At 40.4% G+C, this 115343-nt stretch carries 92 protein-coding genes and 3 pseudogenes (1 of these 95 cut by a window edge); 47 read left to right on the plus strand and 48 right to left on the minus strand.

What is annotated here, in order from left to right:
* Positions 1-194 precede the first annotated feature (194 nt).
* Complete coding sequence (locus NSMS1_RS28780) at positions 195-1193, plus strand: transposase (protein ID WP_224088125.1); 999 nt, start codon at positions 195-197, stop codon at positions 1191-1193.
* Between the two features lie 352 nt (positions 1194-1545).
* Here NSMS1_RS28780 and NSMS1_RS28785 read toward each other — a convergent pair whose 3' ends face one another.
* Positions 1546-2238 (minus strand): class I SAM-dependent methyltransferase, encoded by a 693-nt coding sequence (locus tag NSMS1_RS28785; protein ID WP_224088127.1) that lies wholly within the window; start codon positions 2236-2238, stop codon positions 1546-1548.
* A 743-nt stretch (positions 2239-2981) separates the two neighbouring features.
* The gene (locus tag NSMS1_RS28790) at positions 2982-4382 is read right to left on the minus strand and encodes an amidohydrolase (protein ID WP_224088129.1); all 1401 of its coding nucleotides are present in this window, start codon (positions 4380-4382) and stop codon (positions 2982-2984) included.
* An 83-nt stretch (positions 4383-4465) separates the two neighbouring features.
* Here NSMS1_RS28790 and NSMS1_RS28795 point away from each other — a divergent pair, with 83 nt between their 5' ends.
* The 3 genes from NSMS1_RS28795 to NSMS1_RS28805 all read left to right on the plus strand — a co-directional run bounded on the left by NSMS1_RS28795 (position 4466) and on the right by NSMS1_RS28805 (position 7265).
* Complete coding sequence (locus tag NSMS1_RS28795) at positions 4466-5260, plus strand: cysteine hydrolase family protein (protein WP_224088131.1); 795 nt, start codon at positions 4466-4468, stop codon at positions 5258-5260.
* The gene (locus NSMS1_RS28800) at positions 5261-5716 is read left to right on the plus strand and encodes a cupin domain-containing protein (protein ID WP_224088133.1); all 456 of its coding nucleotides are present in this window, start codon (positions 5261-5263) and stop codon (positions 5714-5716) included.
* A 160-nt stretch (positions 5717-5876) separates the two neighbouring features.
* Positions 5877-7265 carry a cytochrome P450 gene (locus NSMS1_RS28805; RefSeq protein WP_224088141.1) on the plus strand — a complete coding sequence of 463 codons (1389 nt, stop codon included), beginning with the start codon at positions 5877-5879 and terminating at the stop codon, positions 7263-7265.
* A gap of 197 nt (positions 7266-7462) precedes the next feature.
* Here NSMS1_RS28805 and NSMS1_RS28810 read toward each other — a convergent pair whose 3' ends face one another.
* Positions 7463-8701, minus strand: coding sequence for an OFA family MFS transporter (locus NSMS1_RS28810; protein ID WP_224088143.1), 1239 nt, complete (start codon positions 8699-8701; stop codon positions 7463-7465).
* Between the two features lie 342 nt (positions 8702-9043).
* Between NSMS1_RS28810 and NSMS1_RS28815 the strand changes: the two genes are divergently transcribed.
* From NSMS1_RS28815 to NSMS1_RS28825, 3 genes are all read left to right on the plus strand, one after another.
* Positions 9044-9805, plus strand: a complete 762-nt coding sequence (locus tag NSMS1_RS28815) for a DUF2993 domain-containing protein (RefSeq protein WP_224088145.1) — start codon at positions 9044-9046, stop codon at positions 9803-9805.
* A gap of 103 nt (positions 9806-9908) precedes the next feature.
* Complete coding sequence (crtO, locus tag NSMS1_RS28820; RefSeq protein WP_224088147.1) at positions 9909-11606, plus strand: beta-carotene ketolase CrtO; 1698 nt, start codon at positions 9909-9911, stop codon at positions 11604-11606.
* Positions 11607-11764: 158 nt separating this feature from the next.
* Positions 11765-12127 (plus strand): ArsR/SmtB family transcription factor, encoded by a 363-nt coding sequence (locus NSMS1_RS28825; protein WP_224088149.1) that lies wholly within the window; start codon positions 11765-11767, stop codon positions 12125-12127.
* Between the two features lie 18 nt (positions 12128-12145).
* Here NSMS1_RS28825 and NSMS1_RS28830 read toward each other — a convergent pair whose 3' ends face one another.
* A complete protein-coding gene (locus NSMS1_RS28830; protein WP_224088151.1) occupies positions 12146-13591 on the minus strand; it encodes an ABC transporter substrate-binding protein in 1446 nt (481 codons plus the stop codon).
* 74 nt (positions 13592-13665) lie between these two features.
* The gene (locus NSMS1_RS35370) at positions 13666-15018 is read right to left on the minus strand and encodes a protein kinase domain-containing protein (RefSeq protein WP_411908651.1); all 1353 of its coding nucleotides are present in this window, start codon (positions 15016-15018) and stop codon (positions 13666-13668) included.
* 289 nt (positions 15019-15307) lie between these two features.
* Here NSMS1_RS35370 and NSMS1_RS28840 point away from each other — a divergent pair, with 289 nt between their 5' ends.
* The 7 genes from NSMS1_RS28840 to NSMS1_RS28870 all read left to right on the plus strand — a co-directional run bounded on the left by NSMS1_RS28840 (position 15308) and on the right by NSMS1_RS28870 (position 22463).
* Positions 15308-16423, plus strand: coding sequence for an NAD(P)H-dependent flavin oxidoreductase (locus tag NSMS1_RS28840; RefSeq protein ID WP_224088152.1), 1116 nt, complete (start codon positions 15308-15310; stop codon positions 16421-16423).
* A 96-nt stretch (positions 16424-16519) separates the two neighbouring features.
* A complete protein-coding gene (hetL, locus tag NSMS1_RS28845) occupies positions 16520-17233 on the plus strand; it encodes a heterocyst differentiation pentapeptide repeat protein HetL (RefSeq protein ID WP_224088153.1) in 714 nt (237 codons plus the stop codon).
* Positions 17234-17362: 129 nt separating this feature from the next.
* Positions 17363-18922 carry a YcjF family protein gene (locus NSMS1_RS28850; RefSeq protein ID WP_224088154.1) on the plus strand — a complete coding sequence of 520 codons (1560 nt, stop codon included), beginning with the start codon at positions 17363-17365 and terminating at the stop codon, positions 18920-18922.
* A gap of 214 nt (positions 18923-19136) precedes the next feature.
* Positions 19137-19349 carry a hypothetical protein gene (locus NSMS1_RS28855; protein WP_224088155.1) on the plus strand — a complete coding sequence of 71 codons (213 nt, stop codon included), beginning with the start codon at positions 19137-19139 and terminating at the stop codon, positions 19347-19349.
* A gap of 14 nt (positions 19350-19363) precedes the next feature.
* Entirely contained in the window at positions 19364-19822 is a 459-nt protein-coding gene (locus tag NSMS1_RS28860; RefSeq protein WP_224088156.1) for a hypothetical protein, read from the plus strand.
* Between the two features lie 153 nt (positions 19823-19975).
* Complete coding sequence (locus tag NSMS1_RS28865) at positions 19976-20443, plus strand: hypothetical protein (RefSeq protein ID WP_224088157.1); 468 nt, start codon at positions 19976-19978, stop codon at positions 20441-20443.
* A 262-nt stretch (positions 20444-20705) separates the two neighbouring features.
* The gene (locus tag NSMS1_RS28870) at positions 20706-22463 is read left to right on the plus strand and encodes a serine/threonine-protein kinase (protein ID WP_224088158.1); all 1758 of its coding nucleotides are present in this window, start codon (positions 20706-20708) and stop codon (positions 22461-22463) included.
* A gap of 521 nt (positions 22464-22984) precedes the next feature.
* Here NSMS1_RS28870 and NSMS1_RS28875 read toward each other — a convergent pair.
* Positions 22985-23470 (minus strand): allophycocyanin subunit alpha-B, encoded by a 486-nt coding sequence (locus tag NSMS1_RS28875; protein WP_224088159.1) that lies wholly within the window; start codon positions 23468-23470, stop codon positions 22985-22987.
* Between the two features lie 157 nt (positions 23471-23627).
* Between NSMS1_RS28875 and rlmD the strand changes: the two genes are divergently transcribed.
* Positions 23628-25010 carry a 23S rRNA (uracil(1939)-C(5))-methyltransferase RlmD gene (rlmD, locus tag NSMS1_RS28880; protein WP_224088160.1) on the plus strand — a complete coding sequence of 461 codons (1383 nt, stop codon included), beginning with the start codon at positions 23628-23630 and terminating at the stop codon, positions 25008-25010.
* Positions 25011-25415: 405 nt separating this feature from the next.
* Positions 25416-25865 (plus strand): ATP-binding protein, encoded by a 450-nt coding sequence (locus NSMS1_RS28885; RefSeq protein WP_224088167.1) that lies wholly within the window; start codon positions 25416-25418, stop codon positions 25863-25865.
* A gap of 100 nt (positions 25866-25965) precedes the next feature.
* Here NSMS1_RS28885 and NSMS1_RS28890 read toward each other — a convergent pair whose 3' ends face one another.
* Positions 25966-26262: a DUF6439 family protein gene (locus NSMS1_RS28890; RefSeq protein WP_224088169.1), complete on the minus strand. Its 297-nt coding sequence runs from the start codon at positions 26260-26262 to the stop codon at positions 25966-25968.
* Positions 26263-26312: 50 nt separating this feature from the next.
* On the opposite strand from NSMS1_RS28890, the gene NSMS1_RS28895 reads away from it, so the two are divergent.
* From NSMS1_RS28895 to purF, 6 genes are all read left to right on the plus strand, one after another.
* Positions 26313-26678, plus strand: coding sequence for a hypothetical protein (locus NSMS1_RS28895; protein ID WP_224088171.1), 366 nt, complete (start codon positions 26313-26315; stop codon positions 26676-26678).
* 2 nt (positions 26679-26680) lie between these two features.
* Positions 26681-28072, plus strand: coding sequence for an asparagine--tRNA ligase (gene asnS / locus NSMS1_RS28900; RefSeq protein ID WP_224088182.1), 1392 nt, complete (start codon positions 26681-26683; stop codon positions 28070-28072).
* A gap of 1501 nt (positions 28073-29573) precedes the next feature.
* Positions 29574-33470, plus strand: coding sequence for an SdrD B-like domain-containing protein (locus NSMS1_RS35200; RefSeq protein WP_263432546.1), 3897 nt, complete (start codon positions 29574-29576; stop codon positions 33468-33470).
* 44 nt (positions 33471-33514) lie between these two features.
* Complete coding sequence (locus tag NSMS1_RS28920; protein WP_224088185.1) at positions 33515-34066, plus strand: hypothetical protein; 552 nt, start codon at positions 33515-33517, stop codon at positions 34064-34066.
* 159 nt (positions 34067-34225) lie between these two features.
* Positions 34226-36568 (plus strand): phosphoribosylformylglycinamidine synthase subunit PurL, encoded by a 2343-nt coding sequence (gene purL, locus NSMS1_RS28925; protein ID WP_224088187.1) that lies wholly within the window; start codon positions 34226-34228, stop codon positions 36566-36568.
* 340 nt (positions 36569-36908) lie between these two features.
* Positions 36909-38408, plus strand: a complete 1500-nt coding sequence (gene purF, locus NSMS1_RS28930) for an amidophosphoribosyltransferase (protein ID WP_224088189.1) — start codon at positions 36909-36911, stop codon at positions 38406-38408.
* Positions 38409-38737: 329 nt separating this feature from the next.
* Here purF and NSMS1_RS28935 read toward each other — a convergent pair whose 3' ends face one another.
* Both NSMS1_RS28935 and psb27 read right to left on the minus strand, forming a co-directional pair.
* Positions 38738-40234, minus strand: a complete 1497-nt coding sequence (locus tag NSMS1_RS28935) for a family 10 glycosylhydrolase (RefSeq protein ID WP_224088208.1) — start codon at positions 40232-40234, stop codon at positions 38738-38740.
* Positions 40235-40795: 561 nt separating this feature from the next.
* The gene (psb27, locus tag NSMS1_RS28940; RefSeq protein WP_224088220.1) at positions 40796-41197 is read right to left on the minus strand and encodes a photosystem II protein Psb27; all 402 of its coding nucleotides are present in this window, start codon (positions 41195-41197) and stop codon (positions 40796-40798) included.
* A gap of 223 nt (positions 41198-41420) precedes the next feature.
* On the opposite strand from psb27, the gene aroA reads away from it, so the two are divergent.
* Complete coding sequence (gene aroA / locus NSMS1_RS28945) at positions 41421-42698, plus strand: 3-phosphoshikimate 1-carboxyvinyltransferase (protein ID WP_224088223.1); 1278 nt, start codon at positions 41421-41423, stop codon at positions 42696-42698.
* Positions 42699-43015: 317 nt separating this feature from the next.
* Here aroA and NSMS1_RS28950 read toward each other — a convergent pair.
* Positions 43016-44252 (minus strand): annotated as a pseudogene (locus tag NSMS1_RS28950) (IS4 family transposase).
* A 335-nt stretch (positions 44253-44587) separates the two neighbouring features.
* On the opposite strand from NSMS1_RS28950, the gene NSMS1_RS28955 reads away from it, so the two are divergent.
* From NSMS1_RS28955 to NSMS1_RS28970, 4 genes and pseudogenes are all read left to right on the plus strand, one after another.
* Entirely contained in the window at positions 44588-44980 is a 393-nt protein-coding gene (locus NSMS1_RS28955; protein WP_224088225.1) for a sugar ABC transporter permease, read from the plus strand.
* Position 44981: 1 nt separating this feature from the next.
* Positions 44982-46967, plus strand: a complete 1986-nt coding sequence (locus NSMS1_RS28960) for a caspase, EACC1-associated type (RefSeq protein ID WP_224088237.1) — start codon at positions 44982-44984, stop codon at positions 46965-46967.
* 206 nt (positions 46968-47173) lie between these two features.
* Positions 47174-48228 (plus strand): IS630 family transposase gene (locus tag NSMS1_RS28965; RefSeq protein WP_224085966.1). Its coding sequence is split into 2 segments (ribosomal slippage): positions 47174-47566 and positions 47569-48228, totalling 1053 coding nucleotides; the frame shifts between segments, so codons are not numbered across the junction.
* A 4-nt stretch (positions 48229-48232) separates the two neighbouring features.
* Positions 48233-48445: pseudogene (locus NSMS1_RS28970) on the plus strand (hypothetical protein); the annotation flags it as partial.
* A gap of 268 nt (positions 48446-48713) precedes the next feature.
* Here NSMS1_RS28970 and NSMS1_RS28975 read toward each other — a convergent pair.
* Entirely contained in the window at positions 48714-49100 is a 387-nt protein-coding gene (locus NSMS1_RS28975) for an endonuclease domain-containing protein (RefSeq protein WP_224088239.1), read from the minus strand.
* Positions 49101-49550: 450 nt separating this feature from the next.
* Here NSMS1_RS28975 and NSMS1_RS28980 point away from each other — a divergent pair, with 450 nt between their 5' ends.
* The 3 genes from NSMS1_RS28980 (at position 49551) to NSMS1_RS28990 (ending at position 52058) form a co-directional block, all read left to right on the plus strand.
* The gene (locus NSMS1_RS28980; protein WP_224088241.1) at positions 49551-49997 is read left to right on the plus strand and encodes a DUF3598 family protein; all 447 of its coding nucleotides are present in this window, start codon (positions 49551-49553) and stop codon (positions 49995-49997) included.
* A 130-nt stretch (positions 49998-50127) separates the two neighbouring features.
* A complete protein-coding gene (gene hisS / locus NSMS1_RS28985; RefSeq protein WP_224088243.1) occupies positions 50128-51516 on the plus strand; it encodes a histidine--tRNA ligase in 1389 nt (462 codons plus the stop codon).
* 86 nt (positions 51517-51602) lie between these two features.
* Entirely contained in the window at positions 51603-52058 is a 456-nt protein-coding gene (locus NSMS1_RS28990) for a RidA family protein (protein WP_224088244.1), read from the plus strand.
* An 8-nt stretch (positions 52059-52066) separates the two neighbouring features.
* Here the strand turns inward: NSMS1_RS28990 and NSMS1_RS28995 are convergent, their stop codons facing one another.
* The 3 genes from NSMS1_RS28995 to NSMS1_RS29005 form a co-directional block, all read right to left on the minus strand.
* Positions 52067-52888: an alpha/beta fold hydrolase gene (locus tag NSMS1_RS28995; protein WP_224095382.1), complete on the minus strand. Its 822-nt coding sequence runs from the start codon at positions 52886-52888 to the stop codon at positions 52067-52069.
* A 103-nt stretch (positions 52889-52991) separates the two neighbouring features.
* Positions 52992-53918, minus strand: coding sequence for a 3-keto-5-aminohexanoate cleavage protein (locus tag NSMS1_RS29000; protein ID WP_224088247.1), 927 nt, complete (start codon positions 53916-53918; stop codon positions 52992-52994).
* A gap of 74 nt (positions 53919-53992) precedes the next feature.
* Positions 53993-55462 (minus strand): dihydroorotase, encoded by a 1470-nt coding sequence (locus NSMS1_RS29005; RefSeq protein ID WP_224088249.1) that lies wholly within the window; start codon positions 55460-55462, stop codon positions 53993-53995.
* A gap of 213 nt (positions 55463-55675) precedes the next feature.
* Here NSMS1_RS29005 and NSMS1_RS29010 point away from each other — a divergent pair, with 213 nt between their 5' ends.
* Genes NSMS1_RS29010 through NSMS1_RS29020 form a run of 3 tightly spaced genes read left to right on the plus strand, consistent with a single transcriptional unit; the run spans position 55676 to position 57952 of the window.
* The gene (locus NSMS1_RS29010) at positions 55676-56476 is read left to right on the plus strand and encodes an aspartyl/asparaginyl beta-hydroxylase domain-containing protein (RefSeq protein WP_224088251.1); all 801 of its coding nucleotides are present in this window, start codon (positions 55676-55678) and stop codon (positions 56474-56476) included.
* Between the two features lie 60 nt (positions 56477-56536).
* Positions 56537-57544, plus strand: coding sequence for a zinc-binding dehydrogenase (locus NSMS1_RS29015; RefSeq protein WP_224088252.1), 1008 nt, complete (start codon positions 56537-56539; stop codon positions 57542-57544).
* Between the two features lie 9 nt (positions 57545-57553).
* Positions 57554-57952: a nuclear transport factor 2 family protein gene (locus NSMS1_RS29020; protein ID WP_224095383.1), complete on the plus strand. Its 399-nt coding sequence runs from the start codon at positions 57554-57556 to the stop codon at positions 57950-57952.
* Positions 57953-58057: 105 nt separating this feature from the next.
* On the opposite strand, the gene NSMS1_RS29025 is transcribed toward NSMS1_RS29020, so the two are convergent.
* Complete coding sequence (locus NSMS1_RS29025) at positions 58058-58486, minus strand: GFA family protein (RefSeq protein WP_224088254.1); 429 nt, start codon at positions 58484-58486, stop codon at positions 58058-58060.
* A gap of 135 nt (positions 58487-58621) precedes the next feature.
* On the minus strand, positions 58622-59086 hold the full coding sequence (locus NSMS1_RS29030; RefSeq protein ID WP_224088263.1) for a hypothetical protein: 465 nt from the start codon (positions 59084-59086) through the stop codon (positions 58622-58624).
* A 435-nt stretch (positions 59087-59521) separates the two neighbouring features.
* On the opposite strand from NSMS1_RS29030, the gene NSMS1_RS29035 reads away from it, so the two are divergent.
* From NSMS1_RS29035 to NSMS1_RS29055, 5 genes are all read left to right on the plus strand, one after another.
* Positions 59522-60712 carry a sensor histidine kinase gene (locus tag NSMS1_RS29035; protein ID WP_224095384.1) on the plus strand — a complete coding sequence of 397 codons (1191 nt, stop codon included), beginning with the start codon at positions 59522-59524 and terminating at the stop codon, positions 60710-60712.
* 140 nt (positions 60713-60852) lie between these two features.
* The gene (locus NSMS1_RS29040) at positions 60853-61374 is read left to right on the plus strand and encodes a Ycf51 family protein (RefSeq protein ID WP_224088266.1); all 522 of its coding nucleotides are present in this window, start codon (positions 60853-60855) and stop codon (positions 61372-61374) included.
* Between the two features lie 507 nt (positions 61375-61881).
* Positions 61882-63072, plus strand: a complete 1191-nt coding sequence (locus NSMS1_RS29045; protein WP_224088274.1) for an iron-containing alcohol dehydrogenase family protein — start codon at positions 61882-61884, stop codon at positions 63070-63072.
* Complete coding sequence (locus NSMS1_RS29050) at positions 63069-64280, plus strand: aspartate aminotransferase (protein ID WP_224088276.1); 1212 nt, start codon at positions 63069-63071, stop codon at positions 64278-64280. Before NSMS1_RS29045 ends, NSMS1_RS29050 begins: the two co-directional genes overlap by 4 nt.
* A 12-nt stretch (positions 64281-64292) precedes the next feature.
* Positions 64293-64616: an ArsR/SmtB family transcription factor gene (locus NSMS1_RS29055; protein ID WP_224088278.1), complete on the plus strand. Its 324-nt coding sequence runs from the start codon at positions 64293-64295 to the stop codon at positions 64614-64616.
* Between the two features lie 46 nt (positions 64617-64662).
* Here the strand turns inward: NSMS1_RS29055 and NSMS1_RS29060 are convergent, their stop codons facing one another.
* The 3 genes from NSMS1_RS29060 to dnaG form a co-directional block, all read right to left on the minus strand.
* Positions 64663-65526: a hypothetical protein gene (locus NSMS1_RS29060; protein ID WP_224088280.1), complete on the minus strand. Its 864-nt coding sequence runs from the start codon at positions 65524-65526 to the stop codon at positions 64663-64665.
* A 104-nt stretch (positions 65527-65630) separates the two neighbouring features.
* Positions 65631-70307, minus strand: a complete 4677-nt coding sequence (locus NSMS1_RS29065; RefSeq protein WP_224088282.1) for a PAS domain-containing protein — start codon at positions 70305-70307, stop codon at positions 65631-65633.
* A 257-nt stretch (positions 70308-70564) separates the two neighbouring features.
* Positions 70565-72487 carry a DNA primase gene (gene dnaG / locus NSMS1_RS29070; protein ID WP_224095385.1) on the minus strand — a complete coding sequence of 641 codons (1923 nt, stop codon included), beginning with the start codon at positions 72485-72487 and terminating at the stop codon, positions 70565-70567.
* A gap of 192 nt (positions 72488-72679) precedes the next feature.
* Here dnaG and NSMS1_RS29075 point away from each other — a divergent pair, with 192 nt between their 5' ends.
* A complete protein-coding gene (locus NSMS1_RS29075; protein WP_224088292.1) occupies positions 72680-74032 on the plus strand; it encodes an N-acetylmuramoyl-L-alanine amidase in 1353 nt (450 codons plus the stop codon).
* A 47-nt stretch (positions 74033-74079) separates the two neighbouring features.
* Here the strand turns inward: NSMS1_RS29075 and NSMS1_RS29080 are convergent, their stop codons facing one another.
* From NSMS1_RS29080 to NSMS1_RS29100, 5 genes are all read right to left on the minus strand, one after another.
* The gene (locus NSMS1_RS29080; protein WP_224088294.1) at positions 74080-75102 is read right to left on the minus strand and encodes a tetratricopeptide repeat protein; all 1023 of its coding nucleotides are present in this window, start codon (positions 75100-75102) and stop codon (positions 74080-74082) included.
* A gap of 816 nt (positions 75103-75918) precedes the next feature.
* Positions 75919-76128 (minus strand): acetyltransferase, encoded by a 210-nt coding sequence (locus NSMS1_RS29085; protein WP_224088296.1) that lies wholly within the window; start codon positions 76126-76128, stop codon positions 75919-75921.
* Between the two features lie 23 nt (positions 76129-76151).
* Positions 76152-76376 (minus strand): hypothetical protein, encoded by a 225-nt coding sequence (locus NSMS1_RS29090; RefSeq protein ID WP_411908652.1) that lies wholly within the window; start codon positions 76374-76376, stop codon positions 76152-76154.
* A 55-nt stretch (positions 76377-76431) separates the two neighbouring features.
* Entirely contained in the window at positions 76432-76740 is a 309-nt protein-coding gene (locus NSMS1_RS29095; RefSeq protein ID WP_224088298.1) for a DUF3181 family protein, read from the minus strand.
* 239 nt (positions 76741-76979) lie between these two features.
* Positions 76980-77237, minus strand: coding sequence for a hypothetical protein (locus NSMS1_RS29100; RefSeq protein WP_224088299.1), 258 nt, complete (start codon positions 77235-77237; stop codon positions 76980-76982).
* A gap of 198 nt (positions 77238-77435) precedes the next feature.
* Between NSMS1_RS29100 and NSMS1_RS29105 the strand changes: the two genes are divergently transcribed.
* On the plus strand, positions 77436-78113 hold the full coding sequence (locus tag NSMS1_RS29105; protein ID WP_224088308.1) for a Uma2 family endonuclease: 678 nt from the start codon (positions 77436-77438) through the stop codon (positions 78111-78113).
* On the opposite strand, the gene NSMS1_RS29110 is transcribed toward NSMS1_RS29105, so the two are convergent.
* The 3 genes from NSMS1_RS29110 to NSMS1_RS29120 form a co-directional block, all read right to left on the minus strand.
* Positions 78110-78508, minus strand: coding sequence for a response regulator (locus NSMS1_RS29110; protein WP_224088310.1), 399 nt, complete (start codon positions 78506-78508; stop codon positions 78110-78112). The genes NSMS1_RS29105 and NSMS1_RS29110 overlap by 4 nt on opposite strands.
* Before the next feature lies 1 nt (position 78509).
* Positions 78510-79700, minus strand: coding sequence for a GAF domain-containing protein (locus NSMS1_RS29115; protein WP_224088312.1), 1191 nt, complete (start codon positions 79698-79700; stop codon positions 78510-78512).
* 106 nt (positions 79701-79806) lie between these two features.
* A complete protein-coding gene (locus tag NSMS1_RS29120) occupies positions 79807-80016 on the minus strand; it encodes a hypothetical protein (RefSeq protein ID WP_224088314.1) in 210 nt (69 codons plus the stop codon).
* Between the two features lie 208 nt (positions 80017-80224).
* Between NSMS1_RS29120 and NSMS1_RS29125 the strand changes: the two genes are divergently transcribed.
* Entirely contained in the window at positions 80225-81949 is a 1725-nt protein-coding gene (locus NSMS1_RS29125) for an NFACT family protein (RefSeq protein ID WP_224088315.1), read from the plus strand.
* 106 nt (positions 81950-82055) lie between these two features.
* Here the strand turns inward: NSMS1_RS29125 and NSMS1_RS29130 are convergent, their stop codons facing one another.
* Positions 82056-82586: a DUF4330 domain-containing protein gene (locus NSMS1_RS29130; protein WP_224088317.1), complete on the minus strand. Its 531-nt coding sequence runs from the start codon at positions 82584-82586 to the stop codon at positions 82056-82058.
* Between the two features lie 309 nt (positions 82587-82895).
* Here NSMS1_RS29130 and NSMS1_RS29135 point away from each other — a divergent pair, with 309 nt between their 5' ends.
* A complete protein-coding gene (locus tag NSMS1_RS29135; protein ID WP_224088319.1) occupies positions 82896-83747 on the plus strand; it encodes a M48 family metallopeptidase in 852 nt (283 codons plus the stop codon).
* Positions 83748-83883: 136 nt separating this feature from the next.
* On the opposite strand, the gene NSMS1_RS29140 is transcribed toward NSMS1_RS29135, so the two are convergent.
* Positions 83884-84639 carry a metallophosphoesterase family protein gene (locus NSMS1_RS29140; protein ID WP_224088321.1) on the minus strand — a complete coding sequence of 252 codons (756 nt, stop codon included), beginning with the start codon at positions 84637-84639 and terminating at the stop codon, positions 83884-83886.
* A gap of 203 nt (positions 84640-84842) precedes the next feature.
* Here NSMS1_RS29140 and NSMS1_RS29145 point away from each other — a divergent pair, with 203 nt between their 5' ends.
* Entirely contained in the window at positions 84843-85127 is a 285-nt protein-coding gene (locus NSMS1_RS29145; protein ID WP_224088323.1) for a DUF2470 domain-containing protein, read from the plus strand.
* A gap of 93 nt (positions 85128-85220) precedes the next feature.
* Here the strand turns inward: NSMS1_RS29145 and NSMS1_RS29150 are convergent, their stop codons facing one another.
* Both NSMS1_RS29150 and NSMS1_RS29155 read right to left on the minus strand, forming a co-directional pair.
* On the minus strand, positions 85221-86501 hold the full coding sequence (locus tag NSMS1_RS29150) for an O-antigen ligase domain-containing protein (RefSeq protein ID WP_224088325.1): 1281 nt from the start codon (positions 86499-86501) through the stop codon (positions 85221-85223).
* Positions 86502-86535: 34 nt separating this feature from the next.
* Positions 86536-87729 (minus strand): GumC family protein, encoded by a 1194-nt coding sequence (locus NSMS1_RS29155; RefSeq protein WP_224088327.1) that lies wholly within the window; start codon positions 87727-87729, stop codon positions 86536-86538.
* 224 nt (positions 87730-87953) lie between these two features.
* On the opposite strand from NSMS1_RS29155, the gene NSMS1_RS29160 reads away from it, so the two are divergent.
* The 3 genes and pseudogenes from NSMS1_RS29160 (at position 87954) to NSMS1_RS29170 (ending at position 91245) form a co-directional block, all read left to right on the plus strand.
* Positions 87954-89065, plus strand: a protein-coding gene (locus tag NSMS1_RS29160; protein WP_411908649.1) for an IS630 family transposase whose coding sequence is annotated in 2 segments (ribosomal slippage) — positions 87954-88374 and positions 88374-89065 — 1113 coding nt in all. Because the reading frame shifts where the segments join, the coding sequence is not laid out codon by codon here.
* A gap of 27 nt (positions 89066-89092) precedes the next feature.
* Positions 89093-89938 (plus strand): annotated as a pseudogene (locus NSMS1_RS29165) (polynucleotide kinase-phosphatase); the annotation flags it as partial.
* 146 nt (positions 89939-90084) lie between these two features.
* Positions 90085-91245 carry an endo-1,4-beta-xylanase gene (locus NSMS1_RS29170; protein WP_224088329.1) on the plus strand — a complete coding sequence of 387 codons (1161 nt, stop codon included), beginning with the start codon at positions 90085-90087 and terminating at the stop codon, positions 91243-91245.
* A 69-nt stretch (positions 91246-91314) separates the two neighbouring features.
* Here NSMS1_RS29170 and NSMS1_RS29175 read toward each other — a convergent pair whose 3' ends face one another.
* The 16 genes from NSMS1_RS29175 to NSMS1_RS29250 form a co-directional block, all read right to left on the minus strand.
* The gene (locus NSMS1_RS29175; protein WP_224088331.1) at positions 91315-92745 is read right to left on the minus strand and encodes a sugar transferase; all 1431 of its coding nucleotides are present in this window, start codon (positions 92743-92745) and stop codon (positions 91315-91317) included.
* A gap of 133 nt (positions 92746-92878) precedes the next feature.
* Entirely contained in the window at positions 92879-93652 is a 774-nt protein-coding gene (locus tag NSMS1_RS29180) for a WecB/TagA/CpsF family glycosyltransferase (RefSeq protein ID WP_224088333.1), read from the minus strand.
* Between the two features lie 28 nt (positions 93653-93680).
* Complete coding sequence (locus NSMS1_RS29185; protein WP_224088335.1) at positions 93681-94907, minus strand: glycosyltransferase family 4 protein; 1227 nt, start codon at positions 94905-94907, stop codon at positions 93681-93683.
* Complete coding sequence (locus tag NSMS1_RS29190) at positions 94908-95783, minus strand: glycosyltransferase family 2 protein (RefSeq protein ID WP_224088337.1); 876 nt, start codon at positions 95781-95783, stop codon at positions 94908-94910.
* A 15-nt stretch (positions 95784-95798) separates the two neighbouring features.
* On the minus strand, positions 95799-96779 hold the full coding sequence (locus NSMS1_RS29195) for a glycosyltransferase (protein WP_224088339.1): 981 nt from the start codon (positions 96777-96779) through the stop codon (positions 95799-95801).
* A 21-nt stretch (positions 96780-96800) separates the two neighbouring features.
* Positions 96801-97817: a hypothetical protein gene (locus tag NSMS1_RS29200; protein ID WP_224088341.1), complete on the minus strand. Its 1017-nt coding sequence runs from the start codon at positions 97815-97817 to the stop codon at positions 96801-96803.
* A gap of 16 nt (positions 97818-97833) precedes the next feature.
* Entirely contained in the window at positions 97834-99105 is a 1272-nt protein-coding gene (locus tag NSMS1_RS29205; protein WP_224088343.1) for a glycosyltransferase family 4 protein, read from the minus strand.
* Between the two features lie 2 nt (positions 99106-99107).
* Entirely contained in the window at positions 99108-100373 is a 1266-nt protein-coding gene (locus tag NSMS1_RS29210; RefSeq protein WP_224088345.1) for an O-antigen ligase family protein, read from the minus strand.
* A gap of 16 nt (positions 100374-100389) precedes the next feature.
* Positions 100390-101319 (minus strand): glycosyltransferase family 2 protein, encoded by a 930-nt coding sequence (locus NSMS1_RS29215; RefSeq protein ID WP_224088347.1) that lies wholly within the window; start codon positions 101317-101319, stop codon positions 100390-100392.
* A gap of 6 nt (positions 101320-101325) precedes the next feature.
* Positions 101326-102648 carry a flippase gene (locus tag NSMS1_RS29220; protein ID WP_224088349.1) on the minus strand — a complete coding sequence of 441 codons (1323 nt, stop codon included), beginning with the start codon at positions 102646-102648 and terminating at the stop codon, positions 101326-101328.
* Between the two features lie 58 nt (positions 102649-102706).
* Complete coding sequence (locus tag NSMS1_RS29225; RefSeq protein WP_224088351.1) at positions 102707-103666, minus strand: glycosyltransferase family 2 protein; 960 nt, start codon at positions 103664-103666, stop codon at positions 102707-102709.
* 181 nt (positions 103667-103847) lie between these two features.
* Positions 103848-106052, minus strand: coding sequence for a GumC family protein (locus NSMS1_RS29230; protein ID WP_224088353.1), 2205 nt, complete (start codon positions 106050-106052; stop codon positions 103848-103850).
* A gap of 752 nt (positions 106053-106804) precedes the next feature.
* Entirely contained in the window at positions 106805-106990 is a 186-nt protein-coding gene (locus NSMS1_RS29235; RefSeq protein ID WP_224088362.1) for a hypothetical protein, read from the minus strand.
* A gap of 4 nt (positions 106991-106994) precedes the next feature.
* Positions 106995-110114, minus strand: a complete 3120-nt coding sequence (locus NSMS1_RS29240; protein WP_224088364.1) for a filamentous hemagglutinin N-terminal domain-containing protein — start codon at positions 110112-110114, stop codon at positions 106995-106997.
* 424 nt (positions 110115-110538) lie between these two features.
* Positions 110539-111327, minus strand: a complete 789-nt coding sequence (locus tag NSMS1_RS29245; protein WP_224088366.1) for a DUF1868 domain-containing protein — start codon at positions 111325-111327, stop codon at positions 110539-110541.
* A gap of 123 nt (positions 111328-111450) precedes the next feature.
* Positions 111451-111678 carry a pentapeptide repeat-containing protein gene (locus NSMS1_RS29250; RefSeq protein WP_224088367.1) on the minus strand — a complete coding sequence of 76 codons (228 nt, stop codon included), beginning with the start codon at positions 111676-111678 and terminating at the stop codon, positions 111451-111453.
* Positions 111679-111751: 73 nt separating this feature from the next.
* On the opposite strand from NSMS1_RS29250, the gene NSMS1_RS29255 reads away from it, so the two are divergent.
* Positions 111752-112990, plus strand: coding sequence for a hypothetical protein (locus tag NSMS1_RS29255; RefSeq protein WP_224088369.1), 1239 nt, complete (start codon positions 111752-111754; stop codon positions 112988-112990).
* A 121-nt stretch (positions 112991-113111) separates the two neighbouring features.
* Here the strand turns inward: NSMS1_RS29255 and NSMS1_RS29260 are convergent, their stop codons facing one another.
* A protein-coding gene (locus tag NSMS1_RS29260) for a VIT domain-containing protein (RefSeq protein ID WP_224088371.1) crosses the window boundary here: on the minus strand, positions 113112-115343 show its 3' portion. It continues 150 nt past the right edge of the window; only the last 2232 of its 2382 coding nucleotides appear in the window; the start codon falls outside the window, past its right edge; the stop codon is at positions 113112-113114.

The following is a 115343-nucleotide window of genomic DNA, read 5'->3' on the forward strand; positions in this document are numbered from 1 at the left end:
CGCAACTGGCACAATGCGATTGCTTTGAGCACCAGTGAAGCGAGGCACTAGTTGATAGTACATAGGTATTAATTAAATCTGATTTTGAAAGCTTTGTCTTCGTATTAGAAGTCGCTATCTTAGAAGCACTATTGAAACGAAATATTCATGAGAAAATAGGTAGAGGTTGTATTAAATAAATTTTGCTAAGGATAATGAGATTTACTAAACTTAGTTACTGCCAATATTTATTAAGTAGTCACATTAATTATACAATTACCAATTTAGCAGAGCATTTAGAGAGTATTAGTCATGATGCAATTAACTATTATTTGAGAAGAGAAAAATTAACACCTCGTTTACTATGGGATAACGTGAAAGAAGTAGTTGAGCCTGATGACAATGGTTACATAATATTTGATGATAGCGTTTTAGATAAAAGGTATTCCGAAGAAATAGAAATAGTCAGGAGACAATATAGTGGTAATGAGCATGGTGTCCTGAAAGGCATTGGTGTAGTTAGTTGCTTGTATGTCAACCCTACACTTCAAAGATTTTGGGTCATAGATTATCGAATTTTTAATCCTGATGTCGATGGTAAAACCAAGATAGACCATGTGAAAGACATGCTTCAAAGTCTTGTGTATCATAAGCTTTTACCATTTGATACTGTTTTGATGGATACATGGTATGCGGTACACAGTCTTATGCTATATATTGATAGCTTAGACAAAATTTATTATTGCCCTTTAAAAAATAATCGTTTAGTTGATGATACATTTGGTCAAGAAAAATATAAACGAATTGAATTATTAGAATGGCACCAAGAAGAATTAGAGTGTGGTAAAATAATAAAAATTAAAGGGTTCCCAGCTAATAAAAAAGTGAAACTATTCCGAGTTACTGTTTCTACCAACAGAACGGATTATGTCGCCACTAACGATTTATCTCAAAGTTCTACGGATGTTGTACAAAAGGTGTGTAAAATTCGTTGGAAAATAGAGGAGTTTCACAGAGAAATTAAACAACTAACTGGCATTGAATCTTGTCAGTGTCGAAAAGCTAGACTCCAAAGAAATCATATTGCTTGTGCAATGTTGGTTTGGGTTAGGTTAAAGAATTTAGCCTATGGGACTGGCCAAACTATCTATCAAATTAAGCATAACTTGCTTTCTAATTATGGCTCTTGCGTTGGTTTTATGGTAAGGCATTAAAATAGCCGTTTTATAGAAAGGCTCAAAAATATAAAATCCAGTCATAGCAAGGAATATAAGCTCTGACTAGATTTTATTTATTATTCGACTCCATAAAAGGAACTGAAGAGCCCTAATTATTTAATTCAGCAACTGAAACGCCCAAGTATTCTTATATGCTTGGTTTGATTTAAATTATCGCGTGTCAGGGTCGCGCCCTGCCCGCTATTTGTGCCAGTTGCGTAAGTCCTGACTAAATAAATATAAAGGCAAAATTAGGCAAGCAAAAAGACGACCGCCGCAGTCTGGACAACAACGCGATCACCTTTTGTGAATCCCAACTCCATAAAGAGGCAGGAAACTTCTATTATGACTAACTAGTTTTAGTTGATGGTTTGTGGCAGACAAAGTATGCTCGGCCTACTTGTCCAGGGATACTCAAATCTTTCTCAGCGTCATAAACCTGAATTTGTGTGAAGCCAGCTTGGGTGAGAGCCGACTCGATATTAGCTCTAGCGTGGTACTTTTGACGTAAAGTCATATCAGAACGCAGCCAAGAGGTTTCCTTCTGGGTAAAAACGGTGAGTGTGGTTTCTGCTCTACCGCTTTCTTCGTTATAGTTGGCACGCCCAATCCAGGCATAGTCTTTTTCCACAACCCCAACAGAACCTTTCCACGCTTTTTGGAAGCGTTCTTCCAAGTTCATATCCAGCAAAAAAACGCCACCATCTAATAGGGCAGCAAACACGTTTTGAAAAGTGCAGGTGATATCCTCAAGATGCAGCAGATGGTTAAGCGAGTCAGAGGCTGAAACGATGCCGTTGAAGCTAGGAGGAAGTGAGAAAGTACGGGCATCGTCTAGGATGAAGTCACTTTCTGGTGAATTAATCTTTGCGTATTGCAGCATCTGTGCAGAACCGTCGAGACCGGTGACTTGATAGCCTCTGTTTCTCAGTTTTTGAACCAGTTGACCTGTGCCACAGCACAAGTCGAGGATATGCGTGCCTTGAGGGATATAGGGCAGAAATAATTTTTCGAGGGCAGGCCAACAGACGTTAATTAGCAACGGTCCCCAGTATTCGTTGTAAATTCGTGCAATTGGATCGTAATCAACGTAGCGATCTGGTTTAGACATAAGAGGTAGAACTTCTAAACTTAGTTAACAGTTTTCAATCAGCAGTTCAATGCTGAATCGCACAGAAGGGATATTTACTACAAGAACATACTAACCGAGTGTCACGCTCGAAAACGTGAAACCTCTCGCTTTGCAGGGTGTTGGGGATAGGTCAATTGACGGTTGCTCAATTACTGCACTAGTCCGATATTCTTGCAGGTTTTAGAAAAGTCTTTACCCTCCTAATCTAGCTTTCCTTTTACATGAAAAATATTAATTGAATAGCAATCCGATTTCAATCCTAGTTAAGACACTTAAGAAGACAGTTAAGACATTTAAGAAAAAGATTTTCGAAACTGAGCTATTTATTAATCAATCCACTGTAAAATCTTTAAATTGAGTGCTGATTAATTTACTTCTACATCGGAAACCGCCGCATCATTTGGGACAAAGCTACAGCCTCCCCATGCGGTGTATACACGACCTCACCCGACATCGCAATCACAATCCTCTCCTTCCTAGCCCACTCAAACCAAGCCTTCGCCTCTGACTTGACCTGTTAGTTTTCCTCATTAAAACAGTCAACAGTAAACAGTCCTGGCGGCGTATACTGGGGGATTTAAAAGAGCCACCAACGCCTACCACTAACTAGTGGGGGACTTAAACCCTCTTATTTAACTGATAACTGATAACTGTTAAATTAAACCCATAACTGTACGGTAATGTTGCTCAATTTGCTCGACGGTTTGAGATTGGCGTTTATTAACCCATTCACTCAAATTAAATAGTTCTTCTCGCAATTTATCAAAGTTGATTGTCGTTACTTGATGATTGGCGACAATTTGTTTGCCATTGACCCAAGCACTATTAACAACATTGCTAGGACGACCTAATACTAATAAACCAATGGGATCTGTACGGGGCAGTAATGATAAATTGGTGAGGTCATACATGACTAAATCGGCTTGTTTGCCTACAGTGATAGAACCGAGTTTGTCAGCTAGATTTAATCCTTTAACGCCACCTAAAGATGCCATTTCTACTGCTTGTATAGGTGTAATCCATTGACGATAATCGAAGTCGGTAACGTTATGTAAAATAGAACCAATTTTGATGGCTTCTAACAAATCTTGGGAATCATTACTCGAAGCACCATCACAACCAAAAGTAACATTTATCCCTGCTTGGCGATATTTTAAAATAGGGGCGATACCACTACCTAAGCGTAAATTACTCAAGGGGTTGTGAACGACTGTAGATTGAGTTTCGGCAAGGATGGCGATATCGGCATCATTTAACCAGACACAATGTGCCAAGGAAGTGCGATCGCCTAAATAACCAATCTGTTTAAGATGGGTAACAGCACTATAACCGTATTTTTCCTGGGCGAGTTTTTCTTGAGCTTTGGTTTCTAATAAATGAGAGTGACGACATAAATTATAGCGATCGCTTAACTCAATACACCCCTCAAATAAAGCATCAGTACACAACTGAATCCCAGTAGGTGCAACTAAAATATTTATACCTTCCTCTGGACGATGGTACTGTTTCACCGCTTCCTCTATCAAGTCTAAAGTGGCTTGTGTAGAACGGAAAAAAGGTTCATGGGTTTGGCTAGACTCCCCAGAGGGTAGCCCGGCTGTGAGGGATTCATCTTGAATTAAGGGGGCTACAAACGCCCGTATCCCCACCTCTTTGTAAGCGCGGACTGCACAGGCGATAGTTTCCAATTCTTGCCCAGGAATCAACACCAGATGATCAACTACACTTGTTCCCCCGGAAAGTAAAGTTTCCACAGCCGTACCCAAGGCGCTGAGATAAACCTTCTCTGTATCTATCGGGGCAAAATCATACAGTTCCGCCAGCCATAACTCCAACGGATAAGCAGACATTACCCCTCTTTGCCACATCTCCGATGAATGCGTGTGGGCGTTGACGAAACCGGGCAGTAACAGCTTATTTTGACCATCAATAGGATTCCCCACAACCTCTAAATTAGGGGCAATGGCGGCGATTTTACCGTCTACTACCTGCACATCAGTAGTGGTATACCCATCATCAGTAGCCAGCAAAACATTTTTGATAGTAAAACTCATAGCTTTTAACCTTAGTTAAGTAATTAAACGCTCAATATGATTTCAGGGTACAAAATAGTAATTGTGTTGGGCATGGCAATTTTATGGATCAGTCTTTACGCACATTAGGTATAGCACCGAATGCTTGGATGGTGAATCAAGCGATCGCAGATATCACTCGTCCGCAAAAGACCCCACAACCTGTTATATTATCAACCCAAACCAAAACTCTACGCCTAGACTTGGCAAAAACCGCCGTCCTCGTCATTGATATGCAAAACGACTTCTGTCACCCTGATGGTTGGTTGGCGCATATTGGCGTAGATGTGACACCAGCCCGTAAACCTATCGAACCTTTAAATATTTTACTGCCCCAATTGCGTGCGGTTGGTGTGCCTGTAATTTGGTTGAATTGGGGTAATCGTGCCGACTTAGCAAATATTTACGCCAATGTGCTTCATGTTTACAATCCTACAGGGGATGGGGTGGGGTTAGGCGATCGCTTACCTAAAAACGGTGCTAGAGTACTTATGGCAGGTAGTTGGGCGGCCGCAGTCGTAGACGAACTCCAGCCATTACCAGAAGATATTCTTGTGGACAAGTACCGTATGAGTGGCTTCTGGGATACGCCTTTAGATAGTATTTTACGAAACCTGGGAATTACCACATTATTATTTACTGGAGTCAACGCTGATCAATGCGTCATGACTACCCTATCTGATGCCAACTTCCTGGGTTATGACTGCATTTTATTACAAGATTGCACTGCTACAACTTCTCCCGATTATTGTTGGTTAGCGACGTTATATAACGTCAAACAATGCTTTGGTTTTGTGAGTGATTCTCAAGCAATTTTCACAGCCCTCAATCATCCTGACATTACAGGAGGGGATAAATAAATGCACGCTACTCGTTGTGTAATTCCTGTTATTAAATCGCCGAAGGACTATCAAGTTTATCGTATTAGTCCTCACGATACAAATCGGTTAGCAATTATATTTGATTCCACAAATGCCAACACTTCCTTAACTTGCTGTGTAGAGATTTTTGATGTTGGTGGACAAACACCACCTAATCGCCATCAATGGGCAATAGAAATGTTTTTCGTCATTAAAGGCGAAGGAATTGCTATTTGTGATGGCAAAAAAGTTGCCATTAAAGCCGGAGATAGTTTATTAGTACCCCCTACGGGAACTCATTTAATTAAAAATACAGGCACTTCTCGCTTGTACACATTGACAATTATGGTTCCGAATGAAGACTTTGCCGAATTAATTCGTAGCGGTACACTTTTAGAATTGGATGCAGAAGATATGGCGGTGCTGGGTAGATTAGATGCTTTGATGCCTCTTTAGAGGTTAGACAATAGGGGCTAGAGATGAGGCAGCCCCTTCTTATTACAAAAAAGTAAATCTATTTTGCAAACATCTTGATTTATCAGCTTGTATCGGTTGTTAATTATTCTGATCTCAACCGTATTGCAATATATCCAATTCTCCCCTCAAAAATAATCTTATGCAGCTACCAAAAGGCCCTCAAACTCCCCTTTTTATTCAAGTATTGCGTTGGGTTTTTAGTCCTATGTCATTCATGGAAGAATGCGCCCAACGCTATGGAGATATTTTCGGCATCAGACTAGCTAAAGACGTACCGCCAATATTATTTCTCAGCAACCCCAAAGATATCCAGCAGATTTTAACCAACGATACCAACCAACTAGAAGCACCCGGAGAATGGAATGATTTATTTAAACCTCTACTGGGTAGCTACTCTGTAATTACCCTCTCTGGTGAAGAACACCAACGCCAACGCCAGTTATTAATGCCTCCCATTCATGGGGAAAGGATGCGAGGCTACGGTCAGGTAATTACTGATGTCACCGAAAAAGTTATCAACCAATATCAGATAGACCAACCCTTTAACATTCGGTCTGCTACTCAAGCTATCACCTTAAGGGTAATTATGCAGGCCGTGTTTGGACTACATGACAGCCCTCGTGCCAAAAAACTACAGCACCTCTTATCTGAACTTCTAGAAAAGGGTAGTTCTCCCTTGAGTGTGGCATTTCTTTATTTCCCGGCATTGCAAAGAGACTTTGGCCCGATTAATCTTTGGGGAGAACAGATGCGACTGCAACAGCAAGTCGATGAACTCATTTACCAGGAAATTCAGGAACGCCAAGAAAACCCAGACTCATTGCGTACCGATATTCTTAGCCTACTCATGGATGCAAAGGATGCAGAAGGTCAGTCTATGACCGATGTCGAGTTACGTGATGAATTGATGACACTGTTGATAGCAGGCCACGAAACCACCGCCACAGCTTTAGCTTGGGCTATGTACTGGGTTCATAAAGTACCCGCAGTTAAGGAAAAATTATTACAAGAACTAGATAATTTAGGAGATAACCCAGACTCCAATACAATTTTCAAATTACCTTACCTGAGTGCTGTTTGTTCAGAAACTTTGCGAATTTATCCTGTAGCGATGCTGACCTTTGCCCGCAGAGTGAAAACAACCATATCATTGGGTGGTTATGAACTCCCACCCGGTACACCAGTCATTGGTTCCATTTACTTAACCCACCAACGCGAAGATTTATATCCCCAACCGAAGAAATTTAAGCCAGAGCGCTTTTTAGAAAAGCAATTTTCACCCTATGAGTATCTCCCCTTCGGTGGTGGTGCAAGGCGCTGTCTTGGTCTAGCCTTTGCTCAGTGGGAAATGAAATTAGCACTTGCAAAAATCTTGAGTAGTTACGAATTAGAGTTAGTTAATCGTAGAGAAGTCCGACCTAAGCGTCGTGGTTTAGTCACAGGCCCAGACCATCCTATTGAAATGGTAATTAAAGGTAAGCGGCAAATTAAGCCCCGGAGTTTGGAGAGAGTAGGGAGTGCTGAGTGATGAGTAGAGAGTGCTGAGTGGGGAGTCATAAATCTTCCTTGTCTCCCCCCACTCCTAAATCTCTACGGTGTACACACATCTCTATGTTGAGCTAAAAAGATCATTTGATCCCCCTAAATCCCCGTTAAAAAAGGGGGTTAGGGGGGATCAAAACACCGTGGGACAAGTTCATAAGACTTGTGTGTACACAGTAGCTCCTAAATCTGGGGAACTGTGGAAGTTGAGAAGCTGCGTTTCAGCATAAAGACAGCTAAAACTATACCCAAAATTGCCAATGCTGTAGTTGGATAGAAGAAAACGGTGTAACTACCGAAGATATCTCTAATTCTGCCAGCTAGGAGAGTTCCACCTAAAGCACCTGCACCGTAAGCGGTGAAGACTATACCATAGTTTTTGGCATAGTCTGCTGAGGAAAACATAATTAAGGTGGTGGTAGGAGCGATCGCTAACCATCCCCCAAGGGAAAAGTAAAATAGGGAAAAGGCTATTAAATAGGTGGCTACTGCACCTTCGCCTGCTTTTAGCATCATCAAAGAAGCAATTAATACTAATACAAAAGAGACAATTGCTCCCAGTTTGGGGCTAAAGCGGTCAGTAAACCAGCCGAAAAATAGCCGTCCTAAAGCATTAAAAACTGCAAACAATGACACTGTACTGGCTGCTGTGGCTGCATCTAATTTAATAATTTCTTGGGCTAGAGGGCTAGAAATACCAATTGCTGCCAATCCTGAGAATGTACCAATGGTATAGCATAGCCATAAGCCGTAAAATGCTTGACTTTCCAACATTTTACCTTGACTGCTGCTGGAACGGTTTTGGGTTGTTAAAGTTGGGTTCCAGCCTGCGGGTTGCCAATCTTGTGGCGGTGTTTTTAAGACAGTGGCGATCGCTAAAATAATAGCTGTAAAAACTACGCCTAAAATCATAAAGGTCTGCCGCACTCCGTAGCTATCAATCAAAGATTTTGCCAAAGGTGCAGTAATTAATGGCGATAAGCCAAAACCAATCACAGTTAAGCCAACAGCAATACCTTTCTTATCAGGAAACCATTTAGCAACAACTGCTAAGGGAACTCCATAAGCTATCCCGACACCTATACCTGCAATGACACCGTAGGTAAAAGTCAGCAATTGTAAATTACCGTTAAGACTAGACAGGATATAGCCGAGTCCGGTAATTACTCCACCAACTGCGGTAACAGTTCGAGTCCCAAAACGATTGATGCAAAAACCAGTAATTGGCATCAATATCGCAAACAGCACTAACAGAACTGTAAACGGTAAGAGACTTTCAGTAGCATTAATACTTAGTAATTTCTCTAAAGGTTTTCTGAAAATACTCCAGGAATAGACTGTTCCCAAGCAGAGTAAAACGATTGCACCAAGAGGAATAAGCAACCATCTGCCTTTTTCTGCTGGCATACCAAAAAGCTGCATATTTTGCATCCACCTTATTGGATTATTTTTCCATAAGTATCTCATCTTTTGGTTTTTTGTAAATATATGAAACAATGTGCTATTTGATAATTTTTATTAAGCATTAATACTTAATGTATTTTTGATTTATATAAGACTCTATTTGATTTTTAGAGACATTGATTAGCTATCAAAAAAGCTTTTCCTTACGCTCTACTTCTCATTCCCTACTTCCCACTCCCTATCTATATAAATAAATCCAATAATAAAATTAGATTCTTATATATGCCATGCTATAGATTCCTTCAGGGATACTCAACGTTTAAAGTAACTAATAATAGTAGATAATAAAAGTATGAGTTCATGTCAGATAAGCAAAATTTGGAAGGACAACTTGTATCTCAGGTAGCAGAAAGAACTATATCCAATCAGCTAGAGGCCGCAGAACAAATTGATATTTCTGTAGAAACAGATATTCTAAAAATAGTTCAAGGCCAAGCGGATGGTGTGACAATTGCTGGACAAGGATTAGTTACAAAGCAGAATCTCCGTGTACAAGAAATACAGCTAAAAACAGATACCCTTGCCATCAATCCCCTAAGCGTGATTTTTGGTCAGGTACAATTAGATAAACCATTAAATTTTAACGCTCGCGTTAAACTTACGCAAGCAGATATTAATTCTGCCCTTGCCTCAGATTTTTCTCGCAAGTTTACACAAAATTTTGATTTAGATGTAGACGGTGAGATTGTTAATTTAAAACTTCAGGAAATACAAATATTTTTACCTGGTAATAGTCGTATAGAATGCCAGGGAAAAGTTTTAATACACAAGAAAGGCGAGACTCGTCCTTTAGGTTTTTTAGCCAAACTACGCCCCCGTACCTCTAAGCAAACTCTGCGACTAGAAAGTTTTCATTGTAATGAGGGTGAAGGTGTTTCTTTAGAATTAATTGTTGCCTTGATGCAGAAATTTAAAGCATTAGTTAATCTACCCTACTATACCTGGGAGGGTATTAATATTCGTATCAAAGACATGGAAATTCAACAAGGAAGTTTAATAATTTTCTCAGAAGCTCATGTGAGTCAAATACCAGAGGCAATATCTGAGCTTACAGAATCTTAATGGTAGAGTTAGTAGTGAAGAATTAGTTTTGTTCACCATTAACATAAAAACTTCTCTTGTCACATATTTCAATAGCAAACAATTCTATTTATAAGTAACAAATATGCAGGAATATGATGTTGTAATTATAGGCGCAGGACATAACGGACTAGTTTGTGCTGCTTATTTGCTCAAAGCTGGTTATAGCGTACTCCTCTTAGAAAAACGTTCTGTCCCTGGTGGTGCAGCCACAACAGAAGAATGCTTACCCAAAGAAGCACCAGGATTTAAGTTTAATTTGTGTGCAATTGACCACGAATTTATACATTTGGGGCCAGTTGTTGAGGAATTAGAACTGAAAAAATATGGGTTAGAATATTTAGAATGTGACCCTGTTGTTTTCTGCCCTCATCCTGATGGCAAGTATTTTTTAGCTCATAAATCTTTAGAAAAGACTTGTGCAGAAATCGCCCGTTATAGCGAACGTGATGCTAAAAAATACGCCGAGTTTACCGAGTATTGGCAACGGGCATTAGGGGCAATGATTCCCATGTTTAACGCTCCACCAAAATCAATCATAGATATTGTCGGTAACTACGACATCACAAAATTTAAAGATTTATTTTCCGTCATTGGTTCCCCTAACAAAACCCTAGACTTTATCCGCAATATGTTGACCAGTGCGGAAGATATTCTCAATGAGTGGTTTGACTCGGAATTTCTCAAAGCACCCTTGGCCAGATTAGCATCAGAACTTGGCGCACCGCCATCACAAAAAACTATTGCGATCGGTGCGATTATGATGGCAATGCGTCATAATCCTGGGATGGCTAGACCTCGCGGTGGTACTGGTGCTTTAGTTAAAGCTTTGGTCAATCTGGTGACAAGTAAAGGTGGTGTAATTCTCACAGACCAGCACGTTGAGAAAGTTTTAATTGATGATGGTAAAGCTGTGGGTGTCAGGGTATGTGGCGGTACAGAGTATCGGGCTAAGTATGGCGTGATTTCTAATATTGATGCTAAACGGTTGTTTTTACAAATGACCGATAAAAGCGATATAGATGCAGCAGACCCAGATTTATGGGAAAGGTTGGAACGCCGCATTGTCAATAATAATGAAACCATCCTCAAAATAGATTTGGCATTAGATGAACCCCTGCGCTTTCCCTTCCACGCCCATAAAGATGAGTATCTAGTCGGGTCTATCTTAATTGCTGACTCCGTTACCCATGTAGAACAAGCCCATAGTAAATGTACCTTGGGAGAGATACCAGATTCTGACCCATCAATGTATGTGGTTATGCCTAGCTATCTCGACCCCTCTTTAGCACCCCCAGGTAAACATACGGTCTGGATTGAATTTTTTGCCCCCTATCAAATCGCTGGTGCAGAAGGTACTGGTTTGAGAGGTACTGGTTGGACGGATGAATTGAAGAATCAAGTTGCAGACAAGGTAGTTGATAAATTGGCAACCTATGCGCCAAATGTGAAAACAGCTACTATTGCCCGTCGCGTAGAAAGTCCGGCAGAGTTGGGTGAAAGGTTAGGTGCATATAAAGGTAATTACTACCATATTGATATGACCTTAGATCAAATGGTATTTTTCCGCCCCTTACCAGAGATAGCAAACTACAAAACCCCCATTGAAAACCTATTTCTCACAGGTGCAGGAACTCATCCAGGTGGTTCGATTTCGGGAATGCCAGGACGCAACTGTGCGCGGGTATTCTTGCAGAGTAAACACCCTATTACCCAGACTCTCAAGGACGCTAGGGATTCTATTAAGTCAACGGTTGGGTCAGTGTTTGGAATTAGTCCATAGTCCATAGTCCATAGTCCATAGTTAAAAGTCTTCATTTTTAGGTGTTGACTAATGACTGTTGACTGTTGACTGTTGACCAATGACTAATGACTATAATAGTATTTGGCTATAATACCAACTAGTTATTAAACTTTTTTGTTGGCAATTAAATCTTATCTATGCCAAATACTAAGCCATCTGAGGCTGATCCTTCTGTTCTTGTGGCGATCGCTGACTATTTTAAGGTGCTATCAGAGGCGAGTCGATTACAAATTTTGTCCTGTCTTAAGTCGGGGCCGATGAATGTGATGGAAATTGCTGAGGCGACTGGTTTAGGACAGGCGAATCTATCTAAGCATTTAAAGGTATTAACTCAGGCGGGTTTGGTATCTCGTCAGCCTAAAGGTACTAGTGCTTATTACGAGATTACCGACCCGATGATATTTGAGCTATGCGAGATAGTATGCGATCGCATCAGTCAGCGTCTACTGCAACAAACCCAAAAATTGAAGATACTGCGCGATAAAACACCAATCTTCTAAACAAGGACTATGGGCTTTCTACTGCACCAGTTCAAAATCGTAGCCAGTATTAGAAGCACAACGCTTACCTGACTCGCAAGGCTGGATTTTAACTAAAAATACTCCACCCAAGCGATCGCCTGATGGTGAAAATTTCACCTCACCCGTGGCTCCGATAGTGGTAAAACTCTCCTTGGATAACACCTTCTGTAATCCTTGACGAGTACTATCCTCTTTTAAGCCTGCGATAATCACTTGCATTGCATCATAGGCTGTAGCCGTTCGCGGACTTACATCTCCACCCCAACGTTTAGCGGCTTTCTCAGCAAAAGAATCTTCTTTAGTTGTATTACGGTTGGCATCACGATGCCAAGGTACAGATACTACTAAACCTTTAATGTCCCCCTGACCAAACTTTAACACTCTTTCACTATAGAGATTTTGAGAACCAAAAAGTGCCATTCTACCCCTATTCTCTTTGGCTACCTCCAGGGCTGGATTAATATTAGTTGGTCTAGGAAGCAGAATAAGGGCTTCTGCACCAGCGCTTGTCGCCTTAGCAATAAAATCACTAGCTATAAAATCTGCCGCTCCTAAATCGCAATCTGTGTCTACAACTTGTCCTCCTGCTTGATTGATTAACGTTGTATACTCTTTAACAATATTTTGATTTGATCTTTCTGTATTAGATGGATTTTGATTTGTTCTAAATGATGAATCTCGACAAATAGCTATATTAGTACGATGTTCTTTTTTGACAATATATTCAGCTAGAACTTGATTAAAAACTTCCTGATTAGGACTGACATTAAATACATATTTTGGTTCTTTAATGTTTTGTGTAGAATTTTGTCCAGATTGACTACGCGAACTTCCTGGAGAAACTCTCACTAAACTATTTTGTCTATAAAGTGTCTCGTTCCGACCGAAACCTACTACAGCTAAAAGATGAGAGTCTTTAACCAATTCATCATCTATTTTATTAAGTTCTCCAAAGTTACTCAAATTGACAATTTGTAGTTGCAATGGTATACCATTGATACCACCACTGTTATTTACTTCATCTTGAGCTTGTGCTACACCGCGTAAAGTTTCCTTCGCCTCATTTAAAGCACTACCAATTGGTGCGATTACAGCTAATTTAAGAGCTTTTGCATTACCTATTTTGGCATTGTTTAGATAAATTAATGTTTCTGGATCATTCCGCTTGCTTTGCAACGATGCTTGGAATTTAGAAATAGCATTGCTGAAATTACCTGATTTAAAAGCATTGATTCCAGCTTCTTTCTCATCTGTTTTATCTGCTGTGACTAAAAACTTGTCACCTATACTGATCCATTCTGGAGAAACTATAGGTGGATTTGGATTGATGGCCATCTGCGATTGAGGTGATAGTTTACCGACTAACCATAAAATAACTGCAACCATTAATCCAGAAAGCCCTAGAGAGATAAACAAGCGAATATTTTCATCCTTTTGGATCATAAAAAACTCCTTTATATATTGATGTTCACTAGCTTTATCTAAATAGGGTTTTAAAAAACACAAAAAATTGAAAATTAGAAATACTTAGTAATTAACTTGTCAAAAATCTGAGATATTCTCAACAGCATAAATGCCAACACACCACTAAGGATGACTAGTAAGACTACAACTATCAATCCATTGATTCCAGATTCTAACGGGTTATTAATGCGCCAAATATGTAAAATATATATCAAAAATAAATTCGTAATTATAGCTACAAGAAGTAAATAAACTTTTTCAAATAAAGAGCGGGATTGAATAAATAGTAAAATACCTAAAATTAGCAACCATAATCCAGAGCTAATTAAAGTAGTTCCTAAAAAACTTATTAAGGTAATAGCTAACAACGAACTTCCTGAACCTACGGTTAAAACTCCAGGAATCAATTTTTGTACTGATAATGATAGAGAAGTGGGAGCGGGAGCAGGTTGTGGACTTGGTAACGGTGAGTTAATTAATGTGGGTTCTAAATTCGCACTTCGAGGCGAAAAATTCAAATCCTGTAAAACTTCTCTGGCTGATTGATAACGCTGTTGATGATTTTCTTGCAGTAACTTATCTAAAATTTGCCCTAATTGTGGACTGAGCGATCGCTTTATTTGACTGCGCCAATTACTAGTCCACCTAAAGCCTTGTTCCCTCCATAGTTGAGAGGGGGGAATGTCTGTCAACAGATGAAAACAAGTTATACCTAAACTGTAGAGATCGCTAGAAGGATAAGCTTCGCCAAATTGAATTTGTTCCATTGGCCCATACCCCAAAGAACCAATGATAGTTCCTGGTGTCAGATTAGTTACGTTGGTCTTTTGTTTAGATACACCAAAATCAATTAGGACAAATTTATCATCACTTTGACGGCGAATGATGTTTTCTGGCTTAATATCTCGATGAATTACTTGTTGCTGATGTATCAATTCCAATAAAGGTAACAAATCATTCAGCAATTTACGAATTTTATTTTCGTCAAATATTCCCTGTTGTTTTAACTCCTGCAATAAATTTTGCCCTTCAATAAACTCCTGGACTAAATATAGGTAGTTATCTTGCTTAAAATAGGCTAATAGTGTCGGAATTTGGTCATGTTTTCCTAATTCTTGCAGGCGTTTTGCCTCTTGCTCAAACAATTCAGCAGCTTTTTTTTGGGCTTGACTACCGCCACTACCATAAAACTGGCTACTAACTAGCTGTTTAACAACACATTGTTCGTTTAACTTGTCTATATCTTCTGCTAGATAGGTACAAGCAAACCCTCCTCTACCAAGCGGTTGGATGAGACGGTAATGGTTTCTTAGTAACAATACCAACTCGGTTCCACAACTGATGCAAAATTTTGTACCTTTAGGATTTTGTGGATTCTGGCAATCGGGGTTTAAGCAGCAGACCATATAACTGTTGCTGTCATTTTACTCACAACTAAAAAATATACCGTAAATTCACTTATTCTTTGAGCTTAATCTATGTTTTACTAATAATTTTTATCTCTTATTTATTACTACTATCAGAGAATAATGAGCAGGAAAAGACATAACAATTAAAGAATACCTACAAAATTTCATATATGTGATTTTAATCACGCAAGTTGCTGGAGCTTCAATCAAATTACGGCAGCATAAATAACTATGAGTTAGTGCTAAAATTACTCTGAAGTTATTTAGTTAATCAGTGAATAAGTCTGTGAACACCCGTATTCTCAAGCCTTTGCGGATTGGTAAACATATTGCTCATCATCCCATTATTCAGGGGGCGATGGCTGTACGGGTAGCTGGTGCAAGTTTGGCTAGTGCTGTTGCTAATGCGGGGGGAGTGGGAGTAATTGCGTCTCTAGGGCTGGGTTTAGATTCACCTTACTTTGACAAACGTAAAAAAAAGAGCTTTTTTACAGCTAATCGACTTGCTTTGATAGATGAACTGACAAAAGCCCGTAGTATCAGCCCTGATGGGGTGATTGGAGTGAATGTTCTCGTTGCTACAAAAGATTATCCGGTATTAGCCGAGACAGCCGCCACAGCAGGGGCAAATATAATTATCACTGGTGCAGGATTACCCCTAGCTTTACCAGAATATACTGCCGCCTATCCTGATGTAGCGCTAGTGCCGAGTGTGGCTAATGTGGAAGCGGCGCAAGTTATTTGCCAAACTTGGCAAAGTCGTTATAATCGTTTACCTGATGCAATGATTGTGGAGAATTGCCAACAGGTAGGAGGACATTTTACTCAGTGCGAACAGGTGAACATTCCAGGGTTTTCTATTGAGTGGGTAATTAGTCAACTGCGGGATTATTTTGATAATCAGTTAGGGGTGAGGATACCCTTGATTGTAACTGGGGGAATTAGCGATCGCGCTGATATTGATCGGATGCTGGCAATAGGGGCTGATGGTGTACAGATGGGTACGCGCTTCATTACCACAATCGAATGTGATGCCGATCAGCGTTATAAAGAATGTCATCTCCAAGCCCAACCAGAGGATATAGTCACTGTACCGAGTCCCGTAGGCAAGCCCAGCCGTGCCTTACATAATCAGTTCACCCAACAGGTAATGACTGATTCCTCCACGTTGGAAAAACGATGTATTGCCAACTGTTTAGAGACTTGCTTGTGTCGAGACAAGGGAAAAACCTATTGTTTGTTACAAGCACTGGCTACATCTGCCCGTGGTGATGTAGAAAATGGTCTAATTTTTTCTGGGGCGAATATTGGTTATACCCAAAGGCTTATATCCGTCGCTGAACTGATGACAGAACTTACTCCACCTCATACTATTGAAGTTCAATATGATGAAAAATACTAAACAGGGTATCTGAAAAAGTCACGAATTAGAAGAAAACGAATTTAAAGGGCTGATATCATACCCTTTAAATTTATTAATTATTTAATTTGATTATTTATGGATGTGGGCGAAATTCTTAAACAGTATGCTGCTGGCAAACGCAACTTTCAACATATCAAATTGCAAGAAGTAGAGTTAACCAATATAACTCTCACAGGTGCAGATTTGAGCCATGCTGATTTACGTCAGACACGGCTTGGTAAAAGCGACTTCAGCCACACCTGCTTACAAGCAGCAGACTTAAGCGAAGCAATCCTTTGGGGCATAGATTTGAGCCAAGCAGACTTGTATCGTGCCATTCTCCGAGAAGCAGATTTAACAGGAGCAAAGTTAGTTAAAACCCGACTGCAAGAGGCTAATTTAATCAAAACCAGTTTATGTGGTGCTAATTTGAATAGTGCTGATCTTTCCCGTTGTTTACTTATTCAAGCGGATTTACGCCCCAGTTCCAACCAGCGCACAGACTTAGGATATGTTTTATTGACAGGAGCAGACTTAAGCTACGCTGACTTAAGAGCAGCTTCACTCCATCACGCCAACTTAGATGGAGCAAAATTGTGTCGGGCAAATTTGGGAAGAACAATACAGTGGGGAAATCTAGCAGCAGATTTAACAGAGGCTAGTTTGCAAGGTGCAGATTTAAGCTATGCAAATTTGGATAGCGCCGTTTTGCGAAAAGCCAACTTACAAGGAGCCGACTTAACAGGCACAATTCTCACCAACGCTGAACTCAAAGGGGCAATTATGCCTGATGGTAGAGTACATGAGTGAGTGGGGGAGATGAGGGGGATGAGGGAGACAAATTTTTGACTATGGACTATGGACTATGGACTAATGACAACTGACTAAACCTATTAAGATCATAAGCATCTGCTTATTTAATATTTACCTCTGCCACCCATGCCTGTCTCGCGCATTGTTACGCTGATTGTTGGTTTAATCGTCATTTTGGGACTTTCCCTGTGGCTGATTGATTCCCTTTCACGCCTTTACTGGCAGTTATCCTACTCACCATTTTTGGGTAATTTGCTGTTATTGCTGCTAATTGTCCTCATTGGCTGTTTAGTGGCTGCTTTTGTCTATTACGTGATGGTGTTGCAGGGTGGTGAACAGCGTAGCCGCCGCAACCGTCGGCGGGTGACAGCCGCGCAAATTCCGGCTGCTAAGTCTGATGCAGCTTCTTCTACCTTACAGGCTGTGCGGCAACAGGTAGCGCAAATTCAAGATGAAGTCACACGTCAGGCTTTATTGAGTCGTTCCCAAGAAATTGAAGCTAACTTGGCAAGGGGGGAGATTCAAGTGGTGGTGTTTGGTACGGGAAGTGCGGGAAAAACTTCCCTAGTTAATGCCGTTATGGGGCGAATGGTAGGCAAGGTTGATGCACCAATGGGAACAACCAAAGTGGGGGAAACCTACTGTTTGCGGTTGAAGGGGATGGAGCGCAAGATTTTAATTACAGATACGCCAGGAATTTTAGAGGCTGGGGTAGCGGGAACGGAACGGGAACAATTAGCCAGGGCGTTGGCAACAGAGGCGGATTTACTGTTATTTGTGGTGGATAATGATTTGCGGCGTTCCGAATATGAGCCTTTGAAGGGGTTAGCGGAAATTGGGAAGCGATCGCTTCTTGTTCTCAACAAAACCGACCTTTACACAGATGAGGATAAGGAAGCTATTTTAGCACGGTTACGCCAACGGGTGCGGGGATTTATCGCTACAAATGATGTCGTGGCGATCGCCGCTAACCCGGAAACTGCACAATTAGAAACAGGCGAAACCTTCCAACCAGAACCAGATATAGTTCCCTTACTGCGGCGGATGGCAGCAATTTTACGGGCTGAGGGTGAGGATTTAGTCGCGGATAATATACTCTTACAATCTCTGCGGTTAGGAGAGGAAGCCCGGAAACTCATCGACGCACAACGCCGCCGCCAAGCAGATAAAATTGTCGAGCGGTTTCAGTGGATTGGGGCAGGAGTGGTATCGGTAACACCTTTACCTGTGGTAGATTTACTGGCAACGGCGGCTGTAAATGCCCAGATGGTAGTAGAGATTGGCAGAGTCTACGGTTGTGAATTGAATATGGAACGGGGACGGGAGTTAGCCCTGTCTTTGGCTAAGACGATCGCTAGTTTGGGTATTGTTAAGGGAGCAATTGAATTACTATCTACGGCGTTGCAACTAAATGTGGCTACTTTTATTATTGGTAGAGCCATTCAAGGGGTAACAGCTGCTTATTTAACTAGGATTGCAGGTAAAAGCTTTATTGAATATTTCCGTCATGATCAAGATTGGGGCGATGGCGGAATGACAGAAGTAGTGCAGCGACAGTTTCAAATCAATCGCCGCGATGAGTTTATTAAAGCATTTGTGCAAGAAGCGATCGCTCGTGTAGTGAAACCGTTACAAGATAGAACTGAAGTGCTTGAGGAACAGAATCGCCAAGAAGAATTACGGTAATTGCCAAAACTGAAACTTAGTCTCATATCAAGTTCGACTAATTGCTGATAATATGCCTGCTTTAGCTGTTAATTGATGATAGCGGGGTAATTGTTTTTCCCATTACCAATTATTCATTACCAACCCTATAGAACTTAAGAAATATTTAAAAAAGCATTAGTAAAAATACTGATAGTATCGTATAAACTTCATTAAGGTAATTTTTGAACTTTATATGAATATCACAACACACATAAAAAAGTTTTATCAAGCGATCGCTGCCACAACCATAAGTATGTCGATACTTGCTGCTATGACTTGCTCTGCTAGCGCTGCAAATTTTAAACAATTTAAGCTGAGTGGAACATTTGCCAACGAACCTTTTTCTAGTGATGTAGATGGGCTAATTTCACAATTGACAGGTGGTTCTTTTGATGGTATTACGTAGTCGATGTAGACCAGTTGCCTGCAAATGATGACACTGTAGACCTTGAATCTTGGACAATCAACTTACGTAATTCTAGTAACGATATTGTAAAAACTTTGTCTAATCTTGCATCAACTGATTTAGCTGAAGCTTTTATATTTCCTGAACTACCTGGATTTAGTGGTGATATTCTTGTTTTTGTAGAAGATGAGGAAATCAGTGAAGATAATTTTGTCACTACATTGTTGGGCTTGAATTTTAACTCTGATTTTACAGGTATAGGAACAGGAAACCCAGTCGAGCAAGAAGATGGACAGTCAGCCGTTGGGACACTTTTGCGTTTTAAAGACGACTTTGAAAGCGAAATCTATGTCACGAGTGTTAGAAGCGAACTTCAAACTACCCCTGAACCTGTTTCTGTTGGTGGGATAGCGGTTGTTGCGGCTATAGGGTTTTGGATGAAACATAGGCAAAAAACTATTCAATCTGCATAGTTGCGCCTCACACTCAGATTTTGAATAAAAATCATCACATTACTGAGTTAAGGTAGAACTTACGCTAAGTGGCATAACTTTATCTAAAACTCCTGTTGATTACTAGACACTAACAATTTCGTTGTGTCCTAGTTAACCAACTATTTTTGTCATATGCAAACAAAAAGCTTATTTCCTCTATTAACTCTCGGTGTTAGCTTGGCAGCAATACCCTTTGCTCCATCTCATGCGTTAGAAGTAAATACACCGAACTTGTATGAACTAAATGGGAGTGGAATCAAAATTATCTACTCAACCTCCAGTTTCGATGGTAGTCCCCGCTTCACCTATCAAGATAGACAACAAACATTACAATTTGCAGGGGATCAAATTCAGACTGTAGGCTTGAGTATTGGGACGCTGGTAACAGTACCTATACGCCGTACTGTAGATACTGGTTCTACCACATTTAGTGTGCTGATCCCTTCAGTTAATTTGGGAGAAACTAATCAAGCCAAAGTTGTGACTGATGGTATTACTACAACTAATCGCTTTAATGTCATACCTAAGTATAACGAAGGACAAAGACAGTTCTATCAAATCACTCATTTAGAAGGTACTGCTCAATCTGTGCAGTTTTAATTGCTAATTTATAGATAGATAGGGGCGTATAATTAGATGTATGCTCCTATTTACTATATCGATAGTAGTAATTCGTAGCCGACAGTTAATCAAAAACAAGTGGTAAGCTTAGTATTAAAATAAGTCTACTGAGAGTAACAATACTTAAGGAACTAAGCTGGCATTTTAAGATTCTATATAAGAACGATTTGTCTTTGAGCTATTCCGGAAACAGCAGACAATATACCGAAACTTATATAAGGACTAACTCAGTAACCAGCTCATGAACCACCACATGATCGGGAAAGTATTGCAAGCACGCTACCAAATTGTCCAAAACCTGGGTTCAGGAGTATTTGGACAAACATATATTGCTGTAGATGTAAATTATCCACATCAACCTAAATGTGTTGTTAAACAACTTAAAGTTAACAGTATCCATTCTAGCTACCTGGATACGCTCAGACTACGTTTTCTCACGGAAACTGAAACTCTCAAGCATTTAGGACAACATCCCCAAATTCCTAACTTTATTACTTGTTTTGAGGAAAACGAGCGCTTTTACTTGGTTCAAGAGTACATTGCTGGACACGCTTTAACTGCGGAATTGCCTATTGCTCAAAATTGGGGTTCGTTGTGGCGTGAGGATGAAATAATTTCATTTTTAGAAGATGCCTTAACTATTTTAGAATTTATTCACTCGCAAGGTGTTATTCATTGCGATATTAAGCCAGAAAATTTAATTAGACGTGCTGTTAATGGTAAGTTAGTCCTGATTGACTTTGGTTCTATTCAGTCAGTCAATTTTGGCATAGACCAAGAATTATCTATTTATCAGGTTCCTGCTACCTCTTTAGGATATATACCTCCAGAGCAATTTATTGGGCAAACCCAGATTAATAGTGATATTTATGCTCTAGGGATGATTGCCATTCAAGCTTTAACAGGCTTAGAACCACTGCAACTAAAAGTAGAGCCTTATAGTAATGAGATGATTTGGCGTACTGCTGATACGCCTGTGAGTGATTATTTAGCGGCTATCTTGAGCCAAATGGTGCGCTACAATTACCAAGAACGTTTTCAGTCTACGGCTGAGGTGTTGCGTGCAATTCAACAGATGAAATGGGACACTTCTCTACCGCAACTACTGCAAACACAACAGATAGAAGAGACTTCAGCAGAACCAACTCAGTCAGTATCACCGCTACTGACAGGGATGAAAGTCGGACTGGCAGTTAATACCCTATTGATGGGACTGGGAACCTATTCATTATTGAGTAACTCTCCAGCCAATACAGAAACAGAAATTTTATATAAAGCTACAAAACAATATCAAGATGGGGATTTGCAACAAGCGATCGCTCTAGCTAAACTAATCCCATCTCATAGTAATGTATATCCAGATGCTCAAGCCACCATCGAAGAATGGCAACAACAATGGCAAACCGCAGCAAAACAATATTCATTAGCTGAACAAGCATTACTTGAGAGTCGATGGTCAGATGTTCTCAGTGCTGCTAACGAAGTTCCAGATATTGCATATTGGCAAACTAAAATTAAAGATGTAGTCAAACAAGCCAATGTCAATATTGAAGCACAAACACAAGATTTATTAGCCAAAGCCTACGCCAAAGCCGAAGCTAGAGACTTTTCCACAGCATTAGAATATTTACGCCAAATTCCGCCAGAAAGTTCTGCTGGTGCTTTAGTACAAAAAAAATTAGCTGAGTATAATCAAAAACGTCAAATTAGAGCCGCTTACTTTTTACACCAAGCCCGTAAACAAGCATTGGCTGGTAACTTTGACAAAGCTGTTAAGTATCTGCACCAAATTCCCCAAGATACACCTGTATATGCTCAAGCTCAGACTAAACTCAATGAGTACACACAAAAGTTACGCCCACTGCCTCAAAGCCAAAAGATAGCCTATAGTGTGATTAGTGCAAATCAAAAAGCTAAGTCTTGGATAGCTAAGAGTCCAGTTGTCAAAACTGATAATGTGCAGTTTGAGACTCAATTACAAGAAGTAAATATTCACTAGTAAATAGTAATAAATTCAGGAAATAAATCTCTAGCGCATATTAAATCAATGGGAAGAACTACTCTTCTTACTTTAATCTCAAATTGCTTTTAATTTAGCGATCGCCTTATATAAATTTAAAATTCAAAATTAAGAAAGTGATACTTAGCATAGGTTTGGGGGTTTGCATCCATATCATCTTTTTTATGAAATGGTATTAACCCTTCTCGAATATCTTGAGCCAAATTAAGAACTGAGGTTCTTTTAGTATTAGGTGTCAGCATTAAGATTTGTTTCATTCTACGATGCCAGCAAGAATAATGAATATGTGACAGTATTTTGCATGAACCATTGATGAAAGACCAATGACCAAATAAAATTTCCCCACATCAGGGTTGTAACTTGACATGGAGAGCTTGCCAGAGTCACTACCAGATATGGGGACGTTATGATCAAAAGAGAATCTTATGGATATATGAGGTTATTATCTAACACTCAACTGACTGAACCAAAAGTACCCCTTGAAATAGCCAAACTTTTGATTATGACATTGCTTGAATGATGTAATCAAAGTAAGGTGCGGCTGCAACTGCATCTTCTGCACTTAATAAGTCAAGAGAGGCTTTTTTCAGAGAATTGATGGCTTCCACCATTCCGGGTACGGGAACACCCAAAGAATTGTACATTTCTCGCACGCCGATAATGCCAATTTTTTCAATCGGTTCAACATCTCCAGCTAGTACCCCGTAAGTGATTAAACGTAAGTACCAACCAAAGTCACGAATACATAACGCACGTTGACGTTCGCCGTAAGCGTTACCACCAGGTGCGATAAAATCAGGACGCTTCTGCCACAGTTGCTTGGTTGCTTCCTGAACGATTTTCTTTTCGTTCTCTGCTAAGGTAGCAGCGATACGGGTTCTTTGTACCCCGGTTTGTAAAAATTCTCTGATACTCTTGAGTTCGCCACTGCTGGGGTAACGCAGTTCGTCGTCGGCTTTGAGAATAACTTGGCTAATTACAGTCATGATTATGTAAATCACGCGAAATATTATTAGCTAGTTTAACGACTTGGAGGTACACAGGGGAAGGGGACAGTGAACAGTTGACAGTTGACAGTTGACAATTGACAGTGAACACAACCTAGCAACTGACTAATGACTAATGACTAATGACTAATGACCAATGACTAAATCTACTTGGCTTCAGGGTGAATTAATTGAGGTTGCTATTAGCGACTTGAGTGATACTGGTGATGGGGTGGGACGGTTTGAGGAACGGGTGGTGTTTGTTCCTGATACTGTGCCGGGCGATCGCCTGATGGTACGCTTGGTACATGTTAAACCTAAATATGCCCACGGAAAGCTGCACCAGATACTAGAACCATCGCCTCACCGTATTCGTCCGGGTTGTATTGTGGCGGATAAGTGTGGTGGTTGTCAGTGGCAACATATTGATTACGAATATCAACTGGTTGCTAAACGCAATCAAGTTATCCAAGCTTTACAACGTATCGGCGGTTTTGCCGAACCTCCTGTAGACCCCGTATTGGTGGCTGACTCGGCTTTGGGATATCGCAATAAGGCTACTTATCCTTTGGATATATCGGCTACAGGTCAAGTGCAGGCTGGGTATTACCAAAAGGGTAGCCATCATTTAGTGAACCTAAATCAATGTCCAGTCCAAGATCCCCGTTTAAATCCTTTACTGGCAGAAATTAAACAAGATATCCAAGGGCGCGGCTGGTCTATTTACGATGAAAATCGTCACCAAGGACAAATTCGTCATCTGGGGTTACGCATTGGACGGCGTACAGGTGAAATTTTGTTAACTTTGGTGGTCAAGGACTGGAATTTACCAGGAATTGAACAACAAGCTCAGGAATGGTTACAGCTCTATCCTCAATTGGTAGGAGTGTCCTTAAATCGTAACCCTGAACGCACCAATGCAATTTTTGGTAGAGAAACCCGTTGTATTGCTGGAGTTCCTTATCTGCGAGAAATTTTTGCTGGGTTGGAATTTCAAGTCCGTCCTGATACATTTTTCCAAGTCTTCACAGAAACGGCTGAGGCGTTATTAGAAGTAATTCAGTCAGAACTGAATTTACAAGGGCATGAAACCCTAGTTGATGCCTACTGTGGCATTGGCACCTTAACCTTGCCTTTAACTAGACACGTACACCAAGCTATAGGATTAGAGTTGCAACCCCAAGCTGTAGAACAGGCAATTTCCAATGCTCAACACAATGGTATTAATAATGTGCAATTTCAAGTAGGGGCAGTTGAGAAATTACTGCCAAAGATGGGAATAATACCAGATGTGGTCATACTAGACCCGCCACGTAAAGGGTGCGATCGCATTGTCATCGAATCTTTATTAGCCTCGAAACCTGCCCGCATCGTTTACGTCAGCTGTAAAGTAGCCACTCTTGCTCGTGACCTAAAACTACTTTGTGAAGATGGCCTATATACAATTCAACGCATTCAACCCGCCGATTTTTTCCCTCAAACCGCCCATGTGGAAGCCGCCGCTTTTCTGGTGCGCTCGCAGTTTGGCAAGGATACTTAGTCCTTAAAAAAAATTTCACTTCAAATTTGTAGTCTATTGCATAGTGGAAATGCTAAAATAGGATTAATCTAAAAATAGAAATAATCTTGTTAAAACCATTAAAGTTGCATAAGCTCTAACACCAAGTGAGCAAGATTGTTTAAAATGCTAATCGGCAATCTAAGAGGATTAAAAATCCTCACAAGTTTTCTAGTTTTCCATAGCTAATCCTAATAGCTAACTTTATAAAGACCGATTTATGTATCATCAATCGAACCTCATAATTAGAGTTAATGCTCCCCAGCATTTTCATAACTTAGTAATAAAGACGCAAGTTTGAAGGCAGCATGACCACCTCCATTTTTATCAGGGTGCCTGTATAAGCAAACTGATGTCTAGCTAACTGAAAGCTATGGGGTTTCTCTCGTGATAACCATTTCACTCCGTCCAGTTGGACGCTATTGGGGTACTATTAGTTTCGCCTCAACTCTCTATCTTTGTCCTATATTAGATTTACTAATGGCGGAAATACCCGCCAAACTACAAGCAGAACTGCGATTAGGGCTACAAGAAGCCCTAGTTAATGCAGCTAAACATGGTAATAATCTTGACCCTAGCAAAACAGTTGTAGTCCGTTTTTCCCTCATAGATAATCAGTATTGGTGGGTGATTTCCGACCAAGGTGAGGGCTTTAACCCGACAACTAGTCATACTGAAGACCCCACAGATTACTTACCACCCGATGAGGCAGAAAACGGGCGGGGAATGTGCCTTCTCCACCAAATTTTTGACCAAGTGGAGTGGAATCGTAAAGGCACAGAATTAAGATTATGTAAACAAATGGAAAACCGCCCCCGCTTGTCCCTGCGGAGGTAAGGAAGTGAGTGGTGAGTGGTGAGACAGCGCTGGGGGAGGGTTTCCCTCCGCAGGCGACTGCGAACCCGGAGGGGAAGTAGGGTAAAAATACCCCCACTCCCTACTCCCTACTCCCTACTCCCTTATCTCCATGAGAAGGACAAGGAGGGGCGGAGATAGAACGATTTAACCAACCAACAGCTTGTTCTAGTCTAGCAAGAGCTTCTTGGGGTTGATTTTTAAGCAAAAATACCATAGCGGCTGCTAATTGTTCACTAGCGCGAGAATTGCGGTTAGACTTGAGGCGATGCCAATCGTTAGGCGAAATACTCAGCCTTTCCATGAGGGCTTGGGCTAGTTCCAAGTCGCTAAATTCATTAAGTTGAGTGGTTTTAGAAAGCTGGCTAGGTTGAGACATAGATAACTATTGGCAGCAGTGACATTTACCTTATACTTTACTACTTGTAAATGAAGCCGCCGAAAAAATCATCCCAACCGCCAGAGAATAATCAAGAACCGGATTTTGAGCAGGAATTAGCCCAAGTAGAGCGATCGCTATTGAGCCTTAAAGAAAGGTATGATCAAGTAACGCGCGATCAAAAGCAACAGGCACAATGGCAACAAAGCCTTCAAGAATTACAGCAAAATAAATATCAGACACCAGAAATAAAAGCCCAGTTACGGCAAATCAAACAGCAACTAGAAATGCTAGAACTGAATTTAGAAAGCCAGTTGTTTTCTTGGCGTAGTCTGAAAAAACCTTTCTGGCAAGCCGTCCGCTTTGGTGGAATGGGCGTTATTATAGGCTGGATATTAAAGTCCTGTGCTGGGTAACTATGGTAAATCGACGGATTGCAGAAATATTACGGAATGGTCAACCTGATGAGTCTGTTGTAGTTCAAGGCTGGGTAAGAACGAAGCGTGAACTCAAGGGGTTTGCATTTATTGAGGTTAATGATGGGTCATCCCTAGCGAATTTGCAAGCTGTCATCAATCAGGATTTGCCAGACTACGAAGCAATTATTAAACGATTAAATACAGGTGCGTCAGTGGAAGTGGCTGGCGTATTGGTGGCTTCTCAAGGAAAAGGACAGCGTATTGAGTTGAAAGCCGAGACAGTGAAAGTCTACGGTGAAGCTGATCCCGAAACTTATCCCTTGCAAAAGAAACGCCACTCTTTTGAATTTTTACGCAGTATTGGACATTTGCGATCGCGCACCAATTCCTTCGGTGCAGTTTTCCGTGTCCGTAACGCCTGTTCCGCCGCCATTCACCAATTCTTCCAAGAAAGGGGCTTTTTGTGGGTACACACCCCCATTATCACCGCTAGTGACTGCGAAGGCGCAGGGGAACTATTCAGCGTCACCAGCTTGGATTTAAAGAAGGTTCCCCGCACAGAAAACCAAGAGATTGATTACAGCCAAGACTTCTTCGCTAAACCTACCTACTTAACTGTAAGTGGACAACTAGAAGCCGAAGTCATGGCGATGGCGTTTAGCAACGTTTACACCTTTGGCCCTACCTTTCGTGCAGAAAACTCCAACACCTCCCGCCACCTAGCAGAATTTTGGATGGTAGAACCAGAAATGGCATTCTGTGACTTAGAAGGTGATATGGATTTAGCTGAGGCGTTTCTCAAACACATCTTTAACTATGTGTTGGAAAAATGCCCTGAAGATATGGAATTTTTCAACCAACGCATTGATGATACAGTCTTAGCCACAGCCGAGAATATCATCAACAATCAATTTGAGCGTTTGACTTACACAGATGCCATCAAACTATTAGAAAAAGCCGATTTCAAGTTTGAATATCCTGTAAGCTGGGGCTTAGATTTACAATCAGAACACGAACGCTATTTAGCCGAACAATTATTTAAAAAACCAGTAATTGTTACTGACTATCCAGCGCAAATTAAAGCCTTCTATATGCGTCTAAGCGATGATGAAAAAACCGTCCGCGCAATGGATATCTTAGCACCCAAAATTGGCGAAATTATTGGCGGTTCCCAACGGGAAGAACGGTTAGATGTGCTAGAACGCCGTGTATTAGCCCAAGGGATGAAACCTGAAGATTTGTGGTGGTATCTCGATTTACGCCGTTATGGTACAGTGCCTCACGCTGGTTTCGGCTTGGGTTTTGAACGACTCGTGCAGTTTATCACAGGTATGGGGAATATTCGGGATGTCATACCCTTCCCTCGTACACCAGAAAACGCCGAGTTTTAATCTTGAGCTTCGACAGAACCCGCCAACGCGGGTTTTATTATGACTTCCTACTCCACAAACAAAAAGCCGACAGTCCTTAACAAAGGATGTCGGCAATTAGTGTGTTCCCTATTAATGACTCGGCTAGAGTTCAGTAATACTTAAATAATTCCACTTCCTAGATTTCACGTAAGCGATCTTAATCATACGTCCATGTGATTGTTGTCACATTATTTCTATCAATAAACTGCATGTGCTGGAAAAAATTATTCTTTTAATACAGAAAATACTTATAGCAAAAGGCGGCTAGTGTCAAGCTCAAGCGTTTACAGGAGTGAAATATAGCAATCATGGATCAATTTTGCAGGTGGAGTGATACTTTTGGCATCATCCTATGGTTGTGTTTCTAGACAACAAAGACAATTGTGCAGCACTGGGTGCGATCGCCTACGGAGCGCTAAGAGACTTCCCACTAAAAAAATATCCCATTACTTTGTAGGCAGGGGAGCAGGAAGAGAAGTCGCAAGGAGGGTTTCCCTCTCTTACGTTCGCGTAGCGTGTCGGAGACAGACGCTTACACGAACCGGGTGAACTTCCCTACGGGACGCTACGCGAACGGGAGCAGGGGGAAGAAACAGTTGCGTTGAGTTTAAAAATGAGAATAATTTATTTTCTGGACTTCCCGAATACCAATTCAAAATTAAGAAAGTGATACTTAGCATAGGTTTGGGGGGTTGCATCTGTCTCATATTTCTTAGGAAATGGTATAACTATTGAGCGTATTTAGTTTCTATGAAGCACATCATTACTTAACTTATTCTTAAAAATATCTTTAATCAAGCACGCTCATATTGACATATTGAATTTTGTATAGATTTCTAATAATGTGGCTGTAAATATTAATGATGTCTATTTATTACACTGGTAATAAAGATGTATTTAATATCTAGATCATTGCTAATGAATGCAAAAAATGTATTTTTTACTAGATAGATGAAATATTTTATTAGTAAATATAAATAAGTATTTAATATAATTTATGCTTATTATTTTTTGTCCCAGATTAAAAATCTGATTGTAATGTTGATAAGTTTACAATAATTTCATATTTTGTTTCCTGTTAGATATAACTTCTTTAACTAAAATTTGCTTGACACACTCAGTATGAGTTATGTAATATTACACGTGTGATGTAATTTTTTATTAAAAAATTTACATATAAAACTTATATTTTTTAATTCCTTGTTTGGAATCGAATCATAAAAGTACATCAAATACTAAAGATTTGAAATAAAGTAGTGTAGTTCCTCATTTGGCTTAAAGCTTAGTTTAGTAATTGCTCAATTTATTATTCAAATTTCGATTTTTCAGTTACGCATCTATTTTTGCGTTTGAGATAAATTGGAATTTTAATATAGCTTTTTTACTGTTTATTTTCATTATTTTTTAGCCAGCAATTAAGCTATAGATATTTTTGAAAATAGGCTTTTACAGAACAATTTTAAGTGAGAGGACAAATGAAATGCCTTATACGGGAAATATAATAGGCAATCTTTGGAATGATTTGGATGGTAATGGTAGTCAAAATTATGGATTTAGCTACGGTGATCAAGAGCCTGGTTTATTCTTAGATTGGACTATTACCTTAACAAAACCTAGTGATCCAAACTTTATTTTAGTAACCCGTCCAGATAGTAATGGTCAGTACCTATTTAGTAATTTGTCATTGGGAGAGTATTTAATAACAGTTAATCCACCTTCCAATGATTGGCAGCTAACCCAGAATTATTTTACTAATCCTCAATCTGTTTCTCTTTCCGTAAGTTCTAGTCCTTATTACGGAACTTTTGGTTTTCAAAGTTATAATGTCTTTGGCTATCGCCAGCCGATAACACAGATTAGTGGCAGTATTTATACATATACTAATGTTGAGCAGAATGGCTTTACATATCCTTACTACACACCTTTGGGTGGATGGATTGTTTATCTAGACACGAATAATTCAGGAACTCTTGATGACGATGAAAGAAGAGTATTAAGTGATGGTAGAGGGGCTTACACTTTCATTGGTTTAGCACCAGATACAGAGTATAATGTCAGATTTATCCCTCAATCGAGTGGTTTTGATTACTCACAAACAGTTTATACAGTTGCTAACCAAATCTCTCAAGCGGACTTTTATATTGATTTTAATACACCCAATATCAGCACTACAGGAGCGCTAAGTGCCATCAGTGGTGTTATTTGGAATGATGTTGATGGCAATAATTACCGTGACGAGTATGATCCTTCGTCCCCTTACTACTATTCCTATGCCAATTATGGTTTAGTAAATTGGACAGTTACTTTATCCAATGCTTCTGGTTTTTCTCAAACTACCCAAACAGACTCATTTGGACGTTACACCTTTGAGGGTTTAGAAGCTGGAGATTATATAATTACAGTTTCTACCGAAAATAATTCACTACCTTGGGTATCCACTGGCTCATCTTTTAATTCCGTTAGTCTCCTTGCTAGTCAGAGAATTACAGATATTGATTTTGGTTTTCAGCAAAAGAACTATTCCTACGGCGATATCAGAAGATACGGACAAATCGGGGGTTATGTCTGGAACGATTTGTACGGTAGTGGATACTATTATGAATACAGTAATGGGTTAGGAGGGTGGAAGGTTAACCTTAGCCAAAACGGACAGATCATTCAAACTGTCTTTACGGAAACTAATGGTTATTATGGGTTTACCAATGTTGCAGCCTCATCAGACCCCTATATTATTACCGTTGAACCGGCTTACAACCCAGAGGTTTGGCAACTTACCACTCCCCCCAGTGAAATTTACTTTGATGGGTTAAATCCGGTAGAGGTTAACTTTGGCTACCAACTACCTTATGGTGATATCACTGGCTACATCTGGAATGATGTTAATGGTAATGGCACAAATTACAACTCCTCAAACGGTGTTTCCGAACCCAATGAAAAGGGATTGAGTAATTGGAAAGTTAACCTGATCCAAAATGGACAGATAATTGCCACTACCTATACTGGAAACAGTGGTTATAATGGATACTACTATTTTGGTAGTAGACCATTCGGTGAATATACTATTAGTGTAGAGCCACCGGATACAAGTTGGAGAATTACTAACCAACCCTCAACTTCCTTCAGCCTCAACTCGCAAAATCCATCCAATTTTGGCTTTATTGGTTTTCAAGGAACAAAAGGTTCAATTAGTGGTTTCCTGTGGAATGACCTAAATAAGTCAGGACAGTGGGATTACTATGTGAATGAAACAGGTTTAAGTAACTGGACAGTTTATCTCGATCAGAACAATAACAATATTCTGGATGCGGGTGAGGTTAGTACAATCACCGACTCTCTGGGCGGGTATGCCTTTGATACTCTGACTCCTGCTACCTATATTGTTAACGTAATTGCACCTATGGGTTGGCAAGGGACTTCTCCTTCACCCATCCCACAAACTAAAACTATTACCAGCAGCGAAATTTTTGAGTTTGTTAACTTTGGTTTCGCCCAAGGAAGCCAAACAGTCAACCGTCCTCCCCAAGTACTAAACCCGTTGTGGGGACGTTCTATTTCCGGTAGTACAGTGATCTCTGGTGTGTTTGGTGATCTTGATGGTAATGCCCTCACAGGAACCGCCACAAGAGGCGATGGCACTCCCCTACCCACATGGTTTAGTATTTCCGTCCTGTCCAATGGCGACCTGCAAATTAATATCAACAACGCTCCTACAGTCTATGTACCTTTCTATGTCAAGGTGACAGCTACCGACGGTCAAGCTAGTGTTGACCTGACATTCCGCATCTATCCCAACAATAGCGGCTTTGTCATTGATAACTATATCGCTGGTGCAACTGTCTTCTTCGATGCCAATAAAAACGGTGTACTAGATAGTAACGAACCCTTTGCTATTACTGATGCTAATGGGTTCTACCAACTTGATATTCCTGATGCCTTCGATACGAATGGCAATGGTATATTTGACCCCTCAGAAGGGCGTTTAATAGCCTTTGGTGGCATTGATACGGCGACAGGATTAGCTTTAGAAACGCCTGTAAGTGCTTTACCTGGCTCTACTTCTATTACTCTTTTAACTACCTTAGTATCAGATTTAGTTGATCGAGGGTTAACTGTAGAGCAGGCTAATACCAAAGTCGCAGCTGCTCTATCTCTGCCTACAACAGTGGATCTGAGCAACATTGATCCTATTGCAGCCACAAAAAACAACCTTGCAGGAGCCAGCAGCACCTACGGAGCGATGGTACAGGTGCAAAATGTTGTCACCCAAATCGCTGGACTTCTGGACGGCGCATCAACCACCAACCTCAATCAAATTGTCAAAAATGTTGTCTCTGCTTTAGGTGATCAAATTCAAGCCAACGGTAATAATGCTTTAAATCTCACGAGTACAACTCAAGTACAAAACTTAATCGAGTCTGCAGCTAGTAAAACTGGGGTGAATGTTACCTCAATTACACCCCAAGCTGCCCAAATTATTACTGAGGCTAATCAACGTATTGCTACTCTTATATCCACTACACCCACTGATAGTTTAGAACAGGAGTTTGCCAAAGTTCAAAAAGTGGCGCTGGGTAAGACTACCGATGATTTAGAGCAAGCAGCAGCCGGAACTAAATTGATTAGTACGGTTGTCGCTGAAAATACTGGAACGAATCTGACAAATCAAATTAGTAATGTCAAAGTCTTAAGCCAAGCCCCAACAAATATCGTGTTAAGCAATACGGAAATTAAAGAACGTCGTCTGTTAGGTACGGAAGTGGGTGTTTTATCAAGTATTGATCCCGATACAGGCGAAACCTTTACCTATAGCTTAATTGGTGGGGTTGGTAGTAATGATAACTCTCAATTTGAAATTGTTGGCGATCACCTCAAAACCAAAGCTGTCTTCGACTACGAAACCAAGAATATTTACAACATTCGAGTACAAACCTCCGATGGTAACGGTGGTGTTTTCCAAAAAGCTTTAACTATCAACATTGTTGACGTAAATGAATTAAATGGCACTGTGGGTAATGACACACTCACAGGGACAAATGGTGATGACATTATTATCGGTGGTCAAGGAAAGGATATTCTCACAGGGGGGGGCGGCAGTGATTTATTCGTTTACAACGGCATTATCGATGCTGGTGACACAATTAAAGATTTTACCCCTGGTGTTGACAAAATCGAGTTAACTGGCGTACTGCGGGGTCTAGGTTACACAGGCAGCAATCCTATTGCTGATGGTTACGTCCTTTTCTCCAGTGCCGGTAGTAAAAATAGTAACTTACTCATCGACCCCGATGGCTTTGGTAGTGCGCGTTCCCGTAACTTCATCCTCTTGGAAAACGTCTCCGTAGCAGCGTTGAGTAATCCTGATAATTTCATTTTTTAACTGCGTTTGATTCATTTAATTAACCCTTAGCCAAACATAAAGTCATGAATCATCTATCTAGATTCTTAGTTGTTAGCACAGCGATCGCTCTAGCTAGTTTTACCCCTGCCTTAGCTAAAGCTGCAACCATCACCTATGATGTTCAAGTAGCCATCGATTCCGGGCCGCTTAATGGCAAAAACTATAAAGGCTTCTTCAGCTATGATGACAGTAGTTTAACGGGTATTGGTGATGAAGCGATCGCCTTAAGCAATTTCGGCTTCTCCTTTGAAGGGAAAACCTACAATCTAGCTAGTGATCCTTATGCACAAGTTAACTTTAATAATGGCAGCTTTCTCGGACTAGATTTCGCTGTAGCATCTGCCCCTTCACCAACTTTTATCTCAGGCTTTTTTGATCTAAATGAAGCCTTTTTTAGCTACGACCTCAGTGGTAGCAGTGCTTTTGGCAGATCAGGTACAGGCGGAATTACATTTACTCTACGCAGCAATAATCCCGCTACTACTCCTGAACCAACCGCAGTCATGGGTTTATTGATATTTGGCAGTTGGGGATATGTCTGTTGCCTTTCACGCCAAAAGAAGGTAGAAGTGTAAAATTTTAGTCATCGGGCTGATGTCTGCTTAGAAGATGAGCCAGTCAAGCCCGAAACCCAAACTTTTATCAAACAATTGACAAGCGATCGCTGACAACAGGACGAGCTAATCGTACCCGAAATCGATACAATAATTCTCTGTCCTGTTGGTGCATTTTCCATGACTGCCACATCCCCTACACCCTTTTCTCCCCAAGAAATCGCTGCTGAAGGTATTAAACCCGAAGAATACACAGAAATTGTGCGGCGACTAGGCCGCCATCCAAATAAAGCTGAACTGGGAATGTTTGGGGTGATGTGGTCAGAACACTGCTGCTACAAAAATTCCCGTCCCTTACTTAAGCAATTTCCCACAACTGGCCCCCGCATTCTGGTAGGGCCTGGGGAAAATGCCGGGGTTGTAGATTTAGGTGAAGGTCTGCAACTAGCATTTAAAATTGAATCTCATAACCACCCCTCAGCCGTTGAACCCTTTCAAGGGGCTGCCACTGGTGTTGGTGGTATTCTCAGAGATATTTTTACAATGGGTGCGCGTCCCATTGCTTTGTTAAATTCCCTCCGCTTCGGTTCCCTAGAAGACCCTAAAACCCAAAGATTGTTTTCTGGGGTGGTTGCTGGGATTTCTCATTATGGTAATTGCGTCGGCGTGCCGACAGTTGGCGGTGAAGTCTACTTTGACCCTGCCTATTCTGGTAATCCTCTAGTCAATGTTATGGCTTTAGGATTGATGGAAACACCAGAAATCGTCAAATCTGGGGCATCTGGTATAGGTAATCCTGTATTATATGTAGGTTCCACCACCGGACGCGATGGTATGGGTGGTGCTAGTTTTGCCAGCGCAGAATTAACTGATGAGTCAATGGATGACCGCCCGGCTGTGCAAGTAGGCGATCCTTTTTTAGAAAAGTCATTAATTGAAGCTTGTCTCGAAGCATTTAAGACAGGTGCAGTAGTTGCAGCCCAAGATATGGGTGCGGCGGGGATCACCTGTTCTACCTCCGAAATGGCTGCGAAAGGTGGGGTCGGGATTGAATTAGATTTAGACAAGATTCCTGTACGGGAAACGGGGATGGTTCCCTATGAATATTTATTGTCAGAGTCTCAAGAACGCATGTTGTTTGTTGCCCACAAGGGACGGGAACAAGAATTAATTGATATTTTCCACCGTTGGGGATTACAGGCTGTTGTTGCTGGTACAGTTATTGCCGAACCTATTGTGAGAATTTTCTTTCAGGGTGCAGTCGCCGCCGAAATTCCGGCTGATGCGTTGGCCGAAAACACCCCACTTTATGAGCGTGAGTTACTAGCACAACCCCCAGAATATGCCCGTCAAGCTTGGGAATGGTCGTCTGAGTCTTTACCTAGCTGTACAACTACAGGTATTGAAATTCAAGGAAATGTGCAAAGTTGGCATGATATTTTGTTAACTTTACTGAATACACCAACGATCGCCTCGAAAAATTGGGTATACCGTCAGTATGACCACCAAGTGCAAAATAACACCGTTGTCCTTCCAGGTGGGGCGGATGCGGCGATAGTACGTTTACGACCCCTAGAAGGGCAGGGGAGAATTACTCTCAGTGGTGTTGCAGCTACGGTTGATTGTAATTCTCGGTATGTTTACCTTGATCCCTATGAGGGAGCTAAGGCAGTAGTGGCAGAAGCAGCCCGGAATCTGAGTTGTGTGGGTGCAGAACCTCTGGCGGTGACAGATAATCTCAATTTTGGCAGTCCCGAAAAATCTATCGGTTACTGGCAATTGTCAGAAGCTTGTCGCGGTTTGGCAGAAGGTTGTCAGGAATTGGCAACGCCTGTAACTGGTGGGAATGTCTCTCTATATAACGAAACTGTTGACGCTCAAGGCAACCCCCAACCAATTTACCCAACCCCTGTTGTGGGCATGGTGGGGTTAATTCCCGACTTAACAAAAATTTGCGGTCAAGGTTGGCAGTCTGCTGGTGATGTGATTTACCTGTTAGGATCATCCGCAACCAGTTTAGGCGCATCTGAATATTTGGCTACTATCCACAACACAATAGCAGGTAGACCGCCACGGATTGATTTTGAGTTAGAACGCCGTGTGCAGAAAGTTTGCCGTGATGCTATTCGTGCAGGTTGGGTGCGTTCAGCCCATGACTGTGCTGAAGGGGGTTTAGCTGTGGCTTTAGCTGAATCTTGTGTAGCTGGTAACTTGGGTGCGGAAGTAAATTTGGAAATTTCTCTCACTGGGTTACAACGCTTGGATGAAGTGCTTTTTGGTGAGGGTGGGGCAAGAATTTTAGTTTCTGTCGCTGCAACAGACACAGAAATTTGGGAATCCTATTTACAGGAACATCTAGGTCAAGATTGGCAAAAATTAGGTATGGTTGGAAATACCGAAACAGGTTTGGGGGTTTTAACTACTGATAACCAAACCTTAATCCGCGCTAGGATCGAAGATATGAATGATCGCTATCAAAATGCGATCGCTAGACGATTATCTGTCTCTAACACTACCACTTGAAAACTCAATCAGTTGACAGTTGACAAATTATTTCCACTGTTCACTGTCCACTGTCACTAATTTTCCCAAATCGATAGAATCTTTAAGCACAATTAAGGTACTGTGTTAATAGATAGTTAAAGATATATTAAGAGAAGTCCACAACTGTCCCTAGATATATATCCCAGTGACCAAATAATTCCTAATTTGTAGTTCGTAATTCAGGATTCATATCCTCACCTTCATTGATGGGGAGAAAAATAAAAATTCTGTTTCTCGACTTCCAGCCCCAAAAATTAATCAGGCACTCATAAATTACGAATTATTTTGAGTTGATACCCCCACCAGGAGCAAAGCTAGCATGATTCCCATTGATTCCGTCACTTCGGATGAATACTCCAATCAGATTAATAACTCAAGCCATAGTCACGAAGATCGCCCCGACAAGCCAGAGGAAGCTTGCGGCGTTTTTGGCATTTATGCCCCAGGAGAAGATGTTGCTAAGTTAACTTACTTTGGATTGTACGCCCTGCAACATCGGGGTCAAGAATCTGCTGGTATTGCCACGTTTGAGGGTACGACAGTACACTTGCACAAAGATATGGGCTTGGTGTCGCAAGTATTTAACGAGTCGATTTTACAAGAGTTGCCCGGTGATATAGGCGTTGGTCATACACGTTACTCTACTACTGGTTCTAGTCGTAAGGTTAACGCCCAGCCAGCTGTACTAGATACTCGCTTAGGTAAGGTTGCACTAGCACATAATGGCAATTTAGTCAATACCGTACAACTGCGAGAAGAGTTACTGGAAACCAACTGCAATCTCGTGACCACTACAGACTCAGAAATGATTGCATTTGCGATCGCCCAAGCAGTAAATGCAGGTGCAGAGTGGTTAGACGGCGCGATTGAAGCATTCCATCGTTGCCAAGGAGCCTTTAGTTTAGTTGTTGGTACTCCTGTCGGCTTGATGGGTGTACGTGACCCTAATGGTATTCGTCCTCTGGTAATTGGTACATTACCCAGTAATCCCGTCCGTTATGTATTGTCGTCGGAAACTTGCGGTTTAGATATCATTGGTGCTGAATACCTGCGCGACGTAGAACCCGGCGAAGTAGTTTGGATTACCGAAGAAGGTCTAGCTTCCTACCACTGGAGCCAAAAACCCCAGCGCAAACTATGTATTTTCGAGATGATTTACTTCGCTCGTCCTGATAGCCAAATGCACAACGAGAGCTTATACAGCTATCGGATGCGTTTAGGACGGCAACTAGCTGCTGAATCATTTGTCGAAGCTGATATTGTTTTTGGTGTACCTGATTCTGGTATTCCTGCGGCCATTGGCTTTTCCCAAGCATCAGGAGTTGCTTTTGGTGAAGGGTTGATTAAGAATCGCTACGTTGGTCGCACCTTCATTCAGCCAACCCAAACCATGCGCGAGTCGGGGATTAAGATGAAACTCAACCCCCTTAAAGATGTACTGGTGGGTAAAAGAGTGATTATCGTTGACGACTCCATAGTCCGGGGAACTACTAGCCGCAAACTAGTTAAAGCCTTACGTGATGCAGGTGCAGCAGAAGTACATATGCGGATTTCTTCCCCACCTGTAACCCATCCCTGCTTCTACGGAATTGATACTGATTCTCAAGACCAGCTAATTGCTGCTACTAAATCGGTAGAAGAAATTGCCAAGCAACTAGAAGTTGATAGCTTGGCTTACCTTAGCTGGGATGGAATGTTAGAAGCTACAAGAGAAGACAAGAATAGTTTCTGTTCTGCCTGCTTTACTGGCAATTACCCTGTTACTATTCCTGAACAAGTGAAGCGGTCTAAGTTGATTTTGGAAAAAGCCAGAGTTTAAAAATTTAGATACTGGGGAGGAATCGAAAATTTAAGAATTTCTCCCCTATTTTTGTACTCATTACGTTTCTTAAAGTCACGCCAATGAGCCATACGCACCTATCCCTGTCAAGGCGTTTGGTTGTTTATAACATTTTCTATGGAAGGATACTGTTATAGCAATTCTCAAGCACATGAAATACACTGAGAAAGGAGCTTTTTGAGGCACTTTTGAGTGTGAAGATTAACTCAGAGAAAGAAGATGTTGCTCACAATTAAGATAAATTACGAACTTGTACTGAGCGTAGCCGTTCACGGAGTGTCTCGTAGAGAAGTATGACGAATCACGAATTATTGGTTGCGGCAGGATTTGCGATCGCTATCATCTTCTGGATATTGCCACGAATAAGCAAAATGGCTCACACCTTTAATTTTGTTACCAAGAGGACGTAAAGCCCGCATTTGCGCTTCTAAAGGTGGACGATTACTCACCGACTTTCCCCAAGTACCAGCCAATGCAGGAATTACCTGTGTATCTGGTTTAGCTACGCTTAAGACTTTTTGCACTTGTTGCACAATACAAGTAACATTACCACAGCTTGCGTAAGACATGGGATGCCATTGTAAGGAACTAGGAAACCTGTCCCAAGGTTGCAAGCGGGAATCATAGCCTTGTCCAACTGTTTGGTTTCCTTCAGGAAAAAAGACCACACCAGAAGGAATATTGGCTTGTTTGGCTGGGTGAGTAGCTAAAGATACAAAATCTATAATACCCTGCATGGAATGAGCCACTGCCAACAGCCATAAATCCATTTGTAATATTGGTTGTCTAGCTATTGGCGAAAGTAGGGACTTTTGCTGTGGGGATACTATGCGTCCTTGCCACATAGGTTCACCCTCTTGAGGATAAAGCCGATCCACATCGCTAATATCGCCTGCTGTAATGTAGCCTTTGCTTAAAAAGCGCCGAATCATCTCTAGCCCCTTATTGTTTTGGGCGCGACGAAATAATGCTACTTGTGTAGCTTCTGTATATAGCCATAAATCTGCAACCGTAGTGGCCAGAGAATTACCACCAGCTTGTCGGGGATAGCGCACATAATCGAATAGCAAACCATCAGGACGACGGCGCACTATCTCTTGTACCATGCGATAGTAGTCGCGTTTGGCTTGCTCATTGTAGGGGTCGATAAAGACTTGAGAGCGATTATCTACGACATATAAGCTAGTTTCTCCCTTACCATTGCGGGCGATCGCACCTTCTCTATCTTGCCGCAAAGCATAGTTATAGCCGAAATTAGTAGTATACAGCCAACCATATATCTTTAAACCCCGTTGTCGTCCTTTTTGAATAGCTGTAGTCAGTAAATCGGCTTTTTCCGCCCCTTTTGTACGCACCACAGATGGCCAAACCGTCGGATTAGCAGATGCAGGTAACAAGACTCGCCCATCGTAAAATACTTCCAGATAAACTTCGTTATAGCCACGATTAACCATCCGATCCATGATTTTATCTATTGCCCCTGGTTTGATATCGCAGGGATATAAACGTAACCAAATAGCTTGGTTATTAGGCCATGTGTGGCTACGGCATTGTTTTAGTGCCTGAGCTTGTTTTTTGATTAGATCCTGATAGTTTTTTCGTGCTTGTTGATTACCTTTGAGGGCTGATAAGCGTAAATTTTCTTTAGTTTGTGCTGCTGCTGGCGATAACTGACAAAACTCTGCCGCCTGTGCTTGAACTGGTTGTATTTCCCAGTAGGGAATCAACAGACTACCACCAAAAATAGCTGTGACCAAGTTTTGACATAATCTTACTCGCGCATGGTTAAAGGGACGGTTAGACATACTGGATATCAAAAAGACAAAGCAGCCATCAACCCAATTTCAGTAATTGGGTTGAATATTGAGCCAATTTTTTACATCAAACATAAGTTTTCCCGCTTGAATGCTGAAACTTCATATTTGTGTAATTAAATCTTTTACTTTGTCAAAATATTAAACATACTGAAGCAGGAACATCCTACTAATGGGATATTTGTTCAGTTTTTTACTATAAATATTGTCAATATTGTCAGTCGTTATTAGTTAACTTTAAATTTTGTAGCTTTTTGCTAAGTTGCAATTAGCAATATCTTTTGTATCATTAGGTATAAATTCACATAGTTAGGGGCGCAAAGCTAGCTGTACGCCCCTGTAAATTTCTCCAAAATTCAGCAACAGATGTAGATATTAGAATCCAGATATGGTCTGGATTTCTCAGTTTTGGATTTTGTAGTTTTAGCTTTCTTTCTCTACGTTCCCTACGGGACGCTACGCGAACGCGGAGTGTGTCGTAGACAGAGGCTGCGCCAACGGAACGCTCGGCGAACCTGTAGGGTATTGTGAACTTTAAATTTTGAATTGGTATTAACCACCTCGCTTTAATGCAGTTTCTACCTGTTTAAATTCCTGTTCTAGACGATTCTTAAGCTTTTGGGGTACTGGTCGGTTGGGGTAAGAACTATAGTGTCCAGCCAGAGAATTAAGGGCTGTCCGCATAGTAGTAAAGGAGTTAAGACCAGAAACCGAATTAACCCGTTGATAGCGTGCAGAAAAATCATTAATTTTTTGCCGAGCCTCTTCTTGGATAGCAGCTTTGTCTGGTGAATCTTCTGTTAATTCTAAGGCTTGTCTCAGAGTACTAACGACAGCCAAAGTATCTTGACGATAATCACCTGTCAAACTATCTGGGCTACCACAGCCTACTAAACCAATAGCTACAACTAGAACGAGGGCAAGCAGACGTGACCAATAGCGCTTCATAAGCATTATGTAAAACAATACGTAAATCAACGTCCATCCTATCTTGGATTGGTATCTCTGGGATCATGGGGAGCAGAGGAGAAAAAACAACTGTTAACTGTCAATTGTCAATTGTCAACTGACTCTTATACTTTTTTTACATAACAGCAAAAAATATGACTGTTCAACCAGCATTCATGATATGGGAACATATATAAAGTTGTAGCTGACCACCCACACAGAGGTTTTTGTGGATACCATCGCCATCCCTGCTTTGAATCACCCTGTGGATGCCACAGTAGATATTCCTGGCTCTAAAAGTATTACTAATCGTGCATTACTTGTTGCTGCTTTGGCTCAAGGTGATTCGATTTTAGAAAATGCCCTATTTAGTGAAGACAGCGAGTATTTCGCTAAATGTGTAGAGCAGTTAGGTATTCCCATCAGCTTAAATCCGGCGTTGGCGAAAATTCAAGTGTCCGGTAAGGGGGGTGACATTCCCGCAAAACAGGCAGATTTGTTTGTGGGTTTAGCAGGTACGGCGGCCAGATTTATCACTGCGCTAGTCGCATTAGGTCAAGGAGAATACCGCCTTGATGGTGTACCTCGGATGCGGGAACGTCCGATGGGTGATTTGGCCACAGTGCTACAAAACAGTGGAATTGCTATTAACTTTGAGGGCAATCCTGGTTTTATGCCCTACACTATCTACGGTCAGCAATTTGCTGGCGGTCATGTGCGGTTAAAAGCAAACCAAACCAGTCAGCAATTATCAGCATTGTTGATGATTGCACCATACGCCCAACAAGATACAACTATTGAGGTTGAGGGAACAATGGTTTCCCAGTCTTATGTAAAAATGACTTGTCGCCTCATGGCTGATTTTGGCGTAGAAGTAACGCAAACTGACGACAACACATTTCATATAAAATCAGGTCAGCGTTACCAAGGACGCAACTATACTATAGAACCCGACGCTTCCAATGCGTCCTACTTTTTCGCCGCCGCAGCCGTGACTGGTGGACGAGTGCGGGTGAACCATTTAACAAAAGCATCCTGTCAGGGTGATATCCTGTGGCTATCTGTTTTAGAACAGATGGGTTGTCAGATTATAGAAGGTGCAGACTATACCGAAGTGGTAGGGCCAGAACAATTACAAGGTATCGACATTGACATGAATGATATGTCGGATTTGGTGCAAACCTTGGGAGCGATCGCACCCTATGCCGCCTCACCTGTTACCATCCGTAATGTAGAACATATCCGCTACAAAGAAACCGAACGCATCCGCGCTGTGGTGACAGAATTACAACGCTTAGGAGTCAAAGTTGAAGAATTTGCCGACGGTATGCGAATTGAACCCGGCCCCATCACCCCTGCTGCGATCGAAACCTATCACGACCACCGCATGGCAATGGCATTTTCCGTCACAGGCTTAAGAACCCCAGGAATAATCATTAAAGACCCAGGCTGTACAGCAAAAACCTTTCCTGATTACTTCACCCGCTTCTTTAAGATGATTGGTTAATCCTAACCCCAACCAATGCTCTACAAAACTGCGGTGTACACACAAGTTTTATAAGGTTGCCGAAGGGCGTTTCGATCCCCCCTAACCCCCCTTGAAAAAAGGGGGGAACTAGAATCAAAGTCCCCCTTATTAAGGCAATACGGTTCAGTTAAGCCTAGAAAGCTGATTAGTGATGTGAAATTTCGGAGCTTCTACTCGTTGTCCAGTACCTCTGTGTTGCGGCTTTTTAGAGCGAAACTTTGATACAGGTTTTTTCACAACTCTGGGATTAACACGGTGAACACGTTCAGATAAAAACGTATCTAAAATCTCGACAATTAACCAATCGAAAAAAAAGGTAAGTCTTCGGTCTGTAAATCTTGAAATTTAGGAATAGCACGACGAATGACTCGTAATGTACTTGTAAAACTCAAGCGTAATGGTGGAACCCCAGCAGTAGTTGCAGCTTGAAACATTAACACTCGTACTGACCAATGACCTAACAACCAACCATAAATTTCTTGCACGACTTCTCGTGGTTTTTGAGAACGAACGTGAGTTTTACGCCCCAAAAGATGTATTTTCAATTCATCAATGATATTTTCTACTTCCCAACGTTGATGATATTCCTTAGCTAATAATTCTGCTGGGAATTTCTGAATATCTAATAAACTTGTAATTAAGCGATAAGTAAGTTGTTCCGTGGGATTTTCTGGATGCTCAATTGTGTATTCAATAACTCTCACAAGGATTGGCTGACAACCTTTTGAGCGTAGTTTTCCTGAAGGATTAATCCACGATAAGTAGGAGCCATCTTCTAACGGTTTTTCTGCCAGAAATTTCACATTGGCTGGGATTCTTCCTAAATAATCACAGCCCTTGGATACGGTTTTGTGTACCATTGCATAGGAATGTAAACCTCTATCCCACATCAACAACATTCCTGATTGTACAGAGCGTAATAATTTTAATGCTCGAACTCGTTCTCCCATACGATAAGGACACATTAAGGCATCAAATATAATGTGCGTTCCTGCTTCCACTAAGATGACTAATCTCACCTTGGGAAATGCTGCCACTGTCCCAGTACGGCTACTTGGGCGACCAAAAACTCTGGCATTTTCTTCACTATCTGGAACATCAAAACAGCTACCATCAATTACTACTATTCGTAGCCCATTTAAAAATGCTCCCAATGTTTCAGCCGTTGCCATTGGTTTTACAGAGGCGTGAAATAATTGGCTCATCACCCTTGCACCTAATCTTTGTCGAGCTTGAGTGATTGCCGATTTACAAGGTACTCGCGCTTTTTTTCCCAACTTTTACCCACGCCACAGAAAGACCATCTACTAAGTTTTTTAGTACATCTCGCATTGAATCTCTCGACCACAGACTCATTGCTATTACTAAGCAGACTACCAAATGTGCAGGTAAAGAACGATTTCTTTCTTCGTTAGCTTTGCTGGTTGTAATCGCTTGTTCAATGGCAGTTGCAGGTATGGCTGTCTCTATTGCTTTTAGCAAATCATCGCTTTGTATCATTGGAGACAACAGGGAAAAATCTTTGAGATGCACTACAGTTTACTTTCAGCGTTAATTACAATCCTTAATTTACACAATTTTGCGCCTTAACTGAACCGTATTGCCTTATTAAGGGGGATTTAGGGGGATCAGATAATTTAGGTGTACACGGTAGCCTACTTGGAGAGAGGTCAAAACCACACTGCACACAAGCCAAAATCTCTATAGTTGCTAGTATCAAATTATCATACATAAGTAAGCGCGATCGCACTTAAGTTATCAGCCAACCTGAGTTCATTATTTCCCCAAAACCTTCGGATATTAACTAAATCTCCCAAATAACCGATACAATCGTTTAAAGATATTCTAGTTATATTTAAGCGACTTATATGGTGACAACATCTCAGGTTCAGGTGACGATCGCTCTCACTGAACTAGACTTAGATGATGAAGAATTGCAAGCAGAAGTACAAAATTTGCTACCCCAGTTAAAAGAAGTGGAGGGGGTAGAAGATGCAGATTTAGTGGCTGTGGAAAATGCACCCAAGAATACCAAAGCGTTAGGCGGTTTTTTGTTGGGTTTGTTGAATGCACAAGTTAACGCCGCTAATATCAAGACTCTATTTAACTTTTTAGGCGATCGCTTGGGCAATAAACCAATTAAGATGGTGGTCAAAGCCCCTGATGGCAGAGAACTTAATCTAGAAGCCAGCAGTCAACAAGAATTTGAATTTGCTTACCAAAAAGCGCAGGATTTTCTCAAAAACACATCAAATAGCTAAGATGGCGAAGATAGCACTACTAATCGGGATTAGTGAATATGAGCCAGGATTAGCAGCCCTACCCAAGGCTGTGAATGATGTTGAGGCGATGGAGCGAGTTTTGCTAAACCCGGAAATGGGTGGTTTTGATCATGTCAAAGTCCTGAAAAATCCCGAACGGCTAGATATGGAAAGGGAAATTTATAACTTGTATGCTAATCGTCAGAAAGATGATTTAGTGCTTTTTTACTTTTCCGGTCATGGTGTGACAGTAGAAAATGGCGACTTTTACTTTTCCACTCGCCAAACTCAAAAACAAGAAAATAAATTACTTCCATTCACAGCCGTAGCTGGAACAAATGTACGTAGTTGGATGAATCAGAGCAAATCTAAACGACAAGTAGTAATTCTAGATTGTTGTTTTAGCGGTGCTTTTGGTAAGGGCTGGATAGCCAAAGATATTGGCAAAATTGACCTGCAACAGCATTTAGGTGCTGAAGGAAAAGCTATTCTCACGGCTTCTACTTCTACACAATATGCGTTTGAGGTTGATGGTTTAGACTTGTCGATTTACACCAACTATTTAGTAGAAGGAATTGAGAAAGGTGCAGCCGATATAGACGGGGATGGTCAAATTTCGGTGGATGAGTTGCATAAATATGCCAAAAGCAAAGTGCAGGAAGCATCCCCCGCCATGACACCTGAGTTTTACCCTCATCAAGAAGGTTATCGGATTTTTATCGCCAAGTCGCCCAAGGATGACCCCAAGCTAGAGTATCGTAAGGAAGTAGAAAAACGCATCTATCGTGGTCAGTTTAATATTGTCGCCCGTCGTCTGTTAAATTCATTGTGTCTCCAGTTGGAACTTGACCCTGATGTTGCTAAGGCTATTGAAGCGGAAGTTCAAAAACCTTATTTAGAGTATCAACGCAAATTAGAAGAATATGAAGTAACATTGGTTGAGGCAACTCGCATTGAGTCAAACTTGAGTGAAAGAACTCTCAACGACCTCAGAGACTATCAGCAGCATTTAGGTTTAAGGGATGAAGATGTTGCACCTATAGAAGAAAGGATTATTGGTCAACAAAAACCATCTGCGCCTGTGGAACAATTGCCAGAACCTATTGAGCTACAGCAACCTGATACATTTGAGTTTGAAACCGTGAAGGTAAATGCTCAAGGAAAAATCATTGAACGCCCTTGCAAAAGTGCAGAGTTTTTTACAGAAGACTTGGGTAATGGTGTAACTCTGCAAATGGTGGCAATTCCTGGTGGTACATTTCTCATGGGTTCGCCAGAGAATGAAGAAGGAAGAAGTGATGATGAAAGTCCACAACACAAGGTCACAATTCAACCCTTTTTCATGGGTAAGTTTCCCGTCACTCAAGCTCAATGGACAGCCGTTGCGACTCTTGATAAGGTAAATATTGATTTAAAGCCTGATCCATCTCGATTTAAAGGTACTAATCGTCCTGTTGAATGTGTTTCCTGGGATGATGCGGTAGAGTTTTGTGCCAGGCTGTCTAATAAGACAGGAAAAACCTATCGCTTACCTAGTGAAGCCGAATGGGAATATGCTTGTCGTGGGGGAACGACTACGCCGTTTTATTGTGGCGAAACGATTACAACTGAGTTGGCGAATTACCGAGGAACAGACTGGGAATATAAAGGAACTATTTACCCAGGCAACTATGGTCAGGGGCCAAAGGGTGAATATCGAGAGCAAACAACCAATGTGGGAGATTTTCCTGCTAATCCCTTTGGTTTATTTGATATGTGTGGTAATATATGGGAATGGTGTCAGGATGAGTGGCACGAAAATTATGATAATGCACCAACTAATGGTAGTGCATGGCTGAGTGATAATAATCAGCAGTGGCTGCTGCGTGGTGGTTCGTGGAACTACTTTCCCTGGCTTTGCCGTTCGGCTGTTCGCAGCAGGAGCGCACGTGATCGCAGGAGCGACTTCGTGGGTTTTCGGGTTATGGTTGTGCGGGGCAGGTCTTAGTATCCCTTTACGCTTTCGCCCTTTAGCCCTCTGCTCTGTTTTCTTTACCCTTTTTAATGTCTCGCGCTTTGCGCGATCAAATTTTTTGAGATTTATGGATGAGTGATTTACCTATAATACAGAAAACCTAAGTAGAACAAGGTGAAAAAACCAAAGTGTGTAAAGATAAGTAAATACATAAATGTGTCTACCAAGGTAACAGGGATATGGGCAGCCGTTTAAGGGTATTTCTGACTCCTAAGCAAGATAAAATTTTGTTCAACCTGAGAACGGCAGATGTACCCCAGAAAGTGAAAGACCGAGCCGAAGTGATCAGATTAAGCGCACATGGTTGGTACGTAGAGAAGATAGCAGATCACTTTGACTGGACTGCCCAAACAGTAAGAGAAGTTTTGCATAGATGGGAAAAACAAGGTCTAGAAGGACTGTGGGAGAAAGCAGGGCGGGGAGGAAAATCAAGGTGGGCAGAAGCTGACATGGCGTTCTTAGAAAAATGCTTGGAGCAAGAACCACGTACATATAATAGTGTTCAATTAGCCCAAAAATTAGAGCAAGAACGCTCCGTGAAATTGAGTCCTGACTGGTTAAGGCAGGTACTCAAAAAAAGGGGGTCATTTGGAAGCGAACTAGAAAAAGCCACAAAGGAAAGCAAGACAAAGTATTGCAGCAAATCAAACAGGCAGACTTAGAGATGTTGGAATTATCTGCTGCTGCTGGAGAAATCGATTTAAAGTATATGGATGAATCAGGGTTTTGTGCCTGGAGTGAACCCAGTTACAGTTACTACTTCCGAGGTCAGCAAAAACGCCTGGAGCAGAGTAAGCGTCGGGGTCGAAGGTTAAGTATTATTGGGTTTCTTCAACCCCTAATTAGTTTTGTGTACGGTCTAGTGATTGGTGGCGTTTCACGCAAATCCTATATTCAAATGATGGAGCTTGAAGCACTTGAAGCCCAAAAAGCAGGTCGTATCAGAGTCATCGTTCAGGACAACGGCCCGATACATCGGTGCAAAGAAGTTCAGCAATTATGGACAAAGTGGGAAGAGATGGGTTTGTACATCTTCTTTTTACCTAAATATTGCTCAGAGATGAATCCAATTGAATTGGAGTGGCAACACCTGAAAAAAAATGAACTAGCTTCTCAAAGTTTTGAGGATGAATTAGACCTTGCCTATGCTGTCATTGATGGAGTTCAAAATAGAGGAGAAAAGGGAAACTACAGTACGCAACGTGTAAAATTTAACTCTTATTCTTCTGCTTAATTCTTTGTTACATACTTATAAATTTTCTCCACGACTTACTTACGATTTAATCAAGTGGTATGTACCAATTTTAAATCGCCTTCCCAGAGATAATAAATTATTACTAGGCAATCGAATTATTACAGAACTATACAATCTACTAGATATTTTAATCGTAGCACGGTACGCTAAAGAGAAATTAATTTATCTAGAATCCTTAAATAGTAAGTTAGAGCTTTTTTGAAAAGTTGCTAGTGATGTATCACATATTTTTAGTTCACCCTAAATCCACCTTCAAAAGAAGGACTTGAAGAAGTTTTCCCCCCCTTTTTTAAGGCTACGGTGTACACGCATCTTTATGTTGAGCTAAAAAGATCATTTGATCCCCCTAAATCCCCCTTAAAAAGGGGGACTTTAATTCTTGTTCCCCCCTTTTTTAAGGGGGGTTAGGGGGATCAAAACGCCGTGGGACAAGTTTATATGACTTGTGTGTAAGCGTAGCCTTTTTAAGGCGAGTGAGGGGGAATCAAACTCTGTATCTTCTCACACACACTATCAAACTCATTTAAAACTTGGCTATTTGTAAACCTAATAACTTTTAAACCGTAGCCTTCTAAAATATGGGTTCTCTCTTTGTCATAGTCTTGAGCTTCGTCTGTGAAATGGCTATCGCCATCAATTTCAATTACTAGTTGTAAAGTGGAACAGTAAAAATCAACAATAAAATGATTAATGGGTCGTTGTCTTAAAACCCTAAATTTAAAATTCTTCAAATATCCATACCACAGCTTTCTCTCGGCTGAGGTCATGTTTTTGCGAAGTTCTTTCGCTCTTACTACAAGATGTGGATTGTATGGCAAATGGAACCCATTAATGTTAAGGTTGTTCATCATACATAGATTTTTGTCTTGTTCTCCCCTAATTGTTACTAAAAAACTAGGGTATACACACGAATCCAATCACTATATCCTAGATTGTATTGATACCCCCTAACCTCCCTTAGAGGATGTCTCAAAACTTTTTAGTGTTGTATTCAAGACTAGTAGATCCCCCTAAATCCACGCCACTTGCTTTAAGTCGGGAAACCCGCCCAACGCAGTGGCTCCCCTTAATAAGGGGGACTTTGATTCTAGTTCCCCCCTTTTTTAAGGGGGGTTAGGGGGGATCAAAACGCTGTTAGGCAACTTGATAAGTTTTGTATGTACACCGTAAAGGGATTGGGGGCTGAGTGCGTAAGTTCTGGAATTATCACTTTAGCAGGCGATCGCCATTGCTTCTATTCAACTCGGACGCTGGCTATTTGATTTTTTCTTGAATTTCATAGAGTCATTAGGATCAGCACCATGTCTAACATCCGCGAAGAAATGCCCGTCCTCGCCCGTCATGAAGGTGAATGGGTAGGTACATATACCTTAGTTGATACTTCTGGGAAAATTCTTGATCAGCATGAATCGCATTTAAGCTGTCAATTTCCTGCCGATGGCCCTTACCCCTACTACCAAGTTAATCGCTATACGTGGTCTGATGGTAAGAAAGAAGAACATCAGTTTCCGGGAACATATCGAGATAAAACACTGTGGTTTGATAGCGATCGCATTCTCGGCAAAGCCTGGGAAATAGACGATTCCAGCGTTATCTTGTGGTTCTCTTACAAAGCAGCCCCAACAATGTATTTGTATGAAATGATTCAAATTAGCCCTGATAATAACCATCGTGCCAGAACTTGGCACTGGTTTAAAGACCATCAAATATACCAACGTACTCTAATTCAAGAAAAACGGATAAAATAATAATTCTGCATATTCAGAAATTTCTAGAGTGCGTTCACCTAGTGGACGCACGATTTGCTGTCAAAATGGAATAGCAGCATATATAAATAGTTGATTATTATTTAAAACGGTTAATAGACAAGGTAGACGCATGGCGAAAAACGAAAAAATCAACTTCTCAACCCCTAGCGGATTTCCCGAATTTCTGCCTAGCGAAAAACGCCTAGAATTATATTTACTAGATACCATCCGTAGAGTTTATGAAAGCTACGGATTTACACCTATTGAAACTCCTGCCGTTGAAAGGTTAGAAGTATTACAAGCTAAAGGTAATCAAGGCGACAATATTATTTATGGTATCGACCCTATTTTGCCACCAAATCGCCAAACAGAAAAAGATAAATCAGGCGAAACAGGTTCAGAAGCTAGAGCCTTAAAATTTGACCAAACTGTGCCTTTAGCAGCCTATATTGCGCGTCACTTAAATGAATTAACCTTCCCCTTTGCGCGTTATCAAATGGACGTAGTTTTCCGAGGAGAACGGGCAAAAGATGGACGTTTTCGCCAATTTCGCCAGTGTGATATAGATGTAGTTGGGCGGCGTGAACTCAGCTTGCTGTACGATGCTCAAATGCCAGCAATTATCACCGAAATATTTGAAGCAATTAATATTGGTGATTTTTTAATTCGTATTAATAACCGAAAAATACTAACAGGTTTCTTTCAATCGTTAGGAATTAGCGAAACTCAAATTAAAACTTGTATCAGTATCATTGATGATTTAGAAAAAATCGGTGAAGCCAAAGTCAAACAACAGTTAGCAAACGAAGGTATATCAGAAGAACAAACACAAAAAATTATCGACTTCATCAAAATTGATGGTAGCGTTGATGATGTACTAGATAAACTTAAACATCTCTCTCAGAATCTACCAGAAGCAGAGCAATTGACGCTGGGTGTGACTGAATTAGAAACAGTAATTACAGGTGTCAGGAATCTAGGAGTTAATGAAAAACGGTATTGTATTGATTTAGCGATCGCTCGTGGTTTAAACTACTACACAGGCACAGTTTACGAAACTACTTTAATTGGACATGAGGCTTTAGGTAGTATCTGTTCCGGCGGCAGATATGAAGAATTAGTAGGAATGTTTTTAGGTGAGAAAATGCCTGGAGTTGGTATTTCTATCGGCTTAACTCGCCTAATTAGCCGCTTACTCAAAGCTGGGATTTTAAATACCTTACCAGCAACACCAGCCCAAGTAGTAGTGGTGAATATGCAGGAAGACTTAATGCCGACTTATTTAAAAGTATCCCAACAGTTACGGCAAGCAGGCATTAATGTGATTACCAACTTTGAAAAACGCCAGTTAGGTAAGCAATTTCAAGCCGCAGATAAACAAGGCATTAGATTTTGTGTAATTATCGGTGCAGATGAAGCAGCAGCCCAAAAATCATCGCTTAAGGATTTAAAATCGGGTGAGCAAGTAGAAGTAGCGCTAGCAGATTTATCCGAAGAAATTAAACGTAGACTTCAATGATGAAGTTGATTTTCAAAACTAGGGGTAAAGCGTAAAGATACCTCTCCCCAATACTCAGTATCCACCTAATCTAAACAACATTAAATATGGGCAATACTCGTCAAACTATTATTCCTAAAGGAATGGAAATTTTATACGAAAAGTATCATTATTGTCCTGGCATTAAGGTGGGCAATACATTATATATCTCAGGACAGGTGGGACGGGATGAAAATTTACAGGTAGTGGAAGAAATAGAAGCTCAATTTGTCCAGGCTTTTGAGAATGTGAAAAAAGTGCTTTTAGCAGCAGGAGCAACTTTTGATGATGTGGTAGAGATGATTACTTACCATGTGACAGGGGTAAATCTTGGTAATTTGCAAGTTCAGCCCTCTAATGCTTCAGAACAGCAGTTTACTATTCCACACCTGCCACTATTTATGAAAGTAAAAGATATATACTTTAGCAATAAATTTCCTACTTGGACAGGGGTTGGAATAACGGCTCTATCTACACCAGGACTAATTGTAGAGATTAAGTGTACCGCAATTATAGAAAATTAGAGGCTAAACTATTCTGATGCGTGCAGAAAATCTATTACTACTTGGGATATTTCTTCAGGTATCTGATTCATCATGCAAATTGTTCCTTGGTCAAATTCAACTACTTTCCCATGAGGAATAGCCTGCGAGAGGAAATAGCGATCGCCTGCTTTTGCTAAACTCAGTTTTTCAAATTCTTTGACATCATCCATCCCCCAGATAATGAGAGTTGGACACTTAATAGAACGAAATTTTTCTGGTGCATCTAGACAGTAATTACCTACAGCCCAAACTGCATATAAAGGATGACCAAAACATTTTAAATCGTCTAAAACCCAACGGTGATTTAATTCAGCAGAACCTACGTATCGAGAACGAGCTAACCATCTTTCCATGAGATGGGAGCCATCTTCTTTAATTTTAAAACCTTCCTCAAATCTTCTAAATAGTTCTGCTTGTCCTCCTTCGCCGAAACCAGCAACGTTACCTAAAATTAGTTTTTCAACGCGATCGCTGTAAGATGCTGTTACCTCTCCAGCAACAAAAGCACCTGTATGGTTGCCCAAAATGCTAGTTTTTTCTATCCCTAATTCATCTAAAAGCGCAATCACCGTTTTTGCGTAGTCGGCGATGGTATACATCCTGGGTGGTTTATCTGAATCACCAAACCCCATCAAATCCATTGCTATGACTTGTCTGTGTTGAACGAGGATAGGCATGAGTTCGCGGTATTCATCACTACTGCGTGGGTTCATGTGCAGCAAAACTAAAGGTTTACCCTCGCCACCGATGCGATAAAGAATCTGTCCATCTTCTGTGTCTAAAAAAGCTCGTTTAATATTTTGCTTCATCATATTTGAGCGATCGCAGTTACATTCCCTGTAGCTATTGCCCATATTACATTTTAGCTGCCAATTTATAACCACAATTGGCAACTATACTCATCCCAGGCTCTTATTTAGCAGTTGCCTCTAGCTCTTGCCTTGACAAAACTCGCGGCTGCATCTTCAGAATCTCGCGGGTTTGCGCTGGCGTTGCTACTTCTCGCCCCAGTGTATGCGCCATCTTTGCAACCTTGTCCACTAACTCCCCATTGTGCGGCTTGCCAAAGCGAAGATAGGGATCGTCTCCCAGTCCAATACCGACGTGTCCGCCAAGGGTAATTGCCCAGGCTGCCAAATTCATCACATCCCCGTTCCAACACATCACTAGCCAAGGAGCGCCTGCGGGAATAGAATCTATTACCGCCTGTAAATTAGGAAGTGTTGGCAGAATGCCACTAGGCATGATCTCTCCCGTGAAAACAAATTCCCAAAAAGTATTTTCTGATAGAAGCCCCATTTCTTGAAAGCAGCGTGCTGTACGAATTTGTCCCACATCCCAACATACTGTACTCACAAAGATGCTGTTTTCTTTGAGTATCTTCAACACTTCCTGCATATAAGCACGAGAGCTAATGTGTACTTGGTCGGATGTTTGAAATTGCTTTGTCTGTGGGTTCCAGAAGTCTATATTCAGTGAGCCAAACTCTAAAGGAACCATATCAATTCCCAATGCTGGATCATTATTCGCGGCTAATATATGCTTGACGCGATCGCTAACATGGCTTTCTTTAGAAACGTAGTTCAATGTAGGATTAATAATCAAATCAGTCTTGTCGCGGATTCCTTCAATAGCTTCCAAATATACTTCAACGTCACTAATCCACTGACCATTAACTGGGTCACGCCCATGCCAATGGAAGATTGATGCTCCCGCTTCCCAAGCACGAACAGCTTCTTGAATAATCTCTTTTGGACTGTATGGGCAATTGGGATTATCTTTGCGGTAATCTGAATCGTTGCAGCGACACTCAATAATAAGTGGTAATTGATCATTCATTATCTTTCTCCTAAAGTAGCCGTCATCAACTGCGTATACCAGAACACATGAAAATGGGTATTGGGGATGTCAATCTAACTTCTTTTTAAATACCTTCCTGTAGGCGAACCAATAACTTGTCCATTTTCATAAATCAAATTTCCCCGTAAAAACGTACTCTTAACCCTTCCCGTTAATTCCATCCCCTCAAAAGGGGTGTAACCTTGCTGAGACTCCGACTCAGCCGCACGTACTACAAAACTTTCATGAGGATCTACTAACACCAAATCAGCATCATAACCGATCGCAATATCCCCTTTTGTTAACAAACCAAACCGCCGTGATGGTTTCCAAGATAGTAACTTCGCCATCTGACTATACGACATTCCTCGCTTACTGCCTTCACTCAATACCCCAGAAAGTAAATATTCAGTCCCACCAAAACCAGACTTGGCTAACCATATATTATTCGGGTCTTTTCCACTTCTTTTCTGTTCCGCAGAACAGCAAGCATGGTCACTAACTATCCAATCTATTTGATTATTAAGTACCGCTTGCCATAAGTATTCCACATCAGCACGGGGACGAATTGGTGGATTGACTTTTGCCCAAGTACCATTAGGTGTATCAACATCTAATAATAAGTGTCCGACTGTTACCTCTCGCCGGAACTTGATATGAGGAAAAGCAGTTTGCATCGTCAAAGCTGCTTCTATGGCTTTACGCGAACTCAGGTGCAGTAAATTGATATTTGCACAGTTAGTCTCATGTGCCAAATAGGAAGCAATAGAAATTGCTAACCCTTCCGAATGAGGAGGACGCGCAGCACTGTAGGCTGGCAATCCCGTTAAACTAGAATCATTTTGGACAATTTTTGTATAGGCGTTGAGGATTTCTGCAACTTCGCAATGCAAACTCAAGCTAATATAATCTCGCGCCTCTGGATGTTCTGCCATCAAGCGGGTTATACCGCGCATAATAAACTCAAAATGGGCAAAGTCGTAACGTTCCTCTTTATTAATCATTAAAAAGAGGTTTTGCTGGTCTGATAAACCATGCAAACCATAGCCGCCGTAAAACATGAAGATTTTAAAGGAAGTTACCCCATATTCACTAAATAATAGCGGTATTTCTTCGATGTGTTGACTAGATATAGGTGCGATGTGGTAACTGTAATCTACAAAAAAATTACCTGCGGATAATGCTAAGACTTCGGGGAAAAAGTCGCGGTAGGAACCACCTTTATTCAGATAATATTGTCCTGTACGAATGTAGTTGAGACTAGTTGTTACTCCCCCCATTGCCGCAGCTTTGCTTTCTGTGGCTGCATCTTGATCTAGAGGTTGATAAATACCTATGTGCATATGGGCATCTACAAGCCCAGGAAAGCCTAGTAAGTTTTTGGCATCAATGATTTCTATACCTTGATCTGGACTAATATTAGGAGCTATCTGAGCAAATTTTCCATCTTTAATGCCTAAGTCACATAGTTCAACCGCATCATTATGGGGGCTGACAACCCGCACATTTTTGATGATTTTATCTAACACTGGAGGTTCAGTCATAGTAGACCCCACACTAAAATGAGTATAGAGTTAGTTCTCAGTCGGTAGGAATAAATTTAACTATGTCAAGCAATGTAAAATTATTGTCATAGTATGTAGTGAGGACTTTAGTCCTTCTTTCTGAATGAGCTGTTCCACATCGTACTAGAAGTTAAAATAAATTACTTAAGTATGTAACAGTTTTTTATGCAATTATCTTCAGGAGGAGAAACAATGACCAATTTTAATGAGTATCATCTAAATCCCCAAGAGTTTGATTTTCTTAAAAATTTTCAAGATAATTGGCAGATAATTAGAGACGAGTTTACTAGCTTTAGGCAGCAAGCATCTGAGGAGGAGTTAAAGTTTGCCTATGATGTTTTAGGCCCTAAAAGTAAAACTATAAAAACTAAAGGAAATTCTAAATACAGTGCTTTTGGACTTTTATTTCAAGGTTTATTTATTGAAGAATATATTCAATTGCATCAAATAGAATATCCAGATTATGAGACAGGGGTAGCTTCAGAAAAAGCACTAGCTTTAAGAAATAAATATTTTCCTAATTTGGCTAAGGTAATAGAAAAAGTCAACTCTCTTAATGAAAATATTATCAGAAACGTTTATTATGGTACATTTCTTCCTGGATTAGACATTAAACTTCATGTCAACTATAATCCTCACATGAATCGCGGTTATTTAGGATTAATTGTACCAGAGGGGGATGTGGCAATGAAAATATGCCATGACAAGCTTTATTGGCATGAAGGAGAGTTTCTGATTTTAGATCACAGTTATCCACATTGTCCGCATAATTACACTAATTACGATCGCACTGTCTTAGTCGTGGACTTTTTTAAACCTGATCAGCATAGAGAGGATGTTATAAAATTCGAGCAGGAACAAGTTGCCCAACGTATGCAGGATAATCCTTATAGCTTGGGTGTTTTTGGTAAGAGTGATAAGGCTAAGGAAGAGGATTTTATTAAGTACGGTTTAGCTCATCAGTTAGAGTGGGATAAGGCTTTGTCAAGTTGAATCTTTTTTCAACGCGGAGGTACGCGGAGGTTAGCGCAGAGGAACGCAGAGAATTTTTTAATGAAAAGAGAAAGTTATAAAAAGTTAGTAGCAAAGCAGATTAATCAAGATTTTAAGTCTGCTGTGGAAGTTGTGGAAGTTTCTATTCCTCAGCTTGAGGTAGGCCAGATTTTAATAGAAAATAAGTTTGCGGGTATTAATGGCGGGTTCGATACGTTAGTTTGTCGTGGCGATATTCCTTACTTTAGCTTAAATCCTCCCTTTGATTTGGGGGTGGAAGCTGTGGGAATTGTTGTGGATAAGGGTGCAGATGTTAAGGATTTTGAAATAGGTGATGCTGTTGTTACTACGAGAGTTGGTGGGGGTTATCGAGAATATCAGGTTATTGATGCGAATTTAGGAGTGAAGGTGCGGGAGGCTACGCCAGAGGTATTAACTTTAATGCCTACTGGGGTGTCGGCTTTGGTGGCGTTGGAACAAGCGGGGGAGATGAAGAGTAATGAGGTGGTTCTGGTAACAGCTGCTGCTGGGGGAACTGGCCATATTGCGGTGCAGTTAGCTAAGTTAGCAGGAAATCATGTGCTTGGGACTTGTAGTTCCCCAGAAAAGGTGAGGTTATTACAAGAATTAGGATGCGATCGCATCATTAACTATCGTACAGAAAACCTTGATCAAGTCCTCAAACAAGAATACCCCAAAGGCATTAATTTAATTTTTGAATGTGTGGGTAAACAAGTTTTTGATACCTGCGTTGATAATTTAGCTATTCACGGACGTTTAGTTAGCATCGGTCATATTTCCGAATATGGGAAAAATGTAGAACAGGTAACTCAAGCGCGAATTTATCACCAACTTATGTGGAAAGCCGCTTCCGTGAGAGGATTTTTGACACCGTATTATCAAGAATATATCCCAGAAGCAAGCGATCGCCTTTTAAATCTTTTCTATAATGGCAAACTCCAGGTTAGCGTTGATCCCACCGAGTTCAACGGCATAGAATCCATCCCTACAGCAGTAGAATATTTACTTAGTGGTCGTAATTGCGGCAAAGTCGTTGTTAGGTTTTAAACGTTAATGATGACACCAAATTCAGAAAACACTTTAAAAGTTGCTCATCAAGGATTTGAATATTTTACTCAAGGTTTAGCTACAGGAGAATGGCAAAAATTTCTTGATATGCTAACAGAAGACTTTACCTTCTGGTTTCCAATGGGAAAGTTCCACGGCTTGAATGTAGGGAAAGAACGCGCCAAAGAATTTTTTACTTATGTTTCTGATTCTTTCCAACCTGGAATACAAATAACATCTCTAGACCGCGTTACTAACAATGAAACGACGGTAGTATTTGAGTTTAGAGATGAAGGACTATTATTAGGAAACCCTTATAAAAATCGGGTAGCTGTTTCTTTTGATGTGCGTGGTGACAAAATCTGTAGTTATCGAGAATACTTTGGTAGCGATGGTAAATCAAATTAGGCTGATACTAATTTTATATGAGGTTGCACATAATATAAATAAAATCCATTGATTTATCGGCGTTTATCGGTGTGCATCTGCGTTCAATATTATTTCCTTATGGCCTCAAGCTGTTGGTGGCGCAAACTGAGCAAATAACTCCGCACCAGTCATATTCTCTGTGTCATTGGCAAAGCAATAATATGTAGGTTTTTCATCAATAAATACCTGATGAGTAAAAACAAAATCTTGCTGCTGCTCAAATAAACCGACAGGAATATAATACTGATTATTAGCTTTCAATCTATAAAATAAATGAGTACCGCATTGATTACAAAAGCCACGTTCAGCCCATTCAGATGAATTAAATATAGTGATGTTTTCTCTACCTTCAAACGAAACATCACTACCGCAATTAACTACCAACAAGGGGCCGCCTCCCCATTTTCTACACGTTTGGCAATGGCAACCACCAATATTTTTATTTATCGCCTGAACAGAGATACGAGTTTTTCTACAAAGACAACTTCCGTTGCCTCCATTGTGATCTGACATATCGTTCTCCACCTAAACCTAGCTATTAGATCAAGCCTTTGTTAATATTTACCTTGATATTAGGGACAAGTTATCTTTCTAGTTACATTAGTTAACAACTTTATCAAGTTCTTACAGGTTTAGTTGACACACGAGCTAATTATTTTGCGCTTGATTTGCTTGAAGTTCTGTACACTTTGCCTCTGCGGCTTGATAAGCATCTAGATATTCTTGACCACCGAGCATGACATCGCCATAATATTCATAAGGCGCTTCACCGTAGATAGGCAATGGGTCATCTTCGGGATAATCTTCTTGTGATTCTTCTATAACTGCTTTTAACTTTTTCACACTCAAGCTTTGGGCAACAAAATACCATAGTTCTTCCGGTTTTTTGTGCAGATGGGGTAGGTTGGGATCGACTATACTGTCGCCTATTTCAATCCAACTGTGTTCTCTAGGTTTATATGGCTTCCCTGCACAAACTAGAAAACCTTGGACATAACTTGCTCCCTGTGTTGCTAATGCGGCTTTATAAGCATTATCAAAGGGTTTATTGGCTTTACTTTTGATGCTTTCTGCAATCTTGAGCGAAAGCGTTTCATCCAATGCTTTATTCATTGACAGCCGTTAATGAGAGCGCCGACTACAATATCAATATACATGAAAAAACAACGACGTTTTAGATTTACGCCGTTGTAACAGCATTTCTGGTTACTACAAGAACAAGTTTAGTCTTTTCGGCAGAAACCGAATAATTACGTATTACTATAGCTTGAGAAACATTATGTAGATGTATTTATTAACACAATTGATATGATAATTCACGGTGATTTTTTGATTCGTTCAGTCAAACAGGGAGTATGATAAGTAAAATTTTTACGCCATATTGCCAAAAGAACACTATCTAAAACCTGGATTTTGTGTTTTTTGGTCAATCAGATATGGTATGGCTAACGTAGGAGTCTTTCTATTCTCTCATGAGAGTGATGCCAGAGAGCTTAAGACATATTAAGCTACCTCTAGTTGAAGATGCTGATTATCCTTAAATAAATGATGGATTTTAGCCAAACTCTGAGTAATAAAATAGATGCCATTGTTGATAAATGGGTAGAAGCAGTATGTCAAGATGAGCAAATTGAGGCTACTAAAGAACTAACTTTTAAGGTTGTAAGAGATAGTTTACCTAAAGTTTTAAAAGCTTTAGCAACAGTGCTTTCTGAATCAGAAAAGAGCGACTTACAAACAGTAGTAGATGCGAGTTTAGAACATGGCTTACTACGTGCTGAACAAGGATTTGAACCAGCCGAGATTGCGCGAGAGTATCGTTTACTGCGGATGGTGATTTTTTCCTTTTTAGAAGATGATTTATTAAAGGCATCGCCTGTAGAATTATTAAGGGCTGTCCGCTTAATTGACATGATCATTGATGAAGCGATCGCCCGTTGTTTTAACAGCTATACTCACGGTAGGCTACAAGAGTTAGAACAACTCCAAAGCCAGTTACGCTTGACTAACCAAGAACTGACTCGCTTGGTTCGCGCTAGTAAGGATAGTATGTCTCAGTTGGCGCATGAACTCAAAACCCCTTTAACTTCCATTATTGGTTACACAGATTTATTTTTACGTCAGCATCGCCAAAAACCAGAACTCAAGGATACATATCCCAACCTCGAAAGTATCGAACGAGTTATGAAAAGCGGTAGGTTGATTCTGCGTTTAATTAACGATACTTTGGAAATTTCCCGTTATGATGCTGGTCACTTAGTATTACAACCCACCCCTACAGATGTTAGGCAGTTAATTAATTCAGTTGTCGAGATTATTGAACCACTAGCGCGGAATAAAGAGTTAGATTTAGTGACAGATTGCGATCGCGCTCCCAATCAAGTTACTACAGATCCCTTAAGATTACAGCAAATTCTCACCAATTTACTTAGTAATGCCATTCGCTACACAGAATTGGGTACAGTTCGGTTAGAGTGTTGGCAAGAATCTGAAAAAAACTGGGCTATATCCGTTATCGATACAGGAATAGGAATTGCAGCCGACGCGCAAACGCAAATCTTCCAACCTTATTTTCGTGCAGAAACTGATAAACAAGTACAAGCTTCAGATGGTACAGGTTTAGGGTTAGCAATAGTCCATCGCTTAGTTCAACTATTACAAGGCGACATTAAGCTTGTTTCACAGCCAGGAAAAGGTTCTACATTTACGGTAATTTTGCCATTGGTCATTAGTCACTAGTCATTAGTCATTAGTCCACAGTCAATAGTCATCAGTTTTTCTCCCTCATCTCCCTCATCTCCTTCATCTCCTTCACTCCCCACTCCATGTAAAATAGGTGTGTCTGTAATGAAATAAAAACACCTAACTAGCCAATCTGTATGCTCACAACGGCTGATTTTCTGAAATATACTCAATGGTCTGGTATTGCCACTTTGGTGTTTGCTGCTTTGGCTATACTGGCTTTTCTGTTTAAATGGGGCTTCCGCTATCGGCTAGTGGGAACAACTGGCTTTATGTTGGTGCTGACTACTGGTTTATTTGCACTTTCATTATTCCCTTTGAGTCGGACTGTCATTCCTGGGGCTGTGAAGTACACTCTAGTTTATGATAATGGCTCAAACCAAACTGTAATTTCTCTATCTCCGAAGATTTCCCCAGAGGAAGTAGAAGCGACTTTGTTACAAGCTGCTAGTAATCTTTATTCTTTCGGGCGTTCTGGTGGCAGAGACGATGATAAACTGACAATTCGCGCTCGTACTCTTATTCACCCAGAACCGGGGCTAACAGTACCACTTTACCTTGGAGAAGTTAAGCGATCGCTCACTAACCGCGAAGATGCCCAAATCTCAGTGGAAATATATCCCGAAAAATTTGCCCAACTCCCACAATCAAAAGCTTAACAACAGCCTCCTCTGTGTCTTTGTTGTCAAAGATTCTTAACCACAAAGACATAGAGCGCTTAATTTTATTATGAGGACATAATTTTTTTGTATTTTCATATACAGTATTTGTTATTTTTAGATTAAGATATTATTTACCTAAATTTAATCAAGGTGTTATTCATGGGTGATCAAAAATGGAAATTATACTTAAAAATCCATTCAGTCACTATGAACAGCAATGCTTTTGGTTAATACTCTGACAGTAGTATTGTTAATAAATATACATTTATTCAAAAGTTTGATTGTTCAGAACTTAAGTACGATGGGCAATATTTTGAGATTCTAACCACACCTGTGAATAGGGAGTAAGGGAGTGGGAAGTAGGGGGAGATGAGGGAGAAGAACTATGGACTATGGACTAATGACTAATGACTAATGACTAATGACTAATGACTAATGACTAATGACTAACATCTAAATAAATTCTATTAAGAAATATCAAGGTTTTTGGCACACTAGATGTATATGCCTTACAAATTATCGAATCAAACCTTGTCTACTCAAACTTCTACTTCATTGATCACGCTCACTATTGCCCCTGCAAAAGTGATTCGTGGCGCTAATATATTGCAGACAGCCGTCGCAGAAATTGCCAAATTAGGCACTCGGCCTTTAGTTGTGGCGGGTAATAGCACTGTTGCCATTAGCCAAGAAACTCTACATCCTATTTTAGAAAGCCACAATCTGCATTTTGCTCAATCTTCTTATGGTGCAGATTGTTCTGAAGCTAGTTTAAAAGCTTTGAGAAAGGCAGCTAAAGACCATAAAGCAGATAGCATCATCGGTATTGGTGGCGGTAAAGCTTTAGATACAGCTAAATTAGTTGCCCATCAGTTGCAGCTACCTATCACCACAATTCCCACTTCGGGGGCTACCTGTGCAGCTTGGACTGCCCTATCAAACGTATATTCTGAAGAAGGCGCATTTTTATATGATGTTGCCCTATCTCGGTGTCCTGATTTATTAATACTTGACTACGACCTGATTAAAACTGCACCGCAACATACACTGGTGGCGGGTATTGGGGATGCGATCGCTAAATGGTACGAAGCCTCAGTTAGTAGCGGACATCTAGAACAGACTTTAATTATTGCCGCAGTCCAACAAGCGCGAGTTTTGCGGGATATTTTATTCCAGAAATCAGTTGCAGCTTTGGGAAATCCAGGTAGTGAAGTTTGGCAAGAAGTTGTGGATGCAACTGTTTTACTTGCAGGTGTCATTGGTGGACTTGGTGGGGCGCAGTGTCGGACAGTGGCAGCCCATGCAGTACATAATGGTTTAACCCACATTGCCGGACACACTAGCATTCATGGCGAAAAAGTCGCCTATGGTATTTTAGTGCAACTGCGTCTAGAAGAAATGGTACAAGGCAATCAACTAGCAGCCGCTTCACGCCAACAACTATTAAAGTTTTACGCAGAGATTGGATTGCCGCCAAAATTAGGAGATTTGGGGTTGGGTAACATTACCCTGGGCGAGTTACAAACAGCCGCCGAAATCGCTTTAACACCTCAATCTGACATTCATCGACTACCATTTAAAGTTGCATTGGAACAGTTAATGGCGGCGATGGTTTCTACCACTGCACCGACAGATAGTAGAGACTCGGTTCATCGTGTCTCCACCAGGGGAATAAGTGACGAGGTTGAGGAATGAGTTTTGATTGGATAACCCCAGCAGATAGGATAAAGCAACTACCACCTTATGTATTTGCCCGTCTTGACGAGTTAAAAGCAAAGGCCAGGGAGCAAGGAATTGATTTAATAGATTTGGGGATGGGAAACCCTGATGGCGCGACACCACAGCCAGTGGTAGATGCGGCTATTCAAGCTTTGCAAGATAGCAAAAATCACGGTTATCCTCCCTTTGAAGGTACAGCGAGCTTCCGCCGTGCCATTACTAATTGGTATAATCGCCGCTATGGCGTTGTTCTAGACCCCGATAGTGAAGCCTTACCGCTACTCGGTTCTAAAGAAGGATTATCGCATTTGGCGATCGCCTACGTTAACCCTGGCGATGTAGTGCTGGTTCCTTCTCCCGCCTACCCCGCCCATTTTCGTGGCCCGGTAATTGCTGGGGGTAAAGTCCACAGCTTAATTCTCAAGCCGGAGAATGACTGGTTAATTGACTTAACCGCCATCCCTGAAGAAGTTGCCAGACAGGCGAAGATACTATACTTCAACTATCCCAGCAACCCCACAGGCGCGACCGCACCCCGCGAATTTTTTGAGGAAATCGTCGCCTTTGCCCGTAAATACGAAATCCTCTTGGTGCATGACTTGTGTTATGCCGAGTTAGCCTTTGATGGTTATCAACCCACCAGTTTACTCGAAATTCCTGGGGCGAAAGATATCGGCGTGGAGTTCCACACCTTGTCGAAAACCTATAATATGGCTGGTTGGCGTGTGGGCTTTGTGGTGGGAAATCGCCATGTCATCCAAGGCTTGCGGACACTGAAAACCAACTTGGACTATGGGATTTTTGCCGCCTTGCAAACAGCCGCCGAGACAGCATTGCAACTACCAGATATTTATCTGCACGAAGTACAGCAACGCTATCGCACCCGCCGAGATTTCCTCATCAAAGGATTAGGTGAACTCGGTTGGGATGTTCCCAAAACCAAAGCCACCATGTATTTGTGGGTAAAATGCCCTGTAGGCATGGGTTCGACAGATTTCGCACTCAACTTATTACAACAAACAGGCGTTGTCGTCACTCCTGGTAATGCCTTTGGGGTTGCCGGAGAAGGCTATGTACGGATAAGCTTAATTGCAGATTGCGATCGCCTGGGTGAAGCCTTACATCGCATTAAGCAAGCTGGCATCCGTTATCGTCCAGAAGCCCTCGTTTCTGCTTCAGAATAGAGATCATAATTCATGCAAACCCCCATCGCTACCACTCCTGATTTAATCGCTGCCAGTTTTCATGCCCTTTCCGATCCCATTCGGATTAAAGTGTTGGAATTATTACGTCAGCGAGAATTGTGTGTCTGTGACTTGTGCGAAGCTTTGGGGGTAAGCCAATCAAAATTATCTTTTCATCTCAAAACTTTGAAAGAAGCTGGGTTAGTTAATTCCCGTCATGAAGGACGTTGGATTTATTACAGCTTAAATATTCCTCAATTTGCTTTTTTAGAACAGTATTTAGCAGCATTTCAGAATTACAAACCGATTTCTTCTAGACATTCTTGCTGCGAATAAGGTAACAAAGACAATTTAGAGAATTTTGGCAAAGGACTAGGTTTTCCTAGCGGCGACAGACTATTTCTTCTGTATTACCCCTATTAGTAAGTTGACCATCGTAAACCGCAGTACCAATATGAAAACTAAAATTAGCTACACCTATACCTTTCTCACCAACTATTTCTAAAGTAAATTCCCCGCTATGACCTGAACTACCAGGATCATAAATCACATAGTTTTTACCTGAAGTCGGTGCAACATATTTGACACTACCTACTTGCTGAATAATAGGTTGACAACTTTTGATTGTTGCTACAACTTCCTTGTAGCCGCCAAATTCTTTGCTTGCCCATTGCTGTCGAACAACAGGCGCAGCATTTACACCGGGAAAACTGCTATTGTTAACCCAAATAAAAGTTAAGGCAAGTAAAGCAACTAAGAACGGAATTAAGGTTCTAAAAGATAAAATACCCCGATGGGAATAAGCTGTTCGTTGGGGAAATTCACAAGCAATACGAATCCCCAAAATAGATAGCAAAACCGAAATAGGCACACTTAAAATTGCCAAGCGGGAAAGGAATAGATACGACCTTTGTGTTAGTAAATCAAGACATAGGGGTAAGTTACCAACGAGCAAACCGATAGTACCACCTAACACCAGGAACGATGATTCAATTTCTGATGCAAAAGAAGATATCGTCTGCAACACAAGAGCGGTTGTAGAGATACCAAAAAGATATAGGGCTAAACCAATAATAATTGCTAAATAAAACCACCCGGTGATGTTCATTTGACGATAGTTGAGAAAATAAACATTGGCAGGCGTAAGTAAACCAATATATGCAGTAAGAAAACCTCCCAACACAACCAGTAGCGAAACGACATTCTTTCTCACGTAGCGATCGCTCCTTTGAAAAATAGCTCTCAATAAATAGCATTTCTTTTATATCTTGATTCTTTTACAGTAGGCATCCTGCCTATAAATCAATACGGTTCAGATAAGAATAATTAACCACCGATAAAAATTACGAATTACTTCCGTCCCAACAATTGCGCGATCGCCTGCGCTAATTCCACCGCATCGGCAGGTTTGGGAATATGCTTTTGAAAGCCTGCGGCTAGGGCTTGATTTTGGTCGATTTCTCCAGCGTATGCAGTTAGAGCGATCGCTGGAATTTGTCCACCTTGTTCTGGCGACCATTTTCTAATTTGCCGCAACAACATATAGCCGTCGATTTGCGGCATACCAATATCGCTTAACAGCACATCTGGCTTGGATCTGGCTAAAATGTTCAAGGCTTCTATTGCTGATGCTGCCGTTGTTACAGTTGCCCCACATTGTTCTAGTGCAAAGCTAAAATACTCGCGCACATCTGCCTGATCATCAACTAAGAGAATCTGCACACCAGTCAACAGCGTATCTTGAGTCTCTAATTCCTCCGCAACAGACTCGGCACTTGTCACTGCGTACTCAGCACTTCTATATAAAGGTAGTCTGACAGTAAAGATAGCTCCTTTGTCTTCTCCGTCACTCTCTGCTTGGACTGTACCCCCGTGTAGTTCTACCAGATGGCGCACAATTGCCAGTCCTAACCCCAAGCCGCCAAAGACTCTGGTTGTCTTAGCATCTGCTTGGCGGAAATATTCAAAGACATGGGGTAAGAATTTTGGAGTAATCCCCTTACCTGTGTCTATCACCTGAATTTGAGCATCCCGCGCTACCTGTTCTAAACGCACTTCTACCCGTCCTTCCGGTGGGGTAAACTTGACAGCATTAGAAACTAAATTCCAGATTACCTGTTGCAAGCGATCGCCATCACCCATCACCTGTACAGGCTCTTCACTCAAGTTAGTAGTCACTTGAATTGATTTGACTTCTGCTGCTAAACGGACTGTTTCTAACCCCGCTTTAACTGTGTTTCTTAAATCAATTACACTGATATTTAAACTCAGTTTACCGCGTAAAATGCGGGAAACATCAAGTAAGTCGTCAATTAGTTGAGTTTGTAACTTGGCGTTGCGCTCAATGGTTTCCAAAGCTTGTTTGACAGTCTCTTCCTTATACTTGCGCGTGCGCAGTAACTTTGCCCACCCCATGATGGGATTGAGGGGAGTCCGCAACTCGTGGGAAAGAACGGCGAGAAATTCATCTTTAATGCGGTTGGTAGACTCAGCTACAGCACGGGCATTTTTTTCAGCTTCGTAAAGTTGAGCGCGGGCGATCGCTTGAGCGCATTGTTGCCCCAATGTCAACATAAACTTCTGTTCTTCTTCGTTGAATTTTTGGGATGTGGCAAAGCTCAATCCCATCACCCCGATTGTATGCTGTTCCACAATTAGAGGAATACAAGCAAAGGCACTATTGCCTGTATTGGAGGGAACATTACCAATCTGCGGATATTTGGTCGCAAATACTTCTACATTGGGGATAAAAATTGCTTCCCCTGTTCTGGCTGTTTCGGCAATGGGTACAGCCGCCGTAATGGGGAAAGTCTCCCAAGCATCTTTGACAGATTCGGGGTAGCCAATGGCTTTGATAATTCTCAGGGTATTACCGCCTTCAGTAAGCAACACAACCGAACCAGCAGATGCTCCCAAAGCTGCTAATCCTTGATTTACCACCACATCAGCCACTTGTTCTTGAGTTAGGGCTTCACTTAGGGCAGCCGTGATGCTTTGCAAGCGTAATGTGCGACTCATTGCCAACTCGGCAGCCTGTTTTGCTTGCTGGGTTTCTTGATACAGCCTAGCGTTATCAATGGCTGTGGCGGCACGCCTAGCAATATCCTCAGCTAAAGCTAGGTCAGTTTGATTTAATTGCCGTCCAGAATTGGCTGTGACAAAGGAGATGACACCGAAGATTTGAAAGCGTGAATATAGGGGAACTACCATGAGCGATCGCATCCCCAAGCTTTGCAATAATTGCAGATGTCGCTCATCGTCCGCCATCTCTTGCAAAAGCGAGTCTGCCACTTGGGGATAAAACGCAGATTTTCCTTGGAGTAGTAGGTGACGAAATGGGTGTTTACCCTCAGTTCTAGGTGGGTAAGACTGATGTATTTCTGCGATGATTTCTAATTTAACAGAGTCAACAGAAGCGATCGCTACCCGTTTAATTGACCAATCTGGTTGCAGAACATCGACAATACACCAATCGGCCATAGCTGGTACTGCCAAGTGAACCACATTATTGAGCGTAACTTCATAATCTAAAGAAGCCGCTAATATTGTGCTGGCTTCGACTAATAATTTTTGTGCCGCTTCTACTTGTTTACGTTCACTAATATCTTCAATAATTCCTAGAGCATATTTAGCTTGACCTTGCTCATCCCACACGGCAGAGGCAGTTAAGTTAACCCAAACAATCGTGCCATCTTTGCGGACATAACGCTTTTCTAAGGAGTAACCATTAATTTCCCGCGATAACACTTTTCTGGCATAATCCCAATCAGCTGCCAAATCATCAGGATGGGTAATATCCTGAAAGTTCATCTGGCTAAACTCCTCGCCACTGTACCCGGTAATCTCGCACAATGCCGGATTCACTTGCAGAAATTCACCAGCCAAAGTTACTAAAGTAATACCTACAGCCGCTTGGTCAAACATGGCTCGGAATCTTTCTTCACTCTCCCTTAAAGCAAGTTCTGCTAGCTTAGTGGCTGTCACATCAGCCAAGATGATGCCAATTCCCACCGTTTCGCCGATGTTATTTTGGACGGGGTAATAATTACCTAACCAATAACCGTAAGTTCTCGGCGTACCTAAAGTTTCCCCACTAATTTCTACATTCAGTATTGGCTCTCCCGTATCCAACACCCGTTGAAACTGGGTTTCTAATTCTGCTGCCATTTTGGGGAGAACTTCGCCAAATTTCCGTCCTAGATGCTCCTCTATACTCAAACCGTTAATATCAGCCAACACTTGATTAATACGGATATAACGCAACTCTCTATCTAAAAAGCAGACTGCAACAGGTGCGGCTGCCAACAAGGCATCTAGATGTGATAGGGATTGGGCATAATGATAGAGAGCCTGGTGCATATCTCGGTAGAGTTGGGCATTCTCCAGCGCTAAGGCAGCACGATAAGCAATATCTTTGGCTAGGGCTAAGTCAGTTTCATTGTAGCTACGACCTGATTCAGCCGTAATAAATGTAATAGATCCCAAAACTCGCTCATGGGCGATTAGGGGTAATATCATGGCGGATTTAATGCCTATAAGCTTTAAAGCTTCCAGGTTTTCTGGATTTTGAGTACCTGCTACCAAAAGATCATCTGGTATTTCAGCAATGAGCATCGGTTCGCCAGTTTGTAGCACTTTAGCTATTAAACACGCACCGCCAGGATTTGGTTCATATTGCTGAAGAATCTGGGTCAAATCTGCTTTTGCTGGGTCTAAATGGGCGATAGGTAAGCGGCGAATTGAGCCATCTTCGTTGATGATTTCAATACTGCACCAGTCAGCTAGTTGGGGAACTGATATTTTCGCAATTTGTTCTAAAGTTTGCTCGTAATCTAAGGAACTAGAGATGGTATTGGTAGTTTGAGCAATATAACGCAACGCCACCTCTGCACGTTTGCGTTCTGTAATATCCAGCCCAGTTACCCCCACCCCAAGCAATTTCCCGTCTGGTAAACTCACTGGGTAGTAGCTGACAATACTACAACGATACACTCCGGCTGGATATGTTTCTCCGCTTATTTCCTGATTAAGTAATGGCTGTTTGGTTGCCATTACTTGATGTAAAATAGGCTCTATTGTGTCCGCCCAGGCTGGTAATACTTCTCTTAGGGTGCGTCCAGTATGTTGACTTTGGGGTATACCATTAATAGCGGCTAAAGCTTCGTTGGTATAAACGTAACGCAGTTCTGTATCCAAAAAAGCCAATGCTACAGGTGAACTAGTAAGCCAAGCGTTCAATAATGCCAGATATTCATCTTTTTGCTGAATCGCTTTTTGCAGTTGACTCTGTAATTTTTTATTTTTTAGTTCTGAACGCTTACGTTTAGTAATATCGACTGCTGCACAAATGACACCCTCAATTTGACCATTAACTTTAAAAGGTTCTGCTAATAAATCGTAGTAAAGAACTTCTCCCTTCAAGATTACAGAAACTTCTTCATGGGCAGAAACATCGTTTTTTAATACTCTTTGCTTAATTACTGCTAGTTTTTCTGCTACTGAAGCAGGTAGTATTTCATAGTCAGTTTTACCGAGTATATCTTCATCAGAATCCACGCCTTGAAGATTATATATCCACTGATACCGTAAGTCTCTATCCTGCTGAAAGACTACAATATCTGAATTGCTCAGTGCTAGTCTAAATCTTTCTTCACTTGTCTTGAGCTTTTGTAAATTCGCTTCATCTTGTCCGTTTGACTTCTGCCATTTCTCACAGACGACGCTGAAAAATAATCCCTGTACAGCAAATAACCCTATTTTTACCGTATTAGTAATGTCAAGAGATAGGTCAAATTGTGGCTGAAGAAAAAAGTAATCACTTGCTACTACAGACAAGCCAGTTGCTAAAATTCCAGACCAAAAACCACCATACCAAGCACTGAGCATAACAGCACTAAAAAATAGCAAAAAAGGAGTAGTGGTTATGTTTAGCCAGGGATCTAACAACAGCATCAGCGCACAGGCAAACGCTACAGCAAATATAATAATTCCTAGACGTAGCAATGCAGAAATAGAAATATACGGCATGAAGATTACTTGCGACAACTAATACTTGTTGCAGAGTCTTTACATAACCTAAGCTAGTTTGCAAGTTTTAGGTACTTGTCTTGGGATAGATTGTATGACTTTTCTAAAAAACTTCTTTTAGTTAGATGTTAATTTTTTGTTAATGTAGTAATTAGCAGAAAAGTGTAAATTTAAAAGACATAATTATTACTTGATATATAAATATATAGTAAAGTTTAAAGTCTGATTTTTTAAAATGAAATTATTTCATCATTTAATTACAATAACTCAGTTAGTGAAAACTGTCGTTGTCGGTCTAATTCCTGAAGTTTGATTTTTTCAGTATAGAACGCCTGATAATAGGACTGCCATTTTTCTGGCTCAATCTCAGGATCAGTTTCTTGCCAAAGTTCCAAAAAGTGACGGTAACGCTTTTCTCTGAGGACTCTTTCCATGCAGGCGATCGCAGCTTGTACAACTTGCGGAGTCCGCATTATCTCCTTCTTGGTTTTCTCATCAAGATGGAACAGATGAGAAATTACACTCAGTTCTTCACCTAATTCTAAATATATATCTTGTAATCTCGAAATTAAATCAACTTGCTTCTCTGTAGATTCTATAATTTGTAGCCACAAAAATCGATGATGAGAAAGACTAAAATCCAAGTTCCGTGCCTCTAGTTCGTCCATAATCGCTTGACGATGTTCGGAACAATGGAGGTAAATTCGCAGCAGTAGCGCCTCGGCGTGTTCTAGAAGGTGGCGATCAGTGGGGAGTTGGGAGTTGGGAGTGGGGAGTTGGGAGTGGCTTCTATTGGTTCTGGGTGAGAGGGGTTTAGAATATGTAGCGGTGGTGGGGGTGATTTGGGTGAGGAGATTTTCTACTCGTAAGGGAATGAGTCTGGTGTCTCCTAAGCTGAGGATTTCGGCACAGTAAGAGACGTAATAGTTACGAGTATCGCTGTTAACTATATTTTTGAGTAGTTTGACAAATTGTTGGGTAACTTGTTGAAAATCCGTAGCTTGTCTTAAATCCTGGTCTTTGATAGTCTGCTGAATCTGCCAATTTAACCACAATGGTGCATTTGCTAATAGTTGTCCATAATCTTCAGGTGTATGGGTATGCAAATATTCATCCGCATCTTTGCCGTCGGGTATATTAAGTATTTTCAGTTGCACTTCGCCTTTATAAGCTAAATTGGCAATTTCCCCGATCGCTCTTTCGGCGGCGTTAGTTCCGGCTTTATCTGCGTCAAAGTTGAGTACCAACTGTTTTGATTCGGTGTAGCGCAATATCAGTCTTACCTGCTCTAAACTCAAGGCAGTACCCAAAGAAGCTACAGCGTTATTTATCCCAGCCGCGTGGAGAGCGATCGCATCAAAATATCCCTCCACTACCACAGCTTGATCAAGTTGTGCAATCCCCGTCTTTGCTTGATCCAAAGCGAATAGGGTTTTACCCTTATTAAATAATTCCGTTTCCGGTGAGTTTAAATATTTCGGCTGTTCATCCGTCAGAGTTCTCCCACCAAAAGCAATCACCCTTCCTTGGATATCACGGATGGGAATCATCAGGCGATCGCGGAATACATCATAATATCCCGCCCCTTCCTTACGCGGTTTAATTAAACCAGCTTTTTCTACCAATTGGACTGGATAATGTTTATCTTCTACCAAATAGCGATGCAGGGTTTCCCAACCTGCGGGTGCGTAACCTAAACCAAACTGCTGGATAGTGGCTTCATTGAGTTGGCGATCGCTACGTAAATATTGCAATGCCCTTTGTCCTTGAGATTGGCGTAGCGCGTGCTGATAAAAACTCGCCGCCGAAGCCATAACTTCATACAACTGTTCCCGCAAAGACAACTGACGTTGTAATTCTTGGCGTTGTTCTGGTTCGAGAGTTTGTACAGGTACTTGGTAACGCCGGGCTAAATCTAACACCACCTCAGCAAACGATCGCTTCCCCAACTCCATCAAAAACTTAATTGAGTTTCCCCCAGCCTGACAACCGAAGCAATAATACATTTGCTTAGTTTGGCTAACAGTAAAACTAGGCGATTTCTCATCATGAAATGGACATAATCCGACAAAATCCTTACCACGCTTGCGTAAAACTACATATTCTGATACCACATCGACAATATCAGCCCGATGTTTAACTTCATCAATCGTATCTGGGTGTAAGCGTGGGATTTGCATATTAGTCATTAGTCATTAGTCATTAGTCCAAAGTTATTCTCCCCTGCTCCTCTGCGCCCCTGCTTCTTTCTCTCCCTCATCTCCCCCCACTCCCAACTCCCAACTCCCCACTCCCCCTATAATTGTTGTCGTCTAGCCAAGAATATTGTATAGAATTGCTTACGCTTAATTTTATCAGAGGCATTACGGAACATGGGGCGTATTTTTATTTCAGCAGCTCACGGAGGCCGGGAGGTTGGGGGTATAGATCCAGGTTCAATCGCTGGGGGAACGACGGAAGCTAGAGAGATGATTTTGCTGCGGGATTTGATTGTGACAGAATTGCGATCGCGCAGTTTTGAGGTTTTGTCTGTTCCTGACGATTTGAGTGCGGCTGATACGATCGCTTGGATCAATTCCCGTGGCCGTCGCGGTGATGTCGCCCTAGAAGTTCATGCTGATTCCGCTAGTAGTCCTAGTGTACGTGGGGCTAGTGTCTTCTACATTGCCAATAACAACGAGCGTAAAAGCAATGGTGAACTGCTATTAGTCGGACTACTGCGCCGCGTCTCTCAACTACCAAACCGAGGTGTTAAGCCAGATACAGATAGTGGTTTGGGTAGATTGGCGTTTTGTCGGCAGATTACAATTGCTTCGTTACTCATGCAGGTGGCTTTCCTCAGCAGCCCAGAAGATAGGGCTTTGCTGCAAAATCGTCGCCGAGACTTCGCATTGGGTATTGCCGATGGTTTAGCTTCATGGAGTCGAGTCATTGACCCTAATCCGGGAACCCCAGCCGACCCCAACTATCCACCTATCAACATTAACATTAACGGACAGAATTACGCAGAGCAAGGAATCTTAGTCAATGGTAATGCTTACATCCCTATTGATTTAGTTGATCGTCTGCGGATTGATTTATCAAAAGCACCGAATGTCAACCGTATTACATACCGCCGAGTTGTATATATTAAAGCAGTAGAATTGCGAGATTTTAGTGTCGCAGTTAGCTGGGATGCAGCAACACGTACCGTTACCTTACGTTCCAATTTGGTAGTTTGCCCTGGTCAAATCGATAGAATCATATCGAATGGCACTACCTCAGAAGTACAGATGCAAATCTTCTTGAGAAACAATAACGAGAATGCTTTAGCCCAATTTCCCGATATTCCCAAACTCTATCGAGAAGAAGCAGGTGCAGAGGGAGTAAATTATGACATTGCTTTCTGTCAAATGTGCGTAGAAACAGGCTTTTTACGCTTTGGTGGAGATATTAAAGCAGAACAAAATAACTTTGCTGGCTTAGGTTCTATCGGTGGTGCGACCGAAGCCGCTTCTTTCCCCAGCGCCAGAATTGGTGTAAGGGCGCACATCCAACACCTCAAAGCCTACGCCAGCCTCGAACCCTTAGTCAATGAAGTAGTAGATCCAAGGTTTCGCTTCGTCACCCGTGGCGTTGCTACTAAAATTGACGACCTTTCGGGGCGCTGGTCAGCCGATTTAGATTACGGGGCAAAAATTACAGCAATGGTCAAGCGTTTGTATGAGTCCGCAGGATTGTTGTGATGGGGACAGTTAACTGTTAACAGTTAACAGTTAACTGAATATTGCCCTTACAAAGCATCCATACACTGTTTGACTTTCTCAAAGATGGACTGATCTTCGATTTGCTCTGCTAATTCTTGAGCATTGCGATAGCACATTAAGGCGAACTTTTTGCGTTTTGTGGTTACATAAAGGTTGCCCATATTCAACAAAGTAGAAATTTCTCCTAAAGAATCTCCTAGATGTTGATAAATAGCCAGTGCTTGTTTGTAGAATTTCAGCGCTTTACGGTGACTGCCCAATTTATAATAAGTAAAGCCGATATTGTTGAGAGTTGTAGCTTCACCTGGGCGATCGCACATTGCCTGACGTGTTAACAAGACTTGATGGTAAATTAACAAGGCTTGTTTAGGTTGTCCTAAGTCAAGATAGGTAGACCCGATGTTATTCAAGGTGATAGCTTCACCTGTAATATTCTTGGCAGCTTTTTGAATCGGTAGTGCTTGTTGGAGATATTGCAGCGCCAACTCAAATTGACCTAAAGCACTGTAGGCAAATCCCATACCATTCAGGGTGGTGGCTTCACCGGAAAAGTCTCCTAAAAAGCGTCGCATTGCTAAGATTTGATTTTGCAGTAAAAGCGATCGCTTAGGTTCACCCAATCTGACATAAATTAACGCCATATCATTCAGGGTAGAAACTTCGCCTGGGGTATCTTGCAGATCCCTAAAGGTTTGTGCCGCTTTATCAAAATATTCCAATGCTTGAGAAAGTTTCCCCAGCCGACTACAAGTCGAACCCAAATTACTTAAAGCTGTAGCTTCTGCTTGTATATTGCCAATTTCTACAGCCACAGCCAAAGCTTGATGGAAACACTCTAATGCTTTTTGTGGTTGCCAGCATCCAAGATATGCTAAACCGATATCGTTTAACGTATGACCTTCTCTAGCACGGTCTGGAATTGATCTGGCTAATTGTAAATTTTCCGTTATCAAATCGAGATATTCTTGAAATTTTCCCTGCTTGTAGTAGGTATTAGCTTCATTACGACGTTCTTCCCAAACACTAACTCGATTGCAAGGTTGCGTCATTTGACCTCAGTTGTACAGCAGATAGATTGGCTGGTCACTCTTGAGCATATAGAACCTAAGATAGGTTCCCTAACTTTAAGTTAACCTTTATTTTCTACCTTTAGATACAAGACGTAAAGAGATAGCAATGGTATGTATAGGTCTTAATAAAGCAATAATAAGCAGTCCCACCAGCAAAAGATATGATTTCGGCAATTATGTCGAATTTTCTTAACTTTGCTCTAACTTAGGGAATACCAAAGAATAAACTGTCCAAATTGACTGTTAGTAAGGTGCGTCGGTCTAAATATTTTTTTGCTGAAGCTAGGGTTTTTCATACTGACGCACCCTTGTATATTAAGAGAGTCTTTTTCAAGAAAATATCTATCAGTAGCCAATCGAGCCATCAAATTTACGAAAAAGTTTACCCATTTAATTCTGGGTCATATTTGGCACTGTTTTGCGGTTATCTAGGAGTTGATTTTAATGCAAGAAATTTGCCTCAATGATTAGTCATCAAGTTTCTTCAATTCCTTGATATACAAACTTTCTAACTTTATTTTCCTGTCAAAATCACCTTAATGATATAGCTTGTCTTATCCCAGTCAGGTATAGGTAAGAATAATTAAATGCAGATGAACGCAGCGAAAAGTTCTGTAGGAGGGTTTCCCTCTCTTACGAGACGCTTACGCGAACCGTAGGAAACTTTTCAAGACAGATAAACGCAGATAAATTTGTACCTCAACAGACTAGGAAACCCTATAAGCTGAATAAAAAGACCCCCAACATTTTTATAACAGTTAGAGGTCTTTTTATTTATAAACTAAGTTTGGAAGCTTAAGCTTGCCTATAATTTGCATCTAACCAACAACGTGGCAGACTTTCCCCAGAAGGGAAGACAAGATTTGCTTTGTTGAAAGAATCAGTATCTTGTTCTTCTTGTCCTTTTTGATCCTTTGCATGAACAATATCATTATTGGGATCAATCAACTCCTGGATATCAACAATCTTCACTAAATCGCTACTGTCTTTAATTTGTAAAAGCATACAGATGTCCTCACTATTAACTTTTAATCAGACTCTTCAACTAATCGCTTAAAGCGCATATACGCTTCTTCTGGTGTTAAAGGTTCAGAGTTTGTTTCGTTGGGTATGTAATATTGTCTGCTATCAGGAAAATAACGGACAACAAAACTAGGTATGAGATGGAGTTTTACAGCTTCTTTGCCTAATTTATCTGCTGTTTCTGCCAGACTATATTCATCATGAAATTCATGGGCAGGTATATATGTCACCTCCTAATTTCAGGGGTGTAAAACAATTAAATGCGGCAGTAGTTTTAGTAAAAACTTATATTTCGCGTTGATATTTTTCTAAAATATCAACCAGATGTACCTGGCATTGTAGGGGGAGTAAATCAATTAAAGAAAGTTCTCTTCTACCACCACCAATTTTTACGGTAATAGATTCTAATACTTTTAGAACTCGGTCTTCAGTGACAGAGTTAGTAGTAATTAAAGGATACAACTGTTCTGCAACGACGGTATGCAGTTTGGCATCAGATAAATATAGATGCCATTTGGCAATATCTATATAAACATTTTCGCCAATCTCGGCCGCTAGGGCTTCTAGCAGTTCTGTAGTGTTAGTCTTAGCCATAAAAATCACCCTATATGAAAAAGTGCTGAGTTTTGTTAGCGGTAGCGAGGCGTTCAGCTCGTGCTGAGTTTTGAGTATTAATTTTTCCTCTGCCCTTAGTCTCTAGCCTCTAGCCTCTAGCCTCTTTTCCCTTACTATTAGTGAACTTAGTTGATAACAACTACTCAACATTATCGCGCAATTTAACAGATGACTGTACAACCACAGGTTACAATTGCCCTAGCGTGGTTAGTCCATCTTCAGGTGGATTTAGGCGGTGTAGGGGAATAATCGGCGATCGCCGCAATATAAATTAGATGTCCTAATAATACTATTCCCCAGCCAGCCGTTAATGGCGGAAGCCATTCCCATGTGGCATGTGTGAGGTTATGGAAAAACCATAAACCGGAGTTAATCGTTGCAGCTACGGCTACATGAACAGCAAAGTTCATCCGGTCATCTAACTTACGAAAATCTGGGTCACTGCGATCGGGTTTACGAGGCCAACGAGGAGGCATAAATATTTGTTACACATTTCAACACACCCTAATTATAAGCTGTTGCGGATCTAAGCTGCATATATCTTGGTATAGCTTGTTGACGGTTAACTGTTAACCATCAACGGTCAAAAAAGCTTGTGTGTTAAGCATAAAAACAAAAAATCTCAGATTTTTGCTGCCATAATTAAAGGTAAAATCAACACTGGGTTAAATCCTATGACTGTCTACGGGCAAATAGACCCTAATATTCTTTATCCTGACAGCGACGGCAAGCCAATGGCAGACAATACAGAACAATTCCGTTGGATTGTCTTAATTAAAGAAAATTTAGAGATTTTATTTGCTAGTAATGACAATATATTTATTGCTGGAGATTTGCTTTGGTATCCTATTCGCTCTCAGCTAATTGCACCAGTTGCACCCGATGTTATGGTTGTTTTTGGTAGACCAAAGGGTAAACGCGGTTCATATCGTCAATGGCAAGAAGATAATATTCCCCCACAAGTAGTTTTTGAAATTCTCTCCCCCAGTAACGATAGCAAAGACATGGATCGCAAACTTGAGTTTTACGATACCTACGGGGTGGATGAATATTATTTATATGACCCTGAAAGTTTTCAACTAGATGGCTGGGTGCGACAAAATGAGCATTTAACTAAATTGTGGCAAATGGACGGTTGGGTTAGTCCTCATTTGGGAATTAAATTTGCAACTGGTACGGGAGAACCAATCATTTACCGTCCAGATGGACAAAAGTTTTTAAACTCCGTAGAACTAAACCAACGGGTAGAAGAAGCTGAGTTGTTGTTAGAACAAGAACGCCAACGTGCAGAACAGTTAGCACAATACTTGCGTAGTCTTGGTGTTGATCCCAATAACCTGCCGCCAAGCTAAAAGATACTGGCTGAGTTGCCAGAACTAGCATAAGCAGACTCTACCATCTTCAATAACTTAGGAATTTCATAGGGTTTATTAATAAAATGAATCACACCCAAGGTTGAAGCTAATTCCTCCAGATAGTCGTGTGCTGTGGCGAAGACAACGGTTATCTTAATACCTTTTGTTTGTAAATATTGATACACTTCAACCCCCGTTAACTCTGGCATTCTATTATCCAAAATCAATAGATCCGGTTTGTGTTCAATTACTTTTTCTACAGCTTCTTTACCATTACAAGCCTCGTATACTTCCCAACCTTCTTCTGCCAATACGAAAGAAAGCATGATCCGGCTGTCATCATCATCATCAGCAATTAAAACTTTCCCTTTGCCTAAATTCTGATTGTTCATGTTACTTAATTGTTATTGGTAAAGAAAATGTAAACGGTGTTGGTTCCACTGAATATGTGTTTAAAACTGCAACAGGCATAAATCTTATTAGTATATTTTCGGAATTTAACATCCTATGTACAGTTATTTCTAGTGTTCCCCCTTTACCAGCGATCTCAAAACATTCCAAAAAATAACGTAACAAACGGCGTAAAAGACTTGCTGTTTCGGTAATTACTGTAATTTCCTCTTGCCAGTTCGTGACTACCTCTACCTTACGGATGGCGGCTTCAGTAGATAGTAATTCCACTAAATCTTGGATAGTATCCGTTAGGGAGATAGTTTCAACTGAGCCGATATGATTGGAAGCTAAGTTACGCCAGATTTCGCCTTGACGTTCAAACGTGCGAATCGATTGTTCTGCCTGTTGCAATAACTGTTTGGCATAATCTAGGCGATTTCCTGCTACTAAGCGAGAACTAACTTCTAACTTTAAGCGTGCAGCATGATGTGCTTGGATAATATCCTGACGAAGTTTCTCTAATGGTTGATAGTCATCAGGATGTGATACCAGTACATGATGAATATCTTTTTCTAGGTTTGCGACTAAAAGTTCTGCTTCAACTGCATGAGATGCACATAATAAGATTTCTTTTAAGCGCTTTCCTGCATCCTGACGTTGTGATGAGATACTGAGGACTCCCACAATCTCTTGTTTTTCGTTACGTATAGGAATACCTTGACAGGTAAAGGGATGAAAGCCATCAATAAAATGCTCATTAGTAACAATTTCTACATAATTTTCTTCTGCTAAGGGTGTACCGATACCATTAGCGCCAGCTACGCTTTCGGATAATAAAGAACCAGCTTGGGGAAATGATTCTGTATTAATAGTTTGTTTATCGCCAGTTAAACCTAGCAAAACCGCATGGCGATCGCTTAACATTACAGCATGAGGTTCTTTACCAGCAGCCTGAGATAAAATGTGAAAATAAGGCTGCACCGCATTGAGCAAATATCCATGCTGCTCAACTAAACGCTCAGTCTCTAAAATTGAGAGTTTTTCTGCCTGTAGTGCGTGGGGATTTGCTCCTTGCAGGTGGGATCTCTCCCAAGCGCGGTAGACGGTTGAACGCAGCATTTTTTGAGGTAATGCGCCTGTACTTTTATATACACGTCCCGCTTCTAACGGATCATGGTCTAAAGTGGACATGGCTTTAATTTGTTACTGAGAATTTATAAGTATTCTCATATTAAGGTCGGAGGCTGTTATAGTCAGCTGATTTACTATGACTGGGATAAAGATTTTGTTAAATTAGCTAATCAATAATACTTAAATTTTTAGAAGCTGAGAATCCCAGAAAATAAAATTTGACCGTACTAATTTTAGATTTTAAATTTTGGATGATTTTTGGTTCAAGCCCAGCCCCTGGTGGAGCCACTCTCGTGGGCGGGTTTCCCGACTTGAGAGAAGTGGCGTGGCGGAACAAATCGCGCTGCTTCGTCAATCCAAAATCTCCAAGCTGCATCCCCTTGTGGGTGCAGTCAATCCAAAATCGTCAATCCAAAATCTAAAATTGTTTGACTGCTACAGCACAGCGTTAATCAGCGTAAAATTAGCAGTATCAGTTTTCATCCTGCTATTAGTAAAATAGTTAGCCATTGTAAATCAACGAAAGGCTGATACTGTATTCATTGTGAATTTTGCATGTCCCCGATGGGGATAGACTTATTTTTGTGCAACCAGTAGACTTTACTACCCTAACAGCTACTTGTAGCGAACTCCGCGCTCATTGGCTACCATCGCGCCTAGAGCAAGTTTATCAGCGCGATCGCTACACTATTGCTATAGCCTTACGTACCCTCAACAAAAGAGGCTGGCTACAAATATCTTGGCATCCTCAAGCCGCGCACATCTGTATTGGTGATCCACCTCCACGCGCCCCAGATACGTTTACTTTCAGCCAACAATTAGTTCACCAGTTGGGAGGATTAGCCTTAGTCGCCATTGAAGCGATCGCACCGTGGGAGCGTGTGATTGATTTACAATTTGCTCGTCGCCCTGGTGATGAGGTGCTGTATCACATCTACGCGGAAATCATGGGCAAATACAGTAATGCAATTCTCACCGATGCCAACAATTTAATTATTACTGCCGCCCATCAAGTGAGTCAGCAACAATCAAGCGTGCGTCCCATACTCACCGGACAACCTTACGAAACACCACCAAAACTAACTGGTACTATCCCCAGTTTGCAGGAAAGCCAAGCACGTTGGCAAGAAAGGGTGAGTTTAGTCCCAGGCGCAATTAAGCGTCAGTTACTTAAAAGCTATAGCGGTTTGAGTGCTGTCTTGGTAGAGTCGATGTTACTGGTATCTGAGATTCCACCAGAAACTTCTACTGATACTTTGACTGCTGAAGACTGGCAAAGATTATTTGCACGTTGGCAAGAATGGCTACACGCTTTAGATAGTGGGAAATTCCAACCAGCTTGGATGAATAATGGTTATACAGTTATGGGTTGGGGTGCGATCACACCAACCAAAGATATTCAAACATTAATCAACGAATACTATACAGCACAGCTAAATCAACAATTATTTGCCCAATTAAGGCATCAATTAACTCAGAAATTGAGTAATATTTTAGGTAAATTGCGTAACAAAGCTCAAACTTTTAGCGATCGCCTACAACAATCAGATCGGGCTGATGAGTATCGGCAAAAAGCTGATTTATTGATGGCACACCTACAAAATTGGGAACCAGGAATGACAGAAATTATCATACCTGATTTTGAGACAGGGGAACCTGTAGCGATCGCCCTCCAGCCAGATAAAAACGCTGTGCTGAATGCCCAAAATCTCTACAAACAGCACCAAAAACTCAAACGCGCTCGTGCAGCCGTCGAACCACTACTACAAGAAGTACAATCAGAAATCGATTATTTAGAGCAAGTAGAAGCTGCCATTGCCCAAATAGATAAATATCAAACAGCAGAAGATTTGCAAGCCTTAGAAGAAATCCGTGACGAACTAATTGGGCAAAAATATTTAGAAGAATTAGAGTATCGCAGCCGCAATAACAACGAAACTGCAAGTACAAATTTTCACAACTATCGTACCCCTAACGGATTTCTAGTTTTAATTGGTCGCAACAACCGCCAAAATGACCAATTAACATTTCGTGTAGCCGGGGATTATGACTTATGGTTTCACGCCCAAGAAATCCCCGGTAGCCATGTACTATTGCGTTTAGATCCTGGTGCAGTTCCAGATGCGAATGACTTGCAGTATGTAGCCGACTTAGCCGCTTACTACAGTCGCGGTCGCCAAAGTGACCAAGTACCAGTGGTATACACTGAACCCAAATACGTTTATAAACCCAAAGGCGCTAAACCAGGAATTGCCATTTACAAGCAGGAACGCATTCTTTGGGGAAAACCGCAGTCGGTTGGTTATTGAGGAGGCAGGAGGCAGGAGGCAGGAGGCAGGAGGTGGGGGGAGATGAGGGAGAAATCCTTACTCACAACTCAGCACTCACAACTGTCAACTGTCAACTGACCACTTCCTAACCTTGCAATCTGATATCGATAACAGTTGCATTGAAATTGTAATTGAAGCCTTCCAGTTCAAAAGGCATACCAATTTTTACTTTACTATTACCTAAAACTGGCCCATCTTCAGTAACTTGTGCTTTACCATCTAAGGTTAACAGCATATCTGTACTGAAGTTGTTAGCTTTGGGATCTGGTAATTCTTTAACAGAACCATCTGGTTGAGAAACTACTACTGTTCTGGGTAGAAGTTGTACAGATTTAATTTCAATCTCACCGTAAGGTTGGTTACGAATAATAACTTTAGTTTTACCGCCGTCTTTCAACCCCTTTTCTTCTAATTTTTTGGGATCGCGTACATTTAAGCCACGAACAACCAAGTCTACCTCTATGGGTACAGTTTTAGCATTGAGTTGAGCAACACTACTAGAAGTCCCTGGAAATACGAAAATACCAAATATAACTAACACAATAACTAGCAAAGCACCTAAATCAAGGATATTTACTTTGCCAAACAAGCGACCTTTGGAATCTAAAATAGCCATAAAAATTTTCCAGATCAACGGGAAGTAATTGATTCTAACAACAAGTTTTACCAACTACACAGCAAATTTTCCACTAATGGCAGTGGCAGTTACGCCGCCAGTGTATCACGAGTTGCGAAATTGGGAGCGGGGAGATGGAGGGAAGTAGGGGGAGTGGGGAGAGATGAGGAAGATGGGCATAATAACTATGGACTGTAGACTAATGACTAATGACTGATGACTAATAACTAGTTAATAATGCAACTTAGAAAATGTACATGCGTCATATTAATTAATGTTCTCCCGAAATTGTCTTCTAACCGGATTGATATGAATAGGAAAGACTTGGTTGCAAATTATCGTGTGTGGCGGCGGCGTTGGTTGTATCCATTAATTTCGGTGGTTGTCGCTTTAAGCTTGTCTCTAGGTACACCAATAGTTGGCAGAGCTTTAGATTTGCGTCCGCTTTTATTACAGGGTGTGCAAGTACTTCAGCTGTCTAATATATCCGATCGCCAGGAAGTAGAATTAGGCGGTCAGATGAATCAAGAACTGCGTGGTCAAGTGAGAATTTCCCGCAATGAGGCACTTACCAACTATGTAGAAAGAATTGGACGGCGTTTGGCAGCAAATAGCGATCGCCCTAATCTTCCTTATACATTCCAAGTAGTGGAAGATGATGCTGTAAATGCCTTTGCCACTTTAGGCGGTTTTGTTTATATCAACACAGGTACTATCAAAACCGCAGACAATGAAGCGGAACTAGCCAGCGTGATGGCTCATGAGATCGGTCATATTGGTGGTAGACATCTAGTAAGACAGATGCGCCAAAGAGCGTTAGCTAGTGGTGTCGCCTCAGCCGCAGGTTTAGACCGTAGTACAGCAGTGAATATTGGTGTGGAATTAGCTCTCAACCGTCCTCGTAGCCGTCAAGATGAATATGATGCTGATGCAAGGGGATTAAGAACTTTAACTAGGTCTGGTTATGCTCCTTCTGCAATGGTTTCCTTTATGCAGAAGTTGCTCAAACAAGGAGGAAGTGTACCAACATTTTTGAGTACTCACCCCGGAACTAGCGATCGCATCACTTCTCTAAGACGCGAGATTAATTCTCAATCTAGTGGAGGACGAGACGGGTTAGATAATGCCGCCTATAGAGCAAGAATCCGGTCAATATTGTAGGTGTGCTTTTAGCGGTAGCGGGGCGATGAGCAGCGTCCTGAGTGGGGAGTAGTTAGTTAAATCCTCCCTGCTTCTACTGATTTTCTGGTAGTCAGTTATTGAAATTTTGAATTTTGAATTTTGAATTTTGAATTGTTTACGCTCGCTGCTTGCTACGACGAACCGCTATTTTTTCTGGATCAACTTGAACTACTCCTTCTTCTAAGGGTAAGGTGCGTAAATCATTTGTAAAAATATTAATTTGATAAATTAGGTTATTTGTAATATCTAATGCTGTTAACCATCCGCTACGGGGATGGTATGCACCTGTATCTATATCAAGCCAACCCTGACCTTGAGCTACTTGACCAGGATTGACACCAGGGAAGGTGAAGGTAATCGTATGACCGATAATGATCAACTTGTCAGAAAAGTATGGCTGGCGAATACTGTGAAAATCTTCTCTAATCCAGCAAAATTGCTCGGCGGTTTGTTCTGATAAGGATAGGCAAGGATCAAGACCAGCATGGGTTAACCAAACATCGCCCAAATCAATATATGTGGGCAAACTTTGCAACCATTCTAAATGTTCTTTGGGAATACTTTTATCTTGGTAACTGGCCATAGTTGCATGACCGCCACTGTGTAACCAAGCTTGCATTGTAGCGGGGGAAAAATCATTGCTGAGAACGTTGAGTAACATCTGTTCGTGGTTTCCCAACAGACACAGATAATTATTGTCCTTGACTAAATCAATTACGTATGAGCTATGGGGGCCGCGATCAATTAAGTCTCCCAAAAAATATACTTTGTCATTGGCTCCAGGAGCGATCGCTTCTAACAAAGTTATCAATCCTTCGTAGTGTCCATGCACATCCCCAATAACTATTTGACGTTGACTAGTTTGGCTCATCGGTTCTCACTGGAATAACTCAGCTTAATACTTTTGCTACAGTTTAATTGGTAAGGATTCCGCAACTATTGATAAAAACCTGCTAGAAGAATTTAAAACTATTTTAGATTTTTTTATATAAATACAGTTTTTACTACAGAGGTAAATGTAGTCTTGATTAGCTTAAAATTTATTGAGTTATTTTACTGATTCCTCATCTTACAATGTCTGACCAGTTTTCTACGGAAATTAGCTCACGCATTTGCAACCACATGAATGAAGACCATGCTGATGCGGTAGTTCTCTATGCTCAAGTTTTTGGTGGAGTTAGTCAGGCTTCATCCGCTCAAATACTGGCAATTGATGCACAAGGTATGGATTTAACGGCTGAAGTCAATGGGGCATCTGTCCCTGTTCGTGTCCAGTTTGACCATGTTTTAGCAGATGCAGAAGATGCTCATCAAACTTTAATTGCAATGGTTAAACAAGCAAGAGTTCAGGCGAAGTAGGTGCGTTTGCCCTGCGCTAACACCGGAGTTAGACTTCAATAGCTTTGGGTTCTAACTCCTGTAAGCGACGAATCGTCTTTGCCTCCAGTCAAGTCAATCTTGGCAACCAATACCCATTACTAATAATCCTGGCCAATATAAGTACACTAAGATTTCTAAATTCTCGCCAAAAGTATAAAGAAAAAGAATCATCACCACACTCAAGCCTACTTGTGCAGTCGGATATTTACTATTCATCGACTTAATAAATAAATAGATAAAGCTTAAAGCCATAGGAACAGCCAATGCCATAAAGCCAACAATTCCTTTGACAAACAATACACCAGCCCAGGTATGATGTGAACCGATGGGCATGTGTTCAACAATGTGCGGTCCATCTTCAACTACTCCATGCCCCCAAATCGGCGCTTCCGCTTTCCAGCGATATATAGCAATTCGTTTTAACGCCATACGTACCCTTGTTGAACCTGCTCTTGCTGCTTTGAAGCCTTCCCAAAAATTATTGAATGCAAGAATAATTGATGGGGAAAAAATACCTGCAAGATAACTGGTAAATCCCAAACAAATTAACATTTTTGGTTTATTTAGACTAGAAAAAACTTTCGTGAGTAAAGGAATAATGACAATACAAACTTGAGCCAAACGCGACTTACAAACAAAGCACATGAGTATGGAACCAACTAAGCCAAACAAACGCCACTTTTGATTTTTTTCTTGTAAAGCCAGCATAAAATAAACATTGCCAACAAATCCTAATGCTGGCCCCCAAGGAGTAAATAATCGCCAGCGTAAATCACCTGTACTACCGTCAATTTCATAGAGAGGCACATCAAAAAATTCATTACCCGGCCCCCCAACGGCTTTGAGTGGTGAAACATAGAGGATTTGCGGTAAATGTAAAGAAGGAGTTAATAGTAAAAAAGGTGTAATTAAAAGGGTATGAAACCCGACCACACAAACAGCCCGGTAAATTATTTGTGGTCTAATTTTTAAACAACCTGCCAAGGGATAGAGAGCTAATGCAGCCCAACCTTTAGCCCAACCAATAGAAGATTTAATTATTAGTCCTGTTTCGAGGTTGTAGTCTAAATGCCCAGCTATTAAAGCTACTTCCATGAGCAACATACCTACAACCCAAACCCAAAGAATCCAAGAAATAGAAATTTTTTCCTCGGAAGGAGTATCTTTGGTTTGAGCCAAGATTTTAATTAATAAAAACAGTAATAACAACCAGCCAACAAGAGAGCCAACAACGTATAAACCACCCACTACCCAGATAAAATAAGTATTGGCGATCGCCCACCAAACAACTTTTTCTGGTATATTCTCCGGTTGGATATCCTCTAAAGGATTCGCTTTAATTAGTTTCCACATTAATAGTTAATTACGAATTATAAATTACGAATTATCAAGATATCCACTTAGACAACTTATCTATCCAAGGTTTGCGAATCCACAGTAAAGACAAGCCGAGGGTAGTTAAGACAGAACCAGCCGCAGAACCAGCTAAAATAAAGCCCTTCTTAGGTGCAGTGGGTTCTTCTGGGGTATTGGGTTCTACTAACATCTGCACTAAAGGATAGGCAGCAAAAATATCTCCTTGCCCTAAATCTAATTTGGTTAAAGTAGACGCGAACATTGCCTCAGCAATCTGTTCATCTCGTTTTAGGTTTTCTAAAATAGATTGTTTTCCAGAAAGACTTTCTAGACGCTTTTCCAAACTATTAATTTCTGCATCTAAGGTTTTAACTTGAGATATAAGCCCTTGTTGATCAGATTTATAAGCAACTAAATTCTGTAATAAAGTATCTCGTCCTGAACCGTTCACGGCTAAAGCTAAACGGTTTAATGTATCTGTAGTCATAGGTTTTTCTAATAAAAGTTCACTCCGTTGTAGTAAGGCAGCCAAAGCAGCTTCCTGTCTTGAGCTTTCCTTGACTACTTGAGGATGGTTAGGACCGAACTTAGTCATTAAAATTTCCAAGCTGGCTGTAGCTTCACTATAATCTTTGAGATTCTGTTGAAAAATTTGGTCTACACGTAACAAGAAAGCATCTGCGGCTTCTTGCGGAGATAAACCTAAGTTTTTAACCAGCTGTTCTAATCTTTGGCTAGTAGATTTTTCTTGCGCTCTTAGTTCTGCGCGTTGTCGTCGTAATTGCTCAATATTTGATGAGAGATTGCCTATTTGGTCGGGAAAACTTAGCCCAGAACGCACTTTATATTCTGAAAGGTGTTTTTGTGCCTGTTCTAATTTTTGTTGGGCGGAACGTAAAGTTTTTTCCGTTGGTTTCTTACGTTGGTTAAGTTCTCCTTCTCGTAAAAGATTAATTTGATTCATCATCGCCTGATACAAAGCTAAGGCTTTATTCCGTGTTTCTTGGGGGCTTTTACCAGTAATTTCAATCTTCATGATTGTGGTATTGTCCAAAAGTTTGATCCGGGGTTTGCCAAATTGTGCTTCTGGTATTTTGGCGATTGCAGCTGCTTGTTTAATTACTACATCGCTAGTAAAAATATATTCATAATTTGCCCTGGCATCATAAGTAGAACCACCCATAGCAGAACTACTGGAAGATGTCGCTTGACCAATACCTGGCAAATTAACGTTGACACCAAAACTAGCACCAGAAATAATTAAGGCAAATTCACTGGTATAGGTTGGTTTGGTAACTTTTAAATATTGAATTGACGAACCCCAAATTAAAACATTACCACCTATACAGAGGATGCCATAACGCAGCCAACGCCCACCTAGTAGTCTGCCAAGGTAACTTTGCTAAGTAAAACCTCTAATTGGTAAAATAGCCAAAAACGGGGTGTAACATGGCGAAAAAGTACATTGTTGACTTGAATGAAGAGGAAGTTTCTCAGCTACAAGCAATAATTAAAAAAGGTAAACACAAAGCAAGAACCATAACCCGTGCAAACATTCTTCTAATGGCTTCTGAAGGAGAAACGGATCAAGCGATCGCTAGCATAGTTAGAGCGCATGTTGCAACAGTGCAACGAATACGAGAAAAATTTGTCATTGGGGGGTTAGATTTTGCTTTAAAGGATGAAGTTCATCCACCAAAACCTAAAAAGTTAGATGAAAAACAAGAAGCATTTTTAATTGCCACTGCTTGTTCCAATCCACCAGTTGGAAGAGTACGTTGGACAATGCAATTATTAGCGGATCATTTAGTGAACGTTGGTATCATAGATTCAATTTCGGACGAAACAGTGCGTCAAACTTTAAAAAAAATGAAATCAAACCGTGGTTAAAACAACAGTGGTGCATTCCTGAAGTTAACGCAGAATATGTTTTCCGAATGGAAGATGTGTTGGATTTATACAATGAGCCTTATGATCCTAAACGTCCTGTAGTCTGCTTTGATGAACGTCCCTACCAACTAGTAGAAGAAGTAAGACTTCCTTTGCCACCAGAGCCGGAGCAGCCTGAACGTTATGATTTCGAGTATAAACGTAACGGGACAGTAAATTTATTTGCGTGTTTTCAACCCTTGGCAGGTTGGCGGCATATCGAAGTTACAGAACGTCGAACTAAAGTCGATTTTGCTAAACAGATGAAAAATTTAGTAGATGTTTGCTACCAAGATGCTGATGTTATTCGTTTGGTAGTTGATAACCTGAATATTCATACTCCCAGCGCATTATATGAAGTTTTTCCACCAGAAGAAGCACGTCGAATTATTCAAAAATTAGAGTTTCACTATACTCCTAAGCACGCTTCTTGGTTGAATCAAGTAGAAATTGAATTATCTGTTTTATCCCGCCAATGTTTAGAACGGCGTATTCCTAATGCAGAAACATTAACTTCTGAGATTGCCGCTTGGGAGAAACAACGTAATCAGCAAAAAGCCAGTGTCTATTGGGGTTTCCAAACCAAAGATGCTCGCCGAAAAATGCAGCGTTTATATCCAACTCTAACCTAGCAAAGTTGTCTTGGCAGACTACTAGCACTAGAAACGCAACTATTAGCACGGGTGAATGCTGCCCTGAGCGCAAGCGGATTTTGGGATAAATTTAATACAGATTGGGTGTGTTTGGATTGTGAACTCATGCCTTGGTCGGCTAAGGCGCAAGGGTTGTTGCGTGGGCAGTATGCGCCAGTGGGCGTGGCAGCAAGTATAGGGTTAAATGATGCAGTAAAATTATTGCAACAAGCAAGCGATCGCAATATAGATGTCACAACTCAACTCACTCACTACCAACAACGAGCAGAGAGGGCAAATCAATACATCGCTGCTTACCGTCGCTACTGCTGGACTGTTACTGACATTGCAGATTTAAAACTAGCCCCCTTTCATATCCTAGCGACAGAGGGAGCCGTGCATATCGATAAAGACCATCGTTTGCACATGGAACAAATAGCCCAAATCTGCCAGTCAGACCCAGCTTTACTACTACCCACTGCTTACAAAGTCATAGACTTAACCGATCCTAGCAGCCAAGCAGAAGGGGCGCATTGGTGGGAAGAACTAACAAAAGTTGGTGGTGAAGGTATGGTTGTCAAACCCATGCAGTTCATTGTCAAGGGAAATCGGGGTATTGTCCAGCCTGCGGTAAAATGTCGTGGACAGGAATATCTGCAAATTATCTACGGCCCGGAATATTCAGCCCCAGAGAACTTGCAACGTCTGCGTCAACGTGGGCTATCCCTGAAGCGTTCTTTGGCGATGCGAGAATTTGCCTTGGGTGTGGAAGCACTAGAGCGATTTGTTGCCCATGCGCCTTTACGTCGTGTGCATGAATGCGTATTTGGGATTTTGGCTTTAGAAAGTGAACCCGTAGATCCTCGACTTTAATTCTAGAGCTAAATATTAAGAGAAAACACGGAAGGTAAATATGCTGATAAACTTTTTATAGGAGTGTATTTACCTTCAAAGTTTTCAATTTTTATGTGCAATAGAATCAAGCCTGTGTTTCCTATTAGGTACATTTAGGTATATTTATGTCTGATAGAAGAAAGTTTTTAAAGACAGCAGGATTCACAACCCTATCGACTCTATTAGCAATGGGGTTTTTACACAGAGATAAGACAGAGCCTGAGAATACAAATGCTGCGATCGCCAACTATGAAAATACTCCTACCCTCAGACAATTGGCTACTGCCAAAGGAATGCTCTATGGTGCAGCAATTTCTAGTGATGCTTTGCAAAAAGAGCCAGACTATGCAAAATTACTAGCGCGTGAGTGTTCTATAGCTACACCAAATGGGGAATTAAAATGGTCAGCCACAGAAGCAAAACCAGGAGTTTTTACCTTTGAATTAGCAGATTTAATTGCCAAATTCTGCGAACAAAATAATATGCGTATGCACGGACATACTCTTTTATGGCACACAGCAAGACCAGACTGGGTTCCCTACCCTCCTACTTTTCCGATGCTAGAACGCCATGTTAGAGGCGTTATGGGGCATTACCGCAACAGTAAAGTTCTCAAGTCTTGGGATGTTGCTAACGAAGTCATAGCTAATAGTCCAGAAGAAACTGATAACCCCTACGGTTTACAAAGAGGCTTCAAGCCAGAACTACTACGAGACTTATTTTTACTTGCTGCTAGTGTCGATCCCACCAAAAAACTATGCCTCAACGATTTTGGTATTGAAAACGGTGGTTGGAAGTCTCAGCAATTTCTCAAAACCATAGAATATCTCAAAAATAATGGAGCAAAAATTGACTGGGCTGGTTTTCAGTCCCATTTATGGTTTTCTAAAAACTATCCTTTTGATGAGAAAGGATTTAGTAGCGTCTTAAAACGACTCAAGGATTTGGAAGTTGAACCAGTAGTTACAGAATTAGATATCGTTATTGACACACCTTTTCCAGAGACGGTTGAAGAAGTCGATAAAATGGTAGCGAATAGTTATAAGCAATTTTTGGATGTATGCTTCAATGGGGGAGTGAGAACCGTGATTACATGGGGTATTACTGACCGCCACACCTGGCTACGTTATCCTCAATGGATGCCACAAAAATATAAAGAAAATCCCCAATACCAGCACTATCTACGCCCACTTCCGTTTGACAAGAAACTGCAACCCAAACCCGCATTCTATTCTATCTCCCAGGCTTTCCAAGAGGCTTCTGATATCAGACTTAGAAGTCAATAGGGAACAGGTATAGGGTACAGGGAAGAACTTTTAAATTAACCCTGTACCCTTACCCTTTCCTACATAAAATCAATGAGCGCCCGTTTTCTGCACAACAACCTTAAATGTCTGCAACAAAATACTTAAATCAAGCCAGAGTGACCAATTTTCAATGTAATCCATATCTAACTTAAATGCGTCCTCAAAGTTATCAATATTTGAGCGTCCAGAAACTTGCCATAAACCAGTAATTCCAGGTAAAACTTCTTGGCGAATAAAATGACGTGTTTGGAACTTTTCAACATCACGGATAGGTAAAGGACGAGGCCCGACTAGGCTCATTTCGCCCACAAAAACGTTAAAAAGTTGTGGCAATTCATCCAAACTGTAACGGCGTAAAAACTTACCAACTCTTGTAATTCGAGGATCATCTTTAATTTTAAATAACACCCCATCTTTAATTTCGTTTTTCGCTTCTAAGGATGCTTGAATTTTTTCGGCGTTTGTTACCATCGTTCGGAATTTCCAAATTTTAAATTCCTTACCATGTAAACCTACACGCTTCTGCCTAAAAAATATGGGGCCAGGAGAATCTAATTTAATGATGATGGCAATGAACAGATATACAGGTGATATCAGGATGATGAATGTAAAAGAAAAACAAAGGTCGAAGAAGCGTTTTAGCCAAAAATCACCACCCACAATAATCGGTGCGGGAATTGTTGGAAAAAAGACTTCTCCAATCATGTCAAATGTAGATTTAGGTAGAGAAAATTCACCTATTGTTGGGAGCATCCGTAAGGTAATACCAGCATTATAGAAATACCAGCATAAAAACAAACGATTTTTGATGCTATTCCAAGAAATAAAAACCTGATCTACATTTTTATGACGAAGATATTCAAAAGTTATCTCTCTATTAGCTAAGTCTAAGCATTGAGAATCTGCATACCCTTGAATAGAGAAATAATTTTCCTTTTCAAGTAGCTTTATATGATAATCTTCTCTGTCTTGCTCATCAGCAATAATGAAAATACGGTGACGGATAGCTCCTTTTAGGCGAATAAAGTTGGTAAAAAAGTTAAATAAATAGCGGGATGAACAGACAAATACTATAGCCAACAACCAATATGTAAGAAAGGTTGTATATGCAATTTGGCTATTTTCAGTGTAGAAAAAATCTATAAAGAATAACAGTATAGTAGATATAGAAATACCTCTAACGATACCTAAATAATTTCGACGATGAACTCCAGCGTGATAAAGATTTGTTGTTTGAAATATTGCTAAGGTCAAGCCCAAATTAAGCAGGACAAAGGTCAATTTTTTGATTGTCCAAGTATCTAAGTTTATCCCAGGTAAACCAGATAAACTCCATGCAAGACCAATAAATGCTGCGTCTAGCAACATCAGTATTACTACACGCATCAATCTAATAAATAGCCCTCGCTGCATTCTAGGCGTTCTAGTTGAACGTATATCAGGTTTTAAATTATCTAAGGAAATATTGCTGGACAGCATAGGTTGATACGCCTTTGTAACTTAATAAAATCTGTCAGGTGTGATATTGGGTTTTACGCAAGTAAAGCTTGACTTATATGGTATGTAGAAACAATTTTTAATAAATGAAAGCTTGGGAAAGCTATAAAAACATCTATTTTGATTGAATTGGCAAAATTAAAATTTCTCGTAGGAATAATATTCCTAAGAACCAAGGCTCAAGTAAATAGCGCCGCCACAGCCTTTTCGGTTCACTAAACAACCTATACAACCACTCCAACCCCATCCTTCCCATCCAACGGGGAGGGGTAGGTATGGCTCCGGCAACATAATCTATACAGGCTCCGCTCGTCAGAATAGTGTTCGTTTGTATACTTTCAAGATTTTTAACTATCCAATGTTCTTGGCGTGGCATTCCCATACCAACCATTAAAATGTGGGGCTTGTAAGCATTGATAGCATCTACAGTAGCTTTATTTTCTGGACTATCTGGATTCATATTAAAGTAGCCATGTTTACAAGCAATCTGTAAACCCGGAAATTTTTGACGCAGAATACTTGCCCCACGCTCAACAACTCCAGGTTTAGAACCTAAATAAAAGATGCGCCAGCCAAGGCTTGCAGCTTCTGCCATCAATGGCCATACCCAATCAGCATAGGTAACTCTTTGTTCTCGTTTCATGGGATAGCCTAGAAGTTTGCCAATAAATACTATCGGCATACTATCGATGTGGGTATATTCTGCCTTCGCATAAAAAGCTCTCATTTTAGGATCATTGTGGAAGAGATAGAGACTATGTAAGTTGTGATTAGCAATAATCCATTTCTGATTTTGTTGAACAGATTCGGCAATTAAGGCATTCAACTCAGGGATAGAAAGAGCATCCACTTGAACACCAAGAAGTTTATAAGATGATGTACGTTTCATAGATGTTTTCTTTACTAGTGATGACAAATTAATGAATGTGCGATCGCATTCCACCCAAGTTAGCTGATCGCTGTTTTTCTAAAATTTTTTCTGCACCTGCAATTAAGTGTTCTACCCTAGCAGTCCAACTGTGATTTTTGACTATCTCCATCCGAGCTAATCGCCCCATTTCTGGGAGTGCTGCTCTTTTTTCATAAGCTTCCGATAAAGTACTTTTTAAATCATTTACATCACCTGAATTAAAGAGAAAACCTGTTTGGCGATCGCTAATTAACCTCTGAGCATCTTCAAAAGCTGAGGCTATAACTGGCTTTGCCATTGCCATGTATTCATACAGTTTCATAGGCGAGAGATACATCTTGCCCATTTGTAATTGCACCTGACCAGAGTAACCAACATCAAATCCAGCAATATATTGAGGAATATCTTGCCAAGGAACTCTACCCAAAAAAGCTACATGAGACTCAATACCTAATTCTTGACTCTGCTTCTTCCATTCCGCCTCCATTGCTCCATCACCAACTATTACCAAGGAGATATCTAAACCTTCCCTACGTAGTTCGGCTATCGCTGTTAATAAAAAATCCAACCCAGCCCAAGCATATAAACTACCAATAAAACCTACAGTAAAATCAGAAAATAATCTTTTTTCTAAATGCAAATCAGGATTAATAAAATCAACATCCACACCATTCGGAACTAAAACTATTTTTTCTCTAGCAACTCCATAATCTCGCACTAAAATTTCTTTTAAAGTTTCACTTACACAAGCCAAAACATCACATTTTTGATATGCTTTAATTTCTATCCATTTAGCTAAACCATCTAATACCAAAGCTTTCCTTTCCGCCTTTGCTTCATAAAAAAGTAAAGCTTCAGCTTGTAAAATCCAAGGTATACCTTGACGCTGAAATATCCAGCCTAAACATTGTAAAGTTGCGGCATATTCATACACCCAATCCACTTGATTTTTCAATTCTTGGTAACTTCGCCAAGAGTTCATCAACCCTAGACCAATCCGCATAAAATCTACTATCAAGGTGCGGAGAAATCCTTTGCTAATGGCTTCTCCAGAACCACGCGCCGACCATTTTTGCGAAACTCTATCCCCTACGATAAATGTTTCTACATTCCAACCCAAGGTTTTAAAACCTTTGATAATTCCTAAAACACGGGAACGAGGCCCAGACATTTCTGCGTCGGGACGGGTGGAAATTCGGGGTGCGGCTGCTAAGAAACCAAGTTTGCGCTCCATTTAGGCAATGTCCTCCGCAAATGTGGGAGAAGCTGCCAAGTTTTTATAACCAACAATGGCACGGAGATAAGGTAGACACCAGTAAATTATCCAGAAAAAACCAGAATGGCGACGACAAAATTCAGTCCAAGGCTTGAGCGGAAATGCTTTGATTTGGACTGCCTTTTTCAAGCGTTCGGTAACAGGTAATTTTGGATCTACCCAGCTATTGCGGATGGAGTTTTTACTACAAGTACCAATATATCCGGGTGCAACCCATACAGAACAACCATTTTTTCTTGCTCTTAATCCATAATCTAGGTCGCCTAGACTATGAATAAATGCTCCATCAATATTGCCTACTTTGTTCACAACTGCACGCGGAATTAGCACGCAGTTACCAAACATAGTGTCGCATTCTTGAAGAACTTCAGTTGCACCGAAAAATTCGTATTTATTAGAATACCATTTATTAGATTTAACTGCGCCACCGTAAGAAGCTTTTCCTGTAACTATGTCTTTAGTTGTACCTACTAAGATAGATTTTTCTTCACCATTCGTTGCTAATTCTTGATGCAGTTTTAACAGACGTTCTATAGTATCTGATTCGAGGATGGTATCGTCATTTAACCAAAGATAATAGTCATAATCTTTCTGCATAGCGGCTGCAAATGCTAGTCTCATTCCTCCTACCCAAAAGAGATTGCCGTCTCCTGGAAGAATCTGGACTTGAGGATAGGCTGATTTCACAGCTTTTAACGTACCATCAGAACTACCATCATCGGTTAAGTAAACGTCAAAAGGTTGAGTTTGTTGATATAAGGCACGTAGACAATTTAAAGTTGTCTCGCGCCTATTAAAACAAGTCATGATTACAGCTATTTGTGGTTGTTCCATTGGTTACTCCTAGATTTATAAAGAAAACTTATCCTGAAAATCTTGCCAACTAAGTTTATATAAATCTGCTGTTTTTATATACCGAGATTGAATCCCATCATATGCAGCAAAGAATTTTTCTCGCATCACCTCTGGCTCAATCTTTTTTCCTCCTTCTTGTGCAATAAGATTGGTGATATAAGTACAATAAGCTAACCGCCACTCATTCATTTTCTTGAGTGTATGTTCACGAATATCTTGAGGATTAGGTGCTAATTGTTTGAAAGTCTGTACTGCTTCGGCAACTTTCTCTGCATCTGGGGGAACAATGATGGAATTTTCTGGAGTAAAAAATTCATCTCGTCCGCCCTTACTAGGAGTGCTGACAACAGGAATCCCACACAATAAATATTCACTAGAGGCGAGATTTGCACCTTCGACTGCGGAAAGAATTAAACCAACATAAGCTTGGTTATACTTTTTGGCTAACTCTGTACGTGGTATAAACTCTCTGTTAAAGTCCGCATGTTGCAATTCTGGGCAGTAAATATGTAAGTCACCGCCATAGGATACAACCATCAATTTTTCTATATTTTTGGCTAACCACAGGCGCTTGGATGAGTTCAGTTGTGCTGTATAAATAGCGTCGTAAATTTTCGGCTGGTTAATAATTTTATACAGGTGTTCATTTATATAAAAATTTTGGTTGAAATGCCCTCCCCGAACGAAAAACCGTTTTCGTAATTGTTCTTCGTCTAGTGCATTCACCATTAAATGATGGGTTCTTCCTTCTAAGCTATGTAAAGTTGCTTTGATTTTTCTCAGCAACATTTGTTTAGGTGTGGCACACCAGCCTGGGATATGTTCTATAACGTGTTTAGGACGGAACCATTTCGGTAAAGGTTGATATGTAACTTTTTTTTGTTCATATACCAAGCCACCAAAGAAAGGATAGCTTCCTAAAAAGGAAACAATCAATGGCTGAACGCTAAAAATATAAAAACCGTGGAATAACATCTAAATATTACCTTGACTATTTTAAAAGTTACCGATTTTTTCCATCCAATTACTAACTTGAATATTTAAGTTAAATACGCGGAGCTTTTGCTCTATTTTTCTCACGGTTAACATATATCGGTGCATAACAGATGTGCGTGGCATTTTATATCTGACCACTCCTTCACATAACCATTGATATTTATCTGATTTGAGGTTAAAGTTTTTGAGCCTTTTGATTTGTGCATTCCAGTCTTTATAAAAAAATAAATTGAAATAATGGATTGATACTATGTCATTCCAAGCCTTCAGCCTTGCAGATGGAGACAGGCGATTATGTAAAGGTAAGGGATAACTATAAGCTGGAGAAAAATGAGAGATATTTTCTGCTAAAGAGCATAATGTTACAGATAAAACTGATTGTTCTACAAAATAAATACCTTGAGGTGGGGTAATATCTAGGTGCATTACCTTCTCAAAGTTTTGTTTCCAAGCAGTGAATATACCTGCACTTCTTCTCACAGCAATTAAGCCAGAGTTCCAATAGGCTCTAATTTTTTTATTACCAATTGGTGTGTTCACAAATAACTCTCGTTTTACACCAAGCACTTCATACAGTTTTTGCCAGTACCATTCTTGCGAATCTTGTGAACCTGTAGAACCAATTCCTTGTCCATATTCAGGACGCATCCGCACATTACAACCTGCTGGTAATATAAATTCTGTTGGTTCTGCAAAAAAGCATTTATCACTATCGAGAAAAACTAATATTTCTGCATCAATATTTTGTTCTGCATAGGCACAAACTAAGGGTTTATTAGCTAAATAGTATTCATGAAACTCTGTATTGATGGGAATTTGTTGGTGAATAACATTTAAGGCAGTGAAGGCTTCTTGAGTTTGTTTAGATATAGGTTCACCAACTCTAGGATGAAAGCTATAGATAGGTGTGTCTTTTAAATTGCCGCAGAATTTACGAATACTTTCTGACAACATTAATGATTGACCTTCTAAACGTCCAGGTTCGGTACAAATTACAAAAGCTAAGGGGATTGTCATAGGATTTTTTATATAATTAAGTATTAACTAAAGATTTATTGTGTATATTTATTACTTCTTGAAATAAGCCTGAGTAACGGTGAGCTTGTAGTTCTAAGGTGAACTCTCGCTCTGCTTTCTCACGCGCATAGAATGATAGTTTTTGTAGTCTTTGTTCATCTTCTAGAACCCAAGCAATTCCTTTGGCAAAATCATCAACTTTGTAAGGTTGAGCCAAATAACCGTTCAGTTGATGGTCAATAATATCTTTGAGTCCAGTGGCGTTAAATGCTACGACTGGAGTTCCACAAGCTAGTGCTTCGGAAGCTGTCTGTCCAAAAGACTCTTGCAGAGATGGTACTAGCATGACATCGGCTGCTGAATAGGCTGTTGTTAGGGATATATCATCGTTGAAGTAGCCTAAATAGTGGGTTTTAAAGCCTAAATCTGGTGGATTTTCAGGTTTAGTTGCACCAAAGATTACTACTTCTATGTCATCTTTTTGACCAGTCTGACTCAACTGTTGTAAAGCTGGTTGTAATAGGTGAAAGCCTTTATTGATATCGCTTGTGGCTTGAATTGCACCAAAGAGGATCAGCTTTTTATCTTGGGGTAGGTTGTGTATTTCCCGCGCAAAATGTTGATTGATGGGACGATATCTGTGGGTATCCAAACCGTGAGGGATAACTTCGATGCGTCTATCTCTAAATAACGAACTAGAACGAGCTACCTGTGCTAACCAATGACTGGGTGACACTAAGGTGATATGTAAATTTTTCCAAGCTTTGGATTTACGTTGCCATACCCAGCGTGATAAATCTTTTTCTTGATGACTTTGCAATTGGGGACAAGCTCCACAGGCAACTTGATAGCGATCGCATTCTCCAGTAACGTGACATCCTCCCGTAAATCCCCACATATCATGGAGAGTCCACACTAGCGGCTGCTTCAGTTTGGCAAAGGTTTCTATTTGCATGAAAGCAGCACTTACCCAGTGCAAATTAATTACATCTGGGTTAATCTTGGCAACTTGAGGCGTAATGTTATCTGGTAGCCATTGAATAAAAAATGGTGTATTTTTCCTTTGACGATAAAATTTCAAAGGTAAAGCTTCAAAGGTCAACTTAGCCTTAGCAATACCTTGAAATAATCTAATATTTGGGGCAATTACTGTTTGATCATGGCTATATTTTTCCTGAACTAGCATCAGCGATTCTAGCCCTATATCTTGTAAACCTGTATGCAGACGATATGCAGCTCTCGCTGCACCACCGCCAACATCATTTGTACTCAGATGCAGGATTTTCATTTCTAGGTACTAAAAGTATTTTGTACTGTGATTAAAGTTAATTTATCAGTGCTAACCTGACGATTTCGTTGATACTCCATAGTTAGGGTTAAAGCAGTTGTGACATACATCAACCAATTCCAACTAGGAGTTAACAATCTCGCTTCTGTAAAGTTGAGGATGATAATGATGATTAACATCTGCACAGGCCAATAATCTTCCGGTTTTTTAGCTAAGTAAGTAATTCGGCTTAACGCCATAAAAAGACATCTCATAAAACCAGCCGCAAAAACTAAAAAACCAAAAAAGCCTAAATCCAACAATAAATCTAAAAATCCATTATGAGAATTACTCGCCCATTCAAAAGTAACTCTAAGGTTAATTGCAGCTGCACTATTCCAAAACCCATAGTATCCATAACCAAACCAAGGTCTTTCCCAAACTTTAGAAATTACTCCTTCCCACAAGTCAGAACGTCCATTTAAAGTTAGGTCTTTCCCTGAAGTACCAACTAAAGTTTCTACGTTATTCATCAGTAGTAGAGAAAAACAGATGAGTAACATTAAACCCAAACTCATCATAATTATTTGGAGTTTATAGTTAGTCTTTTTCAAGAACTGATAGAAAGGTAAAAGTAAGACCATCGTTAAAACAATCGTTAATGATGTGGTGGAGCGGGAAAGAATAATTAAACATATAGATGTGCCACATAATAACCACATCAACCAACGATAGCGATTAATGCTAAGACCCAAGTGTAGAAATACTCCTGTACTCCAAGCCATCATGTATCCCAATTCATTTTTATGCCCATAAATCCCCGTCCACATTCCCTCCAGTTCTGGTGCTTTGTGAATATAATCTGGCGAAAAGGTAGAAAAGATCATAGATAATGATGCGCCTAAACCAAGCGCTAAAGCTATAAACCGCATTTGCTCCTTTAAGGTAAAGCGCAATGCTAGATATATAGCGATTAAATATATTCTGATCAAACCTCTTGCATAAGTAAGTCCATTTCTTAAGTCTTCCGACCAGAGCATGGAAAATAAGACTATTGCCAATAACAAAAACTGTAAAGGATTTCGGGTTACTACATATAAGAAACTTTTCCAATAAATCAGGCTTAAATAAAATAAAATTAAATAAGAAATTATATTCAATAATGTATCTACTTTATCCCCACCAATAGGAGACATAGAGATTTCTTGTGCGGGTTTGATTGTTAATACCCCCGCCGATACTAAAATTAAAAAGATTGCTATTAATGTTTCTTTTGTTTTTGCGCTCATTGGTCAGTTATTAAGGTTATAAATTAATTAGCTTTGCATAATTCCATCTTTTTTTAACTTCTTCCTTCAAAACATCGATAATTTTGGCTTGGTAAACAGTTTTTTGGGTAAAAATATCTGCTTCTACGTTACGCACAATATATGGTGGATGCTTTAAAGGAAATTCCATCGCTTGGGTTGGCACATTGATAAAAGAAAAGTCTTGCTGAGAATCAAAATGCGTAGAATCAGCACCAACACCAACATTAGAAACTAAATTAACGTTGGGAGTAATATTTAAGCTTCCCTGCATCCAACAAGCAAAAGTCCATTGATAATCCCAAGTGATCCCTGTAGGATTATCATAAATAGTTTGTAGTTTTCTTTGCCAATAACTTACTGCTTTGGGGTCTATGAGGATGTCTCGTAAAAGATTTTCTGCTTTTACTTGTTTCCAGAGTTTGATATACAAATCATAATGTTGCCAAGCGCGTCTCCAAGTAGCCCAACCCCAGCAGTGACTATAACGCGAGAAGTAATAACTATAATTTGTGCGTTTGTGTTGAGGTTGGATATTTTGGGCAGAAATACTAGCAACTCTAGTATCATCTTGATACTTTTCTAGTAATTCTTCACAAAATCTGAAAAAGCTGGGATGGGGTATACAATCATCTTCTAGAATGATGGTTTTTTCTACATTACTAAATACCCAATCTAAACCACTAGAAACTCTGACTGCACAGCCTAGATTAATATCTGAATAATTTTTGATAACTTCGCAATCCCAATCTACCCTATTAATGATTGCTCGTGTGGCGGCACATTTTTCTGCCTCATCTTCACGGTCATGGCGTGGGCCATCAGCAATCACGAAAAGTTGTTTCGGTTTAGCTTGGCGAATAGCTTGAAAAACTTTTTCTGTTGTCTGCGGTCGTTTAAAAATAATTAAAGTTATTGGTACATTCATAATTATTTAATATTTATAAAAAGGAATAAGAGATTGAATCTGGATTTTAAATAATTTTTGCGTTCTTCTATCAAAAGCGTTGCAGAAAAAGGCAGCCGCAGCTTGGGATATAATTGTGGCGATCGCCGCACCAAGTCCTGCATACTGAGGAATCAGTAGGTAGTTGAGGATGATGTTTAAAATCGCGCCAAATACTGTCTTACCAAGAGAGACATGATTTAACCCTTCAGCAATAAACCAAGGCGACGATGCAAAACCCATGAACACAAATATAGAAGTCCATATATGTACGGCTAATATTGTTCCTGCTTCTGCATAGTCACTACCAAACATCGCCGTGATTATCCCGTCTGAGAGGAAAGTCATCGGCACAGCGATCGCTAAAGCTATACAATTTAATAGCTGGAATAATTGCCTGATACGTTGGTAGTAAATTCCTTCCGAATTATCCTTAGCAGCATATATTGCTGGGGCCACAGAAGAAACGATCGCGGCTGGGATAAAGTACCAAAGTTCTGAGACTCGCACAGCCGCAGAATACACTCCCACTTCTTTATCGCCAATCATTTGACCTATCATAATTTGGTCAATTTTCATAAAAATCATGATGGCGAAGCCGGAGAAAATTAAAGGTAAACTCTCTTTGAGCAGGGTTTTGGCAACAGAAGAACTCCACCGCCATAACCAAAATGAATTACCTTTCACTTGGTAAGCGATCGCTAAACCAATAGCAATCATGGCTAATTCGGCCACAGTCGCCCAAGCAAAGGCTAACAATGGGGCTTTGATGAGAATCAATCCAACTTTTAATAGGCTATTGAGTAGGAAGGCTATATTTTTAGCAATGACAGTATATTTGGCTTGTACCTGCGATTGAAACCACAACTCAATCGCTTCCGCCGCCCTGAAAATTCCCGATACAGCTAAGATAGCCACCAGCGCTATCTTCAGAAAATCGCGTTCACCTAAGAAGACTGTGCTGCCAATGGCGAGGATGACAGAGGCTATTCCACCCAAAAATTTTAACCAGAATGTGGTTCCTAAAATCTCCTCTTTGTTGGATGATTCACGCACCACATGGCGAACTACAACCTCGTCCAACCCCAAAGTCAGGATAGGGGTAAAGAGAGTGACAAAGGCCAGGGCGTAGTTAAACAGCCCATACTGTTGTACACCTAGATAACGAGCTATCCATACTCCTACAACTAAGCTAATACCCATACGTAGGATGCGATCGGCAAATAGCCAACCAGTATTAGCAACAACTGCCCGCAGCCCCGAACGAGATTTTAATTTTGATAAGTTGGACAGCCTTAATCTATTTAGCATCGTCTTACTAGGTTTTTTGATAATTCTTGCAATTGATAGAGTTCTATTTTTGGCATAGTTATATCGACCTCTTTTGTAGTTTGCCTGTCAGAGATATTTTTAAAAAATAGCTAAACAGTAAAAATATGCCTTTGACTTTCCAATAAAAATTACGCTCAAATAAAAATATAATTTTTAAATACAAGAAAAAATCTTTAGCAGTCGTGCAGGGAATAGTTTTGAGTTCGTTGAGAGATGTAAAAGCTAATAAATGGGGTAAAGTCAAACTATTTTTTTGGAGAATGTAATTAAATAAAGAATTTCGTTTCCATAATCTTTTATATTCATAATTTTTATCTAAGACTAAAGATTCTTTATTGTGAAATTGATTACTTTGATGTATTCTATAATTTACCAAAGGTCGTGATATATAAAATTTCTTGGCTCCTACTAAAGAAGCACCCCATACTAAACAGTCATCAGCCCTAACGCGCCAATCCTCTGTGTAGGGAATAGGTAAAATTTTTGCCAGTATTTCTCTACGAATTGATAATGTTGAAGTGATAGAGCCAATCCATTCACCATTACACATAGTTTTGATGACTGAATAGCCCAAGTCTAAATCAACTGCGTAATCTTGAAATACTCCCTCGGCTGCGCCAAATTTCCTATATGCACAGAAGGCAAAATCACATTCCCTACGTCTATCGTAGAAATTGAGAGCTGTTTCTAAATATTCAGTTTCATAGGTATCATCGGCATCTAGGAAAAAGATGATGTCTCCTGTGGCAGCTAAGAACGCAGCGTTAAATGATGAGAGTTGACCTTGATTTTTCTCTTTTAAAATATATTTAACGTATGGTTCCTGGGCTAACTTAGCTATTACTTCAGCAGAATTATCTGTAGATGCGTCATCAACAATAATAATTTCGTTAAACTTGACTGTTTGATTTAAGGCACTATCAACAGCTTCTGCAAGAAATTTTGCGTAATTATAATTATTAATCAAACAGGAAGTTTTAATTTCTTTTGTATTCATATAAAAAGATTTAGCATGAGAACACAAAGAAGAACACGAAATTTATCCCAAATAAATCATTTTGTTGTAGATTAGGAATCAAATTTTTATTTGGGTTAAGCGACTATTTCTAGCATCGTCTATGACTATTAGCTAATATCGAAATAATCGCTAGAGAACCTGGTTAATAATTGCCTATCAATTACCGTCTTTTCGATAGTTTCATTAAGCTCCCAGATAGTGACTTGGATTCAAGCTGCGGTTCTTTATGGGAATAAATGTAACCGTTGGGTTCATTTTTAATGTTCACGCCATTGATAACTATTCCTAATACCTTTTGTCCTGATTGAGTTAAAAACTCTTTAGCTGCATTAGCACTATCAAAGTCAACTACACCAGGGCGAACCACTAATAAAATGCCGTCGGTGAGAGTGCTTAAAACGGCAGCATCTGCTATGCCTGTAAGCGGTGGGGTATCAAAAATAATGAAGTCGTAATCTTGAGCAAAGTTACTCATCAATGTTGCCATGCGTTGAGAATCTAACATGGCTACAGGATTGGGTGGTAATATTCCGCAAGGAAGCACCTCTAGATTTGGCATGACTTCCTGTACGGCATCCTCTAAAGTAACTTGTCCTATAAGAACATTACTTAATCCGATGTCATGGGGTAGATCCCAAATATGATGTTGTAAGGGGTGGCGCATATCTGCATCAACTAACAGCACCCGACGACCAGCTTGCGCCATTGTGACAGCTAAATTTGCTGATACTTCAGATTTGCCTTCTTTGGGAACGGAACTTGTAACTACAATGCTCTTGAGTGGTTTGTCAGAACAGAGGAATTTTAGGTTCACCTGTAGAATTTGGTATGCGTCCCCAAGAGGGAAGTAAGGGATATCTCTACCAATGATTTTGGGAACAGGTCTATCGAGTCCAGCTATGGGAGCATCATCTTTACCAGTTCTACCGAGTGTAGGAATAACTCCTAAAACGGTATATCTGAGGACTTCTTTAGCTTCCTTAACAGTCTTCACTGACCGATCTATCAAGTCTATACTGAAGGCGGCAATGATTCCTAAGAAGATGCCAACCGCTCCTCCACCGATAACAAACAAGATTTTGCGGGGTCCTTCGGGAAAGTCAGGGACTAAAGCATAGGATATAACACGGGCGTTAGGAATCTCTTGGTTTTGAGCAATGTCAATTTCTTGGCGCTTTTTCAAGAGTGTTTCATAGGTTCCTTGAGCAGCCTGTAACCGCCTCTCTAACTCTCGTTGATTCTGTTCGAGTTTTGGCAGATAATTTGCTCGTTTAACATAAGCGTCTCGTTGTTGGGTGAGGGTGGTGATTTGTCTTTCTAAACCAACACGTTGCGCCTCACCACGAGTAATATCTGCGATTAGGCTTTGCCGTAATTGTCCAACTTGTAAACTTCCCTGTGTGACTGGTGCATTACCTGCTACTTCTCCTGTCCGTTCTTTGAGGAGCTTCTTCAGCACTGTAACTTTTTCTTCTAAGGCAGTAATTGCTGGATGTTCAGGTTCAAACCGAGTTCGCTCTATTGCCAATTTACTTTCTGTTTCTTGGAGTTCAGCCAGTACTTTCTGTACGCCTGGTGCTTGGCTCAATTCAGAGTCAATCACACCTTGCTGTGAGTTGACTTGAGCTTGAGCGCGTAACTGTTCTAAACGACCTTTAGTATCATTTAGTTGCGCTTGCGCTTGCGAAATCTGGCTGCTGAGTTTGGAAACAGTATCAACTGCTACGGTAGCTTCTTGTTCTAGGGCAACAATTTTATTAATTTCTTTAAATATACGTAGTTCTGATTCAGCTTTTTTAACAGTTTCTTCGGCTTTAGGTATTTCCCTAAGAATAACTTGCTTGGCTGTGACAGCTTGCTCTTGGTTTGCCTGAATATTTGAATCTATATAACTTTTGATAACTGTATTGACAACTTTGGCAGCTTGTTCAGGGTTATTGCTTTTATAGGATATTTGTACAACATCTGTACCTTTTATCCCTTCTATCTTCAGTTGTTGTGCAAAGATGCGAATCGATAACTTCTTACCATTAGGCTCTTTGAGGTTAAGAGTATTAATGGTTCTCTCAAGGACGGGATTTGAACCGATAATTCTCACTTGAGTTTCTAAAGGGTTATCATTCACATTTAATGCTTCTAGTTTGCCTATGTCTTGCGGCAAACCTGTTAAAGAGAAGGTACGGTTGGTCATAATCATCAAGCTACCTTCTGCTTTGTATGAAGGTTTTAGTGAAAACGCATACAAGCATCCCAGAGTTAGTGATAGCCCCAAAATTCCTACCACAGCCAACCAACGCCGTTGTAGAACTTCTATGTACTTGTGTATATCTACTTCTTCGATACTTCGCAAAGATTCCATTGTCATCTATACAAAAATATTATCAAAAAAACTGTTGACAGGAGATTATACCAGTGTGTTTGCACCTTTAACACTCTGATGTAATCTAATTAACATATAGTAGTGTTGTCTTTTCACTATCAGAAAAAACTATTGATCTAACCTTATCAGCAGCAGTAACTATTTAGTATTCACTAATGAAACTTTTGAAAACGTACTATTTACGGTAGAGCTATACACAGAACAAAGTATAGTACGCGGATTTGAATCATTTAAATTATGATTCTCCCTTCATATTCCATTAAAGCCTTTTATTGCTTTTAATGCCACACATACTAAGTGATTTTACAAAAGTAGTGTAGATTATCAACAATCTAACTCCAATACTTTTAAACAGCTTTTAGCTTGATACAAGCCCTTATTTAGCTGTTAATTACTAACAAGGGTTGTTTCTAATACAAGACTTAGCAGATAGGGGTAATTTTTTGGTTAATCAAGTGGGTTTATATACTTCCTTTGTATAAATACTCTAAACAAGTAGTAGCATACCACATTTATGTAAAAACACTTAAGAACTTCAGTTTATAAAAAATTTATATAGTCTTTGATGTCAAAACATACTAACAAAGCATTGTAGAGCAAGGATTTTATAACCTATGAAAGCTTCAGGATAAATAAACTAAGTATTACCAAAATTTTATATATAGAAAAATATAAAATTTTTCCATGAAAGAATATTTATTTATAATGAATTAAGTAATGGCATTAATGTTTGATACTTAGTCAATTAGACTTACGTGTGTAAACAGTTTGTAATTTGCTGGATATATAAAGATAAGTAAGCAGGCGATCGCCATTTTTCCGCTTTGTTTAGCAATCAACAATAGATCATAGTAGTAGATAGGTTTTGGTTTATCGGCTGTTTCTAGACGTAATTTATAAATAGATTGTTCCCCCCTCATCATGTTTTTAGCCTCTATTTTCACAAGAAGCAGCCGCCAATCCTGAAGGATGATGTGTTACTTGGGGTGCTTGGGCAGTGAGAACTAAATTACCTTTGGCATCAATAACCCAACCTTGAGCCTCAACAATATTATTGACAGAAGTATCTGCCAATTTTGTCAGATTAGTTTCTTTCTGGGCTGTATGATTGGCATCATTCACTGTAACCCAATCGGCAATTACTGAATTGTTATCTAAAGCTTCATAGGGGTTTTCTGGTACACCACCCCGTCCGGTGATAATAAATTGATTCTGTATTTGTGCTGTCGCTTCACCATTACGACATTTTTGATAGATTTGCCTTGATATATCAATCGCATTTGCTGGGAGTTGGGTTAAGCTTTGACTAGGATCAACATCAGGGCTAGTAATTTCTACAGTACCACTTAACTCTGGGCTGGCTCCGGTAGCGGTGATGTCACTGTCTGGGGTAGGTGCATTACGGAATTTTATCCCAAAAATAGTTTGAGCATTAATTTTTACCTTACCACCACGAAAGTCAGCAGAGTTAGCACTAATATCACTATTTTGGCTAGCAACTAGAGTGTTAGTGTCAATATTGATATTGCCACCGATAACATTTTCACCTGTGGCATTAGTTGTGATATTACTACCACGGGAGAGGATGAGATTTTGCGATCGCACATTAATGTTAGCCTGTGATTGCTTAGGATCACTGCCATTACCACGAGTATCGGCATTGATAAAAGCGTGATTGTCCAGACGGATAGAGTCCGCATTAATATCTAAGTTACCCGCACTCCCCGTACCATTACTGCGTACAGCGACTCCAGCCCCCTGCCAAATTTGCAATAAGTTAGCGTTAATCATCAAGTTACCAGCACTACCTGTGGAGTCGGAAGTTGCTACAGCAAATAAACCACTGGAGAATAAATCTTTAGGCGCAGTACCAATTAGTTGTATTTGTGTAGCCTTGACAGACAAATTACCCCCGTTACCCGAACCAAAGGTACTAGTACTAACTTGTGCGCCATCGCGTACTAATAAGTTAGAAGTCTCAATTGTTAAATTACCTGCATCTTTTGTAGCGTTACTATTAGCTTGAGCAAACAAGCCACTGGGAGAATTTCTTGCAGATACACCAATTAGCTGTATCCCTTCAGTAGCTTTAACAAATACATTCCCACCCTGACCAGCACCAAAAGTACTAGCACTGACCTGTGCGCCATCTTGGACTAACAAATTACCAGTGAAAATTTCTAGAGAACCTGCACTTGTCGATTTCGTTACCATAGAACCAGCCCTGGTAAATAAACCACTAGTAATACCATTGGCAGCAGTACCAATCAGTTGCACTTTATCGGTAGCGTAGATAGTTAAATCCCCACCTTGACCTGTAAGGAAAGCGTCCGTACTAATTAAGCCCCCATACTGTGCTGTTAATTCACGGGTATTAATTGTGATATTACCTGCATCACCAGAAGACATAGCATCTGTAAATAAACCACTAGGTAAACTTCCTCTGGCTTTTACTCCGGCGATCGCTAAATCTTGTAATGGACTAATAGGCTTAGGTACTGGTTCATCCGTATTTACATCATCTAGCCAGTCTCCAGTAATTGTACCATTTTTAGAAGTACCTATTATTTGTACTGACTCAGTTGCATTTACAGTTAAGTTACCGCTTTTTGTACCACTCAAATTTCGTGCAATTACCTGCGCACCATCTTCAACTTTTAAAATACGAGTATTAATTGTCAGCTTTCCCGCTTCTGCATCTCCATTAGCTTGAGTAAAGATACCACTAGGATATATTTCATCTAAGGAGCTACCTTGTAATATTACCGAATTAGTAGCATTGATTGTTATACTACCTTTAATTGGCGTAGTTAAACCATCTTTAATTGGGCGATTAAAAGGAACAATTCCAACAAATGAAGGAGTCGAATTAGTAATAATTTGTGAATTATCTTTAACTATTAAATTACGAGTATTAATGATTAAATTGCCGTCTTCTGAAGAATTAGCTTTAGCCGTAGCATATATCCTAGTAGGTAAATCTACTACATTCCCTATAATTTTCACTGAATCTGTAGCATTTATCGTCAAATTGCCCCCATTTGCAGCAATCAGCGATCTATCTTGTACTAATAAATTGCGTGTGTTAATAGTCTGAGTTGCCGATATTGCATCAGTATTACTAGTAGTGATGTTACTTTTACTTATTAGTTGAATACTATCTTTTGCATTGACGGTTAAATTATTCACCGCACTAATATTAGCATCCTGCATGAAAAGATTATTACTTGTAATATCGAGGTCTCCTAAACTGTTAATGATAGTTCCTGAGTTTAGGTGAATATTACCCAATTCAGGTACATTATCAAACTTAAATAAAAAACCTGGATTTGTTGCAGAGATACCCACAAAACCTGTTGATGCTACACTGCCTAACTCGATTCTGCCTTCAGGTTTTAAAGTACTAAGAAAAGCGTCCTCTACGATAATTTCGCCTCCCAACAAAGCTAAAGTCTGATTACCTTCAACTTGTAGTGTTGTAGGCTGAACTGTGGGTGTTCCCTGTACTTGAATGCTGCCAGGATTAGTACCATATTGCAAACCAATAGGAGTAGTAACATTGAGTAAAGGGTTAGTATTGGCTGGTTTAGCACTAAATTCACCGCCCTCAGCAAACCGAATACTATTAGCGGTAGTAGCAACAAAAGAACCCTGAATGTTTAAACTGGCATTAGGGCCAAAAATAAATCCATTAGGATTGATTAAAAATAGATTGAATCTATTATCAGCTTTGATAGTTCCATCAATATTGGATCTTTCTCCACCAGTAACTCGACCAAAGACATTTTCAATATTTCGACCACTATCGAAGTAAGCAGTTTGTCCTTTTAGTAAAGAAAATTTCGTAAAACTATGAAAGAGATTATTGCCTACTGCTGTTCCACCATTGATAAGTATATTTTCATTTGACTTATCTGGAGTGACGATGGTATTTTCAGGCAATGTATTGTCTGGAACTATCTCAGCTTTGAGAATATCATCAAAGCCAATTACTGTACTTATACCCAAAATAATAGAAATACCTGCTGTAACACAACGGCGGCTCATGTTCGCTGACGTTAAAAAAGTTTATCAAAACCTAGTGTACTCTGATATGTGTATATGTATTGAGTAGTTAGTATAATTACACATTTTCCCCCAGGACAAATAATAAAAGCTCTATCCAGTTTTGTTATGAGTCAGTGGCAAAGGATGGTTTCATAACACTTACGCTTGGGTTAGGGTATTAAATTAATAAGTAAAATGTCACATACGTAAAAACAATAAAAATCCTCACCTACAAACAGATGAGGATTGTATGAATCTAATTTTTATAACTGACATCAAATTTGGCTAACTTCTAAAGATAGGTAATAGTTCATCAGAAATTGTTGTGAGCATTACCAACCCATACAGAAAATACTAGAGTTGCAACGAACATACTTACGTTACCTTAGTAGCAATTTTGCCACATCATGATGTTTAAGTTTAATTAAAAATTTAAACTAGGCCAGTCTGGCTGACGATAATAGCGCGTCATATCGTCAAACTTTCGCAACTCCACTCGACTGATGACAAATTCTGGCGTATTTAACAGCCAGCTTTGATTGAACTGTGATAATGTATCACTCAGTTTTGTTCGGTCTAAATCTGCTGATATCTCCCCAAAATAACCCAATGTGACATGAGCCGTTAGGTGATAATGTTGTTCAATTCCTAATCCTATTAACTTGGGATTTTGATAAACTGTACGGCGGAATTTAATAATCTGTTCGTAGCAACGTTCATCTTTGGGTACTAAACAAGCAGCAACCGCCCTTGGCATTATCATCAAGCCCAGCATTTGCCAAGAAATCGGCTCATTTCCTGGTGTCAGCGATTCTTGATATTGTTGTAATATCTCAGCTACGCAAGAGCGTAAATTTTGGTCAAAGTCAGGATTTTGTTCGCAAGCATCCCGATAGGCGCTGTCCCAAATCAAGTCTGCCAAAGTTACATGAAAGCTAGCAGGCGGTACAGGAACTATCAAATCATGATTGATAGGTATTTGTAATAATTCCTGTTGGTAAGCCTCTAATTGCTTATAAAAAGCAGAATTTTCTGAATCTTCTGCCGCAGATGGGGTAATTAGTGTATACCCAGGAAAAGGTGCTGCTTGTCTAGATCCCTCAACTGGCTGAAATTTATAAGATTCCTGAATATGCTGGACTTGGGATCTATACGCTTCTGGTAGCGTCAATCTTGCCACCCGATTTAGGTAAGTTTGATAGTTATCGTCCAATCTACATTGCCTCGCGCTCTCACTTGATAGATTTTAGAAAAAATTACACAACTTAAACTGAGTGATTTAATAAGTATTTAGCTTATTCTTAAAGAAATGTTATCAGTAGAAGTCATCAATCATTTAATTAAGATGCCATTTGCCAAACTCGACACATTCTAAATTAGCATTGCTCAAGTCGGTATTTCTTAAATCAGCATAGTAGAAAGCGGCAAGTTTGGTATTGATACCTATGAAACTAGCGTCTTCAAAAATCATGCCTCTCAGGTTAGCGCCTTCGAGTTGAACCGAAGCAAAACTTCTCTCTACTTTTTCATAACGTTGCCGTAACTCCTCAATAGTTATCTTCATGTATAAATGTATCTTCGTGAAACAAGTAAGGTTACATAATAGTCAACGAAGATAAATAGTAGTTGAGCATAATATGTTTGCCAGAGTCCGCCGTTTTGTCAATCGTGTTCTTAACAATTCTAGAAGAATTAACAACGAACCTCTAAATAGAGTAAGTCTGATTGTAATTATTCTGATTGATATTTTTATATTAGTCAATGTCTTTATTGGTTTAAATGATATTAGTGGATGGCATCTTAGCCCCTCCCAAGCTTATCCATGTTATGCACAATGGCAGACTTACCGTACAGAGACTAGTAAGGATAAAGATTATAATATTCTTAGAGAATTGTTACTTTATAAGAATAGTAATCAACCTAGTCAAAAACAGATATATCAAGAAACAGCCACAGATCATATAGGACAAGTTTCGCCAATCTGTTTGCAGTATGCAGAGTATGTAGATAATATTAATATTCCACAAAATCAGCAAGCAATCAAAGCAATTGATGATAGACAATCAAAAATTAGTAATCTTCGACAAGCTAATAGCAGGATTCGTGCTGAGTACGACTCTACACTCTTAGAAAAAATCGCCGGACAATCTCGTGAGCAGTCGATTAATCAAGTCGGTGCAGAAAAAGCTAAACAAGAATTAGAAAAAAATAATCGTAATATATCTCAGTTAGAACAGGAAATATCTAATTTAAAAAATGAACTAAAACTGAAACCAGAAAGTAGCGAGTTGATTACATTTCTGCAAAATGGTGAACAATTTTATCAGATTGAACAAGGCTATAAACGAGCATCATTTTGGTATCCAAGTATTCAGTTTGCTTTTCAGGCTCTATTTTTGTTACCACTAATATTTATTGCCTTATTAGTTCACCAATTTTCTCAGCGTCGCCGTTATGGTCTTGTCGCTCTTATTAGTTGGCACTTATTGGTCATATTCTTTATTCCCCTAATTGCCAAAATTTTTGAATTTCTTCAATTTGGGGCAATTTTCCAATTTTTATTTGATGTTATTAGCGCTATTTTCGGTAGTTTACTTTTCTTAGTCAGCTATATCTATATATTGCTGATTCCCTTAATTGGTTTTGGCATTATCAAGTTCTTTCAAAAAATTGTTCTTAATCCTAAACTACAAGCTGTTAACAGGATTCAAAAATCACTTTGTGTTAGGTGTGCTAAGAAAATCCGACACAATGATGCCTATTGTCCACACTGCGGTTATTACCAGTACGTTGAATGTCACAATTGTCATGATTTAACTTATAAGCACTTACCACACTGTAAGCATTGCGGTAGTTCACAAGAAAGGGAATTGTAGGTGGGAGGGAGTATTAGGACAGCGATCGCAGTATTGTTAGTAAGTACAGGGGTGTTTTATCACGGACTAAAGCGCTATGGTTCAGGTAAGTAAAAAACCGGGATATACCCGGTGTTAATGATTATGATTGAACTTGAATAGTGATGAGGACGGTAGCTGTGAGATGATTATGAGGTCGCCAAGCTAAAAGCGATCGCCTAATCAAATCAATCACCTGTTGTTCCTTCAGCGTGGAGGCCTCCTCATCTAGTACTACCTGGGTAAATCGTCCTTTATTCAGTTGCAATTCCCAAAACAAACTACCGCTAAAACCAACAGGTATGTACAATGCTTGCACAAATCCAGTTAACAAAGTCGTCATTTGCTCATCTAATCCCGTAATGCTGACAACCTGTAGACGCGGGGTAAGAGGAATGGGTGAAGCTGCGCCTATTTTTGGTGCTGGCGGATTTCTCAGACTTTCATCCGCAGGTGACAAACTGTAGAGAATATCTCGTGTTTCTGCTGGTGCGCTTGCTTGTGGAGGTGCAGGTGGTTGTATGCTTCTTCTACGTTGTAAAAAATCAGGAATTTCCAGGGAAGTATTAACACTTGCAGGAGCAGCACTATAAGCAACGCTACCATAAATACCTTGATGGCTGACACCTTCAGGCATTTCTACAGGTACTTGCACAGATACAGAAGCTTGAGTGGAATCAACTCGTACATCATCACTAACGGCAACAAAAGCCGTGTATTGAGATAACAGTTGATAGGTAAGTGCTGTATCCGTCACTGCTGTCACACCTGACTTAGTATCACCACCAACCATTTGATTCATTAAATCCTTGATGCGGGAACGTCCCCAAAGTTGCGCTACAGCAGAATTAACAGTTACAGAGAAATTCAAATCGAAAGTCTGTTGATAGCGCATCCCACCAGCCGCAATTCCCGTGATGTGCAGTTTACCACCACGCCCATCAGCTTTACGACCAAATAACACTAATGGTTGTTCGGCAAATAAATCTGGTGGTGTGGTAGGGTAAATTATTGGCGCTTCGCCATCACCCTCCCATTGCAAATTGATGTTTGTCAGCACAGGGTTATTAATTTGGCGGCAGAATTTTTCTACCACTTCAGCCGTTGGTTCATCTTGGCGAATAATCCGCGCTGTACCCCGTCCCACCTCTGCAATGCGGTTGAGTAGGAAGCGATTAACAGAACTACCTGCACCGAAACTATAAAGGCGGTTTCCTGGTTGGAGATATCGTTGCAACTCCGTAAGAATTTGGTTTTCGTTACCGATATAGCCATCGGTGAGTAAGACAATACTCCGCAACCGTCCTGGATCTGTGCTTGGGAAGTTTAAAACAGCACGAATCCCTTGTAACATTTGAGTTCCCCCATTTGCATTCAACCGATTAATGTAATCAAGCGCCAGTGTGCGGTTGTGTGCTGTATTGACGAGGGGAACTGGTGAAAGTTGGCGAGTAGTATTAGAAAAATCAATAATGCTGAAAGTATCATCGCTGTTGAGTCCATTGATAAAGCGGCGCATCAATTCCTGACACTGCATCAACGGCGCACCCCTTTGGGAACCAGAAGTATCGATGAGGAATACCACATCTTTAGGAACTACTTGTTTTGGAGAGTATGTGAGGGCGGGAATTAAGTATAAGGCAAAGTGTCCACCCCGTTCATCAGCTTGAGTGAGGACGCTTGCTTGAGTCACTTCACCTGCTACTTGATAGCGTAAAATCATGTCTTTGTTAGGAATTGTATCCCCAGGCGCAAGTGTAACCCGCACCACCTCTCCTGCATACATGATCTGGATTTGGTGAGAAGGCGATGTCACACCTCGAATTGCCACACCCGCGTCAATTTCCACCATCACATTAATATCATGACGAGAGCGAGTTCCCGACGGTAAGATGGGAGCATTCAACCGTGAAGCATCAGGTACTAAATCAGTATCTTGATTTTGCATCATTGGTGCGATCGCAGAAGCCCCATCTACTGCATTCTCATCAAGAGTTATCCCAGGAATATAACGCGGCCCCACCACCATCGGAAAGACAAACTCATAATTACCACTCTCAAATTTGAGGCTGTCTGTATAGCGAATAATGACATCAATTTGCTCACCCGGTTTGATGTTTGCCAAAGATTGGGTAAAAATATTATCCCGTTCCTGTTCCAACAACCCGGCGGTGCGCCCTTGTTGCTTGGCTTGCTCGTATATTTGTTGAGCTTCTTGGCGTTTTTTAATACTCCCTTTAATAGTAGTTTCCCCAATGCGAATCAGCATATCATCCACGGCTGCCTCATCCGGTAAGGGAAAGATGTAGACAGCTTCTAGGGTAGTAGTGAAAGG

It is taken from the genome of Nostoc sp. MS1, assembly GCF_019976755.1.
Classification (GTDB): domain Bacteria; phylum Cyanobacteriota; class Cyanobacteriia; order Cyanobacteriales; family Nostocaceae; genus Trichormus.

Coding starts and splice junctions, on each gene's coding strand:
- NSMS1_RS28780 (WP_224088125.1), top strand. CDS start 195: ATGAGATTTACTAAACTTAGTTACTGCCAATATTTATTAAGTAGTCAC.
- NSMS1_RS28790 (WP_224088129.1), bottom strand. CDS start 4,382: ATGAGTTTTACTATCAAAAATGTTTTGCTGGCTACTGATGATGGGTAT.
- NSMS1_RS28795 (WP_224088131.1), top strand. CDS start 4,466: ATGGATCAGTCTTTACGCACATTAGGTATAGCACCGAATGCTTGGATG.
- NSMS1_RS28800 (WP_224088133.1), top strand. CDS start 5,261: ATGCACGCTACTCGTTGTGTAATTCCTGTTATTAAATCGCCGAAGGAC.
- NSMS1_RS28805 (WP_224088141.1), top strand. CDS start 5,877: ATGCAGCTACCAAAAGGCCCTCAAACTCCCCTTTTTATTCAAGTATTG.
- NSMS1_RS28810 (WP_224088143.1), bottom strand. CDS start 8,701: ATGCAGCTTTTTGGTATGCCAGCAGAAAAAGGCAGATGGTTGCTTATT.
- NSMS1_RS28815 (WP_224088145.1), top strand. CDS start 9,044: ATGTCAGATAAGCAAAATTTGGAAGGACAACTTGTATCTCAGGTAGCA.
- crtO (WP_224088147.1), top strand. CDS start 9,909: ATGCAGGAATATGATGTTGTAATTATAGGCGCAGGACATAACGGACTA.
- NSMS1_RS28825 (WP_224088149.1), top strand. CDS start 11,765: ATGCCAAATACTAAGCCATCTGAGGCTGATCCTTCTGTTCTTGTGGCG.
- NSMS1_RS28830 (WP_224088151.1), bottom strand. CDS start 13,591: ATGATCCAAAAGGATGAAAATATTCGCTTGTTTATCTCTCTAGGGCTT.
- NSMS1_RS35370 (WP_411908651.1), bottom strand. CDS start 15,018: ATGGTCTGCTGCTTAAACCCCGATTGCCAGAATCCACAAAATCCTAAA.
- hetL (WP_224088153.1), top strand. CDS start 16,520: ATGGATGTGGGCGAAATTCTTAAACAGTATGCTGCTGGCAAACGCAAC.
- NSMS1_RS28850 (WP_224088154.1), top strand. CDS start 17,363: ATGCCTGTCTCGCGCATTGTTACGCTGATTGTTGGTTTAATCGTCATT.
- NSMS1_RS28855 (WP_224088155.1), top strand. CDS start 19,137: ATGAATATCACAACACACATAAAAAAGTTTTATCAAGCGATCGCTGCC.
- NSMS1_RS28865 (WP_224088157.1), top strand. CDS start 19,976: ATGCAAACAAAAAGCTTATTTCCTCTATTAACTCTCGGTGTTAGCTTG.
- NSMS1_RS28870 (WP_224088158.1), top strand. CDS start 20,706: ATGAACCACCACATGATCGGGAAAGTATTGCAAGCACGCTACCAAATT.
- NSMS1_RS28875 (WP_224088159.1), bottom strand. CDS start 23,470: ATGACTGTAATTAGCCAAGTTATTCTCAAAGCCGACGACGAACTGCGT.
- rlmD (WP_224088160.1), top strand. CDS start 23,628: ATGACTAAATCTACTTGGCTTCAGGGTGAATTAATTGAGGTTGCTATT.
- NSMS1_RS28890 (WP_224088169.1), bottom strand. CDS start 26,262: ATGTCTCAACCTAGCCAGCTTTCTAAAACCACTCAACTTAATGAATTT.
- NSMS1_RS28895 (WP_224088171.1), top strand. CDS start 26,313: ATGAAGCCGCCGAAAAAATCATCCCAACCGCCAGAGAATAATCAAGAA.
- asnS (WP_224088182.1), top strand. CDS start 26,681: ATGGTAAATCGACGGATTGCAGAAATATTACGGAATGGTCAACCTGAT.
- NSMS1_RS35200 (WP_263432546.1), top strand. CDS start 29,574: ATGCCTTATACGGGAAATATAATAGGCAATCTTTGGAATGATTTGGAT.
- NSMS1_RS28920 (WP_224088185.1), top strand. CDS start 33,515: ATGAATCATCTATCTAGATTCTTAGTTGTTAGCACAGCGATCGCTCTA.
- purL (WP_224088187.1), top strand. CDS start 34,226: ATGACTGCCACATCCCCTACACCCTTTTCTCCCCAAGAAATCGCTGCT.
- purF (WP_224088189.1), top strand. CDS start 36,909: ATGATTCCCATTGATTCCGTCACTTCGGATGAATACTCCAATCAGATT.
- NSMS1_RS28935 (WP_224088208.1), bottom strand. CDS start 40,234: ATGTCTAACCGTCCCTTTAACCATGCGCGAGTAAGATTATGTCAAAAC.
- psb27 (WP_224088220.1), bottom strand. CDS start 41,197: ATGCTTATGAAGCGCTATTGGTCACGTCTGCTTGCCCTCGTTCTAGTT.
- NSMS1_RS28955 (WP_224088225.1), top strand. CDS start 44,588: ATGGTGACAACATCTCAGGTTCAGGTGACGATCGCTCTCACTGAACTA.
- NSMS1_RS28960 (WP_224088237.1), top strand. CDS start 44,982: ATGGCGAAGATAGCACTACTAATCGGGATTAGTGAATATGAGCCAGGA.
- NSMS1_RS28975 (WP_224088239.1), bottom strand. CDS start 49,100: ATGATGAACAACCTTAACATTAATGGGTTCCATTTGCCATACAATCCA.
- NSMS1_RS28980 (WP_224088241.1), top strand. CDS start 49,551: ATGTCTAACATCCGCGAAGAAATGCCCGTCCTCGCCCGTCATGAAGGT.
- hisS (WP_224088243.1), top strand. CDS start 50,128: ATGGCGAAAAACGAAAAAATCAACTTCTCAACCCCTAGCGGATTTCCC.
- NSMS1_RS28990 (WP_224088244.1), top strand. CDS start 51,603: ATGGGCAATACTCGTCAAACTATTATTCCTAAAGGAATGGAAATTTTA.
- NSMS1_RS28995 (WP_224095382.1), bottom strand. CDS start 52,888: ATGAAGCAAAATATTAAACGAGCTTTTTTAGACACAGAAGATGGACAG.
- NSMS1_RS29000 (WP_224088247.1), bottom strand. CDS start 53,918: ATGAATGATCAATTACCACTTATTATTGAGTGTCGCTGCAACGATTCA.
- NSMS1_RS29005 (WP_224088249.1), bottom strand. CDS start 55,462: ATGACTGAACCTCCAGTGTTAGATAAAATCATCAAAAATGTGCGGGTT.
- NSMS1_RS29010 (WP_224088251.1), top strand. CDS start 55,676: ATGACCAATTTTAATGAGTATCATCTAAATCCCCAAGAGTTTGATTTT.
- NSMS1_RS29015 (WP_224088252.1), top strand. CDS start 56,537: ATGAAAAGAGAAAGTTATAAAAAGTTAGTAGCAAAGCAGATTAATCAA.
- NSMS1_RS29020 (WP_224095383.1), top strand. CDS start 57,554: ATGACACCAAATTCAGAAAACACTTTAAAAGTTGCTCATCAAGGATTT.
- NSMS1_RS29025 (WP_224088254.1), bottom strand. CDS start 58,486: ATGTCAGATCACAATGGAGGCAACGGAAGTTGTCTTTGTAGAAAAACT.
- NSMS1_RS29030 (WP_224088263.1), bottom strand. CDS start 59,086: ATGAATAAAGCATTGGATGAAACGCTTTCGCTCAAGATTGCAGAAAGC.
- NSMS1_RS29035 (WP_224095384.1), top strand. CDS start 59,522: ATGGATTTTAGCCAAACTCTGAGTAATAAAATAGATGCCATTGTTGAT.
- NSMS1_RS29040 (WP_224088266.1), top strand. CDS start 60,853: ATGCTCACAACGGCTGATTTTCTGAAATATACTCAATGGTCTGGTATT.
- NSMS1_RS29045 (WP_224088274.1), top strand. CDS start 61,882: ATGCCTTACAAATTATCGAATCAAACCTTGTCTACTCAAACTTCTACT.
- NSMS1_RS29050 (WP_224088276.1), top strand. CDS start 63,069: ATGAGTTTTGATTGGATAACCCCAGCAGATAGGATAAAGCAACTACCA.
- NSMS1_RS29055 (WP_224088278.1), top strand. CDS start 64,293: ATGCAAACCCCCATCGCTACCACTCCTGATTTAATCGCTGCCAGTTTT.
- NSMS1_RS29065 (WP_224088282.1), bottom strand. CDS start 70,307: ATGCCGTATATTTCTATTTCTGCATTGCTACGTCTAGGAATTATTATA.
- dnaG (WP_224095385.1), bottom strand. CDS start 72,487: ATGCAAATCCCACGCTTACACCCAGATACGATTGATGAAGTTAAACAT.
- NSMS1_RS29075 (WP_224088292.1), top strand. CDS start 72,680: ATGGGGCGTATTTTTATTTCAGCAGCTCACGGAGGCCGGGAGGTTGGG.
- NSMS1_RS29080 (WP_224088294.1), bottom strand. CDS start 75,102: ATGACGCAACCTTGCAATCGAGTTAGTGTTTGGGAAGAACGTCGTAAT.
- NSMS1_RS29085 (WP_224088296.1), bottom strand. CDS start 76,128: ATGCTTTTACAAATTAAAGACAGTAGCGATTTAGTGAAGATTGTTGAT.
- NSMS1_RS29095 (WP_224088298.1), bottom strand. CDS start 76,740: ATGGCTAAGACTAACACTACAGAACTGCTAGAAGCCCTAGCGGCCGAG.
- NSMS1_RS29100 (WP_224088299.1), bottom strand. CDS start 77,237: ATGCCTCCTCGTTGGCCTCGTAAACCCGATCGCAGTGACCCAGATTTT.
- NSMS1_RS29105 (WP_224088308.1), top strand. CDS start 77,436: ATGACTGTCTACGGGCAAATAGACCCTAATATTCTTTATCCTGACAGC.
- NSMS1_RS29110 (WP_224088310.1), bottom strand. CDS start 78,508: ATGAACAATCAGAATTTAGGCAAAGGGAAAGTTTTAATTGCTGATGAT.
- NSMS1_RS29115 (WP_224088312.1), bottom strand. CDS start 79,700: ATGTCCACTTTAGACCATGATCCGTTAGAAGCGGGACGTGTATATAAA.
- NSMS1_RS29120 (WP_224088314.1), bottom strand. CDS start 80,016: ATGCAGCTTGGAGATTTTGGATTGACGAAGCAGCGCGATTTGTTCCGC.
- NSMS1_RS29130 (WP_224088317.1), bottom strand. CDS start 82,586: ATGGCTATTTTAGATTCCAAAGGTCGCTTGTTTGGCAAAGTAAATATC.
- NSMS1_RS29135 (WP_224088319.1), top strand. CDS start 82,896: ATGAATAGGAAAGACTTGGTTGCAAATTATCGTGTGTGGCGGCGGCGT.
- NSMS1_RS29140 (WP_224088321.1), bottom strand. CDS start 84,639: ATGAGCCAAACTAGTCAACGTCAAATAGTTATTGGGGATGTGCATGGA.
- NSMS1_RS29145 (WP_224088323.1), top strand. CDS start 84,843: ATGTCTGACCAGTTTTCTACGGAAATTAGCTCACGCATTTGCAACCAC.
- NSMS1_RS29150 (WP_224088325.1), bottom strand. CDS start 86,501: ATGTGGAAACTAATTAAAGCGAATCCTTTAGAGGATATCCAACCGGAG.
- NSMS1_RS29170 (WP_224088329.1), top strand. CDS start 90,085: ATGTCTGATAGAAGAAAGTTTTTAAAGACAGCAGGATTCACAACCCTA.
- NSMS1_RS29175 (WP_224088331.1), bottom strand. CDS start 92,745: ATGCTGTCCAGCAATATTTCCTTAGATAATTTAAAACCTGATATACGT.
- NSMS1_RS29180 (WP_224088333.1), bottom strand. CDS start 93,652: ATGAAACGTACATCATCTTATAAACTTCTTGGTGTTCAAGTGGATGCT.
- NSMS1_RS29185 (WP_224088335.1), bottom strand. CDS start 94,907: ATGGAGCGCAAACTTGGTTTCTTAGCAGCCGCACCCCGAATTTCCACC.
- NSMS1_RS29190 (WP_224088337.1), bottom strand. CDS start 95,783: ATGGAACAACCACAAATAGCTGTAATCATGACTTGTTTTAATAGGCGC.
- NSMS1_RS29195 (WP_224088339.1), bottom strand. CDS start 96,779: ATGTTATTCCACGGTTTTTATATTTTTAGCGTTCAGCCATTGATTGTT.
- NSMS1_RS29200 (WP_224088341.1), bottom strand. CDS start 97,817: ATGACAATCCCCTTAGCTTTTGTAATTTGTACCGAACCTGGACGTTTA.
- NSMS1_RS29205 (WP_224088343.1), bottom strand. CDS start 99,105: ATGAAAATCCTGCATCTGAGTACAAATGATGTTGGCGGTGGTGCAGCG.
- NSMS1_RS29210 (WP_224088345.1), bottom strand. CDS start 100,373: ATGAGCGCAAAAACAAAAGAAACATTAATAGCAATCTTTTTAATTTTA.
- NSMS1_RS29215 (WP_224088347.1), bottom strand. CDS start 101,319: ATGAATGTACCAATAACTTTAATTATTTTTAAACGACCGCAGACAACA.
- NSMS1_RS29220 (WP_224088349.1), bottom strand. CDS start 102,648: ATGCTAAATAGATTAAGGCTGTCCAACTTATCAAAATTAAAATCTCGT.
- NSMS1_RS29225 (WP_224088351.1), bottom strand. CDS start 103,666: ATGAATACAAAAGAAATTAAAACTTCCTGTTTGATTAATAATTATAAT.
- NSMS1_RS29230 (WP_224088353.1), bottom strand. CDS start 106,052: ATGACAATGGAATCTTTGCGAAGTATCGAAGAAGTAGATATACACAAG.
- NSMS1_RS29235 (WP_224088362.1), bottom strand. CDS start 106,990: ATGATGAGGGGGGAACAATCTATTTATAAATTACGTCTAGAAACAGCC.
- NSMS1_RS29240 (WP_224088364.1), bottom strand. CDS start 110,114: ATGAGCCGCCGTTGTGTTACAGCAGGTATTTCTATTATTTTGGGTATA.
- NSMS1_RS29250 (WP_224088367.1), bottom strand. CDS start 111,678: ATGAAGATAACTATTGAGGAGTTACGGCAACGTTATGAAAAAGTAGAG.
- NSMS1_RS29255 (WP_224088369.1), top strand. CDS start 111,752: ATGTTTGCCAGAGTCCGCCGTTTTGTCAATCGTGTTCTTAACAATTCT.